The 115,343-nt window shown below is 52.1% G+C and carries 102 protein-coding genes and 6 pseudogenes (1 of these 108 running past the window's edge); 52 read left to right on the top strand and 56 right to left on the bottom strand.

The genetic code is table 11. From position 1 onward, the window contains the following. Positions 1 to 45: 45 nt before the first annotated feature. Positions 46 to 132: pseudogene (locus tag FDX11_RS25500) on the top strand (SAM-dependent methyltransferase); the annotation flags it as partial. A 56-nt stretch (positions 133 to 188) separates the two neighbouring features. Here FDX11_RS25500 and FDX11_RS15020 read toward each other — a convergent pair. Then, the gene (locus FDX11_RS15020) at positions 189 to 383 is read right to left on the bottom strand and encodes a hypothetical protein (protein ID WP_042308241.1); all 195 of its coding nucleotides are present in this window, start codon (positions 381 to 383) and stop codon (positions 189 to 191) included. Between the two features lie 584 nt (positions 384 to 967). On the opposite strand from FDX11_RS15020, the gene FDX11_RS15015 reads away from it, so the two are divergent. The 3 genes from FDX11_RS15015 to FDX11_RS15005 all read left to right on the top strand — a co-directional run bounded on the left by FDX11_RS15015 (position 968) and on the right by FDX11_RS15005 (position 4,252). Next, positions 968 to 1,243 carry a metal/formaldehyde-sensitive transcriptional repressor gene (locus FDX11_RS15015; RefSeq protein ID WP_003833178.1) on the top strand — a complete coding sequence of 92 codons (276 nt, stop codon included), beginning with the start codon at positions 968 to 970 and terminating at the stop codon, positions 1,241 to 1,243. A gap of 32 nt (positions 1,244 to 1,275) precedes the next feature. Next, positions 1,276 to 2,394 (top strand): S-(hydroxymethyl)glutathione dehydrogenase/class III alcohol dehydrogenase, encoded by a 1,119-nt coding sequence (locus FDX11_RS15010; RefSeq protein ID WP_038640779.1) that lies wholly within the window; start codon positions 1,276 to 1,278, stop codon positions 2,392 to 2,394. A gap of 169 nt (positions 2,395 to 2,563) precedes the next feature. Further along, positions 2,564 to 4,252: a methyl-accepting chemotaxis protein gene (locus tag FDX11_RS15005; protein ID WP_061381287.1), complete on the top strand. Its 1,689-nt coding sequence runs from the start codon at positions 2,564 to 2,566 to the stop codon at positions 4,250 to 4,252. A gap of 39 nt (positions 4,253 to 4,291) precedes the next feature. Here the strand turns inward: FDX11_RS15005 and FDX11_RS15000 are convergent, their stop codons facing one another. After that, a complete protein-coding gene (locus tag FDX11_RS15000; protein ID WP_038640774.1) occupies positions 4,292 to 5,215 on the bottom strand; it encodes a LysR substrate-binding domain-containing protein in 924 nt (307 codons plus the stop codon). 231 nt (positions 5,216 to 5,446) lie between these two features. On the opposite strand from FDX11_RS15000, the gene FDX11_RS14995 reads away from it, so the two are divergent. From FDX11_RS14995 to rimL, 5 genes are all read left to right on the top strand, one after another. Beyond that, the gene (locus tag FDX11_RS14995; protein ID WP_137350253.1) at positions 5,447 to 6,349 is read left to right on the top strand and encodes a manganese-dependent inorganic pyrophosphatase; all 903 of its coding nucleotides are present in this window, start codon (positions 5,447 to 5,449) and stop codon (positions 6,347 to 6,349) included. A 121-nt stretch (positions 6,350 to 6,470) separates the two neighbouring features. Continuing rightward, complete coding sequence (locus tag FDX11_RS14990; RefSeq protein ID WP_137350252.1) at positions 6,471 to 7,814, top strand: VOC family protein; 1,344 nt, start codon at positions 6,471 to 6,473, stop codon at positions 7,812 to 7,814. 193 nt (positions 7,815 to 8,007) lie between these two features. Next, positions 8,008 to 9,663: a glucan biosynthesis protein D gene (locus FDX11_RS14985; protein ID WP_137398152.1), complete on the top strand. Its 1,656-nt coding sequence runs from the start codon at positions 8,008 to 8,010 to the stop codon at positions 9,661 to 9,663. Positions 9,664 to 9,829: 166 nt separating this feature from the next. After that, positions 9,830 to 10,054 (top strand): YdcH family protein, encoded by a 225-nt coding sequence (locus FDX11_RS14980; RefSeq protein WP_006684453.1) that lies wholly within the window; start codon positions 9,830 to 9,832, stop codon positions 10,052 to 10,054. Between the two features lie 100 nt (positions 10,055 to 10,154). Continuing rightward, a complete protein-coding gene (gene rimL, locus FDX11_RS14975; protein ID WP_137398151.1) occupies positions 10,155 to 10,700 on the top strand; it encodes a 50S ribosomal protein L7/L12-serine acetyltransferase in 546 nt (181 codons plus the stop codon). On the opposite strand, the gene ydcK is transcribed toward rimL, so the two are convergent. Then, a complete protein-coding gene (gene ydcK, locus FDX11_RS14970) occupies positions 10,692 to 11,672 on the bottom strand; it encodes a YdcK family protein (protein ID WP_137350250.1) in 981 nt (326 codons plus the stop codon). The genes rimL and ydcK overlap by 9 nt on opposite strands. A gap of 113 nt (positions 11,673 to 11,785) precedes the next feature. On the opposite strand from ydcK, the gene tehA reads away from it, so the two are divergent. The 3 genes from tehA to FDX11_RS14955 all read left to right on the top strand — a co-directional run bounded on the left by tehA (position 11,786) and on the right by FDX11_RS14955 (position 14,213). Next, complete coding sequence (gene tehA, locus FDX11_RS14965; RefSeq protein WP_042308256.1) at positions 11,786 to 12,787, top strand: dicarboxylate transporter/tellurite-resistance protein TehA; 1,002 nt, start codon at positions 11,786 to 11,788, stop codon at positions 12,785 to 12,787. Beyond that, positions 12,787 to 13,383, top strand: coding sequence for a tellurite resistance methyltransferase TehB (gene tehB / locus FDX11_RS14960; protein ID WP_042308258.1), 597 nt, complete (start codon positions 12,787 to 12,789; stop codon positions 13,381 to 13,383). Before tehA ends, tehB begins: the two co-directional genes overlap by 1 nt. Positions 13,384 to 13,538: 155 nt before the next feature. After that, positions 13,539 to 14,213, top strand: coding sequence for a DUF3313 domain-containing protein (locus FDX11_RS14955; RefSeq protein WP_038640757.1), 675 nt, complete (start codon positions 13,539 to 13,541; stop codon positions 14,211 to 14,213). 37 nt (positions 14,214 to 14,250) lie between these two features. Here FDX11_RS14955 and FDX11_RS14950 read toward each other — a convergent pair whose 3' ends face one another. Then, positions 14,251 to 15,159 carry a DMT family transporter gene (locus tag FDX11_RS14950; protein ID WP_137350249.1) on the bottom strand — a complete coding sequence of 303 codons (909 nt, stop codon included), beginning with the start codon at positions 15,157 to 15,159 and terminating at the stop codon, positions 14,251 to 14,253. A gap of 185 nt (positions 15,160 to 15,344) precedes the next feature. Between FDX11_RS14950 and FDX11_RS14945 the strand changes: the two genes are divergently transcribed. Continuing rightward, a complete protein-coding gene (locus FDX11_RS14945; RefSeq protein WP_079224089.1) occupies positions 15,345 to 16,214 on the top strand; it encodes an AraC family transcriptional regulator in 870 nt (289 codons plus the stop codon). Here the strand turns inward: FDX11_RS14945 and FDX11_RS14940 are convergent. Continuing rightward, the gene (locus tag FDX11_RS14940) at positions 16,197 to 17,363 is read right to left on the bottom strand and encodes a benzoate/H(+) symporter BenE family transporter (protein ID WP_079224091.1); all 1,167 of its coding nucleotides are present in this window, start codon (positions 17,361 to 17,363) and stop codon (positions 16,197 to 16,199) included. The genes FDX11_RS14945 and FDX11_RS14940 overlap by 18 nt on opposite strands. Positions 17,364 to 17,468: 105 nt before the next feature. On the opposite strand from FDX11_RS14940, the gene FDX11_RS14935 reads away from it, so the two are divergent. Both FDX11_RS14935 and FDX11_RS14930 read left to right on the top strand, forming a co-directional pair. Next, positions 17,469 to 18,005 carry a helix-turn-helix domain-containing protein gene (locus FDX11_RS14935; RefSeq protein WP_079224092.1) on the top strand — a complete coding sequence of 179 codons (537 nt, stop codon included), beginning with the start codon at positions 17,469 to 17,471 and terminating at the stop codon, positions 18,003 to 18,005. A gap of 79 nt (positions 18,006 to 18,084) precedes the next feature. Further along, on the top strand, positions 18,085 to 20,046 hold the full coding sequence (locus FDX11_RS14930) for a U32 family peptidase (protein ID WP_042308264.1): 1,962 nt from the start codon (positions 18,085 to 18,087) through the stop codon (positions 20,044 to 20,046). Here the strand turns inward: FDX11_RS14930 and FDX11_RS14925 are convergent. From FDX11_RS14925 to FDX11_RS14910, 4 genes are all read right to left on the bottom strand, one after another. Then, positions 20,043 to 20,273 (bottom strand): DUF2554 family protein, encoded by a 231-nt coding sequence (locus FDX11_RS14925; protein ID WP_042308265.1) that lies wholly within the window; start codon positions 20,271 to 20,273, stop codon positions 20,043 to 20,045. The two genes, FDX11_RS14930 and FDX11_RS14925, sit on opposite strands and share 4 nt — an antisense overlap. Before the next feature lie 189 nt (positions 20,274 to 20,462). Next, on the bottom strand, positions 20,463 to 20,588 hold the full coding sequence (locus FDX11_RS14920; protein WP_064507023.1) for a DUF2474 domain-containing protein: 126 nt from the start codon (positions 20,586 to 20,588) through the stop codon (positions 20,463 to 20,465). Beyond that, a complete protein-coding gene (gene cydB / locus FDX11_RS14915) occupies positions 20,588 to 21,598 on the bottom strand; it encodes a cytochrome d ubiquinol oxidase subunit II (RefSeq protein ID WP_137398150.1) in 1,011 nt (336 codons plus the stop codon). Before cydB ends, FDX11_RS14920 begins: the two co-directional genes overlap by 1 nt. Beyond that, positions 21,598 to 23,001: a cytochrome ubiquinol oxidase subunit I gene (locus tag FDX11_RS14910; RefSeq protein WP_042308267.1), complete on the bottom strand. Its 1,404-nt coding sequence runs from the start codon at positions 22,999 to 23,001 to the stop codon at positions 21,598 to 21,600. Before FDX11_RS14910 ends, cydB begins: the two co-directional genes overlap by 1 nt. A 213-nt stretch (positions 23,002 to 23,214) precedes the next feature. Between FDX11_RS14910 and FDX11_RS14905 the strand changes: the two genes are divergently transcribed. From FDX11_RS14905 to patD, 7 genes are all read left to right on the top strand, one after another. Then, the gene (locus tag FDX11_RS14905; RefSeq protein WP_042308268.1) at positions 23,215 to 24,222 is read left to right on the top strand and encodes a capsular biosynthesis protein; all 1,008 of its coding nucleotides are present in this window, start codon (positions 23,215 to 23,217) and stop codon (positions 24,220 to 24,222) included. Between the two features lie 144 nt (positions 24,223 to 24,366). Further along, positions 24,367 to 25,776 (top strand): PLP-dependent aminotransferase family protein, encoded by a 1,410-nt coding sequence (locus FDX11_RS14895; RefSeq protein ID WP_137365485.1) that lies wholly within the window; start codon positions 24,367 to 24,369, stop codon positions 25,774 to 25,776. 329 nt (positions 25,777 to 26,105) lie between these two features. After that, complete coding sequence (gene ydcS, locus FDX11_RS14890) at positions 26,106 to 27,251, top strand: putative ABC transporter substrate-binding protein YdcS (protein WP_042308274.1); 1,146 nt, start codon at positions 26,106 to 26,108, stop codon at positions 27,249 to 27,251. A 16-nt stretch (positions 27,252 to 27,267) separates the two neighbouring features. Next, on the top strand, positions 27,268 to 28,284 hold the full coding sequence (locus FDX11_RS14885) for an ABC transporter ATP-binding protein (RefSeq protein WP_137350243.1): 1,017 nt from the start codon (positions 27,268 to 27,270) through the stop codon (positions 28,282 to 28,284). After that, positions 28,285 to 29,229, top strand: coding sequence for an ABC transporter permease (locus FDX11_RS14880; protein ID WP_061381299.1), 945 nt, complete (start codon positions 28,285 to 28,287; stop codon positions 29,227 to 29,229). Next, positions 29,219 to 30,025: an ABC transporter permease gene (locus tag FDX11_RS14875; RefSeq protein ID WP_003020204.1), complete on the top strand. Its 807-nt coding sequence runs from the start codon at positions 29,219 to 29,221 to the stop codon at positions 30,023 to 30,025. Before FDX11_RS14880 ends, FDX11_RS14875 begins: the two co-directional genes overlap by 11 nt. A gap of 21 nt (positions 30,026 to 30,046) precedes the next feature. Beyond that, positions 30,047 to 31,474, top strand: a complete 1,428-nt coding sequence (patD, locus tag FDX11_RS14870) for an aminobutyraldehyde dehydrogenase (RefSeq protein WP_137398149.1) — start codon at positions 30,047 to 30,049, stop codon at positions 31,472 to 31,474. A 195-nt stretch (positions 31,475 to 31,669) separates the two neighbouring features. Here the strand turns inward: patD and FDX11_RS14865 are convergent, their stop codons facing one another. Continuing rightward, the gene (locus FDX11_RS14865) at positions 31,670 to 32,794 is read right to left on the bottom strand and encodes a multidrug effflux MFS transporter (protein ID WP_137398148.1); all 1,125 of its coding nucleotides are present in this window, start codon (positions 32,792 to 32,794) and stop codon (positions 31,670 to 31,672) included. 101 nt (positions 32,795 to 32,895) lie between these two features. Between FDX11_RS14865 and FDX11_RS14860 the strand changes: the two genes are divergently transcribed. Further along, the gene (locus tag FDX11_RS14860; protein ID WP_137398147.1) at positions 32,896 to 33,657 is read left to right on the top strand and encodes a helix-turn-helix domain-containing protein; all 762 of its coding nucleotides are present in this window, start codon (positions 32,896 to 32,898) and stop codon (positions 33,655 to 33,657) included. A gap of 135 nt (positions 33,658 to 33,792) precedes the next feature. On the opposite strand, the gene yncL is transcribed toward FDX11_RS14860, so the two are convergent. Then, positions 33,793 to 33,888, bottom strand: a complete 96-nt coding sequence (yncL, locus tag FDX11_RS14855) for a stress response membrane protein YncL (RefSeq protein ID WP_071524268.1) — start codon at positions 33,886 to 33,888, stop codon at positions 33,793 to 33,795. Between the two features lie 192 nt (positions 33,889 to 34,080). Between yncL and FDX11_RS14850 the strand changes: the two genes are divergently transcribed. Continuing rightward, the gene (locus FDX11_RS14850) at positions 34,081 to 34,254 is read left to right on the top strand and encodes a GhoT/OrtT family toxin (protein WP_016153148.1); all 174 of its coding nucleotides are present in this window, start codon (positions 34,081 to 34,083) and stop codon (positions 34,252 to 34,254) included. A 10-nt stretch (positions 34,255 to 34,264) separates the two neighbouring features. Here FDX11_RS14850 and FDX11_RS14845 read toward each other — a convergent pair whose 3' ends face one another. From FDX11_RS14845 to FDX11_RS14835, 3 genes are read right to left on the bottom strand one after another with little or no spacing between them, the layout of a single operon-like run. Continuing rightward, complete coding sequence (locus FDX11_RS14845; protein WP_137398146.1) at positions 34,265 to 36,424, bottom strand: virulence factor SrfC family protein; 2,160 nt, start codon at positions 36,422 to 36,424, stop codon at positions 34,265 to 34,267. Beyond that, positions 36,421 to 39,402, bottom strand: a complete 2,982-nt coding sequence (locus FDX11_RS14840) for a virulence factor SrfB (RefSeq protein ID WP_137398145.1) — start codon at positions 39,400 to 39,402, stop codon at positions 36,421 to 36,423. The genes FDX11_RS14845 and FDX11_RS14840 overlap by 4 nt, the downstream gene beginning before the upstream one ends. Before the next feature lie 4 nt (positions 39,403 to 39,406). Further along, positions 39,407 to 40,714 carry an SrfA family protein gene (locus tag FDX11_RS14835; RefSeq protein ID WP_137398144.1) on the bottom strand — a complete coding sequence of 436 codons (1,308 nt, stop codon included), beginning with the start codon at positions 40,712 to 40,714 and terminating at the stop codon, positions 39,407 to 39,409. A 282-nt stretch (positions 40,715 to 40,996) separates the two neighbouring features. Between FDX11_RS14835 and FDX11_RS14830 the strand changes: the two genes are divergently transcribed. Next, entirely contained in the window at positions 40,997 to 42,595 is a 1,599-nt protein-coding gene (locus FDX11_RS14830) for an ABC transporter substrate-binding protein (protein ID WP_137398143.1), read from the top strand. Positions 42,596 to 42,612: 17 nt separating this feature from the next. Beyond that, positions 42,613 to 42,846, top strand: a complete 234-nt coding sequence (locus tag FDX11_RS14825) for a YdcY family protein (RefSeq protein WP_003020183.1) — start codon at positions 42,613 to 42,615, stop codon at positions 42,844 to 42,846. An 80-nt stretch (positions 42,847 to 42,926) separates the two neighbouring features. On the opposite strand, the gene FDX11_RS14820 is transcribed toward FDX11_RS14825, so the two are convergent. Both FDX11_RS14820 and mddA read right to left on the bottom strand, forming a co-directional pair. Further along, the gene (locus FDX11_RS14820; protein ID WP_061381306.1) at positions 42,927 to 43,376 is read right to left on the bottom strand and encodes a DMT family transporter; all 450 of its coding nucleotides are present in this window, start codon (positions 43,374 to 43,376) and stop codon (positions 42,927 to 42,929) included. After that, positions 43,373 to 43,891, bottom strand: a complete 519-nt coding sequence (gene mddA, locus FDX11_RS14815; protein WP_137398142.1) for an L-methionine sulfoximine/L-methionine sulfone acetyltransferase — start codon at positions 43,889 to 43,891, stop codon at positions 43,373 to 43,375. The genes FDX11_RS14820 and mddA overlap by 4 nt, the downstream gene beginning before the upstream one ends. 37 nt (positions 43,892 to 43,928) lie before the next feature. Here mddA and FDX11_RS14810 point away from each other — a divergent pair, with 37 nt between their 5' ends. Then, positions 43,929 to 44,504, top strand: a complete 576-nt coding sequence (locus FDX11_RS14810) for an XRE family transcriptional regulator (RefSeq protein ID WP_042308292.1) — start codon at positions 43,929 to 43,931, stop codon at positions 44,502 to 44,504. A gap of 57 nt (positions 44,505 to 44,561) precedes the next feature. Next, positions 44,562 to 45,599 (top strand): NADP-dependent oxidoreductase, encoded by a 1,038-nt coding sequence (locus FDX11_RS14805; protein ID WP_137398141.1) that lies wholly within the window; start codon positions 44,562 to 44,564, stop codon positions 45,597 to 45,599. Between the two features lie 31 nt (positions 45,600 to 45,630). On the opposite strand, the gene pqqU is transcribed toward FDX11_RS14805, so the two are convergent. Then, positions 45,631 to 47,751: a TonB-dependent receptor PqqU gene (pqqU, locus tag FDX11_RS14800; protein WP_137398140.1), complete on the bottom strand. Its 2,121-nt coding sequence runs from the start codon at positions 47,749 to 47,751 to the stop codon at positions 45,631 to 45,633. A gap of 261 nt (positions 47,752 to 48,012) precedes the next feature. Between pqqU and FDX11_RS14795 the strand changes: the two genes are divergently transcribed. Both FDX11_RS14795 and FDX11_RS14790 read left to right on the top strand, forming a co-directional pair. Then, positions 48,013 to 49,074, top strand: coding sequence for a YncE family protein (locus tag FDX11_RS14795; protein WP_079224126.1), 1,062 nt, complete (start codon positions 48,013 to 48,015; stop codon positions 49,072 to 49,074). Positions 49,075 to 49,210: 136 nt separating this feature from the next. After that, the gene (locus tag FDX11_RS14790; protein ID WP_137398139.1) at positions 49,211 to 49,432 is read left to right on the top strand and encodes a YgdI/YgdR family lipoprotein; all 222 of its coding nucleotides are present in this window, start codon (positions 49,211 to 49,213) and stop codon (positions 49,430 to 49,432) included. Positions 49,433 to 49,474: 42 nt separating this feature from the next. On the opposite strand, the gene ansP is transcribed toward FDX11_RS14790, so the two are convergent. Beyond that, on the bottom strand, positions 49,475 to 50,917 hold the full coding sequence (gene ansP, locus FDX11_RS14785; RefSeq protein WP_038640693.1) for an L-asparagine permease: 1,443 nt from the start codon (positions 50,915 to 50,917) through the stop codon (positions 49,475 to 49,477). A 282-nt stretch (positions 50,918 to 51,199) separates the two neighbouring features. Then, the gene (locus tag FDX11_RS14780) at positions 51,200 to 52,741 is read right to left on the bottom strand and encodes a PAS domain-containing methyl-accepting chemotaxis protein (protein ID WP_079224132.1); all 1,542 of its coding nucleotides are present in this window, start codon (positions 52,739 to 52,741) and stop codon (positions 51,200 to 51,202) included. A gap of 516 nt (positions 52,742 to 53,257) precedes the next feature. Here FDX11_RS14780 and FDX11_RS14775 point away from each other — a divergent pair. From FDX11_RS14775 to FDX11_RS14745, 6 genes and pseudogenes are all read left to right on the top strand, one after another. Then, a complete protein-coding gene (locus tag FDX11_RS14775; RefSeq protein ID WP_137398138.1) occupies positions 53,258 to 54,256 on the top strand; it encodes an MsnO8 family LLM class oxidoreductase in 999 nt (332 codons plus the stop codon). Further along, a complete protein-coding gene (locus FDX11_RS14770; protein WP_042308306.1) occupies positions 54,256 to 55,377 on the top strand; it encodes an amidohydrolase in 1,122 nt (373 codons plus the stop codon). The genes FDX11_RS14775 and FDX11_RS14770 overlap by 1 nt, the downstream gene beginning before the upstream one ends. 25 nt (positions 55,378 to 55,402) lie before the next feature. After that, positions 55,403 to 57,661, top strand: a pseudogene (locus FDX11_RS25160) (NtaA/DmoA family FMN-dependent monooxygenase). Between the two features lie 10 nt (positions 57,662 to 57,671). Next, positions 57,672 to 58,181 (top strand): GNAT family N-acetyltransferase, encoded by a 510-nt coding sequence (locus tag FDX11_RS14755; protein WP_042308308.1) that lies wholly within the window; start codon positions 57,672 to 57,674, stop codon positions 58,179 to 58,181. 9 nt (positions 58,182 to 58,190) lie between these two features. After that, on the top strand, positions 58,191 to 59,117 hold the full coding sequence (locus tag FDX11_RS14750) for an amino acid ABC transporter permease (RefSeq protein WP_137398136.1): 927 nt from the start codon (positions 58,191 to 58,193) through the stop codon (positions 59,115 to 59,117). Then, positions 59,101 to 59,874: an amino acid ABC transporter ATP-binding protein gene (locus FDX11_RS14745; protein WP_042308310.1), complete on the top strand. Its 774-nt coding sequence runs from the start codon at positions 59,101 to 59,103 to the stop codon at positions 59,872 to 59,874. The genes FDX11_RS14750 and FDX11_RS14745 overlap by 17 nt, the downstream gene beginning before the upstream one ends. Before the next feature lie 35 nt (positions 59,875 to 59,909). Here the strand turns inward: FDX11_RS14745 and FDX11_RS14740 are convergent, their stop codons facing one another. Further along, entirely contained in the window at positions 59,910 to 60,899 is a 990-nt protein-coding gene (locus tag FDX11_RS14740) for a zinc-dependent alcohol dehydrogenase family protein (protein ID WP_137371551.1), read from the bottom strand. Positions 60,900 to 60,988: 89 nt separating this feature from the next. Then, positions 60,989 to 61,918 (bottom strand): LysR family transcriptional regulator, encoded by a 930-nt coding sequence (locus tag FDX11_RS14735; RefSeq protein WP_137398135.1) that lies wholly within the window; start codon positions 61,916 to 61,918, stop codon positions 60,989 to 60,991. Positions 61,919 to 62,030: 112 nt separating this feature from the next. On the opposite strand from FDX11_RS14735, the gene FDX11_RS14730 reads away from it, so the two are divergent. Next, complete coding sequence (locus FDX11_RS14730; protein ID WP_137398134.1) at positions 62,031 to 62,648, top strand: glutathione S-transferase family protein; 618 nt, start codon at positions 62,031 to 62,033, stop codon at positions 62,646 to 62,648. Positions 62,649 to 62,687: 39 nt separating this feature from the next. Further along, positions 62,688 to 62,915, top strand: coding sequence for a tautomerase PptA (pptA, locus tag FDX11_RS14725; RefSeq protein ID WP_137398133.1), 228 nt, complete (start codon positions 62,688 to 62,690; stop codon positions 62,913 to 62,915). Between the two features lie 38 nt (positions 62,916 to 62,953). On the opposite strand, the gene FDX11_RS14720 is transcribed toward pptA, so the two are convergent. Both FDX11_RS14720 and FDX11_RS14715 read right to left on the bottom strand, forming a co-directional pair. After that, positions 62,954 to 64,930 (bottom strand): alkyl/aryl-sulfatase, encoded by a 1,977-nt coding sequence (locus FDX11_RS14720; protein WP_137398132.1) that lies wholly within the window; start codon positions 64,928 to 64,930, stop codon positions 62,954 to 62,956. Between the two features lie 213 nt (positions 64,931 to 65,143). Further along, positions 65,144 to 65,716 carry a flavin reductase family protein gene (locus FDX11_RS14715; RefSeq protein WP_137398131.1) on the bottom strand — a complete coding sequence of 191 codons (573 nt, stop codon included), beginning with the start codon at positions 65,714 to 65,716 and terminating at the stop codon, positions 65,144 to 65,146. A gap of 157 nt (positions 65,717 to 65,873) precedes the next feature. Between FDX11_RS14715 and nhoA the strand changes: the two genes are divergently transcribed. Next, the gene (nhoA, locus tag FDX11_RS14710) at positions 65,874 to 66,719 is read left to right on the top strand and encodes an N-hydroxyarylamine O-acetyltransferase (protein WP_061381316.1); all 846 of its coding nucleotides are present in this window, start codon (positions 65,874 to 65,876) and stop codon (positions 66,717 to 66,719) included. 59 nt (positions 66,720 to 66,778) lie between these two features. On the opposite strand, the gene FDX11_RS14705 is transcribed toward nhoA, so the two are convergent. The 7 genes from FDX11_RS14705 to FDX11_RS14675 all read right to left on the bottom strand — a co-directional run bounded on the left by FDX11_RS14705 (position 66,779) and on the right by FDX11_RS14675 (position 76,692). Continuing rightward, complete coding sequence (locus FDX11_RS14705; protein ID WP_137398130.1) at positions 66,779 to 67,672, bottom strand: PhzF family isomerase; 894 nt, start codon at positions 67,670 to 67,672, stop codon at positions 66,779 to 66,781. 104 nt (positions 67,673 to 67,776) lie between these two features. Beyond that, a complete protein-coding gene (gene narI / locus FDX11_RS14700) occupies positions 67,777 to 68,457 on the bottom strand; it encodes a respiratory nitrate reductase subunit gamma (RefSeq protein WP_038640663.1) in 681 nt (226 codons plus the stop codon). Continuing rightward, positions 68,454 to 69,149 (bottom strand): nitrate reductase molybdenum cofactor assembly chaperone, encoded by a 696-nt coding sequence (narW, locus tag FDX11_RS14695; protein ID WP_137398129.1) that lies wholly within the window; start codon positions 69,147 to 69,149, stop codon positions 68,454 to 68,456. Before narW ends, narI begins: the two co-directional genes overlap by 4 nt. Further along, positions 69,149 to 70,693 (bottom strand): nitrate reductase subunit beta, encoded by a 1,545-nt coding sequence (gene narH, locus FDX11_RS14690; RefSeq protein WP_137398128.1) that lies wholly within the window; start codon positions 70,691 to 70,693, stop codon positions 69,149 to 69,151. Before narH ends, narW begins: the two co-directional genes overlap by 1 nt. Beyond that, positions 70,690 to 74,430, bottom strand: coding sequence for a nitrate reductase subunit alpha (locus tag FDX11_RS14685; RefSeq protein ID WP_137398127.1), 3,741 nt, complete (start codon positions 74,428 to 74,430; stop codon positions 70,690 to 70,692). The genes narH and FDX11_RS14685 overlap by 4 nt, the downstream gene beginning before the upstream one ends. Positions 74,431 to 74,516: 86 nt before the next feature. Continuing rightward, positions 74,517 to 75,902, bottom strand: coding sequence for a NarK family nitrate/nitrite MFS transporter (locus FDX11_RS14680; RefSeq protein ID WP_042308339.1), 1,386 nt, complete (start codon positions 75,900 to 75,902; stop codon positions 74,517 to 74,519). Between the two features lie 211 nt (positions 75,903 to 76,113). Further along, positions 76,114 to 76,692 (bottom strand): TetR family transcriptional regulator, encoded by a 579-nt coding sequence (locus FDX11_RS14675; RefSeq protein ID WP_042308341.1) that lies wholly within the window; start codon positions 76,690 to 76,692, stop codon positions 76,114 to 76,116. A 117-nt stretch (positions 76,693 to 76,809) separates the two neighbouring features. Here FDX11_RS14675 and FDX11_RS14670 point away from each other — a divergent pair, with 117 nt between their 5' ends. Next, the gene (locus tag FDX11_RS14670; protein ID WP_042308343.1) at positions 76,810 to 78,297 is read left to right on the top strand and encodes an MFS transporter; all 1,488 of its coding nucleotides are present in this window, start codon (positions 76,810 to 76,812) and stop codon (positions 78,295 to 78,297) included. On the opposite strand, the gene FDX11_RS14665 is transcribed toward FDX11_RS14670, so the two are convergent. From FDX11_RS14665 to yddG, 3 genes are all read right to left on the bottom strand, one after another. After that, positions 78,298 to 78,678 carry a GFA family protein gene (locus FDX11_RS14665; RefSeq protein WP_087856632.1) on the bottom strand — a complete coding sequence of 127 codons (381 nt, stop codon included), beginning with the start codon at positions 78,676 to 78,678 and terminating at the stop codon, positions 78,298 to 78,300. Positions 78,679 to 78,821: 143 nt separating this feature from the next. Then, complete coding sequence (ompD, locus tag FDX11_RS14660) at positions 78,822 to 79,904, bottom strand: porin OmpD (protein ID WP_137398126.1); 1,083 nt, start codon at positions 79,902 to 79,904, stop codon at positions 78,822 to 78,824. Between the two features lie 458 nt (positions 79,905 to 80,362). Then, entirely contained in the window at positions 80,363 to 81,244 is an 882-nt protein-coding gene (gene yddG / locus FDX11_RS14655; protein ID WP_137350220.1) for an aromatic amino acid efflux DMT transporter YddG, read from the bottom strand. 286 nt (positions 81,245 to 81,530) lie between these two features. Between yddG and fdnG the strand changes: the two genes are divergently transcribed. The 4 genes from fdnG (at position 81,531) to FDX11_RS14635 (ending at position 86,849) form a co-directional block, all read left to right on the top strand. Then, positions 81,531 to 84,578, top strand: coding sequence for a formate dehydrogenase-N subunit alpha (fdnG, locus tag FDX11_RS14650; RefSeq protein ID WP_137371538.1), 3,048 nt, complete (start codon positions 81,531 to 81,533; stop codon positions 84,576 to 84,578). 12 nt (positions 84,579 to 84,590) lie between these two features. After that, on the top strand, positions 84,591 to 85,472 hold the full coding sequence (gene fdnH / locus FDX11_RS14645) for a formate dehydrogenase N subunit beta (RefSeq protein ID WP_061381322.1): 882 nt from the start codon (positions 84,591 to 84,593) through the stop codon (positions 85,470 to 85,472). Continuing rightward, entirely contained in the window at positions 85,465 to 86,121 is a 657-nt protein-coding gene (fdnI, locus tag FDX11_RS14640; RefSeq protein ID WP_016153106.1) for a formate dehydrogenase-N subunit gamma, read from the top strand. Before fdnH ends, fdnI begins: the two co-directional genes overlap by 8 nt. 128 nt (positions 86,122 to 86,249) lie before the next feature. After that, entirely contained in the window at positions 86,250 to 86,849 is a 600-nt protein-coding gene (locus tag FDX11_RS14635) for an inorganic diphosphatase (protein ID WP_061381323.1), read from the top strand. A 47-nt stretch (positions 86,850 to 86,896) separates the two neighbouring features. On the opposite strand, the gene FDX11_RS14630 is transcribed toward FDX11_RS14635, so the two are convergent. From FDX11_RS14630 to FDX11_RS14620, 3 genes are all read right to left on the bottom strand, one after another. Beyond that, on the bottom strand, positions 86,897 to 87,181 hold the full coding sequence (locus FDX11_RS14630) for a HigA family addiction module antitoxin (RefSeq protein WP_061381324.1): 285 nt from the start codon (positions 87,179 to 87,181) through the stop codon (positions 86,897 to 86,899). Further along, a complete protein-coding gene (locus FDX11_RS14625) occupies positions 87,181 to 87,459 on the bottom strand; it encodes a type II toxin-antitoxin system RelE/ParE family toxin (RefSeq protein ID WP_061381325.1) in 279 nt (92 codons plus the stop codon). The genes FDX11_RS14630 and FDX11_RS14625 overlap by 1 nt, the downstream gene beginning before the upstream one ends. A gap of 208 nt (positions 87,460 to 87,667) precedes the next feature. Then, positions 87,668 to 89,383, bottom strand: a complete 1,716-nt coding sequence (locus FDX11_RS14620) for an ABC-F family ATP-binding cassette domain-containing protein (protein WP_137398125.1) — start codon at positions 89,381 to 89,383, stop codon at positions 87,668 to 87,670. A 418-nt stretch (positions 89,384 to 89,801) separates the two neighbouring features. On the opposite strand from FDX11_RS14620, the gene FDX11_RS14615 reads away from it, so the two are divergent. Further along, positions 89,802 to 90,704 (top strand): endonuclease/exonuclease/phosphatase family protein, encoded by a 903-nt coding sequence (locus tag FDX11_RS14615; RefSeq protein ID WP_061381327.1) that lies wholly within the window; start codon positions 89,802 to 89,804, stop codon positions 90,702 to 90,704. A 68-nt stretch (positions 90,705 to 90,772) separates the two neighbouring features. On the opposite strand, the gene maeA is transcribed toward FDX11_RS14615, so the two are convergent. Next, on the bottom strand, positions 90,773 to 92,470 hold the full coding sequence (gene maeA, locus FDX11_RS14610; RefSeq protein ID WP_042308364.1) for a malate dehydrogenase: 1,698 nt from the start codon (positions 92,468 to 92,470) through the stop codon (positions 90,773 to 90,775). 179 nt (positions 92,471 to 92,649) lie between these two features. After that, on the bottom strand, positions 92,650 to 92,790 hold the full coding sequence (sra, locus tag FDX11_RS14605; protein WP_038640628.1) for a stationary-phase-induced ribosome-associated protein: 141 nt from the start codon (positions 92,788 to 92,790) through the stop codon (positions 92,650 to 92,652). A 228-nt stretch (positions 92,791 to 93,018) separates the two neighbouring features. Here sra and osmC point away from each other — a divergent pair, with 228 nt between their 5' ends. Continuing rightward, on the top strand, positions 93,019 to 93,450 hold the full coding sequence (gene osmC, locus FDX11_RS14600) for a peroxiredoxin OsmC (protein WP_042308368.1): 432 nt from the start codon (positions 93,019 to 93,021) through the stop codon (positions 93,448 to 93,450). Positions 93,451 to 93,497: 47 nt separating this feature from the next. On the opposite strand, the gene FDX11_RS14595 is transcribed toward osmC, so the two are convergent. Genes FDX11_RS14595 through FDX11_RS14570 form a run of 6 tightly spaced genes read right to left on the bottom strand, consistent with a single transcriptional unit; the run spans position 93,498 to position 99,222 of the window. Further along, complete coding sequence (locus tag FDX11_RS14595; protein WP_042308370.1) at positions 93,498 to 94,268, bottom strand: 3-hydroxybutyrate dehydrogenase; 771 nt, start codon at positions 94,266 to 94,268, stop codon at positions 93,498 to 93,500. An 11-nt stretch (positions 94,269 to 94,279) separates the two neighbouring features. Continuing rightward, positions 94,280 to 95,683, bottom strand: coding sequence for a GntP family permease (locus FDX11_RS14590; protein WP_212734566.1), 1,404 nt, complete (start codon positions 95,681 to 95,683; stop codon positions 94,280 to 94,282). Positions 95,684 to 95,726: 43 nt separating this feature from the next. After that, the gene (locus FDX11_RS14585; protein WP_061381329.1) at positions 95,727 to 96,650 is read right to left on the bottom strand and encodes a 3-hydroxyacyl-CoA dehydrogenase family protein; all 924 of its coding nucleotides are present in this window, start codon (positions 96,648 to 96,650) and stop codon (positions 95,727 to 95,729) included. Further along, positions 96,640 to 97,845, bottom strand: a complete 1,206-nt coding sequence (locus FDX11_RS14580) for an acetyl-CoA C-acetyltransferase (RefSeq protein ID WP_137398124.1) — start codon at positions 97,843 to 97,845, stop codon at positions 96,640 to 96,642. The genes FDX11_RS14585 and FDX11_RS14580 overlap by 11 nt, the downstream gene beginning before the upstream one ends. A 10-nt stretch (positions 97,846 to 97,855) precedes the next feature. Next, positions 97,856 to 98,512 carry a CoA transferase subunit B gene (locus FDX11_RS14575; protein WP_042308378.1) on the bottom strand — a complete coding sequence of 219 codons (657 nt, stop codon included), beginning with the start codon at positions 98,510 to 98,512 and terminating at the stop codon, positions 97,856 to 97,858. 2 nt (positions 98,513 to 98,514) lie between these two features. Further along, on the bottom strand, positions 98,515 to 99,222 hold the full coding sequence (locus FDX11_RS14570) for a CoA transferase subunit A (protein ID WP_042308380.1): 708 nt from the start codon (positions 99,220 to 99,222) through the stop codon (positions 98,515 to 98,517). Between the two features lie 142 nt (positions 99,223 to 99,364). Between FDX11_RS14570 and FDX11_RS14565 the strand changes: the two genes are divergently transcribed. Continuing rightward, on the top strand, positions 99,365 to 100,255 hold the full coding sequence (locus tag FDX11_RS14565; RefSeq protein ID WP_038640611.1) for a LysR family transcriptional regulator: 891 nt from the start codon (positions 99,365 to 99,367) through the stop codon (positions 100,253 to 100,255). Positions 100,256 to 100,268: 13 nt separating this feature from the next. Here the strand turns inward: FDX11_RS14565 and FDX11_RS14560 are convergent. The 7 genes and pseudogenes from FDX11_RS14560 to FDX11_RS14530 all read right to left on the bottom strand — a co-directional run. After that, a pseudogene (locus FDX11_RS14560) lies at positions 100,269 to 101,153 on the bottom strand (ABC transporter ATP-binding protein); the annotation flags it as partial. Then, a pseudogene (locus tag FDX11_RS14555) lies at positions 101,146 to 101,925 on the bottom strand (ABC transporter ATP-binding protein); the annotation flags it as partial. The pseudogenes FDX11_RS14560 and FDX11_RS14555, both read right to left, overlap by 8 nt. Further along, positions 101,922 to 102,818 carry a D,D-dipeptide ABC transporter permease gene (ddpC, locus tag FDX11_RS14550; protein ID WP_042308386.1) on the bottom strand — a complete coding sequence of 299 codons (897 nt, stop codon included), beginning with the start codon at positions 102,816 to 102,818 and terminating at the stop codon, positions 101,922 to 101,924. The pseudogene FDX11_RS14555 and the gene ddpC, both read right to left, overlap by 4 nt. Then, complete coding sequence (locus FDX11_RS14545) at positions 102,815 to 103,837, bottom strand: ABC transporter permease (protein WP_042308389.1); 1,023 nt, start codon at positions 103,835 to 103,837, stop codon at positions 102,815 to 102,817. Before FDX11_RS14545 ends, ddpC begins: the two co-directional genes overlap by 4 nt. Before the next feature lie 44 nt (positions 103,838 to 103,881). Further along, on the bottom strand, positions 103,882 to 105,444 hold the full coding sequence (locus tag FDX11_RS14540; protein ID WP_137398123.1) for an ABC transporter substrate-binding protein: 1,563 nt from the start codon (positions 105,442 to 105,444) through the stop codon (positions 103,882 to 103,884). 15 nt (positions 105,445 to 105,459) lie between these two features. Further along, the gene (ddpX, locus tag FDX11_RS14535) at positions 105,460 to 106,047 is read right to left on the bottom strand and encodes a D-alanyl-D-alanine dipeptidase (RefSeq protein WP_137398122.1); all 588 of its coding nucleotides are present in this window, start codon (positions 106,045 to 106,047) and stop codon (positions 105,460 to 105,462) included. Positions 106,048 to 106,061: 14 nt separating this feature from the next. Further along, positions 106,062 to 106,928, bottom strand: a complete 867-nt coding sequence (locus FDX11_RS14530; protein WP_137398121.1) for a MurR/RpiR family transcriptional regulator — start codon at positions 106,926 to 106,928, stop codon at positions 106,062 to 106,064. Positions 106,929 to 107,327: 399 nt separating this feature from the next. Here FDX11_RS14530 and FDX11_RS14525 point away from each other — a divergent pair. Both FDX11_RS14525 and FDX11_RS14520 read left to right on the top strand, forming a co-directional pair. Further along, positions 107,328 to 107,438 (top strand): annotated as a pseudogene (locus tag FDX11_RS14525) (acid-resistance protein); the annotation flags it as partial. Continuing rightward, positions 107,428 to 108,774 (top strand): annotated as a pseudogene (locus FDX11_RS14520) (methyl-accepting chemotaxis protein); the annotation flags it as partial. The pseudogenes FDX11_RS14525 and FDX11_RS14520, both read left to right, overlap by 11 nt. Positions 108,775 to 108,819: 45 nt before the next feature. On the opposite strand, the gene FDX11_RS14515 reads toward FDX11_RS14520, so the two are convergent. After that, positions 108,820 to 109,959: an HlyD family secretion protein gene (locus FDX11_RS14515; RefSeq protein WP_137398120.1), complete on the bottom strand. Its 1,140-nt coding sequence runs from the start codon at positions 109,957 to 109,959 to the stop codon at positions 108,820 to 108,822. 2 nt (positions 109,960 to 109,961) lie between these two features. Beyond that, entirely contained in the window at positions 109,962 to 110,303 is a 342-nt protein-coding gene (locus FDX11_RS14510) for a DUF3302 domain-containing protein (RefSeq protein WP_042308402.1), read from the bottom strand. Between the two features lie 211 nt (positions 110,304 to 110,514). Between FDX11_RS14510 and FDX11_RS14505 the strand changes: the two genes are divergently transcribed. The 3 genes from FDX11_RS14505 (at position 110,515) to FDX11_RS14495 (ending at position 112,893) form a co-directional block, all read left to right on the top strand. Next, a complete protein-coding gene (locus FDX11_RS14505; protein WP_052511176.1) occupies positions 110,515 to 111,153 on the top strand; it encodes a helix-turn-helix domain-containing protein in 639 nt (212 codons plus the stop codon). 161 nt (positions 111,154 to 111,314) lie between these two features. Next, entirely contained in the window at positions 111,315 to 111,629 is a 315-nt protein-coding gene (locus FDX11_RS14500) for a helix-turn-helix domain-containing protein (RefSeq protein WP_042308404.1), read from the top strand. After that, entirely contained in the window at positions 111,622 to 112,893 is a 1,272-nt protein-coding gene (locus tag FDX11_RS14495; RefSeq protein WP_137398119.1) for a type II toxin-antitoxin system HipA family toxin, read from the top strand. Before FDX11_RS14500 ends, FDX11_RS14495 begins: the two co-directional genes overlap by 8 nt. 37 nt (positions 112,894 to 112,930) lie before the next feature. Here the strand turns inward: FDX11_RS14495 and FDX11_RS14490 are convergent, their stop codons facing one another. From FDX11_RS14490 to FDX11_RS14480, 3 genes are all read right to left on the bottom strand, one after another. Next, on the bottom strand, positions 112,931 to 114,298 hold the full coding sequence (locus tag FDX11_RS14490; RefSeq protein ID WP_042308408.1) for a glycoside hydrolase family 10 protein: 1,368 nt from the start codon (positions 114,296 to 114,298) through the stop codon (positions 112,931 to 112,933). 12 nt (positions 114,299 to 114,310) lie between these two features. Then, entirely contained in the window at positions 114,311 to 114,598 is a 288-nt protein-coding gene (locus tag FDX11_RS14485) for a VF530 family DNA-binding protein (RefSeq protein WP_061381338.1), read from the bottom strand. Positions 114,599 to 114,934: 336 nt separating this feature from the next. Beyond that, positions 114,935 to 115,343, bottom strand: partial view of a hypothetical protein gene (locus FDX11_RS14480; protein WP_137398118.1) — the 3' portion only. The gene runs 668 nt beyond the window's last position; 409 of the gene's 1,077 nt are visible here — the last part of the coding sequence; its start codon lies off the right edge, out of view; it ends in the stop codon at positions 114,935 to 114,937.

Genomic DNA, 115,343 nt, shown 5'->3' with positions numbered 1-115,343 from the left:
AAGAACGCTTGCCACGCCTCTGGTATAGCCATTAAGGGAGGAGTGATGTTACAGCAAACCATTTTGGACGTGTGTTGCGGCCCCCGCATGTTCTGGTTTAACAAACTGGACACCCGCGCCGTGTTCGCAGATACATAGCACAATAAAAAAGCAGGATAATAATCCTGCTTTGATCTGTGGTTTCTTAGTTATTTTCCAGACAGTTTTCTCCAGATACTCTGGCTAATGCCAAAAGCAACAGCTAAGAAAACAAGACCAGACCAACGCTCTATCCCTTGCGCCATCACCAGCATAGCAACTCCGATACATCCAAGAGGAATAGCAGTGATAACAAAAAGAATAATACCCCAAAAAAATTGGCCTGCAGTGGGCTCTTGAGACATGACAACACCTTTAATGAAGGAAACCGTTAACTAACGCGCCATTTTTTATGGTTATTATATAGTTCCATGTAGCACTGAGGCTTCTGTGTTTGCTGTACCTTCCCTGGGCGTGTCTGCTAATTTTACAAAAGTAACTAGTTGTTTCAACTCCTATTTATGGTGGGTGTTATGCTTCCCACGTTTGTCTGCTAAGTCACGATTAACCAGCCTCTACTCCTGAGTGGGGGTAAATCACGCTGGTGGTTTGAGTGTACAACAGCAAACGATCTGGTTGTTGTGGTCGGCGGCGTGGAATACCCACTAACTTTCACGGTAAACGGTAAAAAACCCGACGCCAACGGGAATGTTACTATCAGCACCGGCACAACTGCTGCTGTAACAGACGTTCGTTTGGGGACGGTGATTTCGACTAACCTCATTTTTAGGAATCCGGGGCGCAGATTTTGGGGGCATAGAAAAGACTGCATATGTCCGCATATGGCTGATAGCGACTTAACATAAGTCTATGATATTTAATAATTCTTATATTTTACAAATATGTAAAAATTCTGATAGTATACCCCCCTATAGTATCAGGAGGGCGTATGCCACATTCACCTGAAGATAAAAAACGTATCCTCACCCGTGTTCGTCGTATTCGCGGTCAGGTTGACGCGCTTGAGCGCGCGCTGGAGTCCGGCGAACCGTGCCTTGCGATCCTGCAACAAATTGCCGCTGTACGCGGCGCATCCAATGGCCTGATGGGCGAAATGGTTGAGATCCACCTGAAAGACGAACTGGTCAGCGGCGAGACAACGCCAGACCAGCGAGCCGTACGTATGGCTGAAATCGGCCATCTTCTTCGCGCTTATCTAAAATAACACCATCACCTCGCAATAATGGGAAGAGACAAATGAAATCACGTGCAGCAGTTGCATTTGGCCCCGGCCAACCGCTAAAAATTGTCGAAATCGACGTCGCACCGCCAAAGAAAGGTGAAGTTCTGGTTAAAATTACCCACACTGGCGTGTGTCATACTGACGCTTTTACGCTCTCTGGCGACGATCCGGAAGGGGTATTCCCGGCGGTGCTTGGTCATGAAGGTGGCGGTATTGTGGTTGAAGTGGGCGAAGGCGTCACCAGCCTGAAAGCGGGCGACCATGTCATCCCCCTGTACACGGCTGAATGCGGTGAGTGTAAGTTCTGTAAATCGGGGAAAACCAACCTGTGTCAGGCTGTACGCGCCACCCAGGGCAAGGGCCTGATGCCGGATGGCACGACTCGCTTCTCATATAACGGTGAGCCGATTTATCACTATATGGGTACCAGTACCTTCAGTGAATATACCGTTTGCGCGGAGATCTCTCTGGCGAAGGTTAACCCGCAGGCTCCGCTGGACAAAGTGTGTCTGCTGGGCTGTGGCGTCACTACCGGGATCGGTGCAGTACATAACACTGCGAAAGTGAAAGAAGGCGACACCGTGGCCGTATTTGGTCTTGGTGGCATCGGCCTGGCGGTGATTCAGGGCGCGGTGCAGGCGAAAGCCGGACGTATTCTGGCCGTTGATACCAATCCGGAGAAATTCAAACTGGCTGGTGAAATGGGTGCGACTGATTTCATCAACCCGAATGATTACGATAAACCGATTCAGGATGTGATTGTTGAGCTTACCGATGGTGGTGTGGACTTCAGCTTTGAATGTATCGGCAACGTTAACGTGATGCGTGCGGCGCTGGAATGCTGCCATAAAGGATGGGGCGAGAGCATCATCATCGGCGTGGCAGGCGCCGGACAAGAAATCAAAACGCGTCCGTTCCAATTGGTTACCGGACGCGTCTGGCGCGGTTCGGCGTTCGGCGGCGTAAAAGGGCGCACTCAACTCCCGGGAATGGTCGAAGAAGCGATGAGCGGGAAAATTCAGTTGGATCCGTTTATCACTCATCGCTTACCGCTGGAGCAAATTAACGAAGCATTCGATTTAATGCATCAGGGTAAGTCCATCCGTACCGTTATCCATTTTGGCGATAACTGATTCATTGGCCAGCGGATTTCTCCGCTGGCACTTTCCTGAATTTTTTAGAATTATGTTGTGAAAGTGTGACGAATCCGGCGCTTTTTGCGGTAAGTAAACCTCACGGATTGCCGATGACTATCTAACGGGCGTGTTTTCACGCATAAACCCTACAAGAGAGTCGACGGTCATGGACAACACAACATCGATGCAGGCCCAGCATAAACTGGGTTTTTTGCATCAAATCCGACTGGTTCCGCTGTTTTCCTCCATTCTCGGTGGCATCCTTCTGTTGTTCGCCTTAAGTTCAGGGCTGGCAAGCTATTTTCTTATGCAGGCCGATCGCGATCAGCGCGATGTGACCGACGAGATTCAGGTCAGGATGGGGTTATCTAACAGCTCTAACCACTTACGCACCGCACGTATCAACATGATCCATGCCGGCGCGGCGAGTCGTATTGCCGAAATGGATGACATGAAGGCCAATATCGCCGAGGCAGAAAAACGGATTAAGCAATCGCAGGACGGCTTCAATGCTTATATGTCGCGTACGGTGAAAACGTCTGCTGATGAAGCGTTAGACGCCGAATTAAGCGCCAGCTTCAAAGCCTATACCGACGGTTTACAGCCAATGCTGAAATACGCTAAAAACGGCATGTTTGAAGCGATTATCAACCACGAAAATGAACAGGCCAGACCGCTGGATTCTGCCTACAACAAGGTGCTGCTGAAAGCCATTGAAATCCGCACTGCCAGGGCGAATAACCTCAGCGAGCAGGCGCACCGACGTACGCAACTTGGTATGGCGTTTATGCTCGGCGCATTTGCCCTCGCGCTGGTGCTCACCGTGATGACGTTTATCGTTCTGCGCCGCACCGTTATTCATCCTCTGTTACGTGCAGCCCTGCGCATCGAGCAAATTTCGGCAGGCGACCTGACTATGCCGGAGGAGCCGACCGGGCGCAGTGAAATTGGTCGCCTGAGCCGTCATCTGCAAACTATGCAGCATTCGCTGGTGAAAACCGTGGGTACGGTGCGCCAGGGGGCAGAGGAAATTTATCGCGGTACCAGTGAGATTTCTGCAGGGAATACCGATTTGTCCTCACGTACGGAGCAACAGGCCGCGGCGATTGAAGAAACGGCGGCCAGTATGGAAGAGCTAACGGCTACGGTGAAGCAAAACGCTGACAACGCGCACCATGCGAGCAAGCTGGCGGAAGATGCTTCCGGCAAGGCGAGTCGTGGCGGTCAGATGGTTTCTGGCGTGGTGAAAACCATGGGCAATATCTCAGGTAGTTCGAAGAAAATCTCTGAAATCACAGCCGTTATAAACAGCATTGCTTTCCAGACGAATATCCTGGCGTTGAACGCGGCGGTAGAAGCGGCGCGGGCAGGAGAGCAGGGACGCGGGTTTGCCGTGGTCGCCAGCGAGGTGCGCACGCTGGCGAGCCGAAGCGCTCAGGCGGCAAAAGAGATTGAGGGTTTGATTAGCGAATCGGTACGACTCATTGATCAGGGATCCGATGAAGTAGTCGCAGCGGGTAATACCATGACGGATATTGTCGATGCGGTAAAACGCGTGACCGATATCATGCTGGAAATTGCGGCGGCCTCTGATGAGCAGAGCCGGGGCATTGTGCAGGTGAGCCAGGCGATTTCGGAGATGGATAAGGTGACGCAGCAAAACGCCTCTCTGGTTGAAGAAGCGTCGGCCGCAGCGGCATCGCTGGAAGAACAGGCCGCACGTTTAACTGAAGCCGTCGGCACATTCCGCTTGCAGGGCGCAAGTGCGATAAAGCGCGCTCCTGGTACCAAAACGTCGAGCCATTCAAGTCCGCAGGCAGCAACGGCCAGTGGTGATAACTGGGAAACGTTTTAACACGCTATAAGGGACCAGATGGTCCCTTAATTTTTGGTATCAAAACGGTATGGTTTTGCGTATCGCGCCAATGAGGATTTGTGCGGCAGAGGAAAGCTGCACGTCTACACGGGTAAGAATGCCAATAGGTTCACCCGCCCCGTGGGTGGGAATCGGCAATGATACCAACGTCGCCTGACGTAAATCTTCCCGGACCGCGCCTGACGGCACAAACCATACATAGTCGTAGTCAACCGTCAACTGGCGGGAAAGCGATGCTGACAGCGTTTCGATGCAGCCTGGCGGCATTTTGCAACCCTGGCTTTGCAGCAGCGTCTCCGCGTGCTGACGAGGAGCCGTTCCTTTTGGTGACACCACAACGGGCCATTCCATCACCCGACTCAGCGTGATGGTTTCCTGCAACAACGGGTGGTTAGGTCGCACAACCAGTTTGAGCGACTCAAGGAACAACAGCTCGTAATTCAGACCGACCATTAATTCCGGATCGGCCATCCGACCGATACCGAGATCGATTTCTCCCGATTTTAAACCGGCCAGAATCATGGGATTACTCATGGTGGCAACTTGTAGCGTCGTTTCCATTTGCTGCTTATGGAACGGACCGATTACCGCCGGAAGAATACCCAACGCAGCGGTGGGTAAAGCCCCAATCCGTACGACGTCAGTCTGCGACTCTTCGCGCTGGTTTAACGCCTGTCCGGCAGTATTGAGCGCGTCCAGTACTCTCACCGCGTGGGTAAGAAACTGCTCGCCGGGCAATGTTAACTGCGCGCCAAGGCGACCGCGTTCAAAGAGCCGGGTACCGGTCAACTGCTCCAGTTCATTTAGTGTTTTGGAGAGGGCCGGTTGGCTCAGATTAAGGGTTTCAGCCGCGCGCCCCAGCGTTCCCTGTTGTGCAACGGCGACAAAAGTATGCAGGTGGCGCAAGCGAATGCGCTGATTGAACAGAACATTTTTTTCCATAAGCGATGTTAAAAACAGAGCCGTATCGGTGACAAGTGAAGTTGTTTGTTTTTGATAACTTGATAGCAAAATATTATTAACATTTATCATGTTTTACTTACAACTTATTTATTTTGCTTGTGTTTTGTACAGTCAGGCAGGGTGGTGGGATCATGGAAGGGAATGTATCCGGTCGTTATACTTTGAATATTGTTTGCTTTTGCACCCTTTATCTTCACAAGGCACTGATTAATGATACATGTAGTAGGACACCATAATCCCGATAGCGATGCCATTTGCACTGCCGCAATGACGGCGCGTTGGCTTACCTTACGCGGTCAGCAGGCAACGGCATGGCGTCTGGGGGAAGCTAACCGCGAAACGCAATTTATCTTTGCGCAAGCGGGGCTGACACTGCCTGAACGACTGACGTTTGAATTGACCGATCGTGACGTCTGGTTGGTTGATTTCACCGAACCTGCCCAGGGACCGCAATCGCTGGCAGACTGTAACGTCGTGGGGATTATCGATCATCACCGACTTGGGGGATTAGTCACCCGTCTGCCGCCAGAAGTGTGGGTGAAGCCTGTCGGCAGTAGCGCAACGCTGTTATGGCAACTGATGTCGGAAGATGAGCGTAGCCAGTTATCTCCTGCGGAGGCCGTTTTGCTGCTGGGTGCCGTGTTGAGTGACACTGTCACGCTTCGTTCACCCACGACCACCGCCGACGATCGCCTGGCGGTCGATGCGCTGACTCAAAAGGCTGGTGTAGACCTTGATGCCTTCAGCCGTGACCTGCTGTCTGCCAAAACGAGCGTGGAAGGAATGAGTGCCCGCGAACTCCTGCAGAAAGACATTAAAACCTTCACTATCCATGGGCATCAGGTCTGTGTGGCGCAACTTGAACTGTATGCACTGCAACAGGTTGATACAGTGCTGGATGAATTACGCCAGGAAATGGCGCGCTATGCGCAGGAAAAAAATGCCGCGCTGGTTGTGCTCATGCTCACCGATATTAATCTGGGCGACACCAGTCTGTGGTTTGCCGGTTCTGAGCTTTCAGACATCCCGCAGCCCTGCAAGGTGGAAGGTATGCTCAGCCGTAAAAAACAGATGCTCCCCTGGCTGGAAAGTCATTTAAAACCACGCCAGTAGGTTCTGTTCGCCGTCTGTATAGGGTGGGAAATTTACGCGGGGTCACACTTTGTAAATTCTTCCCACCGGACTTTGCAGCGTTCTCTACACTCCAGGTAATATTCACTGGAGGCATGACATTATGGCGAACACCATCACGGCAGATGAGATTCGGGAACAATTTTCGCAGGCAATGTCAGCAATGTACCAGCAGGAAGTCCCGCAGTATGGCACGTTGCTGGAACTTGTCGCTGATGTGAATCTGGCGGTACTGGAAAATAACCCGACGTTGCATGAAAAACTGGCTAATGCGGATGAACTGGCCCGGCTAAACGTTGAGCGCCACGGAGCCATCCGGGTGGGTACTGCGCAGGAACTTTCTACGCTGCGCCGGATGTTTGCCATTATGGGCATGTATCCGGTGAGTTATTATGACCTCTCTCAGGCCGGCGTCCCTGTACATTCCACGGCTTTTCGGCCCATCGACGATGCATCGCTTTCGCGCAACCCGTTTCGGGTATTCACATCGTTATTACGGCTCGAATTAATCGAGAACGTAGCGCTGCGGCAAAAGGCTTCGGAGATCCTCGCGAAACGCGACATTTTCACTCGTCGTTGTCATGAACTGCTGGATGAGTTTGATGCGCAGGGCAGTTTTACGCCTGAGCAGGCGCAGGAGTTTGTCCATGAAGCACTGGAAACTTTCCGCTGGCATCAGCACTCCACGGTAGATGAAGCGACCTATCACGCATTACACAACGAACACCGGTTGATTGCCGATGTGGTGTGTTTCCCTGGTTGTCACATCAACCATCTGACGCCGCGCACGCTGGATATTGACCGGGTACAGTCCATGATGCCGGAATGCGGTATAGAGCCGAAAATATTGATTGAAGGGCCGCCGCGCCGCGAGGTGCCGATTTTATTACGTCAGACCAGTTTCAAAGCACTGGAAGAACCGGTGATGTTTGCCGGTGAAATGCGCGGTACTCACACGGCGCGTTTTGGTGAGATTGAACAGCGCGGCGTAGCGCTCACGCCGAAAGGCAGAGCCTTGTATGACGAACTGCTGAATAAAGCGGGAACGGGAAAAGATAATCTGACGCATCAGTTACATCTTCAGGAGGTTTTCAAGGCGTTCCCGGACAGTGAGTTTCTGCTGCGCCAGCAGGGACTTGCCTGGTTTCGTTATCGACTGACGCCATCAGGCGAAGCGCATCGCCAGGCTATTCGCCCGGATGACGACCCGCAACCGCTTATTGAGCGCGGCTGGCTGGTTGCGCAACCTATCACCTACGAAGATTTCTTACCGGTGAGCGCTGCGGGGATTTTCCAGTCAAATCTGGGTAATGAAACTCAGGCTCGCAGCCATGGGAATTCCAGCCGCGATGCGTTTGAACAGGCTCTGGGTTGCACGGTATATGACGAGTTTATGCTGTATCAGGAGGCGGAGGAGAGAAGTAAACGGCGGTGTGGTTTACTTTAACGGAATTTACACGGGATTCGGTCTGTTCCCATCGACATAAAATATTTTCGATTTTGTACAGATAATCGGCGACCAACAATTGGATTATTAATGAATTTTGTCTAGAGTGAGCGGTCAGAAATGTGCACTCTCTTGCCGCAGATTTTGACCGGCGCGGGACCATTTACACGACCAGAAGGACTCACTTTCAGGCATGAATCGCAGACGATTTATTAAAGGTTCAATGGCAATGGCCGCCGTGTGCGGAACCAGTGGTATTGCATCACTCTTTTCCCGCGCCGCCTTTGCGGCAGAGTCTGACATTGCAGACGGAAAAACCGTACGTTTTGATTTTTCCGTTCTGCAATCGATGGCCCACGACTTAGCACAGAAACCCTGGGGCGGCGCGCTGCGTGCGTTACCCGACACGCTGGCGAAATTGACGCCGCAGGCCTACAACAGCATTCAATATGACGCAGAGCAGTCTCTGTGGAACAATGTTGAAAATCGTCAGCTTGATGCGCAGTTCTTCCATGTGGGAATGGGATTCCGCCGCCGGGTTCGCATGTTCTCGGTCGATGACAGTACGCATATGGCGCGTGAAATCCACTTCCGTCCGGAGCTGTTTAAGTACAACGACGCGGGTGTGGATACCAAACAACTGGAAGGGAAAACTGACCTCGGATTCGCGGGTTTCCGCGTGTTTAAAGCGCCAGAACTGGCCCGTCGTGATGTGGTTTCTTTCCTCGGCGCCAGCTACTTCCGCGCAGTGGATGACACCTACCAGTACGGTTTATCGGCGCGTGGTCTGGCGGTAGATACCTATACCGACAGCAAAGAAGAGTTTCCTGATTTCACCGCTTTCTGGTTCGAAACGGTCAAACCGGGAGCGACCTCCTTTACCGTGTATGCGCTACTTGATAGCCCAAGCGTAACAGGCGCCTTTAAGTTCACGATCCACTGCGAGAAAACGCAGGTGATCATGGATGTACAAAACCATATCTACGCGCGTAAAGACATTAAACAGCTCGGCATTGCGCCGATGACCAGCATGTTCAGTTGTGGCAACAATGAACGCCGGATGTGCGACACCATTCACCCGCAAATTCATGACTCCGATCGTCTGGCGATGTGGCGGGGCAACGGCGAGTGGATCTGCCGTCCGCTGAATAACCCGCAAAAACTGCAGTTCAATGCCTATACCGATAACAACCCGAAAGGGTTTGGTTTACTGCAGCTCGATCGCGACTTCTCTCATTACCAGGACATCATGGGCTGGTATAACAAGCGTCCGAGCCTGTGGGTCGAGCCGCGTAACCAGTGGGGCAAGGGGACCATCGGCCTGATGGAGATCCCGACGACGGGCGAAACGCTGGATAACGTTGTCTGCTTCTGGCTGCCGGAGAAGTCGATTAAAGCCGGCGATGAGCTGGAATTTAAATATCGTCTGTACTGGAGCGCGCAGCCGCCGGTACGTTCGCCGTTAGCTCGCGTGATGGCGACCCGTACCGGCATGGGCGGCTTCCCGGAAGGATGGGCGCCGGGCGAGCACTACCCGGAGAAATGGGCGCGCCGTTTTGCCGTGGACTTCGTCGGTGGCGATCTGAAAGCCGCTGCGCCGAAAGGCATTGAACCGGTGATTACGCTCTCCAGCGGTGAAGCGAAACAGATTGAGATCCTCTACGTGGAGCCTATCGACGGCTACCGTATCCAGTTTGACTGGTATCCGACGTCTGACTCAACCGACCCGGTAGATATGCGTATGTTCCTGCGTTGCCAGGGCGACGCCATCAGCGAAACCTGGCTGTATCAGTACTTCCCGCCAGCGCCGGATAAACGTCAGTACGTTGACGACCGTGAGATGCGTTAATCACGACCGCAATGGCTCTCCAGGTGGAGAGCCATATCTGCAATCTTTCTGAAAATAGTCTGTACGCTATTTACTCGATCCTGTTCGCATTTTTCTGTATGGCAAATGGGTACTCTGGGGCTGTGTATTTCTTATACACGTTCTTGTCCACTAACAGGGAGAAAGTATGTTTCCAGAATACAGAGACCTTATTTCCCGACTGAAAACCGAGAACCCTCGCTTTCTGTCCTTATTCGAAAAACACAACAGCCTTGATCATGAGATCTCCAGACTGGAAGGTTCGGATGGTCGGGGGTATAGTTTGGACATTGTTCGCCTTAAGAAACAGAAACTCCACCTGAAGGAAGATCTGCTCAAAATTTTGCAAAAAGAGAGTGTCGGTGAGAGCTAAGTAAAACAGCGCTTGCTGTGTAAAAGGGCTTCCAAAAGGGAAGCCCTTCCTGTTTTATTGTGAGCAGAATTAGCTGCTTAACGAGCGTAACGGAAAGAAAATGCCAGAAGTGATAACCATTAGTGACACGCTGGAACTGCGTGCCGTAGAAGAACAACACGTCACCCCTCTGCATCAATTGGTGCTCAAGAATAAAACCTGGCTCCAGCAGTCGCTGAACTGGCCGCAGTTTGTGACGTCAGAGGAGGACACCCGCAAGAATGTGCAGGGCAACATGATGTTGCATCAGCGCGGTTACGCCAAAATGTTCCTGATTTTTGCACAACAGAATGTGGTAGGTGTCATCGCGTTTAACCAGATAGAGCCACAGAACAAAGCGGCCTATATTGGTTACTGGCTGGATGAAGCTCAGCAGGGTAAGGGCATTATGTCCCAGGCGCTGCAGGCATTGATTCATCATTATGCGCAGCGCCAGGAAATTCGCCGTTTTGTGATTAAATGCCGCGTAGAGAACGTTGAGAGCAACCAGGTGGCATTGCGCAATGGCTTCCAACTGGAAGGATATTTACGTCAAGCGGAGTTCCTCAATGGTGATTACCATGATGTGAATCTCTATGCCCGCATCATTGATGGTCCCTCAGAATAAGCCTGCGATAGGTGTGCGCGTAATGCGTTGCTCAGCGTTGATCACCTTCGGCCCGCGCAGATGAATAGCATCGCCATCAAACGCTTCAATGTGCGCCTGGCCGGTTATCTCAATGTGATTCTCGACTAACACTTCTCCAAGAACGCAGGCGTGACCTTCAACCAGGATATGATCGTCTAGCTGGATTGGTCCGCCGCGTAATGTAGCATGTCCCCCGACCAACACATGGTGCTTCAGCACGCAGTTACCCTCGACTACCGCGTGTTCCGCCACCTGTGAGCTGTAGCGCAGGGTAGGAATCGCATCTTCATCGGTTCCGGCGATGACGCGCGCATGTCCGTAGACTTTGGCGCAATCGCAAATCCAGACATTATTCTCTTCATTACCTTCCACCTGGGCGAAATCAAAAACTTCCGCCCGATGCTCAATAAAGGCATAGTTGATATTCGCATCGCCATAGATCTGCGCCTGATGCACTATGCGTGAGTGGCTGACGGTCGCCCGATCATAAATCTGCAGCAACTGGTCGTTTTCAAGAGTGAGTCCCCTGGCGGCAATGATTTCGGACCCACATACAACGCGTGCATTACCGTGCAGAAGGCACTCGCCGCGAATAACAGAATTCTGAATCGTGACGTTGTCACGTATTTGTGCGTGATGGCTGATTTCTGCCCGGTCAATCCACACGGCATCGCCTATTTGCGCGCCATCTCTGACTACGCTTGCCTGAGTAACCCGGGCGTTTCCGGTTATCGATGCGCCGGAAAATGCGAGCGCATTCTCATCGTAAATCCAGCAATCACCGCTTTGCGACAAGACGCTTTCATCATCAATCCAGCCGCCAGGCGTACCGGCGGTAACATCATTAAAATCAATGAGGGCAATGATTTGGCGTAGTAATACGCTTTTTTTATTGCCATTATCCTGGTAACTAAAGGAGCGAAGCTCATCGCTGAGTCGATATTTGGTCATTGCTCATTTCCATGTTGCGCACCTTAGTTAAACGTAGCAAAGTTTTCCGCACTGGCTAAACCAACTGAAATTCCATAAAATGCATTTCAAATATACTTTAAAAAATAAACAAAATGAGTAAGAGCAAACAGAGTGAACGGGTTCTCAATCTTCCGGCCGGTTATTTTGGCATGGTACTGGGGACAATCGGGATGGGATTCGCCTGGCGTTATGCCAGCCAGATATGGCCGGTGAGCCACTGGATTGGCGATGGGTTAGTGATCCTGGCAATGGTCATTTGGGGGCTGCTGACGCTGGCTTTTATGTATCGCTTGCTGCACTTCCCGCACAGCGTACTGGCTGAAATTCGTCACCCGGTGATGAGTAGCTTTGTCAGTCTGTTTCCGGCCACAACCATGCTGGTAGCAATTGGTTTTGTTCCCTGGTATCGACCGCTGGCGATCGGGTTATTCGGCATTGGCGTGGTGATACAACTGGCGTACGCGGCCTGGCAAACGGCAGGATTATGGCGTGGAGCGCATCCAGAGGAGGCCACCACGCCGGGTCTGTATCTGCCGACCGTCGCCAATAACTTTATCAGCGCAATGGCCTGTGGTGCACTTGGTTTCAATGATGCCGGATTGGTGTTTTTGGGGGCCGGGGTTTTTTCCTGGCTCAGCCTGGAACCGGTGATCCTGCAACGTTTACGTAGCTGCGGGGAGCTGCCATCGGTCTTACGGACTTCGCTTGGCATTCAACTGGCGCCCGCGCTGGTCGCCTGTAGCGCCTGGCTTAGCGTCAACGGCGGAGAGGGTGATACGTTAGCCAAAATGCTGTTCGGCTATGGTCTGCTGCAGCTTCTGTTTATGCTACGTCTCATGCCATGGTATCTGTCTCAACCATTTAATGCCTCGTTCTGGAGCTTCTCGTTTGGCGTGTCGGCCCTGGCGACGACGGGCCTGCATCTCGGACACGGCAGCGAATCAGGATTTTTTCATACGCTGTCTATCCCACTGTTTATTTTTACCAATTTTATCATTGCATTATTACTGATACGTACGCTTGCTTTGCTGATGCAGGGAAAGCTGCTTATCCGCACAGAACGTGCTGCATTACTGAAATCTGAGGATAAATGATGACTCATTGCGACGAAAACTACTTTACTGAGAAATACGATTTAACCCGTACGCATTCCGATGTTGTTGAAGCGGCAAAAGTGGTCGCGCCAGGTAAAACATTAGATCTGGGCTGCGGTAATGGTCGTAACAGTCTGTACCTTGCGGCAAACGGCTATGACGTTACCGCATGGGATAAAAACCCCATGAGCATAGCGAACCTTGAGCGTATTAAAGCGGCGGAAGGACTGACCAACCTGCATGCGCAGGTCGCAGATCTTAACGCCTTACGCTTTGATGGCGAATATGATTTTATTCTTTCTACCGTTGTGCTGATGTTCCTTGAGGCTAAAACTATCCCAGGACTGATAGAGAATATGCAGCGCTGCACGAAGCCAGGCGGATATAATTTAATCGTTGCGGCAATGGACACTGATGATTTCCCGTGCACTGTTGGTTTTCCGTTTGCCTTTAAAGCGGGTGAATTACGCAACTATTACAGCGGGTGGGATCTGCTGAAATACAACGAAGACGTGGGTGAACTTCATCGTACGGATGAAAACGGTAATCGCATTAAACTGCGCTTTGCCACTATGCTGGCACGCAAAACTGCCTGAACCTCCTGTCTGGGTTAACTCTCTCTGCGTTCAGCATTTTTTATGTTGAGCGCAAAGATAAAATTGTGCGGTCCTTACCATTTTTAGTGCATCCAAAATGAATCTGTTTTGCTATTCTTTTTAGGCATCATTGCGAAAACTAAAGGGATCGTTTCATGCGTACTCATACTTTATTTAAAGTTGCAGTGCTTACTGGCTTGTTGGCATTATCCGGCTGTGCGTCAAAAGTAACCGAACCGGATAAATATTCTGGGTTTTTAAAAAATTACTCTGATCTGAAGGAAACAAAATCGGCAACCGGACAAACGGTACTCCGTTGGGTTGACCCGAACTACAACGAATCCAAATATGACAACATTGTATATAACCCGGTAACGTATTATCCGGTTCCTAAACCTACTACGCAGGTAGGGCAGAAGGTTCTTGATCAACTACTGACCTACACCAATACACAGTTGAAATCCGCAATCAGTAAACGTAAACCCCTGGTGACTACCCCTGGGCCACGTAGCCTGATTTTCCGCGGGGCAATTACCGGTGTAGCGACCAGTAAAGAAGGGCTGCAGTTCTACGAAGTGATCCCGGTTGCGCTGCTGGTTGCGGGAACGCAAATGGCAACGGGTCACCGTACCATGGATACCAACCTCTACTTCGAGGGTGAGTTGATTGATGCGGCGACCAATAAACCGGTTGTTAAGGTTGTACGTAAGGGTGAAGGTAAAGATCTGAACAACGAAAGCACGCCGATGGCGTTCGAAACGTTGAAGAAAGTTGTTGATGACATGGCGACTGATGCTTCCATGTTTGACGTGAACAAAAAAACACAATAATAATGATGAACGCACCATCTAAGGATGGTGCGTTTTTTTATGCCGCCCGGCGACGATATACGAGTTTACCCATCAGCGCTTCTGGTCGGGCAAACATCACCAGATTCCCCAGCAAAATCAATACTAATCCCACAATCGCATTTACCTGCCAGATATACCCTTCATACAATGTTGACAGCGTCAGTGCGACCAGAGGAAAAAGCAGCGTACTGTATGCGGCCTTACTGGGACCAATACGACCGACCAGTGTGAAATAGGCGCCAAAGGCAATCACCGAACCAAAAATAGCCAGGTACAGCAGTGCGCTAAGATAGCTGAAAGTCCACTGCGGAGTGAAGTCATCGCCACGCATTAGCGCAATAGCGGCGATCAGCAACGTGCCGTACAACATGGCCCAGCTATTGGTGGTCAATACTTCCAGCCCTTTTTTCTGGTGGCGCAGACTTATCATGTTGCCCAATGAAAAACCAAAGGTTCCCAGAGCGCTTAAGCCGATGCCCAGCAGAAGTGAATGGTTGAACCCACTGTTGAGCAAGTCCTGCCAGAACAGGGTGACAATGCCGGTCAGACCGAGACCGGCGGCAATATAAAAGCGCATCGGCGGTTTTTGGCCGAAAAACAGAAAGCTATTGACCGCATTGAACAGGACGGCCATCGAGAAAATCACCGATTCAAGGCCCGTGTTAATCCACGCCGCAGCCGTATAAAAACACCAAAAGTTAAAGCAAAAAACGCATCCGCCTTGTAACAGACAAAACAGATGGTCACGACCAGATAGTTTGCGTAATTTACCGCTAACCAACAGGATTATTATCATTACCGAGCTGGCAACGGCAAAGCGCCAAAAGATAGATACCGGCGCTGAAACCGGCCCTTGCTGCAGATAAATGGCAATCCATGTCGTTCCCCAAATCACTACCACCAGGCAGTACAATAGTGCGTTCATACAACTCTCTCTTTTTGGTCTTCAGGCGCACACTGTGTCACGTTGGGTAGCAGGGGGCTTTCATCCGATTGCGGTGGACTTGCAAAATCTTGCGCTTTTTTTCGCGCAAATGTGAAAAGGAAGCTGTTAACAATATGTAGCTGATATAGACTGAAAGCCTGCTAACTTATTTTGAATGTGATGGTATGTCTCAGCCCTACGGTGCCTTTGAAAATTTACGCAAACACAATGCCGTGCTGCACGAGTCGGTTGCGTTACATTCAGGGATCCAACTGGCGGCCTGGTCAAATAAGCGTGATACCATTACCCAGTATTGTGATCACCATACCCTCAGCTTATATGTCGCCGATGGCTACGAGAGTTACCACAAGACGGCCGGCGGCTGGAAGAATGGCGGTGGGCCGGACCGTTTTTGCCTGATGCCGAAAGAGAGCGAATCCAGTTGGGATATCCGCGACGATCTTTCCTTTGTGCATCTCTATTGTACAGACGGCCATTTGCGCGAAGTGGGGGAAAAAGTCTGGGACAAAAGCCCTTATAGCTTCACGCTGGATGAGCATACGTTTGGTAGCGATCCGGGGATAACAGCGGTTTATCGTCAGTTTTTACTCGGGAATGACTGGCAACAACCGGCCAATCATCTCACGCTCAGCGCCGCGTCTTCGCTACTGCTCACGCATCTGATTCAGCATTACAGCAACGTCCAATGGCAGTTGCCCGCTGTCACCGGGGGACTTGCGCCTGCCACATTGCGCAACGTGCTGGCCTACATAGAAGCGCATCTGGCGTACCCCATCACCCTGAGCGATTTGGCAAGCGAGGCGGCGCTGAGTGAATTCCACTTTGCCAGAATGTTTCGCCAGTCAATGAATATGGCGCCGCATCAGTACGTTATGCAACGACGTATGGTATTAGCCCAGCATCTGGTCTGTCATTCTTCCCGCAGTTTGTCGGATATTGCGATGGCTTGCGGGTTCAGTTCGGCGAGCCATTTCAGCAACCGGTTTAAGCAGGTGACGGGTAAAACGCCAACGCAGTTACGTGCGGCGAAATAAAGTAAACACCGCGTAACACATACCTCCGGCGATCAGCCCCCAAAATGCAGACCCAACTCCCCATAGCGTCAGGCCACTGGCAGTGACCAGAAAAGTAATGATAGCCGCATCACGCTCGGCTTCATGATGCAATGCCTGGTACAAGCTGCCGCTAATCGTGCCAAGCAACGCCAAACCCGCCAGCATTTGGATCCAGCTTACGGGCAAGGCTGCCATCAGTCCGGTGACCGAACCGCCAAACACCCCAGCCAGAAGATAGAAGACACCCGCCGCCGCCGCGGCTAGCCAACGTCGTTTGGCATCAGGATGCGCTTCGGGACTTTGGCAAATTGCCGCGGTTATAGCGGCAATGCAAATAGAATAGACACCAAAAGGGGAAAACAGCAGCGCCAGCAGACCGGTAAAGACAATCAACGGTGAAACGGGTAAAGCATAACCTGACGCCTTCATGGTGGCGATACCGGGAGCATTTTGCGAGGCCATGGTGACCAGAAACAGCGGGAGGGCGATGCTAATGCTGTGGGCAAATGAAAAATGCGGGGCAATAAACTCGGGTAACACTGGAGATAAACTTACCTCATTAGTGACAATGTCACCTTTTATAAACGCGATGATTATACCTACCAGCATCGCGGCGATCGTCGCATACCGTGGGGCAATAACTTTAAACGCTAACCATGCCACCAGCATGCTACCGCACAAGATAAGCTCACTGTTAAGGCTATTGAACGCCTGCAGGCCAAAGCGTAGCAGGATCCCGGCCAGCATGGCTGACGCCAGTGAGTGAGGGATTATTTTCATCAGTCGGGCAAAGAGTCCGGTTACGCCACACAGCACAATTAATGCGTTAGCCACGATAAAAATACCGATCGCATCCTGAATCGTTACTCCTTGCAGGCCCGTAACCAGCAGTGCGGCGCCGGGTGTTGACCATGCAGTGAGAACAGGGGCGCGATACCATAATGTCAGCGCCAGCGTGCTAACGCCCATCGCTATTCCCAGCGCGGTCATCCAACCCGCAATTTGCCCAGTCGTCGCACCTGCGGCCAGCGCCGCTTGCCAGATAATGGCTGCCGAGCTGGCGTAACCGACCAGCACCGCGACAAAACCTGATAGCACGGTAGGCAGAGGGATTGAAAATGTGCGCATAGCAACTCCGTGTGCGTTATAACGGTCAATTACTGTAGCACTGTGCGTTATAGCGTACAAGTGCTAAGCTGTAGCCTTGAGAAGGCAGGGCGAAGAAGGAGAAATATGGATAACTTAACTCACTATCTGGCGACGACGCTCAGAACGCTACGCCACCAGCGGGAATGGAGTCTCTCGCGTCTGGCGGAGGAAACCGGCGTGTCAAAAGCGATGCTAGGGCAGATTGAGCGCAATGAATCCAGCCCTACAGTGGCGACCCTGTGGAAAATCGCCACCGGGCTGAATGTCCCATTTTCGACGTTTATTTCACCACCTGATTCAGAGGGCTCCTCGACTTTTGATCCCCAACACCAGACGATGGTCGTCACGCCGCTGTTCCCGTGGGATCCTCAGTTGCGTTTCGATCACTTTTCGATACTGCTGGCACCCGGCGCGCTAAGTGAATCCACACCACACGAAAGCGGGGTTATAGAGCATGTAGTGGTGATTAGTGGTCTACTGGATATGTGCATTGATGGTCTATGGCGTACCATTAAAGCCGGTGAAGGTGTCCGTTTTGCCGGCGATACGGCCCATAGCTACCGTAACAGCGGTGAACAAACGGTTCACTTTCATTCGCTGATCCATTACCCGCGCAGTTGATCGGGAAAACTATTCCGAAATGCCGCGCTTGTGACTACAATAGCCGCCATTTTTACCGCTTGTGGATGGTAACAACTGTATGCGCCAGCAACCTCATCACCTTGAATTGTTAAGCCCGGCCCGGGATACCGCCATTGCGCGCGAAGCCATTTTACACGGTGCAGACGCCGTTTACATTGGCGGACCGGGATTTGGCGCGCGTCATAACGCCAGCAACAGCCTGAAAGATATCGCCGAACTGGTGCCATTCGCTCATCGCTTCGGGGCGAAAATCTTTGTGACGCTGAATACGATTTTGCACGATGATGAACTGGAGCCCGCACAGCGATTAATTACCGATCTGTACCAGACCGGTGTTGATGCTCTGATTGTGCAGGATATGGGGATTCTGGAGCTGGATATTCCCCCCATTGAGCTGCATGCCAGCACGCAGTGTGATATTCGCAGCGTCGAGAAGGCGAAGTTTCTGTCTGATGTCGGATTCACCCAGATTGTCCTGGCGCGGGAACTGAGCCTTGAGCAGATTAACGCCATCCACCAGGCCACGGACGCGACCATTGAATTTTTCATTCACGGTGCGTTGTGCGTTGCCTATTCAGGTCAGTGTTATATTTCACATGCGCAAACCGGGCGTAGCGCTAACCGCGGCGACTGTTCCCAGGCTTGCCGTTTGCCGTATACCCTGAAAGACGATCAGGGGCGCGTGGTGTCCTATGAAAAACACCTGCTATCGATGAAAGATAACGATCAGACCGCCAACCTAGGCGCGTTGATTGATGCAGGCGTGCGTTCCTTCAAAATTGAAGGGCGCTATAAGGACATGAGCTATGTGAAGAATATTACCGCGCATTATCGTCAGATGCTCGACGCCATCATTGAAGAGCGCGGCGATCTGGCCCGTTCATCAGCCGGACGCACCGAACATTTCTTTACCCCCTCCACGGAAAAAACCTTCCATCGCGGTAGCACCGATTATTTTGTCAATGCGCGTAAGGGCGATATCGGCGCGTTTGACTCGCCAAAATTCATTGGTCTGCCGGTTGGTGAAGTCCTGAAGGTCGCGAAAGATCATCTGGATGTTGAGGTCACCGAGCCGCTGGCGAACGGCGATGGTCTGAACGTGTTAATCAAGCGTGAGGTGGTTGGTTTCCGTGCCAATACCGTTGAAAAAACGGGGCACAATCGATATCGGGTGTGGCCGAATGAAATGCCAGCCGATTTGCACAAAGTGCGTCCGCATCATCCGCTGAACCGTAATCTCGATCATAACTGGCAGCAGGCGTTAACCAAAACCTCCAGCGAACGTCGTATCGCGGTTGATATTGAGCTGGGTGGCTGGCAGGAGCAGTTGATCCTGACGCTCACCAGTGAAGAGGGGGTGAGCGTTACTCATACGCTGGACGGCCACTTTGACGAAGCGAACAATGCAGAAAAAGCGTTGAGCAATCTGCAGGATGGTCTGGCCAAACTTGGACAAACGCTTTATTACGCCCGCGATATTCAGGTTAATCTGCCGGGGGCGCTGTTTGTGCCAAACGGTCAACTCAATCAACTGCGACGTGAAGCTGTCGATATGCTGGATGCGGCGCGTTTGCAAAACTATCAGCGCGGCAGTCGCAAACCGGTTTCACAGCCTGCGCCGGTGTATCCACAAACGCATCTGAGCTTCCTGGCAAACGTCTACAACCATAAAGCGCGTGAGTTTTATCACCGTTATGGCGTTCAGTTGATTGACGCGGCCTATGAAGCGCACGAAGAAAAGGGCGATGTGCCGGTGATGATCACCAAACATTGCCTGCGTTTTGCGTTTAACCTGTGCCCGAAACAGGCGAAAGGAAACATCAAGAGCTGGAAAGCCACACCGATGCAACTGGTAAACGGCGATGAAGTTCTGACGCTGAAATTTGATTGCCGACCGTGCGAAATGCATGTAATCGGCAAGATGAAACATCACATTCTGAAGATGCCGTTGCCGGGCAGCATCGTCGCTTCCGTCAGTCCTGAAGATCTGATGAAAACATTGCCGAAGCGCAAACCTTAACCCTGGTGAGTATCGGGTTTGCGTGATTTTTGCCAGTAATGATGTTCGCGAAGATCGGCGGCGGATTCTTCCGCCGTCACGCGCAGCTCATCGCTGTCGGCGGTGTGCCGTAATACGTGATCGGCATTCTGCACCTGAAGATATTCATGCCCCTGATTGGTTGCGAGAAGTTGACCTGAAAAAAGCGCGCTGGCCAGCAATAACACCGTTAATCCTTTCTTAAACATCTTGCACCCTCTGGTACGTTAGCAACGGAAGTGGCGATAATTTCGCCTAGTGACTATTCAATATTTTAATCGGTGAAATGGCAATCTCTGTTTTGCCAGTGAGATGTTTTTTGCATTTTTGTTTGGTTAACGTTGGGATTTGTTACAACCGGGAAGCATCGCGCTGCCCGGTTGTTTTCAGGGAGAGTCTCAGGACTTAAAGCCAGCAGCCGTCATCAGTAAACGAAAGAACATACCGACGGCGGCCAGGGCCAGCACGCTGCCACCCCAGAGGATCACTAGCCACATCAGGCGTTTCCAGATTGATTGTTGCATCAATGATACCCCTCACCATGTTGAACTTTGCCGCGGAAAACGTAGTAGCTCCAGGAGGTATATACCAGGATTATCGGGATAATCAGTAGGGCGCCAACCAACATAAAGCCCTGGCTTTGCGCTGGCGCGGCTGCCTGCCAGAGCGTAATGGACGGCGGAATAATATGCGGCCATATGCTGATCCCCAGACCGCTGAACCCAAGGAAGATCAATCCCAGCGTCAAAACAAACGGTAGTGCATGGCTGTGTTGTTGGTCCAGTGAGCGCCACAGCCACATACTGATCAACAGCACCAGCAGCGGAACCGGCATCAGGAACCACAGGTTGGGCAGGCTAAACCAGCGCTCGGCAATCGCACTGTGCGCCAGCGGCGTCCACAGGCTGATAATGGCGATAACAACCAGCATCGCCAGCAGCAGTTTTTTGGCCACGCGGCGCATTTTATCCTGCAACGGATTTTCGCTTTTCATCACCAGCCATGTTGCTCCAAACAGGGCGTAGGCCACGACCAGCCCAACACCACAGAACAGCGTGAACGGGGTCAGCCAGTCTAAAGGACCGCCGCTGTAGCTGCGTCCGGTTACAGAGAATCCGTTAAGCACGGCACCTACCACGATGCCCTGAGTGAATGTCGCCAGAATGGAGCCGCCGAGAAAAGCTTTATCCCAGAATGGTCGATGTGCTGGCGTGGCATTAAAGCGAAACTCAAAAGCGACGCCGCGAAAAATCAGGCCGAGCAGCATCAGGGTTAGCGGGATTGTCAGCGCATCGACAATCACTGCATAGGCCAGGGGGAAAGCGCCGAATAATCCGGCCCCGCCCAGTACCAGCCACGTTTCGTTGCCGTCCCATACGGGGGCGACGCTATTCACCATCACATCACGGTCATCAGCATCCTGAATTGCAGGAAACAAAATGCCGATACCGAGATCGAAACCATCCATCACGATGTACATCAACGTGGCGAACACGATAATGACAAACCAGATAACTGATAAATCGATACCCATTAGCGGTGAGCCTCCGGTTGAGAATCAAGAACTGCAGCAGAAAGCGGTCGTGCAGGCGTGCCGGATGGCGGCGTTGACGGATCATCTTCCTGTGGCCCTTTACGGATCAGGCGGATCATGTAGCTGTAACCGACGCCAAATACGGAGCTGTACACCACAAAGAATGACAGCAAGCTGATGCTCATATGTAAATCGCCATGCGCGGAAACTGCATCCGCGGTACGTTGCAGACCGTAGACCACCCACGGTTGACGGCCAACTTCAGTGGTTACCCAGCCAGCCAGAATGGCAATCAGACCGGAGGGACCCATCCATAATGCAAAACGCAGGAAAGGACGTGAGGTGTATAGCCGCTGCTTGTAACGTAGCCGCAGGGCGATCGCGCCCAGCAGGATCATCAGCATGCCTAGCCCTGCCATAATGCGAAACGACCAGAACACCATGGTTGAGTTGGGTCGATCTTCTTTAGGAAACTCTTTTAGGGCCGGGACTTGTTTATCCAGGCTGTGGGTCAGGATCAGACTGCCCAGCGCCGGGATCTCCAGTCCATAGCGGGTACGCTCCTGTTCCATATCCGGCCAACCGAACAGCAATAGCGGAGTAGGTTCACCGGGCGGATTTTCCCAATGTCCTTCAATCGCCGCAATTTTTGCCGGCTGGTGTTTCAGCGTATTCAAACCGTGCATATCACCAATCAATGCCTGTAACGGGGCGACGATTAATGTCATCCACAGCGCCATCGAAAACATAGCGCGAATAGCTGGCGTATTGTTTCCACGCAGCAAATGCCACGCCGCAGAAGCCGCGACAAATAACGCGCTGCTGAGGAAGGCGGCTACAGACATATGCAGCAAACGATAAGGGAATGAGGGATTGAAGATAACGGCGAACCAGTCGACGGGAACAACCTGTCCATTAACGATTTCATAGCCTTGCGGCGTCTGCATCCAGCTGTTGGAGGCGAGGATCCAGAAGGTAGAAATAATGGTACCCAGTGCAACCATACAGGTCGCGAAGAAGTGCAGGCCAGGGCCCACGCGATTCCAGCCGAACAGCATTACTCCAAGGAAACCCGCTTCGAGGAAAAAGGCGGTTAACACTTCATAGGTCAGCAGCGGTCCGGTGATGCTCCCGGCGAACTCGGAAAAACCGCTCCAGTTGGTGCCGAATTGATAGGCCATCACCAGCCCGGAAACCACGCCCATACCAAAGTTTACGGCGAATATTTTGGACCAGAAATGATATAGCGAGCGCCAGGTGGGATTTTTCGTTTTTAACCATAGTCCTTCGAGCACTGCCAGATAACTGGCGAGCCCGATTGTAATGGCCGGAAAGATAATGTGGAAGGATACCGTAAACGCGAACTGGATCCTCGCCAGGTGAAACGCGTCAAGACCGAACATGCTTAACTCCGCAGGCAAAATTGATTTGGCGCAATTCTAAGCCTGGGAAGCAATAGTGGGCAGAAACAGAACAGTTCTTTTTAACCATAACAGTTGCGCTATTGCTATGGTTTTCACAAAAGTAGGGACCTTCAATGTTGATGCCTTGATTAGTTCAAAAAGTGAATTAGCACTTTGTTATATTCGCCGCAAATAATTCATTGGAACAATAAAATGAGCGGAATCGACTTTGTCGTTTTGTGGGTTGACTCAAGTGATTTAGCCTGGCAGGATAGTTTTTCCCAACATAAAGCCGCGTGTTACCACGATGAGGGGGCTATACACCCGGCACGGTTCAGGGATATGGGTATCTTTAATTATTGGTTCAGATGTGTTGAAAAATATGCACCATGGGTCAGGAAGATACATTTAGTTACATGCGGACAAATTCCTGCATGGCTTAATGTTCATCATAAGAAATTAAATATCGTTTTTCATGAGCAGTTCATCGAAAGTAAGTATCTGCCGACCTTCAACTCAAATGCGATAGAACTTAATATTCACAAAATTAATGATTTGAGTGATAAGTTTGTGTTATTTAATGATGACACTTTCATCACGGCACCGCTGAGCGAAAACTTCTACTTTGATCACGGTAAACCTAATGACTTTCTGATTTTAAAGAGAAATCCACCAACCAATAAAGATGACCTTATCATGAGTTCATCAGATTTTCTCAATGTCAGCATCTTAAATAGCCACTTTAGTAAACATGTTACAATGCGAGAGAATAAGAGTAAATATTACAACATGTGTTACAAAAGACGACTATTGAAAAATTTTTCTAACAGAAAAGAAAAGTTTTTTGAAGGCTTTTACAGCCGACATATTCCACAGCCATTTTTGAAAAGCACATTTAATGAGATATGGCAGGTAGAAGAAAAACTGCTGAGAGAAACGATCAGCAAGAAATTCAGAGAGCCTTTGTGCTTAACGCAATATTTATTCCGTTACTGGCAACTGGCTAAAGGAACGTTTAACCCACAAAACCCCCTAAAGAGAGGGAAGTATTTTAATTTGTCTTCTAAAAGTATCAATGATGCTATTAAAACGCTAACCGATGGAACCGCTCAGGTCTGCTTTAATGATACAGAAATACTTAATGATTTTGATGCTGTGACCAATAAGTTGCGAACAGCCTTTGAGAAAAAGCTCAGTGAGAAATCAGAGTTTGAGCTTTAAAGTGATCGCTGCGCACCTTTCATAAAAAATCTAACCGTTATGAAATCTAATCAAATTTTGGTCATAACAGTTATAAAAAATGTCTTGATTATGTAAACTGATATACACAGTGGTAGTCACCAACACCGGTAATCAGGACGAAACATGAAAAAGTACCAGCGGCTGGCAGAGCAAATTCGCGAGCAAATCGCGTCTGGCGTATGGCAACCCGGCGATCGTCTGCCTTCTTTGCGTGAGCAGGTGGCCAGCAGCGGGATGAGTTTTATGACCGTTGGCCATGCCTATCAGTTGCTGGAAAGCCAGGGCCGGATTATTGCCCGGCCACAGTCGGGTTACTATGTTGCCGCCCGTCCCGAACGCGAGCTGGCAGCGCCGCCAGCGCAGGTGATGCGCGACGAAGCGGTGGATATCAACACCTACATTTTTGATATGCTACAGGCCAGTCGGGATGCGTCGGTGATGCCATTTGCCTCTGCGTTCCCTGACCCGCGTCTGTTCCCCCTCCAGCAGTTAAACCGCTCGCTGGCGCAGGTGAGTAAAACGGCCACGGCGATGAGCGTGATCGAAAACTTGCCGCCGGGGAATCAAGAGCTGCGCCATGCCATCGCCCGCCGCTATGCCCAACAGGGGATGACTATTTCACCTGACGAAATTGTGATCACCACCGGTGCGCTAGAAGCCCTAAACCTGAGCCTGCAGGCGGTCACCGAGCCGGGTGACTGGGTAATTGTCGAAAACCCCTGTTTTTATGGCGCATTGCAGGCACTGGAGCGATTACGTCTGAAGGCGCTGTCTGTTGCCACTGATGTTAAAGAAGGGATCGATCTTACCGCGCTCGAGCAGGCATTGCAGGAGTATCCGGTAAAAGCGTGTTGGTTGATGACCAACAGCCAAAATCCGCTGGGGTTTACGCTCAGCGCAGAGAAAAAAGCGCATCTGGTCGCATTACTGGAGAAATATCATGTGATGCTGATTGAAGATGATGTTTATAGCGAACTGTACTTTGGTCGAGAAAAACCGCTCCCCGCCAAAGCCTGGGATCGCAGCGATAGCGTTCTGCATTGTTCATCATTTTCAAAATGCCTGGTGCCCGGATTTCGTATTGGCTGGGTGGCGGCAGGGAAACATGCCCGGCGCATTCAGCGACTCCAGCTAATGAGCACCTTATCCACCAGTTCCCCCATGCAGCTTGCTCTCGTGGACTATTTGTCAACCCGACGCTATGACGCGCATCTGCGCCGTTTACGCCGTCAACTTGCAGAACGCAAACAGCAGGCCTGGCAAACGCTACTGCGCCATCTTCCGGCGGAGGTCAAAATTCACCACAACGACAGCGGCTATTTTCTGTGGCTCGAACTGCCGGAACCGCTGGATGCGGGAGAGCTCAGTACGCAAGCGTTGGCGCACCACATCAGCATTGCGCCGGGGAAAATGTTCTCAACCTCGGGAAGCTGGACACGTTTCTTTCGCTTTAATACCGCATGGCACTGGGGAGAACGCGAGGAACTGGCGGTGAAACAGCTTGGAAAATTAATTCGCGAAATGATGAAATAAAATCTAACGCGCTATTCAATATAAAAGAATAGTGCGTTCTTATTTTCGAAATAGAGAATACCGAACCCTGATGTTATTTATATCGGGTGCTACCATACAAAAAATCAATAGTTCTTACTATTGCCACCTCTACGCCTAACTCCTTGTCTATACTCCAGAAGATTAAAACACCCGGTCAGAATCAGTAGCGTAATGAGCGTTAGCTCACAACCTGATTAAATTTCCTTGCGCCAGCAGGAACGCTTAGCACACCCCGACTATTTTTAGGAAAGGACATATATTTACGGCAAGGCTGCCGCTCAATATTTTTTCGACAGGAGTAAGATGTTATGAGCAAGCAATTTGCCCTCAGTAGCCTGTGTGCGCTCAGTATGACGCTGATGACTGCACAGGCAGCCGAACCCCCTACATCATTAGATAAACCGGAAGGCCGCCTGGATATTATTGCCTGGCCGGGTTATATCGAGCGCGGACAAACCGATAAACAATATGACTGGGTCTCGCAGTTTGAGAAAGATACCGGCTGCGCGGTCAATGTTAAAACGGCGGCCACATCTGATGAGATGGTCAGCCTGATGGCAAAAGGCGGCTACGACCTGGTGACCGCGTCCGGTGACGCTTCACTGCGTCTGATTATGGGTAAACGCGTGCAGCCGATTAACACTGCGCTGATCCCAAACTGGAAAAGTATCGATCCACGCGTGGTGAAAGGCGAGTGGTTTAACGTTGGCGGAAAAGTATACGGCACCCCGTATCAGTGGGGACCAAACTTGCTGATGTATAACACCAAAACTTTCCCAACACCGCCAGATAGCTGGAACGTGGTGTTCGTTGAGCAAAAACTTGAGGATGGAAAAAGCAATAAAGGACGCGTGCAGGCCTACGATGGCCCGATCTATATCGCCGATGCCGCGTTATTCGTTAAAGCCACCCAGCCGCAATTAGGCATCACCGATCCCTACCAACTCACCGAACAGCAGTATCAGGCGGTTATCAAAGTCCTGAGCGATCAGCACGCGCTAATCCATCGCTATTGGCACGATACCACTGTGCAAATGAGTGACTTCAAAAACGAAGGCGTGGTGGCATCCAGCGCCTGGCCTTATCAGGCTAACGCCCTGAAAGCAGAAGGTCAGCCTGTTGCCACGGTATTCCCAAAAGAAGGGGTTACCGGCTGGGCTGACACCACCATGCTGCATAGTGCAGCGAAACACCCGGTGTGCGCTTACAAATGGATGAACTGGTCATTAACCCCGAAAGTTCAGGGCGACGTAGCCGCCTGGTTTGGTTCTCTGCCAGTGGTGCCTGAAGGATGTAAAGCCAGCCCGCTGTTGGGTGAAAAGGGCTGTGAAACCAACGGCTATAGCTACTTTGACAAAATCGCCTTCTGGAAAACGCCAATGGCGGAAGGTGGCAAATTCGTTCCTTACAGTCGCTGGACGCAGGATTACATCGCCATTATGGGCGGTCGTTAATTCCGCTGGGGGTTTTATGACGTACGCAGTAGAGTTTCATAACGTCTCGCGTCTGTACGGGGATGTTCGTGCAGTTGATGGAGTGAGTATTGCGATTAACGACGGGGAGTTTTTTTCTATGCTGGGGCCATCCGGCTCCGGCAAGACCACCTGTCTGCGCCTGATTGCCGGGTTCGAGCAGCTTTCAGGCGGCGCAATCACCATTTTTGGAAAACAAGCCAGCGAATTGCCGCCCTGGGAGCGGGACGTCAATACGGTATTTCAGGATTACGCGCTATTCCCACATATGTCGATCCTCGACAACGTCGCTTACGGGCTGATGGTCAAAGGGATTGATAAAAAACAGCGTCACGCCAAAGCCCGTGAGGCGCTTGATAAGGTCGCACTCGGTTTTGTTCATGAGCGCAAACCGTCACAGCTTTCCGGCGGACAACGTCAGCGCGTGGCGATTGCCAGGGCCTTGGTTAATGAGCCACGCGTCCTGCTGTTGGATGAGCCGCTCGGGGCGTTGGATCTTAAGTTGCGCGAACAGATGCAATTAGAGCTGAAGAAGTTACAGCAATCTCTCGGTATCACCTTCATTTTTGTCACTCACGATCAGGGCGAAGCGCTGTCGATGTCTGACCGTGTGGCGGTGTTTAATAACGGTCGCATCGAACAGGTGAACTCGCCGCGTGAACTGTACATGCGACCGCGTACGCCGTTTGTGGCAAGTTTCGTCGGGACGTCCAATGTCTTTGATGCCACGATGTCAGCGAACGTTTGCGGGCTACAGGGAATGTTTTCCCTGCGTCCGGAACACATTCGTCTGAATGATATTGGGGGAGAAGTCCAGGCTCCGGGCGTTATCCAGGCGGTGCAGTACCAGGGCGCGGCGACACGGTTTGAACTGAAACTCGCCGGCGGTGAAAAGTTGCTGGTTAGCCAGGCGAACCTGACGGGAGAAATGCTGCCCTCAACGCTGTCGCCGGGTCAGCAGGTGATGGCATCGTGGTCACGCGACGTGATGGTGCCGCTGGTTGAGGAGAGGTGAATGGCTATGAACGTCTTACCTTCGCCATCGCAACCGACAAATCTGAACAAGATCTCCGGTTTCTTCTGGCGTAATCCGGGGCTGGGGCTGTTTTTACTGCTTCTCGGGCCGCTGATGTGGTTTGGCATCGTCTACTTTGGCTCACTGCTGACGCTGTTGTGGCAAGGTTTTTATACCTTCGACGATTTCACCATGTCGGTTACGCCGGACCTGACGCTGGCGAATCTGCAGGCGCTGTTTAATCCCGCCAACTACGACATCATTTTGCGTACCCTGACGATGGCGATAGCGGTCACCATTGCCAGCGCGATTCTGGCGTTTCCAATGGCGTGGTATATGGCGCGCTATACCAGCGGCAAAATGAAAGCCTTTTTTTACATTGCGGTGATGCTGCCGATGTGGGCCAGCTACATTGTTAAAGCCTACGCGTGGACGTTACTGCTGGCGAAAGACGGCGTGGCGCAGTGGTTTTTAACCCATCTTGGGCTGGAGCCGCTGCTGCTTTCGTTCCTGACGCTACCTGCTGTTGGCGGCAATACGTTGTCGACCTCAGGGTTAGGGCGCTTTCTGGTGTTCGTCTACATCTGGTTGCCGTTTATGATCCTGCCGGTACAGGCCGCATTGGAGAGGCTTCCTCCGTCACTATTACAGGCTTCCGCTGATTTGGGCGCACGCCCTCGTCAAACCTTCCGCTATGTGGTCCTTCCGCTGGCAATACCCGGTATCGCGGCGGGATCTATCTTTACCTTCTCTCTGACGTTGGGCGACTTTATCGTGCCGCAACTGGTGGGACCGCCGGGGTATTTCATCGGCAACATGGTGTATTCGCAACAAGGGGCGATCGGCAATATGCCGATGGCGGCGGCATTTACTCTGGTGCCGATTGTGTTAATCGCACTGTATCTGGCGTTCGTGAAGCGTCTGGGAGCTTTCGATGCACTCTGAACGCGCACCCTGGTTACTCAAACTGGCGGCATGGGGCGGGGTTATTTTCCTGCACTTTCCCATCCTCATCATCGCCACCTATGCTTTTAATACTGAGGAGGCTGCTTTCAGTTTTCCACCGCAGGGGTTAACGCTGAAGTGGTTTAGCGTTGCGGCGCAGCGTAGCGATATTCTGGAATCAGTGACGTTGTCACTTAAAATCGCTGCGTTGTCGACGGCCATTGCTCTCGTTCTGGGGACGCTGGCCGCTGCCGCGCTGTGGCGTAGGGACTTTTTTGGCAAGAGTGCAATATCGCTGTTGCTGCTGTTGCCAATCGCGTTACCGGGGATCATCACCGGTCTGGCGCTGTTGACGGCGTTTAAAACCATCAACCTGGAACCGGGTTTTCTCACCATCGTGGTGGGGCATGCGACGTTTTGCGTGGTGGTGGTGTTTAACAACGTAGTGGCGCGTTTTCGCCGTACCTCATGGAGTCTGGTTGAAGCGTCTATGGATCTTGGCGCCAACGGCTGGCAAACCTTTCGTTACGTGGTGCTGCCGAACCTGGCATCGGCACTGCTGGCAGGAGGGATGCTGGCGTTTGCCTTGTCATTTGATGAAATCATCGTGACAACGTTCACTGCCGGACATGAAAGAACACTTCCTTTGTGGCTGCTCAATCAATTGGGTCGTCCACGAGATGTGCCTGTCACCAACGTTGTGGCATTGCTGGTAATGCTGGTGACTACACTGCCAATTTTAGGGGCCTGGTGGCTAACGCGTGAAGGCGACACTCTCGCCGGAAACGGTAAATAAACGACGATATGGGAAATTGCTATGCAACATCAATTACTGATTAATGGCGAGCTGGTCAACGGTGAAGGTGAAAAGCAGCCGGTCTATAACCCTGCCACTGGTGAACTGATTCTGGAGATTGCAGAGGCCTCAGCCATGCAGGTTGATGCCGCGGTCCGTGCGGCCGACCATGCATTTGCCAGTTGGGGGCAAACCACACCGAAAGTGCGTTCCGAGTTACTGCTGAAACTGGCGGATGCTATCGCGGATAACGCGCAAACCTTCGCAGAGCTGGAATCGCTCAACTGCGGTAAGCCGCTGCACTGTGTGCTCAACGATGAAATTCCGGCCATCGTCGATGTGTTCCGCTTCTTCGCCGGGGCAGCCCGCACCCTGCAAGGCCAGGCCGCCGGAGAGTATCTGGAAGGGCATACGTCAATGATTCGCCGGGATCCGCTGGGCGTGGTCGCCTCCATTGCGCCGTGGAACTACCCGCTGATGATGGCGGCGTGGAAACTGGCTCCGGCGCTGGCGGCGGGGAACTGCGTGGTGATTAAACCGTCAGAAATTACCCCATTGACGGCGCTTAAACTGGCCGAGTTTGCCAAAGATATTTATCCGGCAGGCGTTGTTAACGTGCTGTTTGGTCGCGGTAAAACGGTGGGGGATCCGCTGACCGGACATGAAAAAGTCCGCATGGTTTCGCTAACCGGCTCAATTGCCACTGGCGAACACATTATTCAGCACACCGCGCCGTCAATTAAGCGCACACATATGGAACTAGGCGGCAAAGCCCCGGTGATCATTTTTGATGATGCGGATCTGGATGCGGTAGTGAGCGGCGTGCGAACCTTTGGTTATTACAACGCCGGACAAGACTGTACCGCCGCTTGTCGAATCTATGCCCAGAAAGGCATTTATGACGCGTTGGTTGAGAAACTCGGCGCGGCGGTTGCCAGCCTGAAAATTGGCGCGCCGAACGACGAATCGACGGAGCTGGGACCGGTAAGTTCGCAGGCGCATCTTGATCGCGTGGCCAAAGCGGTCGATGAGGCCAAAGCCCTGGGGCATATCAAGGTTATCACCGGTGGTAAAAAAGTGGATGGTGCAGGCTACTACTTTGCCCCAACGCTGCTGGCCGGGGCGAAGCAAGAAGATGCCATCGTGCAGCGGGAAGTTTTTGGTCCGGTGGTCAGCGTGACCGTATTTGATGATGAAGACCAGGTACTGGCGTGGGCGAATGATTCGAAATACGGACTGGCATCTTCCGTCTGGACCCGGGACGTCGGACGCGCGCATCGGTTCAGCTCTCGTCTGCAATATGGTTGCACCTGGGTCAATACCCATTTTACGCTGGTCAGCGAGATGCCGCACGGCGGGCAAAAACAGTCTGGTTATGGCAAAGATATGTCGGTGTACGGACTGGAGGATTACACGATTGTTCGCCATGTCATGATCAAGCATGAGTAACATTTTAAGCGTGAATACCTAATGCGGCACGGATAGCTAAAAATCAGCAAACGGGTGTCTATACTATTCGCGCCACTGGCCTCGTCGCCATCGGACGGCGGTAAGTTGGAAATATCCGCGAGGTCAGGCTAATTGATACGACAAAGCCCCAGTTTAACGCCGGGGCTTTGTGCTTTCAGGTATACCGTCCGGTTATTAGCGGCGCAAGCTGCAAAGCCAGGCTAGTAGCGCACAGACGCTCAGCACCAGCCCCAGTTGTTGCACCATGCCAGCCAATCCCAGCATCATTCCCAGTAACAGGTAATAGCTTAACCCGAACAAAGCACCGGCGGCCCCGGCCTGTTCACGATATCGACGCAGAGCCTGGCTCAATACATTGGGAATGGCGATACCATAGGCCAGTACCACCCCAAACACCGGTATCAGGATCCATGCAGTATGCTGTAGCCACCACGCCGCCAGACCTGACAACACGGCCAGCGCGCAAGCATGACGTACCAACTGTTCCGGCGTCAGACCGGTAGTTAACAGCCGCCGATTCAGCAGGCTCCCCGACAGCGAAGCCAGCGCAAGTAACACTCCTGTCCAGCCAAAGGCTCTGGAACTCCATCCCAACTGCCCGAAAAGAAATGGCGCCAGGCTGTAATAACTAAACAGCATGGTATTTAACAACGCGACCAGGATGGCATTTTTCCACAGCTCACCGTCCCGCGCCATACGGGGAAAGAGCACCGTCATCTGTGGGCGGACCGTATTCTCCGGCCTTGTTTCCGGCAAAAGGGTTGCTGTCAGTATGAGCAGTAATATCGCCAGTAAAACAAGGGCAACGAATACACCAACATGACCATAGAAGCTTACCACCCAGCCTCCGCTTAGCAGGCCAAAAACCGGACTCAGTGCCAGCGCGGCACCCATCACAGAAAAGACGCGGGATAGCGTGGTTGATTCATAACTGTCCCTCAACATGGTCTGTACCACGATTGACCCGGCAGCCGCTCCGATGGCTGACACCATCCGCGCCAGTAGCAACATGTTGAAATCGGTGGCGACAACGGCCAATGCACAACCTGTGCCGTAGCAGATTAGTCCTGCCAGCATCGCCCGCCGTCGCCCGATACTGTCGCTCAGCCAGCCCCATATCGTCACACCGACGGCGAAGGCAACAAAGTAAACGGAGAGTGTTTGAGCCGCACGTTCACTGCTGATGTGAAAAGCGCTGGCTATGCCAGGCAATGCCGGGCTGTAAATGGTTTCCACCAGTTGTGGGAACATAATCAGTAGAGTAAGGAGCCACAGCGGCGGGCGACGAAGAATATTCATAGCAATATCCGTAGAGACCGAAAACAGGCGGGCATTATTGCTGAAAGGGGTGTGTCTAATTACTATTAGCAGGACTTTAAATATCAAAAATCGGACAGATAATGAAAATTGCCCCCGATGAAATTTTCGATGCGGATAGCTTTGATAACCCGGTAATCGGGATTGCCGCCGATATGGACGTACACGATTCAGGACGCCATAGCCACCTTCGTCATCAGCTCCTTTTTTCGGCTGCGGGGAGCATCACGATTGAGCTGGAGCAGGCCCTGTGCCAGCTGCCGCCACGCCGAGCGGTCTGGATCCCGGCTGGTACGGTTCATCGCGCCATCATGCGTGGCGTAATGGCTTATCGTTCTTTGTACTTTTCAACCTCGCTGCCGTTATCCGATCTGCCAATGCAAATCGTCGAGGTTAATTCTCTTTTTTTCGAAGTCATAGAACGCATGGCCTTTTGGTCATGGGATATGCCTGCGGTGCAACAGGCCAGCCTCATCACCGTTTTTTGTCAGGAATTGCGGGCCGCGCGCAGTGAAAACTGGACATTACAATTTCCCTCAGATCCACGGCTGGACATATGGCTTGAGCAATTGCGTATGGGCGCGTTACCACCGCGACTGAATCAGTTGTCCCAACAGGTTGGGGCGTGTGAGAGGACAATCAGCCGGATCTTTATCAGAGATACCGGGATGAATTATCAGAACTGGCGGCAGCAATTTAGACTGTTAAAGGCCATGGAAATGCTGGCGAACGGGAGTCATATTAGCCACGCGGCGCAACATCTGGAATTTGTCAGTGACAGTGCTTTTATCGCATTTTTCCGTCAGCACACTGGCACCACACCGGCCCGCTTTACAGGTAATTAATGCCGCAGAAGGGTTAGGGATATTACAACCTGAGGGTAATTTACCAGATGAAGGCAGGGTGGGAAGATCGTTGACTAATGGCAGAGAGAAGTCCTCTCTGCCAGTGGACGCTGCCATTAATCAAGAAGTTTCACATCAAGCAAACCAGCCGAACCTTGCGGAAATCAGACTGAATAGTCCTACAGCAGCAAATATATTTATCAGCACCACAGTTTTACTGGAAACATTCATTTGTGCCACCTTTCGTTTTAACCCCTATGGGTATAGTACGGGTTATAACTATCCGCAATAGTACGAAATCTGAACATAATGAAAACGGGTTGTTTTACCGCTGTTTCTCTTAAAATAATTAATAAAACTTGATGTGAGTCATGAAAAAGAGCATATTGCGCGCGATTTTACCTTCTGGCCTGGATGCCTTACATGTCTCTGTACCAAAAAATGTTGGTCTTTTATGCAGTGATGGCCGCTATCACGGCAATCATCACCTGGTTTTTGTCCCGCGATAAAAAGCGGATCCGCTTTCTCAGCGCGGTATTAGTCGGGGCGACCTGGCCAATGAGCTTCCCCGTCGCGCTGATGTTTTCGCTTTTCTGATGAGGCCGTTTCAGACGGAAAGTAGGGTATCTAAACGTTTTTTGTCGGCTTCAGTGACATCCTGTGGGTGCTGATACCCCACGTTCTCATTGGCGCGTGTGTACAAAGCAACCAGCCAGTCGTAAACGTAGCGACTTGCACCGTGCGAAGGCTGTTCTGCCAGTTTGGCCAGGCGCGACATTGGTTGTTGCTTTGGCGCGCTAAAAATAGCCGCACCTTTTTGGATCCTGCTGGCAGGGCGCTGTTCCTCAGCAACGTTGGCAAATCCAAGCCAGGTAATAAAATCCCCAATATCGGCATGTAGCTGCGCTGCACAGACGTTTTCACGCTGCATAATATGCTGTAAGCGTTGCGGCATATCCAGGCGATAGCTGGTGGTAACGAGGATGTCAGCCACCTGCCTTAGCGTACGTGGATCGAGGCCTAAACGGCGCGCATTATTTTCATCGCGGCACCACTGGCGCACGTGATTAATCCACATTTTGTGTGCCAGGTATCCAGTTTCTTTACTTTCCGGCGAGTGCGGCATGTCACGCACTTCAGCAAACAGGTCGATATCTTCATTAAATAACCCGTTCACCTGTTCCTCACGCGGCTGATGAACACGCAGAAGAGACTCAAAGAGGCGCATTGGCGGCAGTAAACCCTCCAGTAGATCGCCATGTTTTGCCGCCTGGGATTGTAACTGGCGGATCACAGACTCGCTGCTACCTGACGCATCATCACGGGTGTTAATCCAACTCATCAGCGTTTCGCGGATGCGCTGTTGGTGCTGTTCGCGCAGAGAGGTCAGCCTGGCCTGACGCTGTTGTGGTGAAGTCGCCTGAGTCAGCCATTCGACAAGGCGTTGTAAGCTGTGGTTATCCAGCGCCTGTAGCGTCCCCCAGTGCAGTCCCGGTTTGCCCATTAATTGCTGTACTGACTCATCCAGGTTTTGCTGGGTGCTAAAACGCGCATCCTGTGGGGTAATGGCCCAGACTACGCCCGGTAATGCGGCGTCATGTACGGGTTGCGTATCGTTGACCCAGCCCAGTAGCTTGCGGGTAATGGTTGGCGTCTGGGCGCGGGTAGATACCGCGTTGCAGATTAGGAGCACATCCGGTTGCAGATGCTGGCGATAATGCTCCAGCATCCAGCCTAATTTTGCCTGCCACAGCGGATGGGAATGAGCATCCGGGGCGAGGGGAATATCGAGCAGGTCGACATTCTCCAGCACAGTATCTTCCACCGTCAGGACCAGCTCGCGCGTCAGCAGTGCCAGCGAGGTTTGCGAGAGACTGACCGCATTGAGCAACTGATGATTTTCAATCGGATGAACGACTACATCGCTTTGCGCTTCACTCCCATGCAATGCCGCCTGAGTGAGAAAACTTTCGGCAGGCAAGCCAAAATGATCAACCAGCAGGCTCAGTGGGGCCGCTAATTCTTGCGCGTTCCCGGTTTGTTGCAACGTATGCGCCAACGCCAGCCACTGTTGCGTTAGCTCTGGCTGTTCTCCCCACAATAATGCCCAGGCGTTTGCCCGGGTCGTCAGATCCAGAGCGGGCAGCAGCGTGGCAAACTGATGCCATAGCGCATCGTCAATTTGCTGTTGGTTAGGCGGTACGCAGGAGCGCCAGAAACGACCGATTGCCGCGACATCCTGAGCAGTAATACCTTGCACCGGATGACGCTGACGCAGCGTTTGCCATTTTTCCAGGCGCGCTTCAATAATCGATTTCTCAACCTGGCGGTTGTCCGGGAGCGCACAGAACTGCGTGATAAACAGCTGTACCAGTTCGGCTTCACTGAGTAAGCGTAAGCGCAACGGCCATTCGCTATTCAGCAGATTATCTTCACGCGTAAAGCGAATCGCCATATTGGTCGGTGCATGCCCCGGATTAATATGCGAAAAATAATCAAAACTGCGATCCGGGGTCACGATGTTCATTTTGCCGTTGGCATTGCTGCACAATGCCGCGAGCAGATGCGCTTTTGCTGATTGTGAATGCCCGTATAACCCAACACAGCCTCGTGCTGAAAAGGTCGCCGTCAGCGCAGATTCATTAACCGCGGCTAACGTAAGTTGTGTCAGCAGGGCATCCGCCTCATCATCAAGACGTACCGAACGCTGGCGGGTCTCTGTTACCCACTCGATGGCGGCCTGCGCGGTGTTTAACATCTTACTCATTTCAGGTACACGCTCCCGCTATCAATCCAGTAATGGCTACCGCTATGGCGACGATCCGCCAGCGTATTCAGTTTTAACGTTAAGGCATTCGCGGCAACGGGGGTACCATCCTGTAACCAGGCATCGCTGAGTACGAAGCATTCCGGGCCGCTCTCTTTGCTGCCGCCACGTAACTGCAGCCGTACATTTAATACGCCATCTCCGGCGATGCTTTTTGCCAGTTCGGCAGAATTTATGCTCAGCGTATACAGCGGCGTGGCAGGCCATCGGCTGTTTGCCAATTGGCGGAAACCTAACGTCACATTGCCGCGCAGCGGGAAGTGCAAACGGGTATCCAGCTTCGCGCCGGGTTTATCCAGATCGATATCGTGATACCAGATGTTCTCATCGCGCAGCGTGTTGACCGTATTATCCAGCACGCCAAGATAACGTACGGTCGAATAAGCGCCGATATCGGCAGCTTTAAAATTGAAGCGCGGTAAACGCAGATCCAGTGCCAGGCTGCATAGCATTGCGCCGACTGCTGCGGTGGATTTGGGGTTGCCAATCCGCCCTTGCTGACTGAACGGATACCACTCGTGGACCCGATAGTTATCCATCCAGATCATACGATTAACCGGAACGGGTTGAAGATGGCGGATCAACGCCTGTACGCCCGGTAAACAGGCGGGTCTGCCGGTCACTAATAAAATGTCGCAACGATAATGTGAAATAGCCTCACAGACCGCGTGCAGCGGCGAGGTCAGGGTAAATTGCCCCGCCAGTAACGCTTCCTGTAACTGCCTGAACTGCACCTGTAACGGCACGCTCAAAACATCAAACGCTGGTGAACCAGATGGCAACGCATGATCGATAGCCTGTTGGATATAGTTCATCACGTTACGCGTGGGTTGCTGGCTAAGCAGCTCGCCAAAGGTAGCATGCAGCCCGGCTACCGGATCGTTAATATCGCTTTGTTCCCAGGCGGATAGTACCGCATGACCGAGCGGCATAAAGAGTTGTAATGCCGTTTGCTGACGCAGAATTGCCTGAGTATCGATGCGCCCGGAATCGCCAAACAGCGTAGCCAGTAATGCAGCGGCGTCGGTCACGCCAGCCTGCTGCAAGCGAGTTTGCAGGGCAGGTAGCACGCAACGCTGAATCACGTCCAACAGCATGTCATCGCCCGCGACCTTAAACCCTTCGCGAAACAGCAAATGTGGAGTGATCTTGACGTTCGCACCAACGCCGTCATCAAGCTGATAATGGACGACGGCCATATCCGTTGTGCCACCGCCAATATCGATGGATGCCACGCGCAGCGCACGGCCTTTTATCTCACCAGGTTCCGGCAGACGGTCCGGACGGGCAAGGGCATTAAAAAACGATTCCGTGTGACCATCGTAGTGGGAAATCGCCTCGTTATACAGCCACACCAACTGACCGCAGCTGGCCTCATCCCATTCCATCTGAATCTCAGGGACGGGAACCACGCTCTTTTCCTGCTGCTTGCGGGTGGTGAAGTCTTCATCCTGCGGGTGCCAGCCCATCGCTTTCCAGACCAGTGCAATGGCTTCAAACATACGCAGGCGGAAAATCTCGCGCTCCTGTTTTGGCATCGCTGATGGCAGGGTCAGGATCAATGTGCGCAACTGGCGAGGAGAGGCCGGGAAACCGAGGCGCAAACGCGTCGCCACGCTGTTAATTTGACCCAGTGCCTGAGCCAGAATCTCACACAACATATGCGTCATCAACGTGCTGCGGCTGTATTGCGGTGAGAACACCGGCAGACGGTCATCCTGCGGCAGGCTGAACAGCGGTTGTCCGTCATCATTCATTAGATTCATCAGCGGGAAGGCGGTAGCCAGCGGTTCGCGCTGGGTTTTGCCATTCATCTGGCTAAAGCGCCAGTCATGCAGTACAGGTGTTTCATCCCACAGATAACGGCGCGGGCTGGAGATCCCGCTGCTGCCTTCCGTACCCATACGTTGCATCGCCAGCTTGCGGGCTTCATCGCCCACGCGAACAATCGACGGCCAGATAAAGGCGTCATCACGACCGCTCTCAACGGAAAAGTGCTGTTTACCGAACCGCGCTTCGGAAAACTCCAGTCGGCTGGTGAACAGCGGATCGTTAAGAAACTGTGGTTCGCTTAATGACCGCACCTGTAATTCAGCGGTCTGGCGCAGTCCATCATTGGCATCGCCGTGATCCTCAATCAGGACGCCGCAGGTATGGGTATTACCAATATCCAGGATCAGATCGACGGGAATCGCCGGAGTGCTGAGTGTATGTGTGACCAGCTTGACTTCCGGAATGGAAAGCTGTTCGCCTAACAGGGTTAACAAATTTAACCAGTGCGCCTGATATTCAAAGTTACGCAGCGCCTGCTGGATCTCATGTTCTGAGCGGTTCTCGTGCTGAGTGGCATGGTGCATAAAGGATTCGCGCAGCCAGCCGTCAATCCAGGTCTGGTCGAGGAAATCGGCAATTTCGTTGTCATGCCAGGCCAGTGCAAATCGCGTACCGTTAAGCAGGTCATTTTCGTTAGGGGTTAACGCTGCCGGGGCATTTTCAGTGAGCTGGCTGTCCAGCGCCAGGGTAATGCGGTGGGTGTTGCCCGCGCTGTCAGGTTGCGCCAGTTTTCGTACCTGTACACGTGCCCAGTTATCCGGGCCTTCAACAAACGTACGCGGCGGATTGAAGCGCAGGAACGGCAGCGGTAGCCAGACGCCGTCGAGCACGTCCAGAGAATAATGCAGCGTCTTGGTGCTTTCCGGCTTCACCACTTCGGGCTGACCGCCGGTGCTGCCCGGCAAGGTATAGCGTCCCGTTGTCAGATCGAAGTCCAGCCGTAGCAGGGGACCGTTGGCCGTTTTGCGCACAAAGCGGCCATGATGTGCAGACTCCTGCGGCGTCAGGCCAAAATCCAGAAATTGCACACCGCTATTGGCGATGAGCGTCACGCTCTGTTTGTAGTCACACAGATTCACCAACATAAAATCAGGCACCTATCTTTTTGATCGTCAGAGGGATTTCCGCGTGATCGTCATATCGTGCGGTACAGGCGGCGACGTCATTGGTTCCCGCTTTGCAGGTAATTTCAGGCATCGGATAACGTGAGCCATCCGTGCAACGGGCATTGCCGCGACTCTTAATCATTAATTCGCCCGACTGATGCAAACCAGAGAAAATCTCGGCACGACAAACAATATTGTCGCCATGCACTACGCGTGCAGTGCCTTTATTCGTCTGGATCTGATAGCGCAGCGATGGCGCTTTGCCGCTGACCGGATCTTTCACGTCGACGATGACGCGCCAGTTACCATTGAGGAAACGCGTCGTTCCTGCTTTCATCTGGCTGGCATCCATTACCAGCGCGTCTTTGGGAATAGCGGCAATCACCACCGGTCCTGCGTCAGGTTTCTCTTTTTTCGCTAGCGAAATGACTTCAGCCCGATGCAACGGCAGTGCAGAGGTCAATTCCGGCAAAGGCGTCATGTCTGCTTTAGCGACGGCAATGGGGGCGACTGAGGGGGTAGGGATAACGGCATGTTGTTTCCACAGCAGCGGTCCGACAATGGCGGCGATAATTACGGCGGCAACGGGCAGACTCCACAGCGGCAGGCGACGTGCGGGCTTCACCTGTACCGGTGGCGTTGTAACTTCCGGTTCGTTAATCATGACCAACGGTTGTGGTTCAGGTTCAACCGGTTTTTGCGGTTCAACGATTGGCGTCAGTAAAGGGGCATCGGCCTCAGTGAAGGTGATTTCAGGTGAAGTCTCTTCTTTCGGGTCAGGCTCTGTCACAGTGACAACAGGTGGAATATCAGCAAGGCGCAGGCAATCGAGCACATCGTCGCGGGGATTTTCATTCAGATTGACGAAGCCCCAGAACGTAATGACGGGTTTGCCATCAACCAGAAACACGTGGTTCTCGCCAGGAAACTGGATGGCTTTTTCGAGCAATGAACCAAACAGCTGGAGGGAGGTTTTTCCCGATTGCAGGCTTTTACGGCTCAGGGCCGCCGCATTTTCCAGCGTGCTCCCCAGATAGCGCAGCGCACGAAAACGTGCCTCTTCATCAGCGGTTTTCCATGCAACGGTTTTTCCTTCAACCGGGGAATACCAGTCAACCCGATCGCCGTTATCGTTAATTTGTGGGATCGCCAGACAATCCACCATCGCCTGCTGTTTACGCAAACGAAGCGTTTCACGAATTTGCAGTGCTGAATCAAACACGGCCTGACCACCGCCACCCACGGCCTGATAGTCATCCAAATTGCCGCTGCGCAAGAGAGTTTTTGCCACGTTGTTACCCCTTAGACTTCTTCACACATCTACTTTACTTTTTATAAAAACGAGCAAACGGCGAAAGAGAGGCAAAAAGGGGCTAATTTTCATGGCATAGAGTGTCGGGAAAAATCTTGACGTTTTGAAAAAGACTTAAGGGAAATTAATTCGCTTGTGGTGATGAATTATTCAGCGAAAACCACCGGATTAGAATAACCTGATAGTGATTTGTTATTGGTCAGTTTTTGTCAGCTATGCTCTGATATTCCGGTTAATAATAAAATAAGAAGGCTTATAACCATGATTGCAAGGAAAACGTTACTCGCGCTGGCGCTCAGCGCTGCCTTACCGTCAGGCGCAGCGTTCGCGGCCAGCACGGACACCATCATCTATTGCTCTGAAGCATCGCCGGAGTCATTTAACCCGCAAATCGCCAGTTCCGGTCCCTCATTTGTGGCCAGTTCTCAGGTGCTCTATAACCGACTTATCAACTTTGATCCGGTAAAGAATACCCCAATACCGTCTTTGGCAACGGACTGGACAATTTCTCCCGATGGGAAGACTTACACGTTTACTCTGCGTCAGGGGGTGAAGTTCAACAGTAATAAATTCTTTAAACCCACCCGCGACTTCAACGCCGATGACGTGGTTTTCTCGGTATTACGCCAGAAAGATGCCGATCATCCGTACCACAAGGTTTCTCAGGGCAGCTACGAATACTTTAACGATGTCGGTCTGGATAAACTGATCAAAGAAGTGAAGAAGGTGGATGATTATCACGTTCAGTTTGTGCTGAATGAACCTAACGCCGCGTTTCTTGCCGACTGGGGGATGGATTTCGCTTCCATTCTCTCTGCGGAATATGCCGACGCGATGCTGAAAAAAGGCACCCCGGAAAACGTTGATAACTGGCCGATTGGCACCGGGCCATATGTGTTGCAGCAGTACAAGCAGGATTCTCAAATCCGTTACCTGGCCAACCCGAATTACTGGGATGGCACCGTTCCAACGAAGCACCTGATATTCTCGATCACACCAAATGTACAGACCAGACTGGCAAAACTGCAAACTAACGAATGCCAGATTATCCCAGCACCTGCGCCAATACAGTTTGACGAGATCAACAAGAATAAAGATTTGACGCTGCATTCGGTTGAAGCGCTGAACGTCGGGTATCTGGCGTTTAATACCGAGAAAAAACCGTTTGATAACGTATTAGTGCGTCAGGCGTTGAACTATGCGACCGATAAAAAAGCCATTATTAACGCCGTCTTTTTGGGGGCCGGAACGGTGGCAAAATCGCCCATTCCACCGAATATGATGGGGTTCAATAAAGATCTAAAAGATTATGCTTACGACCCGCAAAAAGCGAAAGATCTGCTCAAACAGGCTGGGCTGGAAAACGGATTCGAAGCGACGCTGTGGTCAATGCCGGTTCAGCGTCCATACAACCCCAACTCCCGACGTATTGCCGAGATGATCCAGAGCGATTGGGCAAAAGTCGGCGTGAAGGCAAAAATAGTGTCGTACGAGTGGGGCGAATATCTCTCCGGAATGCGCAAAGGCGAGCATGACACCGCGCTGTTCGGCTGGATGTCAGACAACGGCGATCCGGATAACTTTGCCGATGTACTGCTGGGCTGCGACAGCATTAAAACCGGATCTAACGCCGCGCGCTGGTGCGATAAAGAGTATAATTCTCTGGTTCAAAAGGCGAAACTGGTGAGCAAACCTGAAGAACGTGCCGCGCTTTACCAGCAGTCGCAAGAGATTTTCTACCAGCAGGCTCCGTGGATAGCCCTGGCAAATGGTAAAACGTTCTATGCCACGCGCAGCAACGTCAGCGGATACAGCGTCAGCCTGATGGGCAGTGATTTTTCAAAAGCAAAATTAAATTAATGAGTTAAGGAGAGGTTATGTCGCATCTGGATGAGGTCAGCGCACGAGTTGATGCCGCCATTGAAGAGAGCGTCATTACGCATATGAATGAATTGCTGATTGAACTCAGCGATGATGTCGCGCTGAGCCGGGAAGATCGTTACACCCAGCAACAGCGTTTGCGTACGGCTATCGCACATCATGGCCGTCAGCATAAAGAGGATATGGAAGCCCGTCGCGAACAGTTGACCAAAGGCGGCACAATCCTTTAATTCGTTATTACTGTTATCCGGCCTGTATATTCAGGCCGGATAAGTTCTGTCGGCCTGATAAGGCAAGCGCCATCAGACAGTTAAAAAGAGCGTCTCGCGACCAGCCAGGCCCCGACGACCAGCAGCACCGCGCCGCAAACTGGCCCCACCAGCGCACGTAGCGGTACGCCATGACTGCGCAGAATATCCAGCACGAGTCCGCCAATTAACTGGCTGGCTACCAGTACCGCAATCGTGGTGGCAGCCCCCAAATTTTGATAGCCGCTGATACTGGCAAAAACAAAAAAAGACCCCAGCAAACCGGGGATCAGCGTCCACCAGCGCACGCTGGAGACCAGTTCGCCAAACCCCGCAGCGCCTTGCTTAAACCACAGAATGCTGACAAACAGTACAATCCCAACCAGTGAGTTCAGCAGCATGGCAATCAGGATCGTCGAGGAGGTCTGCGTAATACGCACCATTAAGGTATTTTGCACCACCAGACCAATACCTGCGGCAATCAGAAAGGCGAGGGTCAGCGTCTGATTCATCTGCCGGCATCCGGATCGCGACGATCGTCTAACTGTAACTGCATAAAGGTCAGATCCAACCAGCGACCAAATTTGGTGCCGACCTGCGGCATTTGTGCCGTGATGTTAAATCCCAGCGTACTGTGCAAATGCAGCGACGCCTGATTCTGAGACTCAATCCCCGCCACCATCACATGTTTGCCGCACGTGCGCGCTTCTTCTATTAGTCGGCTGAGCAGCGCTCGTCCCAGGCCCTTGCCCTGATGATCAGGATGGACATACACCGAATGTTCAACGGTATGACGAAATCCGTCAAAGTTGCGCCAGTCGCCGAACGAAGCATATCCGGTGACCACGCCGTTTTCTTCACTTACCAGCACGGGATACCCCACCAACTGGCGTGCTTCGTACCACGAGATACGGTTTTCGGCATCGACCGTTTGATCGTTCCAGATAGCCGCCGTATGCAGTACCGCGTGGTTATAAATTTCAGCAATAGCGGCGCAGTCTGCTTTGCTGGCAAATCTAATTGACATGTTGAACCTCAGGGATTGTTCACTATAGTATTACAATATGAATACTATTGAAGACAGCATAAATCAACGGATCGGTGCAAGAATTCGCCTCGAACGAGAATCTCGCGGCTGGTCTCTGACAGAACTCGCCGAGCGCGCAGGCGTGTCGCGGGCAATGATCCATAAAATAGAGCGCGGTGAGAGCAGCCCCACGGCCACGCTGCTGGGCAGACTCTCCGGGGCGTTTGGAATCAGCATGTCGATGCTGATTGCGCGGGCCGAAATGCAGGAGGGCAAGTTGCTGCGCCTCGCTGACCAGCCCGTCTGGCACGACCCGCAAAGCCACTATCTGCGACGCCATGTTTCACCGCGTAGCGATCTACCCATCGACCTGGTACAGATCGAATTGCCCGCCGGAAGCGATATCCCAATGCCAGCATCCTCCTACGTGCAGGCCAGACAGCTTATCTGGCTACAGCAAGGGGAGTTAGTCTTTGTGGAAGGCGATGTGCGTCATGAAATGAAAGCAGGCGATTGTCTGGAGCTGGGCCCGCCGAATGACTGTCGGTTTATCAATGAAACCGCGCAAACCTGCGTTTACCTGGTTGTGCGATTAAACCATGTCGTGAGCTAAATGCTGGCGCAGGCTGCTACTATTGATGGATTCATGCTAAAAGCAGAGGAGCACATCATGGGTCAACAGACTAATCGTAATCGCCGCTGGGTACTGGCTTCCCGCCCGCATGGCGCGCCAATCCCGGATAACTTCCGTCTTGAAGAAGATGAAGTCGCAACGCCGGGAGAAGGTCAGGTTCTGCTGCGCACCGTTTTCCTTTCTCTCGATCCTTACATGCGTGGGCGCATGAGCGATGAACCGTCTTACTCGCCTCCCGTTGAAATTGGCGGCGTGATGGTTGGTGGCACGGTGAGCCGCGTGGTGTCCTCTAACCATCCTGATTACCAGCCAGGCGAATGGGTGCTGAGCTATAGTGGTTGGCAGGACTATGACATTTCAGACGGTAACGGACTGGTGAAGCTTGGCGATAATCCTGAACATCCTTCCTGGGCGCTGGGTGTTTTGGGAATGCCGGGATTTACCGCCTATATGGGCTTGCTGGACATCGGCCAGCCGAAAGCCGGGGAAACGCTGGTTGTCGCCGCTGCAACTGGCCCGGTGGGCGCAACGGTTGGACAGATTGGTAAGCTCAAAGGGTGTCGGGTGATCGGTGTGGCGGGCGGGGCAGAGAAATGTCAGCATGCCACTGAAGTGCTGGGCTTTGATGTTTGTCTCGATCACCATGCGCAAGATTTTGCGCAACAACTGGCAAAAGCGTGTCCACAGGGGATTGATATTTACTACGAGAACGTTGGCGGTAAGGTGTTTGACGCCGTACTGCCGTTACTCAATACCTCTGCGCGCATACCGCTTTGCGGGCTGGTCAGCGGTTACAACGCGACATCGCTTCCGACCGGCCCTGACCGATTACCGTTGCTGATGGCAACCTTACTGAAAAAGCGTATCCGGATGCAGGGTTTTATTATTGGTCAGGATTATGGTCACCGCATTCATGAGTTTCAGCGGGAGATGGGGCGTTGGATTAAAGAGGGTAAAATCCACTACCGTGAGCAGGTCACTGACGGTCTGGAGAATGCGCCGCAGACCTTTATCGGTTTGCTGACCGGGAAAAACTTCGGCAAGGTGGTTATTCGCGTAGCAGACGATGCATAAAGAGTGCGGGCGGGAGCGATTCCCGCCAGTATTATTCAAAACGCCAGGCCAGATTAATACCCACGCCATAGTTTCGTCCTGGCGCCGGTTCGTAGTATCTGTCCCTTGTTTCATTAACAATCACCGACCCAGCATAGGTCTTATCAAACAGGTTATCCACCCGACCGAACAGGTCGATCATGAGACTGCTGTAATAAAATTTATAGCCGGTATTCAAGCCAACTACGGTATATGACGGGGCTTTCGCCGTGTTTTCATCATTGGCCATAATGTCGCCCATATAACGCACATCTGCTCCCGCATACCAACCTTCATCTGGCACGTAACCCAGTGAGGCAAATCCCATGTTTTGCGCTATGCCGGGCAGTCGGTTGCCGTTGCAGTTTTGATCGCCACAGACGTTGCTGCGATAGGTTGCATCGAGCCAGGTCCATGCTGCTTTTACGCGCCAGTTTGTGGCAAAGCGTTGGTCCCAGGATAGCTCGCCCCCCTGACGGCGGGTTTTACCGGCGTTTTTATAAGTCGTACGACCACCGTTGTTACTATCAACCACAATCTCGTCATCGGTATCGGTCTGAAATAGTGCCGCGGTAAAAAGTCCATCGCCGATGCGTGTTTTGCTGCCGATTTCAATAGTGTCATTCGTGGACGGCTGTAAACCCAAATTCATGCCGCTTTGTCCATCGGAACGGTAGGAGAGTTCGTTAATCGTGGGGGTTTCAAATCCTCTCCCCGCAGCCAGATAGACATTCCAGGCGTCAGTCATTGCATACTTCAACGATCCGGCGGGCAACCATTGGTGATAACTTACGTCGCCGCTGTCATCTCCGTTATCAACAGTAATGTAGCGATCGTTGGAATCAAACCATACGGAACTGTAACGAACGCCGGCATCCAGCGAAAGCTTCTTCGTCAATTGCCACTGGGTTTGCAGATAGGGATCGACGTTCCACATCAGGTTACGTTCATTGCGTCGCAGGTCGCCTTTCTGACCGTACTCAGGGACACCATTATCAAGACGATAGTTGTTATAGCCTTTACGGTTTTCACTCATGTTTTCATAGTTCACTCCGGTGGTGAAAGTCACCGGAATCCCCAATTCGCCACGGTGAGTCCAACGGTTATCTATCCCCTGATAATGACGTTGCAAGGTGATGACACCGCCGGCATGAGAAGAATTTAACTGTGGGTCCATTGGGATCGACTGATACTGGGTGGTTTCGCGCTCTCCTGCATAGGCCATGACACTGATATCATCCTGCGCGCTAAGCTGGCGTTCATAGCGCAATCCCGCCTGGGTCTGCTTGATAGTTTTTCGCGTATTGAATTGCTCCGCGCGGGGCGATTGCTGCGGATTGGCATTCCATTCTGACTTCGTCAGGCCACCGGGATCGTCGGCCTTAATATCCACGCTGTTGAAAATCAGGGTTAGTTTACTCACGTCATCAACACGTACTCCCAGTCTGGCGTTAGCCAGATTTTTTTGCGCACTACTGTCATCACGATACCCGTGGGTAGTAAATCGTGTAGTTGAAACGGTGTAATCCACATCACCTGGCTGAGTACCGTCACCCAGTGCTCCTGTGGCCTTTACACCGTAGCGCCAGGTGCCAAAACTACCGTAATAGCTGCTGGCCTCAATGGTTGGCGGTTCACGCCCTGTTTCGGTACTGACATTAATCACACCGCCGGAAGCATTACCATACAGCGCAGAGAAGGGCCCCCGCAGGACTTCAATATTTTGTACGCTGCTGATATCGATATTGGATGTTTGACCTTGCCCATCCGGCATGGTGGCTGGGATTCCGTCTACGTACATACGAATGCCGCGGATGCCATACGTGGTTCTTGAACCAAAGCCGCGAATCGACAACTGGAGGTCCTGTGCGTAGTTCTGCCGATTTTGCACCTGTAACCCAGGGACGCTGGTCAGCGATTCGGACAGGTTAATGCGCGGTGTTGCCAGACGCATATCTTCACCGGCAACAACGCTGACGGCAGCAGGCGTATCCAGTTCTGAAACAGATTGTGGTGTCGCGCTAACGATCAGCGTTTGCTCGTTTAGCTCACTTTCTGCCGCGGCAAAAGTCGAGAGAAAGACAGGCAGTAATGAAACAGGAAAGACAATATAGCGGGCTGAAAAAATCGTCATGAATAAGGCCAGTTTAGGATGCTGACGTCGGAAAAAGGACGGTAAGCATGTGAATTTTTTTATAAAAAAGATGAATTTTAGCGCTGCTGAATTGCGGTAATTTTTCGGGCAATGAAAAGGAGTGTAGTCAATATGTGAAGAAGTGCTCCACTTTGCGATGAATAATGATTACTATTCTCATTCTTAAAAAGGCAAAACCATGATTTTGCTCATTGAAGCTATGTGAAGCAGTAACAAACGAATTTATCAAAGGGAGTCGTCATGTCTTTACGTCATCTGTTTTCGCCGCGCCTGCGTGGTTCTTTACTGTTAGGTTCACTGCTCGTGGCATCATCTTTTACTACGCAGGCTGCAGAAGAACTGCTGCGCAAAGCCGTGGGCAAAGGTGCCTATGAAATGGCATACAGCCAGCAAGAGAACGCGCTGTGGCTGGCGACCTCACAGAGCCGCAAACTGGATATCGGCGGCGTGGTTTATCGTCTTGACCCTGTCACCCTCGAAGTGACTCAGGTTATTCACAACGATCTCAAACCGTTTGGCGCTACCATCAATAACACCACGCAAACGCTGTGGTTTGGTAATACGGTAAACAGTGCGGTGACGGCGATGGATGCTAAAACAGGAGCGGTGAAAGGGCGCCTGGTGCTGGATGCGCGTAAGCGTTCTGAAGATGTGCGTCCTCTGCAACCGCGTGAGCTGGTCGCCGATGATGCTACTAACACGGTATACATTAGCGGTATTGGTAAAGAGAGCGTAATTTGGGTAGTGGACGGTGAGACGATCAAACTTCAGGACACAATCCAAAATACTGGCAAAATGAGCACCGCTCTGGCTATCGACAGCAAAGCTAAACGCCTGTACACCGCCAATGCGGACGGTGAATTCATCACTATCGATACCACCAATAACAAAATTCTCAGCCGCAAAAAGCTGTTGGATGATGGAAAAGAGCACTTCTTTATCAACCTGAGTCTGGACACGGCGGGTAACCGCGCATTTGTTACCGACTCTAAGGCTGCGGAAGTGCTGGTTATCGACACCCGCAACGGCAATGTACTGGCGAAAGTCGCCGCGCCGGAATCTCTGGCCGTGCTGTTCAACCCGGCGCGCAACGAGGCCTATGTGACCCATCGTCAGGCCGGTAAAGTGAGCGTGATCGACGCGAAAAGCTACAAAGTTGTCAAAACGTTCGAGACCCCAACATTCCCGAACAGCCTGGCGCTCTCTGCCGACGGTAAAACGCTGTACGTCAGCGTGAAACAGAAATCGACCCGCGAGCAGGAAGCCACCCAGCCGGACGATGTTATTCGTATCGCGCTGTAATTAACCGGAGGGGGAAACCCCTCCTGTCATTTCTCTAAACCTCACGATACGCCTCGTTACACCCCGCCAGTAGCCTGACTAACTTCAGGGACTTACACTACGCCCTCAACGGCTAACTGAATAACGCGGGAATACCATGAAAAAGCCATTTATTTGTCTTTGTGCAGGCGTAATGCTGTTTACGTTGGCAGGCTGCACGACCAATTACGTTATGACGACCAAAAGCGGACAAACCATTACCACCCAGGGTAAGCCACAACTGGATAAAGATACGGGAATGACCAGCTATACCGATCAGGATGGGAATGCGCGGGAAATTAACAGCAACGACGTCGCGCAGCTCATTGAAGCAGACTAAAAAAGAAGGCCTGAAGGGGTAACCTGTCAGGCCTTGTTATCCTTACGGCGCGGTGCGGTGGATTTCCGCTACGCGTTTACGCACGCCGAACCAGCCTGCAACCAGCAGGATGGCAATTAACGGTAATGATGCGATAGTATAAGTGCCGTTTGGATAATCAAACGCCATCAGCACCAGCACACTCAGCAGGAACAGCAACGTGAGCCACGAGGTAAACGGCGCACCCGGCAGTTTAAAACTGACGTCTGCGGTTTTACCTTCTTTAATCGCCCGGCGCAGACGCATCTGGCAAACCATGATAAATCCCCACGACGCAATGATGCCCAGCGAGGCGAAGTTAAGCACGATCTCGAACACCTGCGACGGCACCAGATAGTTCAGAAATACCCCTACGACATACACGACCAGCGTGGCGAGGATCCCTGCCCATGGCACCTGTTGGCGGCTCATTTTAGCCATAAATTTTGGCGCGGAACCGCCCATCGACATGGAACGTAAAATACGGCCAGTGCAGTACAGGCCGGAGTTCAGGCTGGAAAGCGCCGCGGTGAGCACCACAATATTCATGATGCTGCCGATATAGGGCACGCCAAGTTTGGAGAAGAAGGTGACAAACGGGCTTTGTCCCGCCTGATAGGCGTTCCAGGGCAGAAGCAGAACCAGCAGGACCACTGAACCCACGTAGAACAGACCGATACGCCAGATAACGCTATTGATCGCTTTTGGCACCATCGTTTGCGGATCTTTGCACTCACCAGCGGCAGTGCCGACCAGTTCGATGGAGGCAAACGCGAAGACGACTCCCTGGACCAGCACCAGCGCTGGCAGCAGGCCATGCGGGAAAAATCCGCCGTTGTCGGTTATCAGGTGAAAACCGGTGGCGTTACCATCCAGCGGTTTTCCGCTGCCTAAAAAAACGGTACCCACCACCAGGAAAATGACAATCGCCAGCACTTTGACCAGCGCAAACCAAAACTCCATCTCCGCGAACCACTTCACACCGATCATGTTCATGGTGCCGACAATGGCCAGCGCCCCGAGGGCGAACACCCACTGCGGCACGTCGCCAAATGCGCCCCAGTAATGCATATACAGCGCAACTGCGGTGATATCGACAATGCCGGTCATCGCCCAGTTGATGAAATACATCCAGCCCGCCACATAGGCGGCTTTTTCACCTAAAAATTCGCGGGCGTAGGAGACAAAGCTACCGCTGGAAGGGCGGTGCAAAACCAGTTCGCCGAGCGCGCGAAGAATAAAGAACGAAAAAATACCGCACACCAGATAGACCAGCGCCAAAGCGGGGCCAGCCATCTGCAAACGTGCGCCTGCCCCTAAAAACAACCCGGTACCAATCGCGCCGCCAATGGCGATCATTTGTACCTGTCGATTCCCCATCGCTTTGTGATACCCCTCTTCGTGAGCATTCAACCAGCGTCGTTTCGCCGCATGTTGTTCCGCGGCTTGCGTGTTGTGTGTGTTCATTACTTTTCCTGTTGACCTGACAAAAATACAAAATCCTTTTTGCCGCACCTGCTGCGGCGAAAACAGCGCTACCCTTCATTGTGTTACGGGGGGAAAACTGCCGGCCGAGCATCCTACATTCAATTGTTCACTTGCGCAAAGCCCCGATAACAAGAATGCAGCATTTTTGTGCAGCCGGAACTGGCGCGGTGTGGCCTCGATTCAGCCAATAAAAGAGAGGGGGCGTTTAACCAGCTAGAGGAGTGCGCTTATCAAGACATTCGCCCGGTAAGCGCCGTAACGTTATGCTGATGCGCCAAAGACCTGAACGGCCTGCTGTAAGCGTGATGAACGCTGGGTCAGATCGGCGGTAGCGTCAGTGACGCGCTCCACCATTTCGGCGTTATTGTGTGTCATGGCGCCCACGCGTGAAATCGAATCGTTAATCAGATCCAGCGCCTGGGTTTGCTCTCGCGTGGCCAGACTAATATCTTTGATCATCATCGACATCTGCAAGACATCACCAATTATGCCGGTGAGATGCGTTTCCGTTTTCTCCACCATTTTGACGCCGCTGTTAACATTGGCGACGTTCTTCTCGATCAGTTGTTTAATCTCTTTTGCCGCGGACGCTGAGTGCTGCGCCAGATTGCGCACTTCTGCCGCCACAACTGCGAATCCACGCCCGGATTCCCCGGCTCGTGCGGCTTCAACCGCGGCATTGAGCGCCAAAATATTGGTCTGAAAGGCAATGCTGTCGATAACGCCAATGATGTCGACAATCTGCCCATTATCACGCGAGATTGCCTGCATCATGGCAATGGTTTGTTTCATGATATCGCCGCCTGCTGCCGCGTTGGCGCTCGTTTTATCGGCCATGGTCATAGTATGCGCTGCGGTATCAGCGGTTTGCTGTACCGCGCTGCCAATTTCTTCGAGGGCAGCAGCAGTTTGTTGCAGGTCAGCGGAGGTTTCTTCTGAACGTTTGTGCAACGCAGAACCTTCTTTTGACACCCGCTGGCTAATTGCGCGAATACCGGATAGTTGCGTACTGACGTCATCGACCAGCGAATTCAAATTAAGCCCAGACTGATTAACCAGACGCATCAACATTCCGATCTCATCGACCCTGTTTAAATGACAGTTATCAGGTTTACGACCCGACACCACTTTTTTCATTTGCGTCAGTAGCGTATTAACTGGCTGACAAATTTGATACTTAAGGTAAATAGCCAGTGCCAGAAAAAGCACCAACAGCCCACCTGCCTGAATAAAGAGGGGGACGGGGATAAAAATTAATAACAGTACCAGCAGGGCAGCTACCCCTAAACTATAATTAACTCGCTGGCTAATACTCAGCCATTTAAACGCAGAAACCCATGACAATATGCCACGACGAATGACAAGGCCTTTAAAAAGGCGAAAGTGTTTAAACTGCTGACTATTTATTTTTTGATATAAGCTTTCGCTTTTCGTTATTTCATCGCGCGAAGGAACCGTCCGTACCGAGATGTAACCGGTGAGTTTTTCATGGTGCCAGACCGGTGTCACGTTGGCTCGCACCCAGTAATGGTCGCCATTCTGCCGCCGGTTTTTCACCATTCCCGTCCAGCTGTCTCCCTGCTGTAGCGTGTACCACATATCGGCGAACGCGGCGGGAGGCATGTCAGGATGGCGAATAATATTATGTGGTTCGCCCATTAACTGATGCTCGTTAAATCCGCTGGCGTCGATAAAAGCGGTGTTGGCGTAGGTAATATGACTTTCTTTATCTGTCGTCGAGAGCAGCGTCGCTTTATCGTTAAGTGCATACTCAATTTGTGTAACGGGCATGTTACTTTTCATAGAGGCCCCATGATGGTATGTATAATTCATACAAAAATCCCCGCAATAAAAATCGGGGGATATTAAAAAACTGTATTAAACCGTTTTAATAAGAAACGCTGTATTCTCTACTAATCATCATTGCTGTGGAAGTGCTTAAATTAAAAAATCCTATATGTACTATCCATTAAGCGTCATAAAAGTGAAACATTTAATACAACCGCATAACCTTGCAAGTCGTTTAACCTGACTTAACGTAAATCGCGCTAAAAAACGTTTTCGCAAAAAGAAAACAGGCATGAACTTATTTTGATGTTATTTCTGTGAGAGTCGCGCCCCTATTATATTTTGTAGGTCATGAATTTTGCATGTTTTCCATTGAGTGTTCTGACCAGTCAAGGAATCCACTGGTATTATCCCTGATGGCAACAGGGCTGGTTATCTACTTTTTAGCTGAGCAAATGTGAATTAAGTGTTTCATTATGGTTATTTGATAATTTAATAATAAAGACATGTTAACAAACATGGGCCTGTAACATGTCATATCGCCTGAGTATTCTGGATAAAAGCCCCGTTGGGGAAGGAGAAACTGCCGTGATGGCGCTTGCCCGGACCTTGCGTCTGGCGCAACTGGCAGAAGAGTGGGGATACCATCGTTTCTGGATCGCGGAACACCATAATACACCACAGCTGGCCAGCCCATCGCCGGAGCTGGTGATCGCCTGGCTCCTCGGACAAACCCAGCGAATCCGCGTAGGTTCCGGCGGCGTGATGCTGCAGCATTACAGCCCGTACAAAGTGGCGGAAAACTTCAATCTTCTGGCATCACTGGCACCGGGGCGTGTTGATCTTGGTGTCGGAAAAGCGCCAGGCGGCTTACCCCTGTCGACTCAGGCGTTACAGTTGGGACTTCATGCGGATGAAAAAGGCAGTTTTGCTGACCAGCTTTCCCAGCTTAACGACTGGCTGGCGTTAAGCGGAACGGAAAGCGGGGAAGCGGTATTCCCGACGCCAATCCCACCGCAACCGCCGGAAGGATTTGTTCTGGGAGCCAGTGTGCAAAGCGCTCAGTTGGCAGCGCAATCCAACTGGAATTTCATCTTCGCGGCACACCTCAACGGTGACAGAGCGTTATTGCGTGACGTTTTGTCCTTTTGGCAGACCCACAGTACACGCCCGACGATAGTCGCCGTCCAGGTGATTGTGGCTGACAGTAACGACACCGCCGCGCAGCTTGCCGAAAATGTGCAGATCTGGGGCGTGGAACTAGAAAATGGGCAACGCGTCACAGTTGCCAGCGAAGAGCAGGCGCTGGCATTCGCTGCGCAGGCTGGCAGTTCTCCCCGCAAAATCGCACGTCGTGAACAGGCCTTATTATACGGTACCGCCCACGACGTGCTGGCAAAACTGAACGGCCTGCACGCGCAATTTGGCATTAATGAGTTCATTATCGACACGCCATTGGCAGAGGGGCACGCGCGTCTGACGTCGCTACGTTTGTTGGCACAAGCCCATAACGCCGTGGAGGTGGTCTGATGACGCTGGCGACAACGCTTATCAACTGGCGTCGTGAATTGCATCAACACCCCGAACTTTCTCTGCAGGAAGTGGCGACGACGGCGCGTATTCGCGACTGGTTGCACGGTGCTGATGTCCAGATTCTGCCATTCAACCTGAAAACCGGTCTGGTCGCGGAAATTGGTCAGGGAGAAGAGATCATCGCATTGCGGGCGGACATTGATGCCCTCCCGATAGAAGAAAGCGCCGATGTTCCGTTTCGCTCACTCACACCGGGGGTGATGCACGCCTGCGGGCACGATATTCACACCAGCGTCATGCTTGGCGCCGCACTGCTGCTTAAGCAGCAGGAAGCTGACTTACCGGGGCGAGTCCGTATTTTGTTTCAGCCCGCTGAAGAAAGTTTTGGTGGCGCAAAAACTCTGATTCGCGCCGGTGCTCTGCAAAACGTCGCGGCTATTTTTGGCATGCACAATGAACCGGGATTGCCGGTAGGAGAGTTCGCTACGCGCGGTGGTGCATTCTATGCCAATGTTGATCGCTTTGTGTTACGTATCAATGGTAAAGGCGCACATGCGGCGCGTCCGCATGAAGGCAAAGACGCCATCCTGCTAGCCAGCCAACTGGTAACAGTTTTGCAAAGCGTTGCCAGTCGCGATGTTAACACCCTGGATTCAGTGGTGCTCAGCGTGACCCGTATTCAGGGAGGAAACACGTGGAACGTGCTGCCAGAGTCCGTAGAGCTGGAAGGAACGCTCAGAACGCATCGCATTGAAGTGCAGCAGCAGGTCAAAGCCCGGGTTAATGATATCGCGGCCGGATTTGCCCACGCTTTTGGCGCACAAATTGATGTTATCTGGCACGCGGGACCGACTGCGCTGGTGAACGATGATCGTTGGGCCGATATCGCCACCGCCGTGGCGAAACAATCAGGCTACGCCACCCACCATGCCGACCTGCATATGGGCGGGGAGGATTTTGCCGTCTACCTGCAAAATACGCCTGGGGCGTTCGTCAGTATTGGCAGCGCCAGCGAATACGGATTACATCATCCGGGATTTAATCCGGATGAACGTTTAATAGAACCCGCCGCGCACTATTTTGCTCATTTAGCAAAAACGGCATTCGCACACATTTAATTTTATCTGTTGGGTAGGGGTTATTATGGCTGAAAATCGGCAACTACGGCTCGGCACTATTCTGCATGGCGCATCGGGAAATATGTCTGCATGGCGTCATCCGGCAGCGCAGGCCGATGCCAGTATTAATTTTGACTTTGTTAAAGAAACGGCGCGTATTGCGGAAAAAGGGAAGTTGGATTTTATTTTTGTCGCCGATGGTCTGTATATTAATGAAAAATCAATCCCGCATTTTTTAAATCGCTTTGAGCCGCTGACGGTATTATCTGCTTTGGCCAGCATCACCCGCAATCTGGGACTGGTTGGCACCGTCTCCACGTCATACAGTGAGCCCTTTACCACCGCCCGGCAGTTTGCCAGCCTCGACCATCTTAGCCAGGGGCGTGCCGGATGGAACGTGGTGACGTCGCCTCTGGAAGGATCGGCAAAAAACTATTCCCGCGCCCAGCATCCAGAGCATGCCCAGCGTTATCGTATTGCCGATGAATATTTACAGGTGGTGAAAGGACTGTGGGATTCCTGGGAAGATGATGCTTTTACCCGTAATAAGGCAAGCGGGGAGTTTTTTAATCCGCAAAAACTGCACACGCTTAACCATCATGGGGATTATTTTCAGGTCGCCGGGCCGTTAAATATCGGGCGAACACCACAAGGCCGTCCAATTATATTTCAGGCTGGGGCTTCATCCGATGGCAAGAAATTAGCGGCGCAGCATGCTGATGCCATTTTTACTCATCAGGAGTCGCTGGCAGAGGCGAAAGCGTTCTATCAGGATGTAAAAAGCCAGCTGGAAAACGCCGAACGACATCCCGATCAACTGCATATATTCCAGGGCGTCAGCGTTATTGTTGGCGACAGCGCAGAGGACGTGGAGCAGCAGTATCAGACGACCGCTGCGCTGGTTTCCATCACTGACGCACTGAACTACCTTGGCCGCTACTTCGAACATCATGATTTTGCCCAATATTCGCTGGACGCACCGTTCCCGGATCTGGGATCCCTCGGACAAAACAGCTTTCGCAGCACGACCGATGAGATCAAGCGCAATGCGCGCGAGCGTGGCTTAACGCTACGTCAGGTTGCTCTGGAGGCAGCCAGCCCGCGTCCGCGTTTTAGCGGCACGCCGCAGCAGGTAGCCGACGGCCTTCAGCAGTGGTTCGACGAGAAAGCCGCTGACGGTTTTATCATTCAGGGAGGAACGCCGGATACCTTCCCACGATTTGTTGAGCAGGTTATCCCCGTGCTTCAGGCTCGTGGTCTGTTCCGCCATGAATATCCCGGTACGACCCTGCGCGCAAGCCTGGGATTAGCGACACCTGCAAATCAATTCACACAATAAGAGAAAAACGCTATGCAGAAAAAATCAGTATTCCTCGCGCTGTCGCTGGCTTTCAGCGCGACCGTCTGGGCAAATGACGTGACTATTAACGGCACGGGCGTAAGCCTGGAAGCCAATAAAACGCCAATTAATACGGCAAAAAATCCGCAGGCGATTGCGCAATTACCCGCGAACCTGCACCTGGCCGTACCGGGCAAATTTACTGTGGCGATTGCCGGGCTCAGTCAGCCGCCGCTGACCGTATTTGCCGATGACAATAAAACACTGATCGGCAGCGAGGCGGACATTGCCCGTCTGGTGGCAGACAGTTTGGGTCTGGAACTCAACGTTGTGCCTACATCATGGGAAGACTGGCCGCTGGGGGTCACCTCCGGCAAATACGATGCCGCGATTAGCAATATTACCGTCACAAAAGCGCGCAAAGAGAAATTCGATTTCGCGACCTATCGTAAGGACTCCCTGGGCTTTTATGTCAAAACCGGCAGCAAGCTGAAGAAAATCGAGCAGGCGGAAGATATCGCCGGTCTGCGCATTATCGTCGGTTCGGGGACGAACCAGGAAGCCATCCTGCTGGCCTGGAACGATGAAAACGTGAAGAAAGGGTTACAGCCGTTTACGCCAGTGTATACCAAAGACGATGCCGCCCAGACTCTGGCCCTGCAGTCAGGTCGCGCTGATGCCTACTTCGGTCCTAACGTTATCGGCGCGTGGAAAGCCGCGCTCAACGGTAAAACGCAATTGGTGGGTAGCGTTGATGGCGGTTGGCCAAAAGCGGCACATATCGCCGTGACGCTGAAAAAAGACAGCGGTTTGGTTCTGCCTGTGCAAACCGCCCTCAACGGCGTGATTGGCAACGGCGACTACGACAAGGTACTGAACCGTTGGGGGGAAGGGGTGGAACGCATTCCGCAATCTGAAATCAACCCAGCCGGGTTAGGCGACTAAGGAGGTCATCGTGAGCGATCAATTTCGCGTGGTCTCACCTGAAGCCAGCGAGCTGCAACCCATTTTGAACGGTCTGTTTGGTGAATATGCCGCCCGCTATGGCGATTATTTTTCTCGCGACGCAGAGGTGGAACTGACCGAATGGTATCTGGCACCGCAGGGACTGTTTGTGGTCCTGGAGCGTGGCGGTGAGATTATCGCCACCGGAGCCTACAAACCTTACGACAAAGACACCGCCGAGATTAAGCGTATCTGGACGAAAAGCACGCTACGTCAGCAGGGACTGGCGGCGCGCGTGGTGCAGGAACTGGAGCGTCGGGCGCTGCTCGCGGGCTACAGCCGCATATATCTGACCACAGGATTTCGCCAGCCGGAGGCCGTCCGGCTGTATTTAAGTCAGGGCTACGATCCGCAATTTGATACGGCGCGGGATCCGGAAGAGTACAGCCAGCCGCCGTTTGATGGACGACTGCGCTTTACCAAACTGTTGACCATCGCCGGTCAGGCCAGAATAGCCTGAGGAGATAAAATGAAAACGACTGATAGCATTAAAGTCGTACCGGCGCGCTATCCTATGCGCACCGTGGGAGCGGTTGTTGCCTTGTTTGTCCTGGCGGTGATTATCCAGTCCGTGGCATTTAACCCGCGCTGGGAATGGGCCGTATTTGCCCGCTGGTTCTTTGATCCGGTTATCTTGTCCGGTCTCGGACAAACATTGTTGCTGACGCTTATCGGTACGCTGTTGAGTATTATCATCGGCGGTCTGCTGGCACTGGCGCGACTTTCATCTTCCTGGTTGCTGAACGGTCTGGCATGGGGATACATCTGGCTGTTTCGTTCATTACCGTTGATTGTGGTGCTAATCGTTCTGTACAACTTCTCCTATCTGTACGACACGTTGACGATTGGTATTCCGTTTACTCCCATTCAGTGGGGCAGTTTTGAGACCATCAATGTACTCGGCCAGTTTTCCACTGCGGTAGTCGGCCTGACGCTGGTGCAAAGCGCCTATACCGCTGAAATTATTCGTGGTGGATTTTTGGGGGTTGATCACGGTCAGTACGAGGCCGCTGCGGCGCTGGGCTTACCGGCATGGCGACGTACGCTGCGAATTATCCTGCCGCAGGCGCTGCGCACTATATTGCCTGCCGGGTTCAATGAAATCATCAGTCTGGCGAAAGGGACGGCGATGGTATACGTGCTGGCCATGCCGGAGTTGTTCTACACCATCCAGATGATCTACAACCGCACGCAGGAGGTGATCCCGCTGCTGATGGTCGGCGCGGTGTGGTATCTGGTGATTACCAGCGTCCTGTCGCTAATTCAGCACCTGGTCGAACGCGCGCTGGCACGTAGCGAACGACGTTCAGCGATCAATACCGCCCGGGTGAGTCGTGCAGAAAAACGCAGTCGTCAACGTCCACAGCAGGAGGCCGCCCATGTCCCACTCGCCTGAAGGCCATATTTCTATTACCGGCGTCAGCAAATACTTCGGCCGCCATAAAGCGTTGGATAACGTATCGCTGGAGATCCCGCCCGGTACGGTAACCGTTATTCTTGGCCCATCCGGTTCCGGGAAATCCACGCTTTTGCGGACAATCAACCATCTGGAGCGTGTGGATGAAGGGTTTATTCAAATCGATGGCGATTACATTGGTTATCGTCGGCAGGGAGATAAGCTGTATGAGCTGAAAGAGGCGGAAATTTTGCGCCAGCGCGTCAACGTCGGCTATGTGTTTCAGAACTTTAATCTATTCCCACACCTAACAGTGCTGGAGAATTTGATTGAAGCGCCCATTGCACACGGACTGGCATCGCGTAAAGCCGCCACCGAGCGGGCATTAACCCTGCTTGATGCGGTAGGGCTGCGTAATAAAGCCGATGCCTGGTCGCGTCACTTATCCGGCGGACAACAACAACGTATCGCCATTGCCCGTGCACTGGCATTAAATCCGCGCGTCATGCTGTTTGATGAACCCACGTCAGCGCTTGACCCCGAACTGGTGGGCGAAGTGCTGGATGTGATTAAAACGCTGGCGCAGTCGGGAACCACGCTGGTTGTGGTAACGCACGAGATTGGCTTCGCCCGGGAAGTGGCGGACCAGGTGGTGTTTATGGTCGATGGCAAAATTGTCGAGCAGGGCAGCAGCGAACAGGTGCTGAATCATCCACGCCACACGCGCACTCAGCAGTTTTTGTCGAAAGTGCTTTGATACACATTGCGGCACAAGGCTGTGCCGCACAGGGGTTATACAGTGACGACGATTTTGCCTACCTGACCGTTGGCTTCCATGTATTGATGTGCCTTGACGATATCATCAAAGGCAAAGGTTTTATCAATCAGCGGCTTGAGCTGCCCGGACTGCAATCCTTCAAAGATAAACCGTTTCGCTCGCGAAAGTTTTTCTGCGTCCGAGGTGATTTCAAAAATTTCATAACCACGGAAAGTCAAATGGCGACCGAGGATCTCAATGACCGGTATAGAAAGGTCGCGTGCATCAAGCGAGCCATATTGGAAAAAGATCCCACCGGCTGGCATTGCCTGGGCAATTTTTGCCACTCCCGGGCCACCGACCGGGTCGAAGACCACTCGGGTTCCTTTGCTATCAGTAATCCGTTGAATCTCAGCCACCAGATCCTGCTCCTGGCTTGCAATAACCTCTGCCGCGCCCAGTTGCAGTAGCTGAGCTCGTTTCTCACTGGTCCGCGTCATCGCAATAGGCTTTGCGCCGAGCATATTAGCAATCTGAATTGCCGCCAGTCCGACGCTACTGGAAGCAGCATTGATCAGCACATTATCTCCAGGTTTAATATCCGCATATTCAACCAGCGCACCAAATGCGGTCACATACATCATCCAACTGGCGGCAGCTTCGGCAAAGCTGAGGTTTTGCGGATGTTTTACGACCGCGTGTGCCGGGGCATTAACGACTTCTCCATACATACCATATTGATGAAAGCTGAAAGCCGGGATGACGCTAACATCATCGCCAGGTGCAAACTCACGTACGTTGTCTCCTACGGATTCAACGACTCCGGCAGCTTCATAACCCAACCGTGCCGGGAAATTAGGTTGGTAAATATACTGGCCTGTGCGGTACATAATCTCCGCACGGTTGATACCAATAGCCCGTACGCGGATCTGAACCTCATTCGCACCAGGCGCGGGAACCTGCATGTCCTGAATCTTCAAGACGTCAGCGCCACCAATTTGATTAAAAACTACGACCTTAGACATAGCGGACCTCAGTAAATTGTTCTGTATTGGGTCCGCACAATTTAACGATTCAGATGAGAGTGAAAAACCGCAGTTGCGGAACTTCACTATTACTGATTTTGTAATAATCCCTGAAGCCGCAGTTTTTGTTGGCTAAAAAGTTCGCACAGCCAGTCAATGAATACCCGCACCCGAGGGGCGAGATGACGTCTGTCCGGGTAAAGCACTGAAACCGGTTTTGATTCCCCGATGTAATCGGCCAGTACCTCAACGAGCTGACCCGACTGGAGGTAGGGGGCCAGCACGGCATGCACACCGCGGATGATGCCGAGCCCCGATAAACAGCCGGTCAGCAATATATCGGAGTTATCAACGCTTATCCGTCCGGTGGGCGTGAATGATAAAATTTCACCTCCGCTGATGAAGGTCCACTCCAGCGCTTCGCGGTGACGCTCGCTGAAAAAGTTAAGTGCCTGGTGTCGGGATAAATCCTCTGGCGTCTGCGGTACGCCATGTTGTTGCAAATAATCCGGTGACGCACAGGTCACCATCTTTACTTCACCAAGTCGCCTGGATATCAGGGAAGAGTCTTGTAACTCGCCGATACGGATCATGCAGTCGATACCTTCGGCAAGCATATCGATTCTACGGTCGGTGGAGGTGAGCACCATCTCGATATCAGGATACCGCGACTGGAAATCTTTCAGCGCAGGAACTAACACGGAGTGCGCCAGCGACAGAGGGGCATTAACCCTGAGTTTTCCGCGTGGCGGGCGAGTTGGCGAGAAAGAGGCCATGATGTCATCAACGTCACTGAGCAGTATTTTTGTGCGTTGATAAAAAGCGTCACCTTCATCGGTCAGCGACACTTTACGGGTTGTGCGGTTAAGCAACTTGGCCCCAAGCTCGTCTTCAAGGTGCTGGATGGCTTTGGTCACTGCGGGGCGATGCAGGTGTAACACGTCTGCAGCTCTGGCAAATCCCCCTTGCTCAACAACTTGTATAAAAATGGACATGTATTCAAACATACTCGAACGCATCGCTTATTATCTCCCGGTATCCGATCATTGTTATTATGAGAGTAATAATCATGTCTGCATAGGTTGTTGAATGCTGCTCTACACTTAGGGTTTTAACGTTGAGGGTTGCAGCATGATTAAGGTCTATGGGGTGCCGGGCTGGGGATCGGCCATCAGTGAAGTGATGCTCACACTGGCGGAGATCCCTTACAGTTTTATTAATGTCGACGGCTTTGATAGCGATGGTCCTTCGCGGGAACTGCTTAAGACAATGAATCCGCTATGCCAGGTGCCCACACTGGTACTGGAAAATGGCGAAGTCATGACGGAAACGGCGGCGATCGCCTTGATGATCCTCGATCGTTGTCCAGAACTTTCGCCCTCCGTTGGGAGCAGCGAGCGTCAGCAGTTCCAGCGTCTGTTGATATGGCTGGTGGCAAATGTCTATCCCACGTTTACCTATGCCGATTATCCTGAACGCTGGGTGCCGGATGCTCCGGCGCAGTTGAAAAAAAATTGTATTGAGTATCGAAAATCTCTCTATATGTGGTTGAATAACCAGCTAAGCGCCGAGCCGTACGCGCTCGGAGAGCAGTTAACCTTGCTGGACGTTTATATTTGCGTGATGCGTAGCTGGGGGCCAGGACATGACTGGTTCCAGGACAATACGCCGAATATTAGCGCCATCGCCGATGCGGTTTGTCAGCATCCGAGGCTACGTACTGTGCTGAAAAACAATAAGATTATTTGAGAAAACACGCTTTCTGACCAAAACAATAAGGAACCTGCTATGCCGCACGTTGATATTAAATGTTTTCCCCGCGATCTGAGCGACGAGCAAAAATCCGCGCTGGCGGCGGATATTACCGAAGTCATTATTCGTCATTTGCAAAGCAAAGACAGCTCGGTAAGCGTGGCGCTGAATGAAGTTGAGCCAGAGGCGTGGCAGGGCGTGTGGGATGCGGAGATTAAGCCGCAGATGGCAACGTTAATTAAAAAACCTGGCTACAGCATGTGAAATAAAACGGGCGAATTTTCCGCCCGTTTTCAACAGGTTTACGGTGTAACGATGTTAAACCAGAATTCGAACTTATCCATATAGCCGAGCATAGCGTCAAGTTTAGCGCCGTCGCCGGTTATCTTCACGTCACCGCTGTCTTGAGCCTGTTTCAGCGTCACTTCCTTAAGAATGATTTTATTGAGCGTGTCGCGATTCAGCGTGATCGTGGCGTCAGCCTCTTTTCCCTCGGCATTGGCGGTATGGTTTAGCACGCCATTTTCCAGCTCAAGCTTGTATTTACCGCCGTCGCTGCCAAGGTCGATGTTAAACACCGATTTGGCATCACCTGCTTTCTGCCCGTTAATATGTACCGCCAGATAGTCGAAGAACATTTCCGGCGTCATGGCGCGTACGGTATCCGGGCTGGCGGTGTTCGGGGTTGGGCCTTTAACCACACCATTACGCAGCTCTTGCGCACCGGTCAGGTAGAAATTGCGCCACGGGCCGGATTCAGCCTGGTATCCTAGCTGTTCCAGCGCATCAGCTTCCAGATTGCGCGCGGCCTGGTTATTGGGATCGGCAAACACCACTTTGCTCACCACCTGAGCCACCCAGCGATAGTTACCCTGGTCATAGTCGGCTTTCGCTTTCTGCAGAATGGCATCCGCTCCACCCATATAGTCGACGAATTTCTTCGCGGCTTCTTCCGGCGGCAGTTCATCCAGCGTTGCCGGGTTGCCATCAAACCAGCCGAGATAGAGCACATAGGTCGCTTTCACATCATGACTGATGGAACCATAGTAGCCGCGGTTAGCCCAGGTATGCGCCAGCGAGTCCGGCAGTTTAAAGTTCGCGGCGATTTCATCGCGGGTCAGACCTTCGTTAGCCATGCGCAGCGTCTGGTCGTTAATGTAACGATACAGATCCCGCTGACTTTTCAGCAGGTTCACGACTTTGTCATTACCCCAGGTTGGCCAGTGGTGCTGCGCCATCAGGATTTCTGCTTTATCTCCCCAGCGTACAATCGCTTCGTTGATGTATTTGGACCAGGGCAACGGCTCACGAATTTTGGCCCCGCGCAGGGAGTAGGTGTTGTGCAGGGTGTGAGTGACGTCTTCAGCAGACTCAATCAGTTTCTTCTCTTCGATGTACCACAGCATTTCCGAAGGCGCTTCGGAGCCTGGGGCCAACATGAAGTCATAGGTCAGGCCATCAATGACCTCTTTTTGCCCGTCTTTTTCAATTATATTGGTTGGCGCAATCAGGGTGACGGTTCCCGCGGAGGTTGTGGTTCCCAGTCCGGCACCAACCTGACCTTTGGCATCAGGTTTTAGTAGATTGCCGTACATATAGCTCGCGCGACGGCTCATAACGTTGCCGGCCATGATATTCTCAGCCACCGCCGCCTCCATAAAGCCGGCAGGTGCATAAATCTTAACTTTGCCCGCTTTAACATCTGCTTCGTCAACAACGCCGCGTACGCCGCCGTAATGATCAACGTGGCTGTGTGTATAAATCACCGCGACAACGGGTTTTTGACCGCGGTTTTTAAAGTAAAGATCCATCCCGACTTTGGCCGTTTCTGCTGATACCAGCGGGTCAACAACGGTGACGCCTTCTTTACCTTCAATGATCGTCATGTTGGACAGATCGAGGTTACGGATCTGGTAAACGCCTTCCGTCACTTCAAACAGTCCGCTGATGTTGATCAACTGGGACTGACGCCACAGGCTCGGGTTTACCGTATCCGGGGCTTTATCACCTTCTTTAATGAACGCATATTGTTGCGGATTCCAGATGACATTTCCTTGCTCACCTTTGATCACATCCTGAGGAATAGGGGCGATGAAGCCTTTATGAGCATCGGTAAAGTCGGTGTTATCGGAGAAGGGCAGTTGGTTGTAGAGCGCATTGTTCGCTTGTTGCGTGGCAGCGGTTGCGTCTTTTGGCGCTTCAGCGGCAATCAGGGGAGCAGAGGCAGAGGTGAGTAACCCGGCAAGGATAAAACTTTGTGCGATTCTATTCAGTTGCATCGTAAAACCTCTCTGACACTTTATAAGTACAGTTGGGGGATGCTGCTTTGACTGATTCGGTTTGGAATAGATATTTGAGTTAGAGCAAGATTAACTATAATTCACACAAATGATTCAGCAAGGAAGGACAGCGATTCATCCGACTGGTTTTTCAGAAGTTTTAAGAACACGGCGAGGGATGGAAAGCATGAGCTGCCATCCGTTAGCAGACAATTATTCACCTGCGGTAATGCGTCTTCCGCTGGAGACAAACGTTCCGCCCCCGAGGTGATGCAGGGTAGTGAGCTGGTCATCATCAAACTGCCACCGTCCTTCCACGAAGGCTCTCTCATCAGCGGCCGCCGAGACCACTTCCCCAAACAGGGTGTCATACTTTTCCTGCGCCGCCGTTGCAGGCAGTAGACGGCATTCCATCCAGGCCAGGCATTTTGCTTCTATGAGCGGTAAACCCAGCACCGGTCCTTGCACCACAGGAATGCCGTAGCAGTTGAATTTATCTTCCACACGGCCGGAAACGCTGCCAACGGCCCAGGTCCAGTTGGCGGCGGCAACTCCCGGAATAACGATGCCAAACATGCCGCTGCGTTCAATTAGCTCACGTGACCAGGCTGTCTTGTCGACAACAATCGCGATACGCGGTGGTTCAAACTCAACGGGCATCGACCATGCTGCAGCCATCACGTTCCGCCGCTCTGTATGATCGTCTCGACTGGTGATTAAAATGGTCGGGCCGTGATTTAGCAGTCGGCTGGCATGTTTTAATTCGAGAGGACGAAAATGGCTCATGGATGCTCCTTGGCTGAGAGATAACACACCACAATTAACTTAGATATTAACGGTATTAGCGATTTTGTCGCCTCGTGAGGAAGAACAACGCACAAAATCGAGGGCGTAAAATTAAAAATGCGTTATAAGTACAACATTACACAAACAGGAAGCTGGTATGACGCCTTTTTTAAACGCTTATTTTGCCCGTATTGGCTGGTCAGGTTCGGCCAACGCCAACATTGAAACCCTGCGAGCGCTGCATTTACTGCACAACAGCGCCATTCCTTTTGAAAATCTCGATGTGCTGCTGCCACGCGAAATGCAACTCGACGACGCATCGCTGGAAGAGAAGCTAGTGACGGCGCGTCGCGGCGGTTATTGTTTTGAGCAAAATGGGTTATTTGAGCGGGCGCTCCGCGAAATCGGTTTTACCGTCCGCAGTTTACTTGGACGTGTGGTGCTGGCAAATCCGTCAAGCCTACCGCCACGCACGCATCGTCTGCTGCTGGTTGAGCTACAGGGAGAACAGTGGATCGCTGACGTCGGATTTGGTGGGCAAACGCTGACCGCACCGATTCGTCTGCAGGCAGATGTTGCACAGCACACACCACACGGGGAGTATCGTCTGATTCAGGACGGTGAAGACTGGATTTTGCAGTTCCGTCATCACGAACACTGGCAATCAATGTACCGTTTTGACCTGGTTATGCAGCATCAGAGCGATTATCTGATGGGCAACTTCTGGTCGGCGCATTGGCCGCAGTCGCATTTTCGTCATCATCTGCTGATGTGTCGTCATCTGCCAGACGGCGGTAAATTTACGTTAACCAATTTTCATTTTACCCATTATCAGGATGGCCATGCGGTAGAGCAGATTAATCTGCCCGACGTCGCCAGCCTTTACGCCTTATTGCAGGCGCGGTTTGGATTGGGCGTGGATGATGTGAAGCATGGATTTACTGAAGCAGAATTGGCGACGGTAATGGCGGCGTTTGATACGCACCCGGAAGCAGGGAAATAACGCCATCGGGAATAGTGCCGGATGCGGCGTAATCGCTATATCCGGCCCACAGGAATAGATTAAAAATCAATCGCCCACTCTGCGTGAAACAGGATTACCGCCGAACCGGTAATGGTGACTTTTTCCGGCTGGTTATCACGAATAGTGACCGTCACATCAACTATACCGTCACGACCCAGCGCGCGGCCCTGATGCCCCTGAACACGTAACGTTTTGCCATCATGCGCCATCAGCCGGTGGTGAACCAGCCACGCGCCCATCGGCCCGTTGGCATTGCCCGTGACTGGATCTTCCACAATACCAATGGCAGGCGAAAACATGCGGCCGTCGGTAGCGTTTTCGCCCGGACGGATTTGAAAAGGGAAGAAACCGTTACAGCCAATTTGTTGGCTGATTGTCGCCAGCGCCTGCAAATCTGGGGAAAGGGCGTCCAGGTCTACCTCAGGCTTTAGCGGAATCATCACTTTCGAATGGCCGGTGGTGGCAACCTGGATCGGCAGCCTTGGCTGCATATCGTCTTCGCTCAGATGCAGCGCGTGGATAATTGCAGTACGAACAGCGCCTTCCAGCGGAGGCTCAAATCCAGGTATTCCTTGCTCAAGGCTAATACGATAGTCATCCCCGATGGCTTCGATATCCACCCGATGACGTCCGGCCAGCGAGGTTTGCCAGACGGTAGTGTTGCCCAGCCCCAGCACATTGGCCCGCACATAGTGCGCCGCGACGGTAGCATGTCCACAGATGGGGACTTCGACCGTCGGCGTGAAATAGCGGATGTGTACATCGCTCTCGTTGCTGGTCAGCAGGAATGCGGTTTCCGAATGACGCAGCTCGCGGGCAATCAGCTGCATCTGCGCTTCGCTCAGTCCGTCAGCATGCAGCACCACTCCCGCTGAATTGCCGCGAAAGGGGACCGAGGTAAAGGCATCGACGTGGTAAACCTGTGGTTTCATTAGCGTTCTCCCTGGGATGGAGAAGCATCATAGCGTGCAAAATGCCGGATGGCGACGCCCTGCGTCTTATCCGGTCTACGGACCGGATAAGACATCAGAGACAATTAGCGGCGCGAGCGCACAATTTGATAGCGGCGGGTGAAGTACTCAAACGGCGCACTCCACACGTGGACCAGACGTGTGAACGGAAACAGTAAGAATATTGTCATGCCTAACACCAGATGAGCACGGAATATCGGCGCCACGCCATCCAGATGCGCAGATGCGCCGCCCTGGAAAGTCACCACCGACTGCGCCCAACCGACCAGTTTCAGCATTTCACTACCGTCAGGATGTTGTGCGGAGAACGGAATAGTGGTTAAACCGAGAATGCATTGAACCAGCAGTATGCACAGGATCAGAATATCGGCGGTGGATGATGTTGCGCGAATGCGTGGATTAGTCAGGCGGCGCACCAGCAAACCCGCGCCCCCAACCAGCGTTAACACGCCGCAGACACCGCCGAGAATCATTGCCATTTGCTGTTTCACCGCAATCGGCAGGAACCAGGCGTACATCCAGTGCGGGGTCAACATGCCAAACAGGTGACCGAAAAAAATCCCCAGAATGCCGATATGGAACAAGTTTGACCATAATACCATACCGCGTTTGTCCAGCATTTGGCTGGAAGAGGCGCGCCAGGTGTATTGCCCGTAGTCGTATCGCAACCAACTACCGAGGATAAACACCGTGCCGCACAGATACGGGTAGATATCGTAAAAGAAGACGTTCAGATACTGTATCATTTCGGACCTCCCGCGCTGACGTCGACATACTGCGGCGCCACGTCCTGGCTAAAGCGTCGTTGATAGTTTTGTAACGGTGAACTTTCACAAGCGGTGGCGTTATCTTCGATAAACTTCACCTGTTCCTCTTCCCAGACTGCATCCAGCGCCTGACGGGTATCGTCACGTGTTTCTGCGGCAACCTGTTTGGTGACGCTGTCACTTGAAAGGGAGCTTCCGGCAAGCAGCAGCAGGGCATCAAACAACTGATACCACGGCGTATCGCGCTGTTTTAAACGACCGCCAAGCAGCGCCAGAATGGGGGCGACATTCTGTAATCCTTCTTTAGCCTGGGCCTCCGGCAGCACGCTTAAATACTCCAGATACAACGGTAGATGATCCGGCAGCTCGCGGCAGTTAAGCTGGAGCCCGACCTTTTCATACTGCGCCAGCAGATCAACCATCGCCTGGCCGCGGTCACGCGACTCGGCATGGACATGTTCGAATAGCAACAGTGAGGTGGCACGCCCCCGATCAAACACCTCACACCATTCGGCTTGCTTATCCAGTAATGGGGCATTGAGTAGTCCCCGGCTAAATTCGGTAAGCATTGGGGCATCGCTGGACACCAGCGCCAGCGCGTCGTCTTTACACTCCCACAGCAATTCGTCCGGATATTCCAGCAGCAGTCCGATAATCTTCAGGATTTGCATTATTCACCCTCCGCTTTATCGCGCACTTCGGTGATGTCGATGGCATCAATACGGCTGCTATTAAACAGGTTGAATTTGGTATCCGAACCGTGACAGCCGTCGCCAAAGGTGAAACCACAACCGTTTTTCTCCGGGAAAGCGTCGCGCGCCATTTCACGGTGGCTGGTCGGGATCACGAAGCGGTCTTCATAGTTGGCGATAGCCAGATAGCGATACATCTCCTCGACTTGTTCAACCGTAAGACCGACTTCCTCAATGGCGCGGGTATCCGTCACGCCTTCGACGGTTTGTGAGCGCATATAGTGTCGCATCGCCATCATACGTTTCAACGCGCGCAATACCGGACCGGTATCGCCAGCACTGAGCATGTTGGCGAGGTACTGTACCGGGATACGTAGTGATTCCACCGCCGGCAAAATGTTGCCATTGTGCGGTAGGCCACCGGCATCAGCCACCGACTGAATCGGTGACAACGGCGGCACATACCAGACCATTGGCAGGGTGCGATACTCAGGGTGTAACGGCAGCGCCAGCTTCCAGTCCATTGCCATTTTGTAGACTGGCGAACGTTGGGCGGCGTCGATAACATTCTGCGAAATGCCTTGTTTTAACGCCTCTTCGATAACTGCCGGATCGTGCGGATTGAGGAACACATCGCACTGACGTTCATACAGATCGGTCTCATGCTCGGTGCTGGCCGCTTCCTCAATGCGGTCGGCGTCGTACAGCAATACGCCGAGATAGCGGATGCGCCCGACGCAGGTTTCCGAACATACCGTCGGCTGGCCGGATTCAATACGCGGGTAGCAGAAAATGCACTTCTCTGACTTACCGCTCTTCCAGTTAAAATAGATTTTCTTGTACGGACAGCCGCTGATGCACAAGCGCCAGCCGCGGCATTTGTCCTGGTCGATCAGCACAATGCCGTCTTCTTCACGCTTATAGATGGCACCGCTCGGGCAGGTAGCGACACAGCTTGGGTTCAGGCAGTGTTCACAAAGTCGCGGCAAATACATCATGAAGGTGTTTTCGAACTGACCGTACATCTCCTTCTGCATTTTCTCGAAGTTACGGTCACGGGCGCGTTTTGAGAATTCGCCGCCGAGCAGTTCTTCCCAGTTGGGGCCCCAGATAATCTTGTCCATCCGTTTGCCGTCAATCAACGAACGTGGACGCGCAGTGGGCTGGTTTTTGCTTTCCGGTGCGCTATGCAGATGTTGGTAATCATAGGTAAACGGTTCATAGTAATCATCGATTTGCGGGATCACCGGGTTGGCGAAAATTTTGGTAATCACCCCCATCTTGCCGCCCAGACGCGGTCTTATCTTGCCGTTAACATCGCGAACCCAGCCGCCTTGCCACTCCTCCTGATCTTCCCAATTTTTCGGATAACCAATCCCTGGTTTGGTCTCGACGTTGTTAAACCATGCATATTCCATCCCTTCGCGCCCGGTCCAGACGTTTTTACAGGTGACGGAGCAGGTGTGGCAGCCGATACACTTGTCCAGATTAAGAACCATGCCTACCTGTGAGCGTATTTTCATTTTTTCGCCTCCTGTACCTGATCGCGACCTTCATCATCCAGCCAGTTAATATTTTTCATTTTTCTAATCATGATGAACTCATCGCGGTTAGAGCCGACCGTGCCGTAATAGTTGAAGCTGTATGCCAGTTGCGCATAGCCGCCGATCATATGCGTCGGTTTTGGGCAGACGCGGGTGACCGAGTTATGGATCCCGCCACGCATCCCGGTGACTTCTGAGCCGGGAATGTTCATGATTCGCTCCTGAGCGTGATACATCATGGTCATTCCCGGTGGCACGCGCTGACTCACTACCGCACGGGCGGTAAGCGCGCCATTGGCGTTAAAGGCTTCGATCCAGTCGTTATCTTCAATACCCAACTCTTTGGCATCGGTCTCGCTGATCCAGACGATGGGGCCGCCGCGCGACAGCGTCAGCATCAGCAGGTTTTCGCTGTAGGTAGAGTGGATGCCCCATTTCTGATGCGGCGTCAGAAAGTTGAGCGCCTTTTCCGGGAAGCCGTTTGGTGGAACTTCACGCATTTCGCTGACGCTGCGGGTATCAATTGGCGGACGGTAGGCCACCAGGCTTTCACCAAATGCACGCATCCACGCGTGATCCTGATACAACTGCTGGCGACCGGACAGGGTGCGCCATGGGATCAGCTCGTGGACGTTGGTATAGCCTGCGTTATAGGAGACATGTTCGCTTTCAAGACCGGACCAGGTAGGGCTGGAGATAATTTTGCGCGGCTGCGCCTGAATATCGCGAAAACGGATCTTCTCATCTTCTTTGTTCAACGCCAGATGCGTATGGTCGCGTCCGGTCATCGCCCCCAGCGCTTCCCAGGCTTTGACCGCCACCTGACCATTGGTTTCCGGCGCCAGGGCGAGGATCACCTCCGACGCATCCAGTGCGGTGTCAATCAGCGGTCGGCCTTTTGCCGGGCCTTCGCGCTTGGTGTAGTTCAGCTTGCCGAGGAAATCGACTTCCGCCTGGGTATTCCAGGAGATACCTTTGCCACCGTTTCCGAGTTTGTCCATTAGCGGGCCGAGCGAGGTAAAACGTTCGTAGGTGGCAGGGTAGTCACGCTCAACGACAGCAATATTAGGCGCAGTTTTTCCTGGAACAAGATCGCATTCGCCTTTGCGCCAGTCGAGGATGTCAAACGGCTGCGCCAGTTCTGCTGGTGAGTCGTGTTGCAGCGGTTGCAGGACGACATCTGTTTCTTGCCCAAGGTGCCCGACACAGACCTCCGAGAACACTTTGGCGATGCCTTTATAAATTTCCCAGTCGCTCTTCGATTCCCACGCCGGATCGACCGCCGCTGACAGCGGGTGAATAAACGGATGCATATCCGAGGTGTTCATATCGTCTTTTTCATACCAGGTCGCGGTCGGCAGAACGATATCGGAGAACAGACAGGTGCTCGACATACGGAAATCGAGCGTGACCAGCAGATCAAGCTTGCCTTCAATCGCCGCGGACTGCCATTCCACCTCTTCAGGTTTAATGCCATCGCTTGAACCAAGCGCTTCTCCCTGGATCCCGCTTTCGGTACCCACTAAATACTTGAGCATGTATTCATGCCCTTTACCGGAGGAGCCGAGCAGGTTAGAGCGCCAGACAAAAAGGTTTCGCGGATGGTTGTGGCCGCTGTCCGGCTGCTCGCAGGCAAAACGGATATCACCCGATTTCAGCGCTTGTGCGGTGTATTCCACAGGAGACAAGCCAGCCAGCTCAGCCTTCGCTTTCACGGTCAATGGGTTGAGGTTAAGCTGCGGGGCGGACGGCAGCCAGCCCATTCTTTCGGCGCGTACGTTAAAATCAATCAAATGTCCGCTAAACTTCGACGCATCGGCCAGTGGAGAGAGGAGTTCCTGAGCGGTGAGTTTTTCATAACGCCACTGGCTGGAGTGGTTGTAGAAAAACGAAGTGCTGTTCATCTGACGCGGTGGACGGTTCCAGTCCAATGCAAAGGCCAGCGGCAACCAACCGGTTTGCGGACGCAGTTTCTCCTGCCCCACATAGTGCGCCCAGCCTCCGCCGCTTTGTCCCACGCAACCACAGAACACCAGAATGTTAATCATCCCACGGTAGTTCATATCCATGTGATACCAGTGGTTGACGCCAGCCCCGAGAATGATCATCGAACGGCCATGCGTTTTATGCGCCGTATCGGCAAACTCGCGGGCGATTTGTTCGATATGTCGGCGTGGCACGCCGGTAATTTGCTCGCCCCAGGCCGGAGTGTAGGCTTTCACTTCGCTGTAATCTTGTGCGCTATGAACGTCATCCAGACCACGATCGAGGCCGTAATTCGCCAATACCAGATCATAGACGCTCACCACCGGGCAACGGCTGCCATCGGCGAGGGTGAGACGTTTTACCGGAAGTTGCCGTACCAGCACAGGTTCTTGTTTGACGCTGCGAAAATGGGGGTTTTCGTTGCCGCCAAAGTAGGGGAATGCTACCCCTGCCACTTCATCATGCTGACCCAGCAACGAGAGGGAAAGTTCTGTTTCTGCCCCAGCGGCCAACGACTCGAGGTTCCATTTGCCTGTTTCACCCCAGCGAAAGCCGATGGAGCCGTTCGGCACGACCAGCTCACCTTCACTGTTAAAGGCCACGGTTTTCCACTCCGGATTGTTGCTTTCGCCGAGACCATCGACAAGGTCTGAGGCGCGCATCATACGTCCAGGCACGTAGCTGCCATCTTCCCGGGTATCCAGTAAAACCAGCATCGGCATGTCGGTATAGCGTCGACAGTAATTGAGGAAATAATCGCTGGGATTGTCGAGGTGGAACTCTTTCAGGATGACGTGGCCCATCGCCATCGCCAGCGCGCTGTCGGTCCCTTGCTTAGGTGCCAGCCACTGATCGCACAGTTTGGCGACTTCCGAGTAGTCGGGCGTAATGGCAATCGTCTTGGTGCCTTTGTAGCGCACTTCAGTAAAAAAGTGCGCGTCCGGCGTACGGGTCTGCGGGACGTTAGATCCCCAGGCGATGATATAACTGGAGTTATACCAGTCGGCGGATTCAGGAACATCAGTCTGCTCGCCCCAGGTCATTGGTGAGGCGGGCGGTAAGTCGCAGTACCAGTCATAGAAACTCAGGCAGGTGCCGCCAAGAAGGGAAAGATAACGCGTGCCTGCGGCATAGGAGACCATCGACATCGCAGGGATTGGGGAGAAGCCGGCCACGCGATCCGGGCCGTAGGTCTTCACCGTCCAGACGTTGGCGGCAGCAATCAGCTGATTAAGTTCTTTCCAGTTGGAACGGATGAAACCACCGCGACCGCGTACCCGCTTGTAGCTCTGGCATTTTTGTGGGTCGTTCATAATCGATTCCCAGGCCAGCACCGGGTCGGACTGGCGGGTCAGGGCGTCGCGCCACAGTTCGATCAAGCGTTTACGCACTAACGGATATTTCAGGCGGTTGGCGCTGTAAAGATACCAGGAGTAGCTGGCGCCGCGCGGACAGCCGCGGGGTTCATGGTTAGGCAGGTCAGGTCGGGTACGCGGGTAGTCAGTTTGCTGTGTTTCCCAGGTTACCAGTCCGTTTTTGACGTAGATTTTCCAGCTACATGAGCCGGTACAGTTCACGCCGTGGGTAGAACGCACAATTTTATCGAACTGCCAGCGTTGGCGATAACTGTCTTCCCAGTCCCGGTTGGTGTGCATCACTTGCCCATGCCCCTCGGCAAACGTATCGCCCTTTTGTTTAAAGTAGCGAAAGCGATCTAACAGTTTACTCATGACATAACTCCTGCTTCGATAATATTGCCGACGGTGAATCGCACACCAGGCCTGCCTGAATGTCCGATCCTGCGGTATCCATTTCGTTATTTTTTTTGTGATTTACGGCCATAGACCAGCCAGGTCACCAGCACACAGACGATGTAAAACACCAAAAATATTTTCATAGCCCCCACCGGAGAGCCGGTAAGCGCCAGGGATGAACCAAACGCTTTAGGGATGAAGAAGCCCCCCACAGCGCCAATGGCAGAGATGAATCCAAGCGCTGCAGCGGTGTCGGTTACCGCTTCACGCTGAGCCTGTTCCTCTGTGCCACCGCGCAGTTTCACCCGGTAAATCGTGATTTTGCGAAAGATCACCGCAATCATCTGGAAGGTCGACCCGCTTCCCAGACCCGCGGTCAGGAACAGCCCCATAAACACCAGATAGAAGGCGACAAAGTTTCCTTCACCTGAGCCCGGCAGAGTAAGAAACAGCAGGGCGCTGAACAGTGCCATAAAGATGAAGTTAATTAACGTGACGCGTACACCGCCGAACTTGTCAGAGATAACGCCGCCCGCCGATCGCGCAAGCGCGCCGATGAAGGGGCCGAAGAATGCCAGTTGCAGAATATTCACGTCAGGAAATTGGGTTTTCGCCAGCATGGCAAAACCAGCCGAAAAGCCGATAAATGACCCGAAAGTCGCGAGATACAGCAGGCTTAACAGCCACAAGTGAAAACGCTTGAGGACCGGTAGCTGGGAAGCAATAGAAGCCTTCGAACTGGCAATATCATTCATTCCCATGCCTGCCGCCAGGGTGGCTATCAGCAGAAGTGGAACCCAAATCCATGCGGCATTGGCCAGCGACAGTAATGAGCCGTCAGCTTGCGGTACGCTCTGGATACCCAAAAAGGTAAATATGGGCAGAAAAATCACCAGCGGCGCGATTAGCTGCATCACGCTGACGCCGAGGTTGCCAAGGCCGCCGTTAACCCCCAACGCACTGCCTTGCTTTGCTTTGGGGAAGAAAAAGCTGATGTTGCCCATGCTGGAGGCAAAGTTAGCGCCAGCAAAACCGCACATCAGCGCAATAATAATAAATACTCCAAACGGAGTAGCGGTATTTTGCACGGCAAATCCCAGCCAGACGCAGGGAATAACCAGAATAATCGTGCTAAAAATGGTCCAACGGCGACCGCCAAATATAGGTACCATAAAGGAGTAGGGGACGCGCAATATTGCCCCAGAAAGGGAGGGTAATGCCGTTAATAAAAACAGTTGATCGGTGGTGAAATTAAAACCAATTTTATTCAGATTGACGGCTACGGCGCTAAACAGCATCCAGACGCAGAAGGCAAGTAAAAGGCAACTTACTGATATCCAAAGATTTCTACGGGCAATGTGCTTGCCTTTATTTTCCCAAAAGGCGGGGTTTTCTGGTTTCCAGTCAGTCAAAAGATAACGATTATTTTTCTCATTTGATGATGACATATTATTCTCCATGCACATGCCGTTCATGAAAAAGAAATAAACGCATACAGGCCGCGCGGCTTCTTTTTAGAAACTATTGAAAGGTTTTGGGAATATTGACTGAAAGAATAGATAAAAAAGTGCAATAACGCGGGATGAGGGGAGAATTACATGTTGGTTAAGTGTTACTAATTGTAAACTTAAAAGAGGTATTGTTTATTCATCTATAACATCAACTAAATAACTCCAGCGTAATCATACGATCCAGGTGGCGATCGAAAGCAGGATCGGCCATTTCCTCGATGCCCAACATATACATACCATCCAGGCCGCACACCAGTGCGATTAAACGCCATGCGACGTCGGCGGCATCTGGGGTGGATGAAAACTCACCGGCTTTCTGTCCCTGAATGATGATATTGGCCGTTTCCTCATGCCACATCCGCATGGTTAGCAGATAGGCGCTTTTGATTTCTGGATCTTTACCGGCTACAACCTGCGCTTCACGCCACAGCTTAATATAGGGTTCGAAGCCGCCATCTTCACTGCCCAGCATGGCATGCAGTCGCTCACGGAAGCTGGCATCCTCACTGACCAGTTCCGCATCAAGCAGGGTACGGATCAGGCGCACAAAAGCCTGAGACTTGAGTTCACCGGCAGAGGTAAAGTGATGATGCACCTGGCCCGTCGCCACGTGGGCTTCCGCCGCTATACGTCGTACGGTCATGGCAGTAAACCCTTCTTCCAGCGCAACGCGCATTGCCGCTTGCAGAATCACTTCCCGACGTTCATCCCGATTCAGATAGCTCATCATTCCTCCTGTATCTCAATAGCACGCAGTCTAACAAAAAGTTGGACATATGTTCAATTTTCCGTAGGATCGCTAAAGCTGGACATGTGTCCAGTTTTGGTTTCGTTAGGGAGTTTTATGTTTCGTCAGTGGTTAACGTTAGTCATTATTGTACTGGTCTACATCCCTGTTGCGATTGATGCAACGGTGCTGCACGTTGCCGCGCCCACGCTGAGTATGACGCTGGGTGCCAGTGGTAACGAGCTGCTGTGGATTATTGATATTTATTCCCTGGTAATGGCCGGCATGGTGTTGCCAATGGGGGCATTGGGCGATCGCATCGGTTTTAAACGTCTGCTGCTGTTGGGCGGGGGCTTATTTGGTCTGGCATCGCTGGCCGCCGCTTTTGCCCACAGCGCCGGTTGGCTGATTGCCACGCGGGCGGTATTGGCGATCGGGGCGGCGATGATTGTTCCGGCTACGCTGGCGGGTATTCGTGCCACCTTTGCCGAGCAGCGTCATCGCAATATGGCGCTCGGCGTCTGGGCCGCCGTTGGGTCCGGCGGCGCGGCGTTTGGGCCATTAGTGGGCGGCATACTGCTGGAGCACTTCTATTGGGGATCCGTGTTCTTAATCAATGTGCCTATTGTTGTGGTGGTAATGGCATTGACGGCTCGTTTCGTGCCGCGCCAGGCTGGACGTCGCGATCAATCGTTAAATTTCGGTCATGCGATAATGCTGATTGTCGCTATTCTGCTGCTGGTCTATAGCGCCAAAACCGCACTGAAAGGTCATATGGCGACCACTGCCATCGTGCTGACATTGTTAGCCGGAGCATTGCTGTTGGGGCAGTTTGTCCGTATCCAGCTAGCGGCTTCCCGGCCAATGATTGATATGCGGCTGTTCACGCATCGCATTATCTTAAGCGGCGTAGTAATGGCGATGACCGCGATGATTACGCTGGTTGGTTTCGAATTGCTAATGGCTCAGGAGCTCCAGTTTGTCCACGGTTTGACGCCGTATCAGGCTGGTCTGTTTATGCTGCCGGTGATGCTGGCAAGCGGTTTCAGTGGACCCATTGCCGGCATGTTGGTGTCACGTCTGGGGTTACGTTGTGTGGCAACGGCGGGTATGGCGCTCAGCGCCGTCAGTTTTTACGGTCTGGCGATGACGGATTTCAGTACGCAGCAAATACAAGCGTGGATATTGATGGCCTTGCTCGGATTCAGTGCGGCAAGTGCGCTTTTGGCCTCAACTGCGGCAATCATGGCAGCAGCACCGGCAGAAAAAGCGGCAGCGGCTGGCGCCATTGAGACGATGGCTTATGAACTTGGCGCCGGGCTTGGCATCGCTATCTTTGGCTTACTGTTGAGCCGTAGCTTTTCTGCCTCAATTCTGCCGCCAGCCGGACTCAATCCGCAGGAGATAGAGCGCGCCTCATCATCAATGGGTGAAGCGGTACAACTGGCGCATTCGCTCCCGTCGTCGCTGAGTGAGGCATTGCTGGCGGCTGCCAGAGAAGCCTTTACCTGGTCACATAGCGTGGCCTTAAGCAGCGCTGGCAGTATGCTTATCGTATTAGCGATAGGGATGTGGTTCAGTCTGGCAAAGATACAGCGTCAATAACTAGTGGGCTAAATGACAGGGGTAATCCATCTCTTCGACTTCTTTTCCACTCAAGCGAGCGTATTGCCCCGTCAGTCTCCAGAATGCAGGTTGAGTTTCCGTATAGATCTCTGCCGCTAACACCAGGCGGCGGCGATCTACCTCGTTAAGTTCCAGTAGCGTCCACGGCACAAAATAGCGTTCGCTACCCGTCAGGGTAAACCACAGCGGGCACCCACAGCCGGAACAGAAGAAACGTTCACCACGATTTGAAGAAGGAAAGTGCGAGGGTTGGGCTGAATCCGGCGACATCTGCGGATGAGCGCTGGCCTCCAGATACATAGCGATGCCACCCGACCATTTCTGACACAACGTACAGTGGCAGGCGTAGACATCCAGCATTTCGACGTCAACGGTAAAATGGCTCTGTCCGCAAAGACAACGACCAGTGAACGTCTGCACGGCATACTCCTTATGACCGAGTCTACATCAAGAGAAAAAGCCAGCCCTGAAAGGACTGGCTTTGTATTCAAACTACAACAAAATTAGAACTGGTAGTTCAGACCAACAGCAACGATGTTGTCAGTGCTGATCTGCGCAACATTTTTAGTGAAGTTGGTGTCATCCAGCAGGTTGATTTTGTAATCAACGAAGGTGGACATGTTTTTGTTGAAGTAGTAGGTAGCACCCACGTCTACATACTCAACCAGATCCTGGTCGCCGTAAGCACCCAGATCTTTACCTTTGGATTTCAGGTATGCAATGGACGGACGCAGACCGAAGTCGAACTGGTACTGAGCAACAGCTTCAAAGTTCTGAGCTTTGTTAGCAATACCGTCGATTTTACCGAAGGTGGTCATGTTGCGAGTTTCGGAGTAGGTGGTCGCCAGGTAGATGTTGTTCGCATCATATTTCAGACCAGCAGCCCACACTTCTGCATTCTGGCCAGAAGCATACAGACCGTTGGTACCGTTGCGCACCTGACGGTCGGTACGGTCAGATTTCGCATAGGTAGCACCTACGCCAAAGCCTTCGTACTCATAGGTAGTAGACAGACCGAAACCGTCGCCGTTTGCTTCTACTTCATTGTTACGATCGTTTTTGCCCTGATACTGAGCAGCAAAGTTCAGACCTTCAACCAGACCGAAGAAATCGGTGTTACGGTAGGTTGCAACGCCGGTAGCACGCTGGGTCATGAATACGTCAGTCTGGGTCCAGGTATCGCCACCGAACTCTGGCAGAACGTCGGTCCATGCGCCGATGTCGTAAGCTACGCCGTAGTTACGACCGTAGTCGAAAGAACCGTATTCAGCGAATTTCAGGCCAGCGAATGCCAGACGGGTTTTGTCTGCTTCGGAACCCTGATCTTCAGAACGGTTGCCTTTGAATTCATATTCCCACTGACCAAAACCAACCAGCTGGTCATTGATCTGAGTTTCGCCTTTGAAGCCCAGACGTGCGTAGGTTTTGTCGCCATCGCTGCTGGTGTCATCAGAGAAATAATGCTGAGCGTGAACTTTACCGTAGATATCCAGTTTGTTGGAGTCTTTGTTATATACCTCTGCTGCGTTTACTGCACCTGCCGCCAACAGGCTAGTCACTGCCACTGCAACTAATTTAAGTTTCATTCTAAATAATCCTTATAATTTTTTCTTGGTGTGTTTCCTAAACCATTGCTAAACGAAGGGGTTCGTCAATGGCAAACCATTTTTAAATGACGCAGTGGTATAAGTTCAATAATAAGTTTCATAATATTGCGAAATATTTGAAGTTGTGTGATCCAGATCTACATAATACAGCTGATTGTATTAATCTTAATATGTGACAAATCTGATTAGATATATTTACGCAGGGGACTATTATGGCAACTATGATTTAAATGGCGTTAGTTTCGCTTGTATAATATATACATGCGGAGGGTTATAGATAAACATGAAATACTTTCGCGCGTTAACTAATAATCATATATTTAACATTTAATTAAACAAATATAAACATAAAACACAAGTGCAGTGAGCATAATTATCCATCAGTCTGGCTAAAGTATAGCCGGATTTTATTTGTTTGTGATAAAACCCGGTTTTTTTCAGGCGCGGCGAGTTGCCACCCAGCAGAGCAGTGAGCCAGCGCAGACCATCAGCGCGCCTTGCCAAAAAGAAAGTGAGAGCGGGGCGCTGAGTAGCACGGCAGCCAGCGCGGAGGACAGTACGGGAGTAAAATAAGAACCTACCGCCATAATGGTGACATTACCGTGCAAAATACCAATATTCCACGCAGCATAGGCAAATCCTAATGTTAATGCTGCAGTGAACATCTTAATCGTCACCGGAGTGCTGAAAACCATCTCCGGCTGTGGGGTGACAAAATAGTAAATCCACAGACTTGCGGCGGTCAGTAAAACGAACACCGTGATGCCGTTAAAGCCTTTTGCATATTTATTGGTCACTGTGCAATATGTGGCCCAGATAAAAGATCCCAGAAAGGCGAGAAAATAGCTGAGTGGACTACTGGCAACATTGCTGATAATTTCGCCTGGATTGAGACCATTTTCACCGCCCAGTACCCAACAAACGCCGGTCAATGCGATAATTAATCCAGGAATGACCAACCAGGTTGATTTTTGACCATTAAATAATATGGCGAACAATATCGTCAGGCTTGGCCAAAGATAATTTACCATCCCCACTTCAATAGCCTGATGACGGGTAGCGGCATAACCCAGGGCCAGCGCTAAACAAATTTCATAGCTCACAAAAAGCACGCTACCGGCGATTAAATAACGAACAGGAATTTTTCTGATATTTGGAAATCCGACGGTAAATATGAGCAACAGGCCGCTTAATGAAAAAATCATCGCTGCGCCGCCAGCAGGTCCCAGTCCCTCACTCACTCCCCGAATAAGTCCAACCATCGTGCTCCAGAGTACGATGGCAATCAGACCAATTAACGTTGCTTTTTGTTTTGTCATTCTGTTTCTCTGTCCATGCCACTGGCAAAAAATAAGCTGAAATTTATAGCACTTTTACACCGTAGCGCGCTAATTAATTACCTTTTACATACCTCCTTATGGGTATAAGGGTTAAACAAAGTGCACTATTTAGTAGCGGAACCGTTTCGTTTTTGATTTGACGCAAAAAAAATATGGATATAGCTGATAGTTTCGTCGCGAAGTTGTACATGTCATCTTTCAGGCTGCCTCGATTACGCGCTTTGAGAGATTTCTTGTACGAATCCCTGCAAAAAAGAGGAAAGCAATGGACGTCAGCCGCAGACAATTTTTTAAAATCTGCGCGGGCGGTATGGCGGGAACAACAGTAGCCGCTCTGGGTTTTGCACCCAAAATGGCACTGGCTCAGGCGCGAAACTATAAGTTATTACGCGCCAAAGAGATCCGAAACACCTGCACATACTGTTCCGTAGGTTGCGGGCTATTAATGTATAGCCTGGGTGATGGAGCAAAAAACGCCAAAGAGTCGATTTACCATATTGAAGGGGATCCGGATCATCCGGTGAGCCGAGGGGCGTTATGTCCTAAGGGCGCAGGATTACTGGATTACGTACACAGTGAAAACCGTCTGCGTTACCCGGAATATCGCGCTCCAGGTTCCGACAAATGGCAGCGTATCAGCTGGGATGAAGCTTTCTCCCGCATCGCGAAGCTGATGAAAACTGACCGTGACGCCAACTTTATTGAGAAAAATGAGCAGGGCGTAACGGTTAACCGCTGGCTTTCCACCGGGATGCTGTGTGCATCTGCAGCCAGTAATGAAACCGGCATGCTGACGCAAAAATTTGTGCGCTCACTCGGCATGCTGGCAGTAGACAACCAGGCGCGCGTTTGACACGGACCAACGGTAGCAAGTCTTGCTCCAACATTTGGTCGCGGTGCGATGACCAACCACTGGGTTGATATTAAAAATGCTAACGTCGTGATGGTGATGGGCGGTAACGCCGCTGAAGCACATCCGGTGGGATTCCGCTGGGCGATGGAAGCTAAAAACAACAATGACGCCACGCTGATTGTTGTTGACCCTCGTTTTACACGTACAGCCTCGGTGGCGGATATTTACGCACCGATCCGTTCCGGCACGGACATTACGTTCCTGTCCGGCGTTTTGCTGTACCTGATTGAAAACAACAAAATCAACGCTGAATACGTTAAGCATTACACCAACGCCAGCCTGCTGGTGCGGGAAGACTTTACGTTCGAAGACGGCCTGTTCAGCGGCTACGATGCGGAAAAGCGCCAGTACGATAAATCGTCCTGGAACTATCAGTTCGATGAAAACGGCTACGCCAAACGCGATGAGACATTAAGCCATCCGCGCTGCGTGTGGAACCTGCTGAAACAGCACGTTTCCCGCTACACGCCGGATGTGGTGGAAAACATTTGTGGTACGCCGAAAGAAGACTTCCTGAAAGTCTGCGAAGTGCTGGCTTCCACCAGCGCAGCCGATCGTACCACCACCTTCCTGTATGCGCTGGGCTGGACGCAGCATACCGTCGGGGCGCAAAACATCCGCACCATGGCGATGATCCAGCTGCTGCTCGGCAATATGGGGATGGCCGGTGGTGGTGTCAACGCCTTGCGCGGTCACTCCAACATTCAGGGGTTAACCGACTTAGGTCTGCTCTCTACCAGCCTGCCGGGCTACCTGACGCTACCGTCAGAGAAACAGACAGATCTGCAAACCTATCTGGCTGCGAACACGCCAAAAGCGACGTTGGCCGATCAGGTTAACTACTGGGGCAACTATCCGAAGTTTTTCGTTAGCCTGATGAAATCCTTCTACGGCAATGCGGCGCAGAAAGAGAATGACTGGGGCTTTGAGTGGTTGCCGAAGTGGGATCAGTCCTACGACGTGATCAAGTACTTCAACATGATGGACAGCGGAAAAGTCACCGGTTACATCTGTCAGGGCTTTAACCCGGTTGCGTCCTTCCCGGACAAAAACAAAGTGGTGCAGTCCCTGAGCAAACTGAAGTATCTGGTCGTTATCGATCCGCTGGTGACAGAAACTTCAACGTTCTGGCAAAACCACGGCGAATCAAACGACGTTGATCCGGCATCTATCCAGACCGAAGTCTTCCGTTTGCCGTCAACCTGCTTTGCGGAAGAGGACGGTTCAATTGCCAACTCCGGTCGCTGGTTGCAGTGGCACTGGAAAGGTCAGGACGCGCCGGGCGAAGCCCGTAACGACGGCGAAATTCTGGCCGGTATATACCACCGTCTGCGCGATATGTATCGCACCGAGGGCGGTAAAGCCGCAGAACCTGTACTGAAAATGAGCTGGAACTATAAGCAGCCGGACGAACCACATTCAGAGGAAGTGGCGAAAGAGAACAACGGCTACGCGCTGGAAGATCTCTATGATGCCAACGGTGTGCTGATTGCGAAGAAAGGCCAGTTGCTTAATAGCTTTGCGCTGCTGCGTGATGATGGTACTACGTCATCTTCCTGCTGGATTTATACCGGGAGCTGGACCGAGCAGGGCAATCAGATGGCCAACCGCGATAACTCCGACCCGTCAGGGCTGGGTAATACGTTGGGTTGGGCATGGGCATGGCCACTGAACCGTCGCGTTCTGTATAACCGCGCGTCAGCGGATCCGCAGGGTAAACCGTGGGATCCAAAACGCATGCTGATCCAGTGGAACGGTACGAAATGGACGGGGAATGACATCCCGGACTTCAACACCGCGGCACCAGGCAGCGGCACCAATCCGTTTATCATGCAACCGGAAGGTCTGGGACGTCTGTTCGCCATTGATAAGATGGCGGAAGGGCCGTTCCCGGAACACTACGAGCCGATGGAAACGCCGCTGGGTACAAATCCGCTGCACCCGAACGTAATCTCCAACCCGGCAGCCCGTCTGTACGAGGCGGATAAGCTACGCATGGGCACCAAACAGGATTTCCCGTACGTTGGGACGACTTATCGTCTGACCGAACACTTCCATACCTGGACCAAGCACGCATTGCTGAATGCGATTGCCCAACCAGAACAGTTTGTGGAAATCAGCGAAACGCTGGCGGCAGCGAAAGGTATTAATAACGGCGATCACGTGAAAGTCAGCAGCAAACGTGGATTTATTCGCGCAGTTGCGGTGGTGACACGTCGTTTGCGTACTCTGAACGTCAACGGTCAGCAGGTCGAAACGGTTGGGATCCCGATCCACTGGGGCTTTGAAGGAGTCGCGCGTAAAGGCTTTATCGCCAACACCCTGACGCCGAATGTCGGTGATGCAAACTCGCAAACGCCGGAATACAAAGCGTTTTTAGTTAACATCGAGAAGGCGTAAGGGGGCGAATATATGTCTATGGAAACGCAGGACATCATCAAACGGTCCGCAACAAACTCCATCACGCCGCCGCCTCAGGCCCGTGATTACAAAGCAGAGGTCGCGAAACTGATCGATGTGTCCACCTGTATAGGCTGTAAGGCCTGCCAGGTGGCATGTTCAGAGTGGAACGATATCCGCGATGAAGTCGGCCATTGCGTCGGGGTGTATGACAACCCTGCCGATCTCAGCGCCAAATCCTGGACGGTAATGCGATTTAGCGAAACCGAACAGAACGGCAAGCTGGAGTGGCTAATTCGTAAAGACGGCTGTATGCACTGTGAAGATCCGGGCTGCCTGAAGGCGTGCCCGTCTGCCGGGGCGATTATTCAGTACGCCAACGGGATTGTCGATTTCCAGTCAGAGCACTGCATTGGCTGTGGCTACTGTATTGCCGGGTGTCCATTTAATATTCCGCGCCTCAATAAAGAGGATAACCGCGTGTATAAATGTACGCTGTGTGTGGACCGCGTCAGCGTCGGGCAGGAACCTGCCTGCGTCAAGACTTGTCCGACCGGGGCAATACATTTCGGCACTAAGCAGGAAATGCTGGAAATGGGCGAACAGCGGGTGGCCAAACTGAAAGCACGCGGTTATGAACACGCCGGTCTCTACAACCCGGAAGGTGTTGGGGGAACGCATGTGATGTACGTTCTGCACCATGCCAACCAGCCGGAGCTGTACCACGGCCTGCCGAAAGAACCGCAGATCGATACCTCTATCAATCTGTGGAAAGGGGCGCTGAAACCGCTGGCTGCTGCCGGATTTATCGCCACCTTCGCCGGACTTATTTATCACTACGTTGGTATTGGTCCGAATAAGGAAGTGGACGACGAGGAGGATCATCATGAGTAAGTCGAAAATGATTGTGCGCACGAAGTTTATCGACCGCGCCTGTCACTGGACGGTGGTGATCTGCTTCTTCCTGGTGGCGCTGTCGGGAATTTCCTTTTTCTTCCCGACTCTGCAATGGCTGACGCAGACTTTCGGTACACCGCAGATGGGGCGTATTTTACACCCGTTCTTCGGACTGCTGATCTTCGTGGCATTAATGTTCATGTTTGTACGCTTTGTTCACCACAATATCCCGGATAAAAAAGATATCCCGTGGCTGAAAAACATTGTGGAAGTGCTGAAAGGCAATGAACATAAAGTGGCGGATGTGGGCAAGTACAACGCCGGACAGAAAATGATGTTCTGGTCGATCATGAGCATGATTTTCGTGCTGCTGATTACCGGCATTATTATCTGGCGTCCGTACTTTGCGCAGTTCTTCCCGATGCAGGTCGTGCGTTACAGCCTGCTGATCCATGCTGCGGCGGGCATTATCCTGATGCACGCCATCCTCATTCATATGTATATGGCATTCTGGGTGAAAGGCTCGATTAAAGGCATGGTCGAAGGGAAAGTGAGCCGTCGCTGGGCGAAGAAGCACCACCCGCGTTGGTATCGCGAAGTCGAAAGACAAGAAGCGAAAAAAGAGAGCGAGGAAGGGGTTAATTAATCCCAGACGTTCTCCACGTAATGGCGCTACATCGGTAGCGCCATTTTTTTGCCAAAAAAACGTCATGTTACTGTCATCTGCTAAACGTAAGGTTATTGTCTTTCCAATAATAGAAGAGTTAAAAGACAATGCATCTGGTGAAAAAATTACTCGCAGTTAGCGTGTTTCTTTGTGCGTCCGCTCAGGCGCAGAACATCCTCGAATTTCCTCAGCCGGAAAATAACCCGGAAGAGTTTTATGCCGTAACTGAAATTCCGGCAGGTGGAATGATTAAATATGAAACCGACGCCAAAACTGGTTTTATCGTTGCTGACCGTTTCCAGTCTATGCCGGTTGCTTATCCCGCCAACTACGGTTCACTAACCCAGTCTTTAGCCGGTGACGGCGACCCGCTGGACGTCATCTTTTATACCCGTGCGCCGTTGGCCCCTGGAACATTGATTAAGCTGCGCGCCATTGGCGTGCTGAAGATGATCGACGGCGGAGAAAAGGACGACAAAATTGTCGCCGTTCCGGCCAGTAAAATTGACCCGACTTATGATGGCATCAAAGAGCTGAGCGATCTGCCCAAGATTGAAGTGCAACGCCTGGAATCTTTCTTCCGCGTGTACAAAGATCTGCCGGAAGGGCGCAAGAAGGTCGAATTAAACGGTTTCAACGACGCCGCCACGGCTAAGCAAGAGATCAAACAGGCCTGGGATGCCTGGAAAGAGAAAAAACCAAAGTAATAAATGGCATGCCGGATGGCAAAAGTTTATCCGGCATTCAACTTTTATCACTGCACTGCCAGTTTGCGCAGGCGTGAAGTATCCACGTTTTTTTGGGCCTCTGCCAGGCTCCAGGTATTTTGCAGGTTTAACCACATTTCGGGTGAACTACCAATTACGACAGAGAGTTTGATCGCCATCTCAGGCGTGAGGGCCGCTTTCCCGGCTAATAGTCGGCTTGCCGTCGAAGGTGCAATCTCCATCGCCCTGGCAAATTCGCGCAGACTGACATTGAGTTCGTCCAGTGCTTCCTGAATGATATCCCCAGGGCGGGGATGATTTGCCATTTTCATCAATGATAGTCCTCGTAGTCCAGTATGTACGCGTCGCCATTGACGAATTCAAACGTAATACGCCAGTTACCTGAAACAGAAATTGCCCAAACTCCATCACGCTCGCCTATAAGAGAATGAAGCTTATAACCGGGCATATTGATATCTGTAACCTTACTTGCCGCATCAATAACAGCAAGTCTGTGTCGTAATCGTCGGACATGCTTCGCCATAACGCCTGATGTTCGCCCATGAAGAAACAAGTCACGCAATCCTTTGTGTCTGAAGTTCATGATCATCCATATCTTCCTTGTTCCTTCAAGAGGAACATTACCATTAATGTTCCTTTAAGCGCAACACCAGGATTGCGATGTTTTAAATTTTGCGGCGAATGTGCACAAAGAAAAAGGGAGAAGGGGAATATTTGGAAAGCGTCACGCAAGAATTGCCGGATGACGGGCCTACACGCACATTTTGCTGATGTAGGCCGCCATCCGGCAATGCGGTTTACTCCAGTTGTGAGTTCAGCCGCGCAATCTCCTTACGCCATTGTGCCTGTAACAGCGGTTTTTGATGCTTCGGCTTACGAGCGAGATCGTCGGCCAGCCGCTGCTCCAGTTCGAGAAGTTGTTCCAGTAACGCATCACTGTCGCAGCTTATTTCATTTCTCGCTTCGACCACCGTTTTCGGGACAGGTATCTCAGCAGATGTTTCCCGAATTCGCGCGTTGATCGCGTCCAGATCGTGCCATTCGCTGAGTTCGCCGTTATCAATAAACCAGAACCGGTTACAACTTTTGCTGATAAGCTGGCGATCGTGGCTTACCAGCAGCACGCCTCCGTGATAGCTTTGCAGCGTTTCAGCCAGCGCCTCTTTGCCTTCCATATCCAGATGGTTGGTCGGTTCATCGAGCATCAGCAGGCTATAACGCGCCAGAGTCAGTCCAACAAACAATAACCGGGAGCGCTCACCACCGCTTAATGTACTGACCCGCTGCGCGTGACGAACCCATGGAAAGCCCGCGCTAATCAGCGCCATTTTGCGGATATCAGGCTGAGGAGCGAACGCTTCCAGCGCGTCAAACAGCGAATCGTCATCAGCGAGTTGGTGCAGCGTCTGATCGTAATACCCCAGCGTAACGCGCGGATGTAACACCAATGAAGGCGATGCCAGCTGTGACTGAAACTGTTGCCAGATAAGCCTTAACAGCGATGATTTCCCACAACCATTGCGCCCGACAATCGCCACGCGATCGCCGCTTTTTACGCGGATACCGGCTATCGAAAACAGCGAATCTGCGCCAGGAGCAGGGGCCACAGACAGATGAGTCATCTCCAGCAAACGATCCGCACGCAGGGCATCACCCTGCAATGTTAGTGTCCACTGACTTCCCGAAGTTACTTCGGTCTGTACCTCTTTCAGGCGCAGCACCTGTTTTTCCATCTGCTTGGCTTTACGGGAAAGATCTTCGTTGTCGTAGACCCGCCCCCAGGTCGCCAGCCGTTTGGCGCTGGCGGTGACGCGGTCGATCTCCTTTTGTTCAGCCTTATGGCGCAAGGCATCGCTGGTGTCTCTGTCTACCAGAGCCTGACGCGCCGCGCTACAGGGTAGATCGAAGGCATGCAGGGTGCGATCGCGCAGGATCCAGGTCCCGTGAGTCACGGCATCCAGCAACTGCGGGTCATGGGAAACCACCACAAAACTACCAGACCAGTTCTGTAAGAACTGTTCCAGCCACAGTAACGTGGGCAAATCCAGGTGGTTACCTGGCTCATCCAGCAGTAGCAGGTCTGGATTTCGCATCAGCGCCCGCGCTAATAACAGACGCGTGTGTTGTCCGCCGCTCAGCGTTTGTGCTGTCAGAGATAAATTCTCCGGCGTGAAACCCATTTCGGCCAGCAACGCTTCAACTCGCCATTGTTGGCTCGCGCGTTCATGCTCGGGAAGTTGAGCAAGCACCGCCTCTTGCAACGTCAGCGTCAGTATATCGTCAGGTAAATGTTGCTCCACACGCGCAAGATGACAGTGATTCGCCTGCGCAATTGTCCCACTGGTGGGTGAAATCGTGCCATCGAGTAGTTTTAACAGCGTACTTTTGCCGCAGCCGTTGTAACCGATAAGTCCGATGCGGTCGCCTTTTTTCAGGGTGAAAGAAAGATCGTCGAATAGCGTACCGAATGCCGTATCAACGTGTAAGGATTGTGCGGTTAGTAATGTGCTCATTGTTGCTTACTCAAGAGTTACAGGCGTAAAAACGCCTCGTCAAACATCGCTGACGATAACCCGGTAAGCCCGAGAGAAGGGGATTGAGAAGTTAGCTTCGCTCAAGCAGAAGTTATCGCAGCACGATACCGATAACGCTTGAGCACTGGCGATCGCCAAAAGCATGTGAAACGATAAAACGTTCACAGTACAGCATAAGTATCCTCCTTTTGTTTTTCAGAATGTTAATCGGTGATGAAAGTGTAATCGCAACATACGCAGTAGCGCAAGCTTTGAACGCCCAGCAGATTACAAGACAAATAAATCATGCAAAAGTTAATTTTCTTCGCGTTGAAAGCTTGAGTTAATGATCACAATAACGATCAATATTCTCCGGTATCCTATCGCGCACTATTTTATTATTTGGAGAATAGATGACATGAAAAAAACAATTACATTGACGATGATTGCGCTGGGATGTTTATTTGCAAATGCACAAGCAAGTGAAAAACTAGCGGGTAATGAGATACTTAAAGTGCAAAAAGGTGGTGTTCCTGACAAAATTTACACGCAGAATAAACCGCATTTAAAGATTGCCACCTATAACATTGGTAAAAATGAAGCATCTGCTGATGTGGCGGATTTTACGGCACTTAATTCGGCCATTAAAAGAATAGATGCAGATATTATTGCTGTACCAGAGGTTGATAATAAAACAGGGCGCAGTCAAAAGATTGATCAACTCAAAAAAATCGCTGATGCCAATAAACTGTATTACGCCTTCGGTAAAGCACTCGATTTTGATGGCGGTGAGTACGGGTTAGGACTGCTTTCCAAATATAAAATATTGCATACGCAGGTGGTAAAATTACCGTCGGGTAATGCTGAACAACGCGTGGCGTTACTGGCGCAGGTTGACGTTCCTGGGTTTGATTCTGCTCCCATCATTATGGTGACTCATCTCGACTGGCAAAAAGATCCCACCATGCGTACGGAACAAGCCCGCTATCTGTTAGATATCAGCATTGGCGACGCGACATCAGATTTCCCGGATATCGCCTCCTCAATTAAAATCCTTGCAGGGGACTTTAATTCGACCCGGGACGAGCAGCCACTTAAAGAAATACGTTACTTTTTCAATGAAGTGACGAAAGAAGGAATTGATACGCGCAGTTGGCCAGCCGTTAACCCTGCGATCGATATAGACCATATTTTCACGTTTAAAGGGCAGAAGTGGAACGTCAAAAATCTGGAAATTCCACATAACTCACCCGAATTTACGTGGTCTACGGCGAGCGATCACCTGCCGGTTATCGCTGAGCTGGAACTTTCAGAACAGTAATCTACATACAGTATTTCGTTCATCGAACGCTTAAAATTGCCCGGCAGACTCAGCTGCCGGGCAAACCGTCAAATAGAAGTACGACGGTAGTCGCGATATTCCGCCTGCCAGAAATTATCGTCAATCGCCTGTTGCAGCGCTTCGGCGGACGTTTTCACCGCCACGCCTTGCTGCTGGGCCATTTTACCCACGGCAAAGGCAATCGCGCGGGAAACGATCTGAATATCTTTCAGTTCTGGTAACACCAGTCCTTCGCCGTTCAACACCAGCGGAGAATACTGCGCCAGTGTTTCACTGGCTGACATCAGCATTTCATCGGTAATGCGCGATGCGCCAGAAGCAATAACACCCAGCCCGATACCCGGGAAAATATAGGCGTTGTTACACTGGGCAATCGGAAAGACTTTTTCCTTCCACACTACCGGCGCGAACGGACTACCGGTCGCAACCAGTGCGTTACCTTCGGTCCAGGCGATAATATCCTGTGGCGTAGCTTCCACGCGTGAAGTCGGGTTAGACAGCGGCATGACGATCGGGCGCGGACAATGCTTGTGCATTTCGCGGATGATCTCTTCGGTAAACAGGCCGGTCTGTCCGGAAACTCCAATCAGGATGTCCGGCTTAACGTTACGCACTACGTCGAGCAACGACAACACATCCTCTTGCGTATCCCAGTGCTGCAGGTTTTCGCGTTTTTGCACCAGTTTGGTCTGGAAGGAGAGCAGGTTCGGCATTTTGTCGGTTAACAGGCCGAAGCGATCGACCATAAACACGCGTTGACGCGCCGCTTCCTCGCTTAAACCTTCACGCTGGATTTGCGCGATGATCTGCTCGGCAATCCCGCAACCGGCGGAGCCCGCCCCGAGGAACACGATATTCTGTTCACTTAACTGGCTACCCGCCGCGCGGCTGGCGGCAATGAGCGTACCAACGGTAACGGCTGCGGTGCCCTGAATATCGTCGTTAAATGAGCAAATTTCATCGCGATAGCGGTTCAGCAACGGCATCGCATTTTTCTGTGCGAAGTCTTCGAACTGCAGCAGTACGTCCGGCCAACGATGCTTCACAGCCTGGATAAATTCATCGACAAATTCGTAGTATTCATCATCAGTGATACGCGGGTTACGCCAGCCCATATACAGCGGATCGTTCAGCAGTTGCTGATTGTTGGTACCGACGTCCAGAACGACCGGCAGGGTGTAGGCCGGACTAATCCCACCACACGCGGTATACAGCGACAGCTTACCGATCGGAATACCCATCCCGCCGATCCCCTGGTCGCCAAGGCCCAGAATACGTTCACCGTCGGTAACGACGATGACTTTGATATTGTGGTTAGGCACGTTCTGCAGGATATCGTCCATATTGTGGCGGTTCTGATAAGAGATAAATACGCCGCGCGCGCGACGGTAGATCTCAGAGAAACGCTCACAGGCAGCACCTACCGTTGGGGTATAGATAACCGGCATCATCTCATCAAGGTGATTATGCACCAGTCGGTAAAACAGGGTTTCGTTGGTGTCCTGGATGTTGCGCAGGTAAATATGCTTGTCGATTTCGGTTTTGAATCCCTGATATTGGATCCAGGCGCGTTCAGCCTGTTCTTCAATCGTCTCGACCACTTCCGGCAGTAACCCCAGCAGGTTGAAGTTACGGCGTTCTTCCACACTGAAAGCGCTCCCTTTATTCAGTAAAGGGAATTCCAGCAGTACCGGGCCAGCGTAGGGGATGTAAAGGGAACGCAGTTTTTTAGTTTCGTTTTCCATGTCACTCACTCTTTTTTGAATAACCGTCCCTGGCGTTCTTTATGATCGAGTGTGGCCTGTCCGCCAGGGAAACGGGCGAAGTATAAAGCATTGTGAATGGGTTAAGGGGTTTTATAAGCAAAAACACCACTGCGGTTGCAATGGTGTTTATCTCGTTATTCAGTCAGACCAGCGAAAGGCTATTTGCCGTCAGCGCGGCGCTTTCTTCCGGTAGGATTGTTGACCACACTGGTTTTGTCACCTTCGGTCACGACTTTACGTTGGTTTGAGATTTTGTGGTCCAGTCCAAGAATATGACGGGCCTGGCGGTTCGATTTCATTCTAACTCCTTAATCCTGTTTCTGGTTTCAAGGGCGAGTCCGTATAAAAACGGACGAAATACAACCTGATAGAAAGCCGATGTTTAAAATAACGGCTTTCAGGATGGTCGGTCATTTTATCTGAAAGGTCAATGCTTAAGCGGTAAATGCAGAACTATCCCGTATGTGTCATGCATTTTCTCAGGCGTCCTATACTTGTAACTTCAACGACAACACAGGAGAACGGTAATGACTATCCATAAGAAAGGTCAGGCACACTGGGAAGGCGACATTAAGCGCGGTAAAGGTACCGTATCGACTGAAAGCGGCGTGCTGAATCAGCAACCGTATGGGTTTAATACCCGGTTTGAAGGGGTAAAAGGCACCAATCCTGAAGAGTTGATTGGCGCGGCTCATGCGGCTTGCTTCTCAATGGCGCTTTCGTTAATGCTGGGTGAAGCGGGCTTTACGCCAGATGCCATTGATACCACTGCCGATGTTTCTCTGGATAAGGTGGATGCGGGTTTTGCGATAACCAAAGTAGCGCTGCACAGTGAAGTAAGCGTTCCGGGGATAGACGCCGCCACGTTTGACGGCATCATCCAGAAAGCGAAAGCCGGATGCCCTGTTTCGCAGGTACTGAACGCGGAAATTACACTGGATTATCAGCTGAAGTCTTAATCGTGGCGTGCCGGATGCGACTACGTCTTATCCGGCACCCGATGATGTTATTGCGCCACCCAGCCGCCATCCATATTCCACGCAACGCCGCGCACCTGTGCCGCACCGTCTGAACATAAAAATAACGCGAGTTCCCCTAATTGCTCCGGTGTGACAAATTCACGCGACGGTTGCTTTTCCGCCAGCAGGGCGTCACGTGCGACGTCAGGCGCCGCGCCTTCGGCAATACGTTTATCAATCTGCTGCTGGACCAACGGTGTGAGCACCCAACCGGGGCACAGCGCATTGCAGGTAATGCCCGTCTGCGCGGTTTCCAGCGCAATGGTCTTGGTTAATCCCACCACGCCGTGCTTGGCTGCCACATACGCGGATTTCTCTTTAGAAGCCACCAGGCCGTGAACCGAGGCGATATTAATGATGCGTCCCCAGTTTCGTGCGCGCATACCCGGCAGCGCCAGCCGCGTAGTGTGAAAAACGGAGGAGAGGTTAATAGCAATAATCGCATTCCATTTTTCAACCGGGAAGGTTTCTACCGGAGACACATGCTGGATCCCGGCGTTGTTGACCAGAATATCCACGCCGCCAAATTCGCTTGCGGCATAGCGCATCATGTCAGCAATTTGCGCCTCATCGCTCAGGTCCGCGCCGTGGTAGCCTGGCGTTTTGCCATGCTGCGCCACGGCGTCTTTGGCGGCTTCAACATCACCAAACCCGTTGAGGATCAACGTAGCGCCCGCTTGTGCCAGCACCTGAGCGATGCCTAATCCAATACCGCTGGTCGAGCCGGTAACCAGGGCGGTTTTTCCCGTTAAGTTCATGATGATTCTCCTTAAACAATTCCGGTGGTGTAGAAGACGCCGATAACAAACAGCACGGCTAGGCTTTTGATCACGGTGATGGCGAAAATCCCGCCATATGCCTGACGATGGCTGAGACCGGTAATAGCCAGCAGGGTAATGACCGCGCCGTTGTGCGGCAGGGTGTCCATGCCGCCACTGGCCATTGACGCCACGCGGTGGAAGACTTCGAGTGGAATATTGGCGGCATGGGCAGCGGCAATAAAAGTGTCAGACATGGCGGCAAGGGCAATACTCATCCCACCCGATGCCGAGCCGGTGATCCCGGCCAGCGTGGTGATGCTGATGGCTTCGTTAAGAAGCGGGTCAGGGATCGCCGCCAGCGCTTTTGACAACACAAGGAAACCAAGGAAACCCGGCAGGGCAGCGATCACCGCCCCAAAACCGTACTCCGACGCGGTATTCATGGCCGCGAGGATCGCGCCGCCAACCGCCGTTCTGCTGCCTTCCGCCAGGCGGCCTTTAATGTTGCGATAGCCGAACAGCACCACCAGTAAGATCCCTGAAATCAGCGCCGCTTCCACTGCCCAGATAGCGGTGATTTTACCGACTTCGGTGGTAATCGGTTTGGCAAGGCCTGGCAGTTCCAGTTGATGTGTTGCGCCATACCACTGTGGGATCCAACGGGTAAACAGCAGGTTAAACACCCCAACCAGAATCAGCGGAGAGATAGCGATTATCGGGTTTGGCAGGTTAATGTTATCCGGCGTTTCCGGCTCGTTTAACAGTTCAGTGCCATAGCCTTCATCCTTAGCCTGCGCTTTACGACGCTGACGTTCGAGATAAACCAGACCGACGAAAATAATAAACAGTGAGCCTATCAGCCCCAGCCACGGTGCGGCCCAGGCGTTAGTCCCAAAGAAACTGGTCGGAATAATGTTCTGGATCTGCGGCGTGCCAGGTAAGGCGTCCATCGTGAAGGAGAACGCGCCCAGCGCGACGGTGGCCGGGATCAGGCGCTTAGGAATATTACTCTGGCGGAACAGCTCCGCCGCAAATGGATACACCGCAAACGCCACGACGAACAGCGATACCCCGCCGTAGGTTAACAGCGCGCACACCAGCACGATCACCGGGATGGCGTGACGCCGCCCGAGGATATTGATGGCGGCGGCAACAATTGAGCGGGAAAAACCAGATAACTCGATTAACTTGCCAAACACCGCTCCCAGCAAAAACACCGGGAAGTACAGCTTCACAAAACCGACCATTTTTTCCATAAACAGGCCGGTGAAGGCAGGGCCGACGGCGCTGGGTTCGGTGAGCAATACAGCACCTAATGCCGCGATGGGGGCAAACAGGATGACGCTATATCCGCGATAGGCTGCAAGCATCAGCAGGCCCAGCGCTGCCAGGGCGATTAATACACTCATCATGACTCCTCAATATCATTGTTATAGTGGGGTACAGAAAGAGAAGTTACGGTTTCAGGGCAAAGCGCAGTTGATGCTCTCTGCGTTGTTGGATGTACTCTTTGCGCGAATCATCCCAGCGATAAAATCCCTGGCCGCTGCGCAACCCGGTATCACCGTTGGCGACCTTGTCAGCGACCAGCGACATCATGTCGCTACCTGTTGCCAGCTCCGGTAACAGATGCCGACAAATGTCCTGTACCGTAGAAAGACCGGTCATATCAGCCGCCTCCAGCGGGCCAACCATGGCATAGCGTCGTCCGAGCGAGGCACGCATTACCTGATCCACCACCTCCGCGCTGGCGATACCGCTTTTAACGATATGCAACGCTTCACGCAGCAGGGCGAATTGCAGACGGTTGCCGACAAACCCTGGCGCGGCGCGATCGAGCACGACCGCTTCCAGTTGCATCGACAGCAGTAGTTGTTGTAATTCATGAAGATATTCCGCCTTCGTTGCCGTCCCCGGCACAATTTCAACCAGCGGAATAAAGTGCGGCGGGTTCCAGAAATGGGCGATCAGCAACCGCTCAGGATGGGCAAGTTTTTCTGCCAGAGCATCAGGTGGCAGTCCGCTGGTATTACTGGCGATCACCGCCTCCGGCGCGATCAGCTCTTCCAGTTGCGCATACAGCGCATGTTTAAGTTCGAGGCGTTCCGGGATGGCTTCAATCAGCAATCCGCACGCGGCAATATCCTGTAGCGACGTCGTACCGTGTAGACGGTTCATAACCGATGCTTTTTCGTTTAGAGCAAATTGTTCAGTAGCAATAAGCTCATCCACAATAGCGCTGGCAATAAGGTTAATTTCCGCAATCCGGCTGCTGTCTGTGTCGTACAACCAGATATCGTGACCAAAACGGGCAAAGTGGGTAGCGATGCCGACACCCATTAAACCTGCGCCAAGTACGCAGATAGAATTATTTTGCATGAGATACCCCCTCTGGACGCTCTACTGCCAGTGCGACCCCCTGACCACCGCCTACGCACAGTGTGGCCAACCCTTTGGCGGCGTTGCTGCGGGCCATTTCATGCAGCAGGGTCACCAGAATCCGGCACCCGGACGCGCCAATCGGATGACCCAGCGCGATCGCGCCGCCATTGACGTTAACTTTGCTGCTGTCCCAGTTCAGTGATTCGCCAACCGCCAGCGCTTGTGCGGCAAATGCTTCGTTGGCTTCAATGAGATCAACATCGTTCAGCGTCCAGCCAGCCCGTTTCAGACACTGAAGTGACGCTTCTACTGGCCCAATGCCCATAATGGCCGGATCGACGCCGGAAACCGCGTAGCCCGCCACCCGTCCCAGAACTGGCAAATTGAGTTCTGCGGCTTTGGCGGCGCTCATTAGCATCACCGCCGCGGCGCCATCATTGATTGAAGAAGCATTCCCGGCGGTCACCGTGCCGTTTCCTGGCCGAAACGCTGGCTTGAGCTGCGCCAGCTTATCGGCCTGAGTATCCGGGCGAGGCTGTTCGTCACGGTCCACTACACGCGGCGGTTTTTTCCCCTGCGGAACGCTGACCGGGGTAATCTCCGCACTAAAACGACCGGCTTCCATTGCGGCAGCCGCTTTTTGCTGGGAGTGCAGAGCAAATGCGTCCTGTTGCTCACGACTGATAACAAACTTATCTGCCAGATTTTCCGCGGTAATGCCCATGTGATAGTCGTTGAAGGCATCCCACAAACCGTCATGTACTACGCTGTCTTTCAGGCTGGCATGACCCAGGCGCAGACCTGCCCGCGCGCCGTCGAGAAAATAGGGCGCGTTGCTCATGCTCTCCTGCCCACCGGCAATCACAATTTGCGCATCACCGCCGCGAATCGCCTGTACCGCCTGATGCACCGCCTTCAGACCCGAGCCGCACACCAGATTAATGGTTAGCGCTGGCGTAGTGGCCGGCAAACCCGCACGTAACGCCGTCTGTCTGGCAGGGTTTTGACCACAGCCCGTCGTGAGCACCTGACCCAAAATCACTTCATCAATTTGCTCTGGTGCCACCGCCGTTTTTTCCAGCAGGGAACGGATCACCACCGAACCGAGTTCAACCGCCGAAAGCGGCGCCAGCGCGCCATGAAAACTGCCAATCGGGGTGCGCGTTGCCGCGACAATAACAACATCCTGCATGGTCAGCTCCTCAGTTAAATTGCATTTCGGGGACATTTTCAGGCACGATCAGCTTGCCGGCGGTTCTGGCGACGATTTCATCCACGCTGATACCCGGGGCGCGTTCACGCAGAATGAACGCCCCATCAGCAATCTCCAGCAGCGCCAGATCGGTAAGCACGCGTTTGATGCAGGCCACGCCGGTCAGCGGCAGAGTGCATGCAGGAAGTAATTTTGACTCACCGCTTTTGGAGGCATGGGTCATTACAACGATGATGTTGTCGGCTCCGGCCACCAGGTCCATTGCGCCCCCCATGCCTTTCACCATTTTTCCGGGGATCATCCACGAGGCGATATTGCCGTTAACATCGACTTCAAACGCGCCGAGCACCGTCAGGTCAACGTGGCCGCCGCGGATCATCGCGAAGGATTGCGCCGAGTCGAAAATCGCTGCGCCTTTGCGCGCCGTCACGGTCTGTTTTCCGGCGTTGATCATGTCCGCATCAATTTCGTCTTCGGTGGGAAACGGCCCCATACCCAGCAAACCGTTTTCCGATTGCAGCATCACGTCCATACCATCGGGGATGTAGTTCGCTACCAGAGTGGGAATACCAATCCCAAGGTTGACGTAATAACCGTCGCGCAGCTCACGGGCGACACGCATTGCCATTTGTTCACGCGTTAACATGGTCAGGCTCCTTTCTGGCGCAGGGTGCGTTGTTCAATACGTTTTTCAAATTGCCCCTGAATAATGCGGTTAACAAAAATTCCGGGGGTATGAATCGCAGAGGGATCCAACTCGCCAGGGGGGACGATCTCTTCGACTTCCACTACGGTAATGCGCCCGGCAGCGGCCATCAGCGGATTAAAATTCTGTGCGGTATGGCGATAGATAACATTGCCGTACCAGTCGGCTTTCCAGCCTTTGACCAGCGCAAAATCCCCGGTTATGGCCTGCTCTAAAATGTACGGACGTCCGGCAAACTCGCGCACCTCTTTTCCTTCGGCCACGGGGGTTCCGTATCCGGTCGCGGTGAAGAAAGCGGGGATCCCCGCGCCGCCAGCGCGCAACTGCTCCGCCAGCGTGCCTTGCGGCGTCAGGATGGCTTCCAGTTCGCCACTAAGCACCTGCTTTTCAAACAGCGCGTTTTCACCCACATAGGATGCGACCACTTTGCGCACCTGACGCGTTTCCAGCAGCACGCCGAGACCAAAACCGTCCACGCCGCAGTTGTTTGACACCACGGTAAGTCCCTGAACTTCGCGACGACGTACTTCGGCAATCAGATTTTCAGGGATCCCACACAAGCCAAAACCGCCCGCCAGCAGCGTCATGTTGTCGGTCAGTCCTTCCAGCGCCTCTTGATACGTGGCGACCCGTTTATCCAGTCCAGCCATATACTTGCCCCTCCTGTTGTCCTTGCCGACATCATTGGGGGAGAAAAATGATTTGTTAATTTTAAATTTGTGACTCACTCATTGGGTTTTTTTATCAATTTAATGTTAATTAAAGGTATTCAACAAGTTAAAGGAATGCGAAATGGGAATGAGCATCAAACAGTTACGCGCGTTTTTAGCGGTAGCTCACACTCTGAATTTCGCTCATGCCAGTGAAAGACTGAATATGTCGCAACCCGCATTAAGCCTGGCGATTAAAGGACTGGAGGATTCGTTAGGTGGAGCTTTACTGTTGAGAACTACCCGCAAAGTGACCCTGACGCAGGAAGGGGAAACGTTGCTGAATATGGGGCGACAGCTGCTTGCGGACTGGGAGAACACGGAAGAGGCAATGCGCCAGCGATTCACGCTGCAACGCGGTAAAATCTCTATTGCCGCCATGCCTTCATTTGCCGCTAACGTCCTGCCATCGGTACTAAAAACGTTTCGTGATTCCTATTCTGGTATCAACGTAACGGTTCACGATGTGATTAACGAACAGGTCATTGAGATGGTGAGTGAAGGGCGGGTAGAGATGGGTATTGCCTTCGAACCGGACTATTCCGGGCATCTGCATTTCACCCCACTTGGCGTGGATCGTTTTATCGCGATTGTCCCGCCAACCTGCCGACTGGCAGGGCGGGATCGTATTGCGTGGCGTGAACTGCTGACGCTGGATTTCATCACTCTGCAACGACCTTCCGCCGTGCGTCTGATGCTGGAAGAACAGCTGGTGCAAAGCGGGCATTCGCTGGAGGTGGCGCTGGAGAGCCATCAACTAGTGACCATTGGCCGGCTGGTGGCTAAGGGCCTGGGCGGCAGCGCGGTGCCTGCGCTGTGCCGTACGCAAATGACTGAATTAGGCGCAACCTGTATCGATCTGGACACGCCGGTGATCCAGCGTCGGATCGGCGTTCTGCGTTCGGCACATCATAAGTTATCTACTGCCTCAGAAGTGCTGGTGGATACCCTGAAAAAGGCGTATTGCGCCTGATTTTCCGCCGCGTTCAGCTCACGTTAACCGCCCGCCAGCAGCGAACCTCACATCCTGATTCGCTGGACCGCAAGATCTGTTTATTCTCACAGCCACGGATCGCCAACGGACATCTGTCACGAAAAAAACAGCCCTCGGGCAGCGTTCGGTTCCCCGGTAGTTCGGTTTTCCGTAACACTAAATCCTCCGCCAGCGGTGCTCCCGTTTTAGGGACGGAGTCCAGTAATAATCGCGTGTAGGGATGAGCAGGATGAGTAAGAACCTGCTGCGTTTCGCCCAGTTCAACAATTTGCCCAAGGTACATCACCGCCACGCGATCGCTCATATGGCGAACCACCGACACGTTATGCGATATCAGCACATAGGTCAGATTTCTGCGGGCCTGCAATGACACCAGCAGGTTAAGAATTTGCGCCTGCACGGAAATATCCAGCGCCGAAGTGGGTTCATCCAGTACGATCACGTCCGGCTCAGACGACAACGCCCGGGCAATGGCAATACGCTGACGCTGACCGCCGGAGAACGCATGCGGCAGACGGTCGAGATATTCAGGGCGGATCCCTACCTGTTGCGCCAAATCTTCGGCAAGAATGCGGCGTTCACGCTCGGAGCTTCGTTTCTGGATCCACACCGGTTCGGTGATAATTCGCCACACCGGCAAACGCGGATCAAGCGATGAAAGCGGGTCCTGAAAGACCATCTGCATGCCGCTGTGCTGCTTGTCATTGTGGCGAGAGTAGTTTCCCTGACTCGGTTGCAGCATACCCATCAACAGTTGCGCCAGCGTACTTTTTCCGCAGCCCGACTCACCGACAATCCCCAGCGTTTCTCCCTGACGAATCTGTAAATCCAGACCGTTGATCGCATGCACCCGTTCGGTAACCTTGCCGAGCCCATTTCAGCAAGCCGATGGAATAGGGGTGCGTCGGATGCTGAATAACGGTTGGTGTTGGGCCGCTCTCAATCACGCTTCCGGCATACATGACGTATAACCGGTCGCACAATTGTGAAACCACCGCCATATCATGGCTGATAAATAGCACCGCTGTCCCGCTGGCGCGCGCTTTTAGCTTCAGCAAACGCAACACCTGCAGTTGTACCGTGACGTCAAGTGCGGTGGTCGGTTCATCGGCAATGATCAGTTCCGGCTCGCAGGAAAAGGCCAGCGCAATCATCACCCGCTGGCGCATACCGCCGGAAAGCTCAAACGGGAAACGTTTCATCACTTCCGCCGCGTCCGGAATTTGCATCTCCTCCAGTAAAGCGATGGCTTTCTGGCGAGCATCCGCGCGGCTTAACGCCTGGTGATGGCGGATAACTTCCACCATCTGCTGGCCGATACGTCGCGTGGGATTAAGCGCGGTCATGGGCTCCTGGAAGATCATGGCGACGCGTGCGCCACGCCATTGGCGCATCTGCTTTTCGCTGGCGTTGAGCACATCTTCACCCAGCAGCGAAACGCGTCCCTGGTGAATATGATAACTGCCCTCCGGCAGCAGCCGCATGGTAAGCATCGCCGTCACGGACTTGCCGGAACCTGATTCACCGACCACGCCGACAATTTCTCCACGGTTGATATGCAGCGAAACATGATTCAGCGCATGCACGTCAGCTTTATAGCCGGGGAAACTCAGATGCAAATCCTCAATTTCCAGTACGGGTTGTGTCATGACTGTTTTCCTCCGGCTTTTGGATCCAGCAGGTCGCGAATACCATCGCCAAAAAGATTAAAGCCCACGGCGGTAATCAAAATTGCGGCACCGGGAAAGGCGCAATACCACCACTGATCAAGCACGTAGTTGCGGCCAATCGCCACCATCGCCCCCCATTCCGCGCTGGGTTGCTGTGCGCCCAGACCAATAAACCCGAGCGTGGCGGCCATCAGGATCGCACTGCCGATATCCAGCGATGCCTGCACAATCAGCGGTGGCAGAGAGTTACGTAAAATGTGCCAGCTAATCAGATGCCAGCGTGAAGCGCCGTAGGTCCGCGCAGCCTGCACATAGGTAAACTGACGCACCACTAACGTCTGGCCGCGGGCAAGGCGCACATAAAAAGGAATACGTACGACTGCAATTGCCAGCATGGCGTTGAACAGGCTGGGTCCCAGCGCGGCGGCCAGTGCCATCGTCAGCACCAGCGAAGGGATGGACAGCATGATGTCCATTATTCGCATAATGATGGCATCGGCGCGTCCGCCCATGACACCAGACAGACAACCCAGCAGCGAACCCAATCCACCGGCAATTCCCACCACCACCAGACCAGCGACGACCGACTGCTGGCTTCCGACCAGTACGCGGCTGAACAGATCGCGGCCCACTTCATCGGTACCAAACCAGTGAGCGGCAGATGGTGGCAGCAGGCGCGCACTTAAATTGATGGCATTAGGATCGTAAGGCGTAATCCACGGCGACAGCACCATCAGCAACAGTATCAGTACAATGATGACCCCGCCTACCAGCGTCAGCGGGCTGCTTTTCATCATCCAGAACAATTTCGCCCAGTCCGTGCGACGGCGTGATGTCTGCGGGGCGGTCGGCGTTTCTTGGGTGAGCATCATTCAGCACCCCCGCGTCCAATTCGTGGGTCAATCCACAGGTAGAGTAAATCCACTACCAGGTTGACCAGCACATAAGCGAAAGAGACCACTACGGCAAATCCCATCACCGCCGGGAAGTCGAGCGCCTGAATCGACGTTACTACCCAGGCGCCCATTCCCGGCCAGGCGAAGACCGTTTCGGTTAGTACCGCACCGTAGAGCAGATCACCCAATGCCAGGCCGAGAACCGTTATTGATGGGATAAGCGCATTCGGCAACGCGTAACACAACACGATATACCAGCCCGGCAGCCCGCTGGCGCGCGCGGTACGAATGTAATCTTCACTCAGTTGCTCCAGCATGGCGGAGCGAATCTGGCGGGCAACGATCCCTAAGTGCACAAAAGCCAGCGTCAGTGATGGTAGGATCAGGTGCTGGAGCGCATTGAAAAAGACTTCACCATTGCCTTCCAGCAGGGCATCAATCAGGTAGAACCCAGTGACATGAGCCGGTGGATCCAGCCAGTCGTCTAACCGTCCACCGCCGGGCAAAATTTGCAGATGACCGTAAAACAGCACGATAACCCCCAGCCCCAGCCAGAATGCAGGCGTGGAGATGCCGGTAATCGCCATCAGGCGAACGAGGTGATCAAGCCAACGGTTGCGCCAGACCGCAGATAAAATACCTAACGGAATACCGATCACCAGCGCCAGCAGCAAAGAGCAGAAAGCCAACTCCAGAGTAGCGGGAAAGAAGATACGCAGCTCATCCAGTACCGGACGACCGGTGCGAATGGAAATGCCTAAATCGCCCTGAAAGATATCGCTCACATAGCGAAAAAACTGGACATATAGCGGCTGGTTCAGCCCCAGTTGTTGGCGAATATTTTCGACTATCTCATCGCTGGCGCGATCGCCCGCCAGCAACCGCGCGGGGTCGCCTGGGATCAGGTGCGAAATAATAAAGGTGATCACGCAAACACCGATAACCACCAGAATAAGACCCCAGCATCGCTGGCGTAAAATGCTCCAGAACGTCATTAGCTTCCCCTTGCGGAGCCTGAGTGGCTCCGCATCAACGTGGCTTATTTACTCATGGTGGAGATATTGAAGACCTGTTCCAGCATGGGGTTAAATACAAATCCTTTGACGTCTTTGTTCATCGCCAGTTGATAGTTTTTCTGGAATAAATAGACGTAGGCCGCTTCATCAATCACGATGGTTTGCGCCTGCTGATAATCATTGGTTCTGGCGACCGGATCGGTGGTGGCTAATGCGCTACGCAGCAGCTTATCGACCTCACTATTTTCATAGAACGAACGGTTACCCGGCAGACCTTTTTTATCTGACTCAAACCAGTAGTTCATAAACATGTACGGGTCGGCAAAATCCGGACTCCAGTTGCCGATAGCAATGTCGTAATCCCCTTTACCCACACGGTCACGCATGGTGGCATTCGCCAGTTTTTCCAGCTTCACCTTAATACCCAGTTTGTTGAGACTGGCCTGGGTAGAGAGCGCAATCGGCTCCCAGTTAGGGTCATTATCTGAATACAAGAAGCTCAGGGACTCAGGTTTGCTCGCGACTTTGTCCCATGCTGCTTTCGCTTTGGCTTCATCAAAACTGTACTGCATAGCCTTGTCATCAAAACCCCACATACCTTCAGGGATCGGACCGCGCATCTGTTTACCATTGCCACTGAGGATCCCATTCACCATGCCCTTATAATCGGTGGCCCACGAGATGGCGCGGCGTAAATCCACCTGATTGAGCGGCGCTTTACTGTTGTTCAGATACAGATAGGTCACGCGCAGTGAGGGATAATCCGCTACGTTAACTTTGCCTTCCTGTTTTAAAGCGGCAAGTTGGTCGACAGGAAGCGCATCGGCAATATCGATATCGCCACGCGACAATTGCAGGCGACGGGAGGCGCTTTCACCAATGATTTTTACCGAAACCCGCTTAAACGCTGGTTTGGGCCCGGAATAATGCGGGTTTGGCACCAGCACCAGCTGCTGTCCTTTTTGCCAGCTTTTCAGCATGAAGGGACCGGAGCCTGCCGTGTTCTGCGCCAGGAATCCGCGGGCATCATCTGCCGCGTGCTCTTTTAAGATAGCCGGGTTGATAATTGAAGCCCCGTCATTTGCCAGCGTATACAGGAATGGCGCGAACGGCTGGCTGAGGGTAAATTTCACCGTGTTGTCATCAATGGCCTCAACTTTTAGATCTTTCGGGAATGCTTCAGCAGGTCCCTGGCCAATTTTGAGCAGGCGCTCAAAAGATTGTTTCACCGCATCTGCCGTCACCGGCGTACCGTCGGCGAATTTGGCATCGTTTTTCAGGGTAAACGTCCACTCTTTCTGATCGTCAGAGGCTTTCCAGCCGCTGGCTAAATCACCTTCAACTTCCGTGGAGCCTTTACCGCCTTCGGTTTTGTACTGAACCAAACGTTGATAAGAGGGATAGGTGACCGTCCAGTCGTTGTTATCGATGGTCACGGCCGGGTCGAGCGTCTGCGGATCGGCGGCTTTACCGATGACCAGCATATCTTTAGGCACGGCGGCCTGCGCGGCAGGCAGGGCAAATGCCAGCGCAACGGCGATCAGAGCGGGGCGAAAAAACGCATTTAACGCAGGTGTAGTCTTCATAACCAGGCTCCAGAATTAAAAGGGATGTTGTGTTGTTATGGGGGGAACAGGGAAACAGGCTATCTGGTCGTCAAGCAGCGGATAACACGCGGCATCAGGTAATTCAAAATGCCACCACTCGCTGTGAATGCCGACAAAACCGCCACCGAACATAATGGCGTTGAGTAGTAACCGGTTACGCTGCGCGGCCGGGGGAACAGAAGGGTGCCAGGCATGGGAACGGTCGTGCATTTCATCAAAACCCGCGCCCATATCGAGAACATTGCCACGCTCGTCCATCAGCGTAACGTCGATAGCGGTTCCGCGGCTGTGATTAGATCCAATCGCCACATCGACGACATACTGGGGATCCGGACACGCATTCCACAGCACCGCCTGCGCCAGCTGCGGGCGATACGCGTCGTATACCACCAGTGACAGACCCGCCAGTTGCGCAATACTGATGCTTTTCGCCAGCGCGGTTACCGCCTCGCTGTGCAACAGGCACCGCGCTTCCTGATAGATAGGCGCGCCGGTAATGTTGTCGGCAGTGGCGTATTTAAGATCGATATGCAGCGACGGAAATATCACCGATAGATCAACCAGTTCTGGGGTTTCTGACATAGCACGTTTCCTGTTTATTGTTCGAATTGACCAAATTGTTGTTGTAACTGACGATTGGTTTGCAGGCGTCCTGCGAGGGAATCACCAAGTTGCTCCACCACCGCAGAAAGTAATAAGTTGAACAGACAGCTCACGGGAGCCAGAGAATCCCAGAAATGTCCGGTGTCAGTTTTTACCTGGAGTAAATCAAGGGCATAATCTCTGGCCCACGGACACCACACATCGGTGATCAGCGCCAGTGGAATATGGCGTTCTGTCGCGACGCGGCAATATTGTCGGGAAACGGCGGAGTAGGCGCGCATGTCGGTGATCACCACGTATGGCTGGTTAAATCCCGAATTCAGCGACTCGACCCAACTGCCGGAAAGCCCCTCTGAGTAACTGACTTTAGGCCGCAGATATTCCAGGTGACTAAAAAAGGCGTTAGCAATCCCACGAGTAGACTGGATCCCGAGGATGTAAACCGCTTCCGCATGCGCCAGCTGCTGCGCAATGCGTAAAAATGTTTCGCTTTGCGCGAGTTGATAGACGTGGGTAATGGCGTCGATTTCCAGTAACAGCGACTGCTGTGCGCGATCCGGCAGGCTTTGTTGCTGGTGCCAGGAATCCAGCCGCTCGTTCATTCCCCAGGGTTGATAGGGGACAACCGGCAGCTCACGCAGGCTGGCTTTTGCATCCTCCAGATTGCGAAAGCCCAGCTTACGCAGATAGCGTCCTACGGTAATGCCACTGGTTCCTGCCGCTTTAGCGATGCCATCCGCAGTTTCAAAAGGGATCTGTACACCATGGGCTAACAGCCACCCGGCTACGCGCTTTTCGCTCGGCGTAAGCTGGCTGAAGGTCTGTTCTATGCGGGTAAATAATTCAGGTTTCGCTGTCATTACCTTCTCGCTGTTAGTTGTCTGTCAGATTACGGCTCACTGTTAGTGAATTAACAATGCAGGACGCGTGCCAAGTCACAGACAGCGGCACGCAGGCTGTTTTTGTTAAAACACAAACCATATTCATTAACTAATGATCAACATTTGTGCAGCGTAGTTCAGTTTTGGTGCAGCGACAGAAGAGCGGGGTATGAATCTGCTGATTTCGTCGGAACGATCACATTGTCGGCAACATTTCCTCTCAAACATCAGAATCAGTAATGGGAAATATAACTTTCAGCCATATCAATAATGGCAATCTTTATTCTTATGACGGTAGGGGTATTATTTTTTGCGAACTACATTAACGGTTTGAAGCGCAAGTGTAGATATTATTTATATTATAAATGGAGTACTACAATGAATAAATTCTCCCTTTCTACAGCAGGTATTCTGGTCGCAGCGCTGTTAACCAGCGTTAGCGTCAATGCAGCCACTGATAGCGCGAAAACTGAAGTGTATTCGTCTGGATAACGTTGCCACCTTTATGCAACAGCAGGGAAACAGCACCGGCGGTTACGCGTTCGTGGTGGATAAACAGGGACAACTTCTCTATTTCCCGCAGGCCGACCTGACAAAACACAAAACCATTAACGAGCTAGCGCAAAGCGCGCAATGGCTTATCCCGGTGGAAAACGGTCTTAAATCTTTACGTCCGGCAGATGGAGTGAAAACGATTACGCTTGCCAATGACAACGTGTTGAATACGCCGTCCCGGGTAATGCTATTCCCGATGGCGGATACCGGCTGGGTCGTGGGGCTGGTGACGCCTGAATCACGCATCGTCGGTCTCGCCAAAGTGATGATGCAGGACGTGCTGGAAGTGTTGATCCCAATTATGACGCTATTGCTGGTGGGATCCTGGCTGGTGGTTCGCCGACTGATTTCGCGTCTCGATGATACCCGCCAGGCGCTCGATGATATTGCGCAGGGCGAAGGCGATCTTACCCGTCGTCTGGATGTGCGCGGCAAAGATGAGATTTCGGCTATCGCCGAGGCGTTTAATCTGTTCGTCGATAAAATCTCAGCCATTCTGATCACCGTCAGAAGCAGCAGCGTTGTAGTGGCGAATAACGCCGTCAGCCTGGCAGACAGCAATATGGAACTCTCATCTCGCGTCACGCAGCAGGCCGCTGCGCTGGAAGAGAGTTCGGCGGCGATGGAACAGTTAAATGCGACCGTTCACCAAAATGCCAGTAATACGCAACTGGCAGATGAGCTATCCGATAGCACCGCGCAAACGGCCAACCGCTGTGGTGATGTCATGCAGGGCGTGATCTCAACAATGGATAACGTCAGCGCGTCATCCGGGAGAATGGTAGAAATTGTCGCGGTGATTGACAGCATTGCGTTCCAGACCAATATTCTGGCCCTGAACGCCGCCGTTGAAGCCGCCAGAGCGGGCGATGCCGGTAGAGGGTTCGCCGTTGTCGCCTCTGAAGTACGGACGCTGGCCCAGCGTAGCGCCACCGCCGCGCAGGAAATTAAAGCATTGATTGATGAATCCGTATCTCACGTTGGGAGCGGAAGTCAGCAAATTCACAATGCAGGCGAACGGCTGGGAGAACTGGTCAATAACGTACGGCAGGTGCGTCAGTTGATGGGGGAAATACGCGTTGCAGGCGAAGAACAGCGTAAAGGCGTTTCCGAAGTCACGCTGGCCGTTACCGAAATGGACAGCACCGTTCAGCAGAATGCCTCGTTAATTGATGATGCCGCCGCACGTACCCAGGCCCTGAAAGAAGAGGCGGAGCAACTGGCGCTGCTGGTCTCGTCGTTTAGATTACCAGAACCCGCTACTGTCTGAGCGTCGAGTGAAGTCCGGGTGCAGCTATCGCACCCGGACAGTCGATTAATGATCAAGGTACAGGTAGTGCATCCAACTGGTCATGCGCAAGAGTATTTTCCGTAGCAATGATAATGCTTCAAAATGCTGAGCTGAATAGACGGCAACCTGAGCGGCAACACCGTCTGGGAGTTGCTGTTCAGCCTGATTATTATCAACTTCGATACTGACCAGCACTTTGTTACTGCCCGGTGTGACGTTTAAGGATTGCAATGTTCCCTGGGCATAATAAGCCCCGGTAGGGATCACGGGGGCAACACTGACGACTTTTCCCTGTACTACCTGTCCCGGCAAGCCATTGAAGACAATCTCAGCGTCATCCCCCACATTAAGACGTAAGATCGAATTTTGACGAAACGCCGCAACAATTTGGTTTTTGTGCGCAGGAATAAACACCATAACAGGCTTAAAAGGCAGTCTCGACGCATAGGTTCCCGGACGAACCAGTAATTGGCTGACATAACCGTCGCTGGGGGCGCGAACAATGGTTTGCTCATAATTAAATCGAGCCTCATCAATTTGAGCTTGCAGACTGGCGATCTGCGAGTTTTGTCCATGAATAGTGCTGTCGAGTTCTTTCTGGATACTGTTCAGTTCAGCATTGGCGGCGTTCATCGCCGCATCCTGAGCCAGATAATCCTGGCGCGCTGTATCAATATCATTGACAGTAAATGGGTTCACTTTTGCCTGACTGCCTTTCTGGTAGCGCTGATAGTTTTTGTAATATTTATCACGTTCAGCCCTGGCCTGTTCTAGCTGCAGTCGCGCGCTATTGCGTTTCTCCTCAAGGGCCAGAACGTCATGTTTTGCCGTAACAATGTCCGCTTCAAGCTTTTCCAGTTTAGCTTTATAACGGGCAGGATCGATTTTAAACAGTACATCTCCTTTTTTTATTGGTGTGTTAATTTTATCCGTTACTTCTGAAACCACCCCGGTAACTTGCGGAACAACGGGAATGCCCACAACCAATTTTTGTGCATCTTCTGTATAGGGATGATTATAATTCATGGTAAGGATCAGTGCCCCAAGCATGACCACGCCCCCCAATACCGCTGAAGGTAATGTCCACTTATTCAACGGAACCTTAAATACTTTAAAAATGACGTAAACGATAGCGGCGTAGGTTAATGTTAATAATATTTCCACGATTAATTTACCTTTGGATCCTGCGGGCTGTATGCGCTATTAGTTTGTTCATGTGTTTTTTCCAGTATCGCAATCCGCGCGCTTAGCTCAGCGATATTATGTCCTGAGGTATTTCCATGCCAGCCATGCTTATCACTGTATAATGTTGCCCAAATCCAGAGAAATGGCCAAATCGCATGTAATGTAAATAAGCTGACCCAACCCGCGACATGTATGGCATCGAGGTGAGGGTGGTTGCGTTTCTTAGCGATCTCGTACGGGATGTCGTGCAAGATTAATACGCCATAAAAAATAATTAAGAACACCAGGATGAGTATTGCTAATGATAAATAATTGAGCAACATAGGAACTCCAATAAGAACCATTTTTATTGGCCGACATTATCGCTGCATTTTTATTAGCAAGTAGTTTTAATGTATTGCAAGTATAAAATCAGACTTTCTTGTAAGGCTAATGTTAATAATCAAATCCAAAAATGGACTTTTCAGGTTTGATTTTTTCTCTATTACCGATAATCATTAATAAGATTATTTAGTGAATTATACTGAGCTTTCTATGACCAGCAATACTGAACAAACCGGTAGCAGCGAAGAACTCCTTGCGACTAATATAACCAAACTTTTCAACGCATTACTGCCACTTTCTGAAGCCCAATCGCTATATCGTAGCGGTTCTTTTATTATGGACTCTCAGGGTGAGAATGGGATCTGGTTGTTGACCGAAGGTAGAATAGTCATTCGCCGGCGCACTGATGGGCTAATCCTGGCCAGTCAGCAGGCACCGATGATGCTGGGAATGGCCGAGTTCTTTCTTCCTACAGGGCATAACTTTTATGATATTGAAGCGGTCAGCCCATGTACTACTCATGTAGTAAAGAAAACGGATTTCATGACTATCGTTAACCGTGATCGACTCTGGGAATCTGTGGCAATAGTTGAAGCCTATATTATTCAGGTAATGAGCCAGCGCGATCGCCTAATCACCAGTCGAACCGCAACTGATATGGTTTGGGGACATCTTGAACTTTTACAACAAGAGCCTGATGACATCAAAAAAAGAATCCCGGCGGTACAATATATCAGGGAGCGAACCGGACTTTCTCGCAGCACCATTATGGATACGCTTGCCCGGTTAAAACGACAGGGCGCGATCCAGCTGCACCGTGGTCATTTAGTCTGCATAGCGGCAGATTAATCACCGCACCCGACCATGATTTAAATACATTATAATGGGTTTTATCACGGACTTGTGGCGTTAAATCCATTAAAACATATGTTATCCGCTTTGTATTAATCTCGACTTAACTCTATAATATTGTGTGTAAACTGGCATTTATCCAAATAAGGGCCAATATTATGGATTTAACACTCAATACGGCTGCTGATATCGTCAAACTACTCTGTGACAGATTGCGTAAAGAACGACTCGCGCGGCAAATGACGCAGGCTGAGGTTGCCGCGCGTTCAGGTGTCGGTGTGAATACCGTTTCGAATCTGGAAACAGGTAAGAACGTAGGATTTGAGAATCTGGTCAAAGTCGCAATGGTGTTAGGTTATGGCGATGCGCTGGAGGGTTTATTCAAACCCAGGATTGACAGTCTGGATGATATTTTGCGTTACGAGAAGAGCGCGGTACGTCAGCGGGTGAAAAGGAAAAATTCTGATGCCTGAACAAGTTGATGTCTTTTATGAAGGTTGGGGTGAGAAATGGTTGTGGGGAAAACTGGTGTCTTCCACAGCCCTGACCGGACGCCCGTTGATCGCCTTTGAATACAGTGAAGACGCCATACGTAAAGGGTTGGAACTGTCCCGGCTGATGTTACCGCTGAACGGCCCACGTTTACGCAGGGATTTCCCGGCTCATCAATTGGGATTACCTGGACCAGTCTATGATTCGCTACCTGATGGCTGGGGTATGCTGTTGATGGACCGATTATTTAAACGTCGCGGACTAAACGCAGCGCGCATAGGTCCTTTGGAGCGCTTAACCTGGGTCGGCAACAACGCGATGGGCGCCATGACTTTCCAGCCCGTTCAGTCAGATGTCGAGAAGATTTCAAAAGAGGATGTGCCTCTCGAACAACTGGCCGCTGAGGTGCAGGAAGTCCTGAGTGGAGACGGCGGGGAATTCTTGCAAAAATTGCTTCAGATGGGCGGTTCGCCACAAGGGGCAAGGCCAAAAGCGCTACTTTATCGTGACAGTGTCACGTCAAAATTTACCACTGCGCCGCTACCCGGGAGCGAAAGCTGGCTGATTAAATTTCCCGCCAGGCATGAGCATGCTGAAGTATGTGCCATCGAAGCGGTTTATGCTGAATGCTTGCGTCAATGTGGGATTACCACGCCCGATACGGCATATTTTGAGCTGCCCGGCGGGCAGGCGGCATTTGCCACCCGGCGTTTCGACCGTGACCAGTCGATACGTATTCCAATGCAGAGTCTGGCGGCACTTACTGGAGCAAATTACCAGTTACCCGGTGCTTTAGATTACCGGGATTTTCTGCGCGCCACGCAGATCTGTACCAATGATGTCAGAGAAAAGGCAAAAGCGTTCGAACGCGTGGTTTTCAACGTGGCATTCAACAATCGTGACGATCATCCGAAGAACTTTGCTTATTTAATGTCAGCCGATGGAAACTGGACTCTGGCTCCGGCTTACGACGTCACCTGGTGTGAAGGACCCGGCGGGTACCACCAAATGGACGTGTTGGGGGAGGCGCTGGATATCGAAAGAAAGCACCTTCAGTTGCTTGGCGTTCAGGAAGCTGAGCTCTCTGCTGACCAGGTGAACGCCATAATCGAAAAGGTCTGCCACTCTGCGTCAGTGCTGAGCGCTATCGCCAGTGACAAATACCCCGATCAGATAACGCAAACCACGCTGGATACGATCCAGAAACAAATTAATGATAATGTCCGCCGGTTACTGTCCCGGTGATGCAGGTTCAGTCGCTACACTGACCTAAAGATAACCATTAACGCCCCCAACGGCTGCGAATATAGGTTACGGCCTCCTGCGTTTGCGGCTGATTAAGATAATCTTCGCGAAACAGGATGGTGCCGTTGATGTGTGGTTCGGACTCGTTCAGATCGAGCTGCTTTTTCAGTTCTGGCACGCCGCCTTTAACTGTCCAGTCCGGCTCTTTTCGAGACGGTTCGCCGACCTTATACAGCGCCACCCCAATATAGAGGCGGGTATTGGTTGATTTCACAACATCTGCCCACCATTTCGCCAGCACATCGTATCGTGCCGCATCACGGGCAAAAGGCCAGTACAACTGTGGGGCGATGTAGTCCAGCAAGCCCAATTGCACCCAGCGACGAGTATCGGCATAGGATTCATCATACGCTGCTGCGCCACGGGTGTCGGAGCCCGCAGGATCGTGAGAGCGATTGCGCCACACACCCGCGGGGCTGACGCCAAACTCCACCTCAGGCTTAAGTTTCTTGATGGTCCGCGAAACCTGGGCGATCAGTCGTTGCGTGTTATCGCGCCGCCAGTCAGCTTTGGAATCAAATCCCTGACCATATTTTCTGAAGGTCTGGCTGTCGTTAAGCGCTGAACCGGGAGACTCGGTATAGAAGTAGTCATCAAACTGCACGCCGTCGACCGGATAATGTTCCACCACTTCCGCCACGATGCTGGTGATCCAGTCGCGCACTTCGGGAATACCAGGATCTAACACGAAACGCTCGCCCGAGGTGCGGATCCAGTCCCGATGCAGGACATAAACACTGGAAGGCGTCTGCGACAGCGTGCTGTTTAATTCGGTGATCGTTGACGGTTTGATATTAACGGACACGCGGTAGGGGTTAAACCAGGCATGGACTTTCATGCCGCGTTTATGCGCTTCATCGAGCATAAACTGTAGCGGATCGTAACCCGGATCCTGACCAATCGTGCCGGTTAGCGTATCTGACCAAGGCAAGATTTTAGATTGCCACAATGCGGTACCATCGGGTTTGACCTGGAAAAAAACGGTGTTGATGCCAAGACGTTTCAGGTTATCCAGCTTATCCGTCAACGCTTTCTGCTGCAGGCTGATACGGATGGCAGGGGAACTGACATTCACTGATGAGATCGGCGGCCAGTCCAGACGGGAAACCGTCGCCAACCAGATTCCGCGCACCGGCTCCTTAATCTGTTGCGGTTTATTCACCGGAGGTAGTGGGGTGACTTTGGGAGCGGGCGGCTGTGAAGAGCAACTGCCCAGTAACAACATACTGCCCACAAGTACCGCGAACCATTTCAGGTTAGTTCGCGGTAATCTGGCATGGCAACGGACGAAGATATTCGCCAGTTTTTTCTGATATTTTCCTGAAAAGAAACCGGATGCTGGCATCAGACTTTGCTCTTATTTTTTCTTGTTGCGGCTGTTAGCCCAGGGATCAATAGCAGGTGCGGTGTTGTTGAACGGGGTCACGTCATGCAGCGAATCAAGATAGAGCGCTTCAACTTCAGCACGCGCCCACGGCGTACGGCGCAAAAACTTTAAACTGGATTTAACGCTTGGTTCATTTTTAAAGCTGTTGATGTTAATGCGTTGAGCAAGCTCAGCCCAACCAAAACGATCAACCAGTGCATTGACCTGCATTTCTAGCGTTACGCCATGTAAAGGGTCTTTTGAAGTATGAGCATTCATATGAAGTCCAGTTCGGTATTTCCAGATTTTGTCAGTTATGCAACGAGACAGATTACAAGAAAGCGGAACGACCAGCAATGGCCCAAATCGGCACTGATCTTCCAAGGAACGTTCGCTGAAACTGTAAAAAGAAGAGGGCGGACAAACCTGACACTTCAGGCTAATCGCGATAGAAGAACTCTTCAGAAGCGATTGTTAGTAGTGGTGTCAACCAATGTCCAAATGCCAGCAAACGAAAGACTAATGGGGACTTAATTCTATGACTTTATGCGAATCACTTAATTTAACATAATATACATTATGCGCACTAACGTTGTAGGGGCTCAATGCTAATGTCTATTTGTGGCTCATTAGGAATGTCCAGGCTATAGTTTTCAGACCTGTATGTAGAGCAAAATTTTCATGATAGACAGCATTTTCTGACAAATATCGTAAATTATAGTATTCTACCCACGCATCAAATAAAACCCCATCTTTTCTATAGCCCTTTGTTTCATAAAACCCTATAACATAAAAATCTCCAGTATCTTCATGGGAGATAATATTTTGATAAAAATGAGGTATAGTTAATAATTTTAAGTGTATCGCTCCTTTATCAGATACAAATGAATGATTAATAATCATTTGCACTATTTTTGATGGAGCATAGTACTCAAGTAATGAAACAGTAAGATTATTATTGGCAAATTTCAGCCCAGCTAATGCACTACTCCCTGCGGCATTAAACCCACCGCCAAGCATTTGA

The organism is Citrobacter sp. wls714 (assembly GCF_005281025.1).
Classification (GTDB): Bacteria; Pseudomonadota; Gammaproteobacteria; order Enterobacterales; family Enterobacteriaceae; genus Citrobacter; species Citrobacter werkmanii.
The sequence above is the reverse complement of the archived record's forward strand: the minus strand, read 5'-3'. Positions and strand labels throughout refer to the sequence as shown.

Coding starts and splice junctions, on each gene's coding strand:
- FDX11_RS15020 (WP_042308241.1), bottom strand. CDS start 383: ATGTCTCAAGAGCCCACTGCAGGCCAATTTTTTTGGGGTATTATTCTT.
- FDX11_RS15015 (WP_003833178.1), top strand. CDS start 968: ATGCCACATTCACCTGAAGATAAAAAACGTATCCTCACCCGTGTTCGT.
- FDX11_RS15010 (WP_038640779.1), top strand. CDS start 1,276: ATGAAATCACGTGCAGCAGTTGCATTTGGCCCCGGCCAACCGCTAAAA.
- FDX11_RS15005 (WP_061381287.1), top strand. CDS start 2,564: ATGGACAACACAACATCGATGCAGGCCCAGCATAAACTGGGTTTTTTG.
- FDX11_RS15000 (WP_038640774.1), bottom strand. CDS start 5,215: ATGGAAAAAAATGTTCTGTTCAATCAGCGCATTCGCTTGCGCCACCTG.
- FDX11_RS14995 (WP_137350253.1), top strand. CDS start 5,447: ATGATACATGTAGTAGGACACCATAATCCCGATAGCGATGCCATTTGC.
- FDX11_RS14990 (WP_137350252.1), top strand. CDS start 6,471: ATGGCGAACACCATCACGGCAGATGAGATTCGGGAACAATTTTCGCAG.
- FDX11_RS14985 (WP_137398152.1), top strand. CDS start 8,008: ATGAATCGCAGACGATTTATTAAAGGTTCAATGGCAATGGCCGCCGTG.
- FDX11_RS14980 (WP_006684453.1), top strand. CDS start 9,830: ATGTTTCCAGAATACAGAGACCTTATTTCCCGACTGAAAACCGAGAAC.
- rimL (WP_137398151.1), top strand. CDS start 10,155: ATGCCAGAAGTGATAACCATTAGTGACACGCTGGAACTGCGTGCCGTA.
- ydcK (WP_137350250.1), bottom strand. CDS start 11,672: ATGACCAAATATCGACTCAGCGATGAGCTTCGCTCCTTTAGTTACCAG.
- tehA (WP_042308256.1), top strand. CDS start 11,786: ATGAGTAAGAGCAAACAGAGTGAACGGGTTCTCAATCTTCCGGCCGGT.
- tehB (WP_042308258.1), top strand. CDS start 12,787: ATGACTCATTGCGACGAAAACTACTTTACTGAGAAATACGATTTAACC.
- FDX11_RS14955 (WP_038640757.1), top strand. CDS start 13,539: ATGCGTACTCATACTTTATTTAAAGTTGCAGTGCTTACTGGCTTGTTG.
- FDX11_RS14950 (WP_137350249.1), bottom strand. CDS start 15,159: ATGAACGCACTATTGTACTGCCTGGTGGTAGTGATTTGGGGAACGACA.
- FDX11_RS14945 (WP_079224089.1), top strand. CDS start 15,345: ATGTCTCAGCCCTACGGTGCCTTTGAAAATTTACGCAAACACAATGCC.
- FDX11_RS14940 (WP_079224091.1), bottom strand. CDS start 17,363: ATGCGCACATTTTCAATCCCTCTGCCTACCGTGCTATCAGGTTTTGTC.
- FDX11_RS14935 (WP_079224092.1), top strand. CDS start 17,469: ATGGATAACTTAACTCACTATCTGGCGACGACGCTCAGAACGCTACGC.
- FDX11_RS14930 (WP_042308264.1), top strand. CDS start 18,085: ATGCGCCAGCAACCTCATCACCTTGAATTGTTAAGCCCGGCCCGGGAT.
- FDX11_RS14925 (WP_042308265.1), bottom strand. CDS start 20,273: ATGTTTAAGAAAGGATTAACGGTGTTATTGCTGGCCAGCGCGCTTTTT.
- FDX11_RS14920 (WP_064507023.1), bottom strand. CDS start 20,588: ATGCAACAATCAATCTGGAAACGCCTGATGTGGCTAGTGATCCTCTGG.
- cydB (WP_137398150.1), bottom strand. CDS start 21,598: ATGGGTATCGATTTATCAGTTATCTGGTTTGTCATTATCGTGTTCGCC.
- FDX11_RS14910 (WP_042308267.1), bottom strand. CDS start 23,001: ATGTTCGGTCTTGACGCGTTTCACCTGGCGAGGATCCAGTTCGCGTTT.
- FDX11_RS14905 (WP_042308268.1), top strand. CDS start 23,215: ATGAGCGGAATCGACTTTGTCGTTTTGTGGGTTGACTCAAGTGATTTA.
- FDX11_RS14895 (WP_137365485.1), top strand. CDS start 24,367: ATGAAAAAGTACCAGCGGCTGGCAGAGCAAATTCGCGAGCAAATCGCG.
- ydcS (WP_042308274.1), top strand. CDS start 26,106: ATGAGCAAGCAATTTGCCCTCAGTAGCCTGTGTGCGCTCAGTATGACG.
- FDX11_RS14885 (WP_137350243.1), top strand. CDS start 27,268: ATGACGTACGCAGTAGAGTTTCATAACGTCTCGCGTCTGTACGGGGAT.
- FDX11_RS14880 (WP_061381299.1), top strand. CDS start 28,285: ATGGCTATGAACGTCTTACCTTCGCCATCGCAACCGACAAATCTGAAC.
- FDX11_RS14875 (WP_003020204.1), top strand. CDS start 29,219: ATGCACTCTGAACGCGCACCCTGGTTACTCAAACTGGCGGCATGGGGC.
- patD (WP_137398149.1), top strand. CDS start 30,047: ATGCAACATCAATTACTGATTAATGGCGAGCTGGTCAACGGTGAAGGT.
- FDX11_RS14865 (WP_137398148.1), bottom strand. CDS start 32,794: ATGAATATTCTTCGTCGCCCGCCGCTGTGGCTCCTTACTCTACTGATT.
- FDX11_RS14860 (WP_137398147.1), top strand. CDS start 32,896: ATGAAAATTGCCCCCGATGAAATTTTCGATGCGGATAGCTTTGATAAC.
- yncL (WP_071524268.1), bottom strand. CDS start 33,888: ATGAATGTTTCCAGTAAAACTGTGGTGCTGATAAATATATTTGCTGCT.
- FDX11_RS14850 (WP_016153148.1), top strand. CDS start 34,081: ATGTCTCTGTACCAAAAAATGTTGGTCTTTTATGCAGTGATGGCCGCT.
- FDX11_RS14845 (WP_137398146.1), bottom strand. CDS start 36,424: ATGAGTAAGATGTTAAACACCGCGCAGGCCGCCATCGAGTGGGTAACA.
- FDX11_RS14840 (WP_137398145.1), bottom strand. CDS start 39,402: ATGTTGGTGAATCTGTGTGACTACAAACAGAGCGTGACGCTCATCGCC.
- FDX11_RS14830 (WP_137398143.1), top strand. CDS start 40,997: ATGATTGCAAGGAAAACGTTACTCGCGCTGGCGCTCAGCGCTGCCTTA.
- FDX11_RS14825 (WP_003020183.1), top strand. CDS start 42,613: ATGTCGCATCTGGATGAGGTCAGCGCACGAGTTGATGCCGCCATTGAA.
- FDX11_RS14820 (WP_061381306.1), bottom strand. CDS start 43,376: ATGAATCAGACGCTGACCCTCGCCTTTCTGATTGCCGCAGGTATTGGT.
- mddA (WP_137398142.1), bottom strand. CDS start 43,891: ATGTCAATTAGATTTGCCAGCAAAGCAGACTGCGCCGCTATTGCTGAA.
- FDX11_RS14810 (WP_042308292.1), top strand. CDS start 43,929: ATGAATACTATTGAAGACAGCATAAATCAACGGATCGGTGCAAGAATT.
- FDX11_RS14805 (WP_137398141.1), top strand. CDS start 44,562: ATGGGTCAACAGACTAATCGTAATCGCCGCTGGGTACTGGCTTCCCGC.
- pqqU (WP_137398140.1), bottom strand. CDS start 47,751: ATGACGATTTTTTCAGCCCGCTATATTGTCTTTCCTGTTTCATTACTG.
- FDX11_RS14795 (WP_079224126.1), top strand. CDS start 48,013: ATGTCTTTACGTCATCTGTTTTCGCCGCGCCTGCGTGGTTCTTTACTG.
- FDX11_RS14790 (WP_137398139.1), top strand. CDS start 49,211: ATGAAAAAGCCATTTATTTGTCTTTGTGCAGGCGTAATGCTGTTTACG.
- ansP (WP_038640693.1), bottom strand. CDS start 50,917: ATGAACACACACAACACGCAAGCCGCGGAACAACATGCGGCGAAACGA.
- FDX11_RS14780 (WP_079224132.1), bottom strand. CDS start 52,741: ATGAAAAGTAACATGCCCGTTACACAAATTGAGTATGCACTTAACGAT.
- FDX11_RS14775 (WP_137398138.1), top strand. CDS start 53,258: ATGTCATATCGCCTGAGTATTCTGGATAAAAGCCCCGTTGGGGAAGGA.
- FDX11_RS14770 (WP_042308306.1), top strand. CDS start 54,256: ATGACGCTGGCGACAACGCTTATCAACTGGCGTCGTGAATTGCATCAA.
- FDX11_RS14750 (WP_137398136.1), top strand. CDS start 58,191: ATGAAAACGACTGATAGCATTAAAGTCGTACCGGCGCGCTATCCTATG.
- FDX11_RS14745 (WP_042308310.1), top strand. CDS start 59,101: ATGTCCCACTCGCCTGAAGGCCATATTTCTATTACCGGCGTCAGCAAA.
- FDX11_RS14740 (WP_137371551.1), bottom strand. CDS start 60,899: ATGTCTAAGGTCGTAGTTTTTAATCAAATTGGTGGCGCTGACGTCTTG.
- FDX11_RS14735 (WP_137398135.1), bottom strand. CDS start 61,918: ATGCGTTCGAGTATGTTTGAATACATGTCCATTTTTATACAAGTTGTT.
- FDX11_RS14730 (WP_137398134.1), top strand. CDS start 62,031: ATGATTAAGGTCTATGGGGTGCCGGGCTGGGGATCGGCCATCAGTGAA.
- pptA (WP_137398133.1), top strand. CDS start 62,688: ATGCCGCACGTTGATATTAAATGTTTTCCCCGCGATCTGAGCGACGAG.
- FDX11_RS14720 (WP_137398132.1), bottom strand. CDS start 64,930: ATGCAACTGAATAGAATCGCACAAAGTTTTATCCTTGCCGGGTTACTC.
- FDX11_RS14715 (WP_137398131.1), bottom strand. CDS start 65,716: ATGAGCCATTTTCGTCCTCTCGAATTAAAACATGCCAGCCGACTGCTA.
- nhoA (WP_061381316.1), top strand. CDS start 65,874: ATGACGCCTTTTTTAAACGCTTATTTTGCCCGTATTGGCTGGTCAGGT.
- FDX11_RS14705 (WP_137398130.1), bottom strand. CDS start 67,672: ATGAAACCACAGGTTTACCACGTCGATGCCTTTACCTCGGTCCCCTTT.
- narI (WP_038640663.1), bottom strand. CDS start 68,457: ATGATACAGTATCTGAACGTCTTCTTTTACGATATCTACCCGTATCTG.
- narW (WP_137398129.1), bottom strand. CDS start 69,149: ATGCAAATCCTGAAGATTATCGGACTGCTGCTGGAATATCCGGACGAA.
- narH (WP_137398128.1), bottom strand. CDS start 70,693: ATGAAAATACGCTCACAGGTAGGCATGGTTCTTAATCTGGACAAGTGT.
- FDX11_RS14685 (WP_137398127.1), bottom strand. CDS start 74,430: ATGAGTAAACTGTTAGATCGCTTTCGCTACTTTAAACAAAAGGGCGAT.
- FDX11_RS14680 (WP_042308339.1), bottom strand. CDS start 75,902: ATGTCATCATCAAATGAGAAAAATAATCGTTATCTTTTGACTGACTGG.
- FDX11_RS14675 (WP_042308341.1), bottom strand. CDS start 76,692: ATGAGCTATCTGAATCGGGATGAACGTCGGGAAGTGATTCTGCAAGCG.
- FDX11_RS14670 (WP_042308343.1), top strand. CDS start 76,810: ATGTTTCGTCAGTGGTTAACGTTAGTCATTATTGTACTGGTCTACATC.
- FDX11_RS14665 (WP_087856632.1), bottom strand. CDS start 78,678: ATGCTGGATGTCTACGCCTGCCACTGTACGTTGTGTCAGAAATGGTCG.
- ompD (WP_137398126.1), bottom strand. CDS start 79,904: ATGAAACTTAAATTAGTTGCAGTGGCAGTGACTAGCCTGTTGGCGGCA.
- yddG (WP_137350220.1), bottom strand. CDS start 81,244: ATGACAAAACAAAAAGCAACGTTAATTGGTCTGATTGCCATCGTACTC.
- fdnH (WP_061381322.1), top strand. CDS start 84,591: ATGTCTATGGAAACGCAGGACATCATCAAACGGTCCGCAACAAACTCC.
- fdnI (WP_016153106.1), top strand. CDS start 85,465: ATGAGTAAGTCGAAAATGATTGTGCGCACGAAGTTTATCGACCGCGCC.
- FDX11_RS14635 (WP_061381323.1), top strand. CDS start 86,250: ATGCATCTGGTGAAAAAATTACTCGCAGTTAGCGTGTTTCTTTGTGCG.
- FDX11_RS14630 (WP_061381324.1), bottom strand. CDS start 87,181: ATGAAAATGGCAAATCATCCCCGCCCTGGGGATATCATTCAGGAAGCA.
- FDX11_RS14625 (WP_061381325.1), bottom strand. CDS start 87,459: ATGATCATGAACTTCAGACACAAAGGATTGCGTGACTTGTTTCTTCAT.
- FDX11_RS14620 (WP_137398125.1), bottom strand. CDS start 89,383: ATGAGCACATTACTAACCGCACAATCCTTACACGTTGATACGGCATTC.
- FDX11_RS14615 (WP_061381327.1), top strand. CDS start 89,802: ATGAAAAAAACAATTACATTGACGATGATTGCGCTGGGATGTTTATTT.
- maeA (WP_042308364.1), bottom strand. CDS start 92,470: ATGGAAAACGAAACTAAAAAACTGCGTTCCCTTTACATCCCCTACGCT.
- sra (WP_038640628.1), bottom strand. CDS start 92,790: ATGAAATCGAACCGCCAGGCCCGTCATATTCTTGGACTGGACCACAAA.
- osmC (WP_042308368.1), top strand. CDS start 93,019: ATGACTATCCATAAGAAAGGTCAGGCACACTGGGAAGGCGACATTAAG.
- FDX11_RS14595 (WP_042308370.1), bottom strand. CDS start 94,268: ATGAACTTAACGGGAAAAACCGCCCTGGTTACCGGCTCGACCAGCGGT.
- FDX11_RS14590 (WP_212734566.1), bottom strand. CDS start 95,683: ATGATGAGTGTATTAATCGCCCTGGCAGCGCTGGGCCTGCTGATGCTT.
- FDX11_RS14585 (WP_061381329.1), bottom strand. CDS start 96,650: ATGCAAAATAATTCTATCTGCGTACTTGGCGCAGGTTTAATGGGTGTC.
- FDX11_RS14580 (WP_137398124.1), bottom strand. CDS start 97,845: ATGCAGGATGTTGTTATTGTCGCGGCAACGCGCACCCCGATTGGCAGT.
- FDX11_RS14575 (WP_042308378.1), bottom strand. CDS start 98,512: ATGTTAACGCGTGAACAAATGGCAATGCGTGTCGCCCGTGAGCTGCGC.
- FDX11_RS14570 (WP_042308380.1), bottom strand. CDS start 99,222: ATGGCTGGACTGGATAAACGGGTCGCCACGTATCAAGAGGCGCTGGAA.
- FDX11_RS14565 (WP_038640611.1), top strand. CDS start 99,365: ATGGGAATGAGCATCAAACAGTTACGCGCGTTTTTAGCGGTAGCTCAC.
- ddpC (WP_042308386.1), bottom strand. CDS start 102,818: ATGATGCTCACCCAAGAAACGCCGACCGCCCCGCAGACATCACGCCGT.
- FDX11_RS14545 (WP_042308389.1), bottom strand. CDS start 103,837: ATGACGTTCTGGAGCATTTTACGCCAGCGATGCTGGGGTCTTATTCTG.
- FDX11_RS14540 (WP_137398123.1), bottom strand. CDS start 105,444: ATGAAGACTACACCTGCGTTAAATGCGTTTTTTCGCCCCGCTCTGATC.
- ddpX (WP_137398122.1), bottom strand. CDS start 106,047: ATGTCAGAAACCCCAGAACTGGTTGATCTATCGGTGATATTTCCGTCG.
- FDX11_RS14530 (WP_137398121.1), bottom strand. CDS start 106,928: ATGACAGCGAAACCTGAATTATTTACCCGCATAGAACAGACCTTCAGC.
- FDX11_RS14510 (WP_042308402.1), bottom strand. CDS start 110,303: ATGTTGCTCAATTATTTATCATTAGCAATACTCATCCTGGTGTTCTTA.
- FDX11_RS14505 (WP_052511176.1), top strand. CDS start 110,515: ATGACCAGCAATACTGAACAAACCGGTAGCAGCGAAGAACTCCTTGCG.
- FDX11_RS14500 (WP_042308404.1), top strand. CDS start 111,315: ATGGATTTAACACTCAATACGGCTGCTGATATCGTCAAACTACTCTGT.
- FDX11_RS14495 (WP_137398119.1), top strand. CDS start 111,622: ATGCCTGAACAAGTTGATGTCTTTTATGAAGGTTGGGGTGAGAAATGG.
- FDX11_RS14490 (WP_042308408.1), bottom strand. CDS start 114,298: ATGCCAGCATCCGGTTTCTTTTCAGGAAAATATCAGAAAAAACTGGCG.
- FDX11_RS14485 (WP_061381338.1), bottom strand. CDS start 114,598: ATGAATGCTCATACTTCAAAAGACCCTTTACATGGCGTAACGCTAGAA.